Source organism: Alphaproteobacteria bacterium LSUCC0684 (assembly GCA_041228335.1).
Taxonomy (GTDB): domain Bacteria; phylum Pseudomonadota; class Alphaproteobacteria; order Puniceispirillales; family UBA1172.
Genome location: CP166130.1, coordinates 2,322,363 through 2,437,705, shown reverse-complemented (window position 1 = coordinate 2,437,705; position 115,343 = coordinate 2,322,363). Strand labels below are relative to the sequence as shown.

Annotated in this window: 101 protein-coding genes and 1 tRNA gene (2 of these 102 cut by a window edge); 72 read left to right on the top strand and 30 right to left on the bottom strand. The window is 55.5% G+C overall.

Going from position 1 to position 115,343, the window contains the following annotated elements; genetic code table 11:
• From AB8880_11670 to pnp, 9 genes are all read left to right on the top strand, one after another.
• Positions 1-417, top strand: the 3' portion of a protein-coding gene (locus tag AB8880_11670) for a tRNA (guanosine(46)-N(7))-methyltransferase TrmB (GenBank protein XDZ65564.1). It extends 294 nt beyond the left edge of the window; 417 of the gene's 711 nt are visible here — the last part of the coding sequence; the start codon falls outside the window, past its left edge; it ends in the stop codon at positions 415-417.
• A 95-nt stretch (positions 418-512) separates the two neighbouring features.
• A complete protein-coding gene (gene rimP, locus AB8880_11665; protein ID XDZ65563.1) occupies positions 513-1,001 on the top strand; it encodes a ribosome maturation factor RimP in 489 nt (162 codons plus the stop codon).
• A 4-nt stretch (positions 1,002-1,005) separates the two neighbouring features.
• On the top strand, positions 1,006-2,565 hold the full coding sequence (gene nusA / locus AB8880_11660; protein ID XDZ65562.1) for a transcription termination factor NusA: 1,560 nt from the start codon (positions 1,006-1,008) through the stop codon (positions 2,563-2,565).
• A gap of 78 nt (positions 2,566-2,643) precedes the next feature.
• Entirely contained in the window at positions 2,644-3,147 is a 504-nt protein-coding gene (locus AB8880_11655; GenBank protein XDZ65561.1) for a DUF448 domain-containing protein, read from the top strand.
• A 119-nt stretch (positions 3,148-3,266) separates the two neighbouring features.
• Positions 3,267-5,768, top strand: coding sequence for a translation initiation factor IF-2 (infB, locus tag AB8880_11650; protein XDZ65560.1), 2,502 nt, complete (start codon positions 3,267-3,269; stop codon positions 5,766-5,768).
• Positions 5,769-5,800: 32 nt separating this feature from the next.
• Positions 5,801-6,205 (top strand): 30S ribosome-binding factor RbfA, encoded by a 405-nt coding sequence (gene rbfA, locus AB8880_11645; GenBank protein ID XDZ65559.1) that lies wholly within the window; start codon positions 5,801-5,803, stop codon positions 6,203-6,205.
• Positions 6,183-7,130 (top strand): tRNA pseudouridine(55) synthase TruB, encoded by a 948-nt coding sequence (gene truB, locus AB8880_11640; protein XDZ65558.1) that lies wholly within the window; start codon positions 6,183-6,185, stop codon positions 7,128-7,130. Before rbfA ends, truB begins: the two co-directional genes overlap by 23 nt.
• A gap of 19 nt (positions 7,131-7,149) precedes the next feature.
• Positions 7,150-7,419, top strand: a complete 270-nt coding sequence (rpsO, locus tag AB8880_11635; GenBank protein ID XDZ65557.1) for a 30S ribosomal protein S15 — start codon at positions 7,150-7,152, stop codon at positions 7,417-7,419.
• A gap of 324 nt (positions 7,420-7,743) precedes the next feature.
• Positions 7,744-9,843: a polyribonucleotide nucleotidyltransferase gene (gene pnp, locus AB8880_11630; GenBank protein ID XDZ65556.1), complete on the top strand. Its 2,100-nt coding sequence runs from the start codon at positions 7,744-7,746 to the stop codon at positions 9,841-9,843.
• Between the two features lie 70 nt (positions 9,844-9,913).
• Here pnp and AB8880_11625 read toward each other — a convergent pair whose 3' ends face one another.
• The 3 genes from AB8880_11625 to fabA are packed head-to-tail and all read right to left on the bottom strand — an operon-like array spanning position 9,914 to position 12,495.
• A complete protein-coding gene (locus tag AB8880_11625) occupies positions 9,914-10,696 on the bottom strand; it encodes an enoyl-ACP reductase (protein ID XDZ65555.1) in 783 nt (260 codons plus the stop codon).
• Positions 10,693-11,928 (bottom strand): beta-ketoacyl-ACP synthase I, encoded by a 1,236-nt coding sequence (gene fabB / locus AB8880_11620; GenBank protein XDZ65554.1) that lies wholly within the window; start codon positions 11,926-11,928, stop codon positions 10,693-10,695. Before fabB ends, AB8880_11625 begins: the two co-directional genes overlap by 4 nt.
• Positions 11,929-11,976: 48 nt before the next feature.
• The gene (gene fabA, locus AB8880_11615) at positions 11,977-12,495 is read right to left on the bottom strand and encodes a 3-hydroxyacyl-[acyl-carrier-protein] dehydratase FabA (GenBank protein ID XDZ65553.1); all 519 of its coding nucleotides are present in this window, start codon (positions 12,493-12,495) and stop codon (positions 11,977-11,979) included.
• 142 nt (positions 12,496-12,637) lie between these two features.
• Here fabA and irrA point away from each other — a divergent pair, with 142 nt between their 5' ends.
• Positions 12,638-13,036: an iron response transcriptional regulator IrrA gene (irrA, locus tag AB8880_11610; GenBank protein XDZ65552.1), complete on the top strand. Its 399-nt coding sequence runs from the start codon at positions 12,638-12,640 to the stop codon at positions 13,034-13,036.
• A 135-nt stretch (positions 13,037-13,171) separates the two neighbouring features.
• On the opposite strand, the gene AB8880_11605 is transcribed toward irrA, so the two are convergent.
• The 3 genes from AB8880_11605 to AB8880_11595 all read right to left on the bottom strand — a co-directional run bounded on the left by AB8880_11605 (position 13,172) and on the right by AB8880_11595 (position 15,574).
• A complete protein-coding gene (locus AB8880_11605) occupies positions 13,172-13,450 on the bottom strand; it encodes a hypothetical protein (protein XDZ65551.1) in 279 nt (92 codons plus the stop codon).
• Positions 13,451-13,482: 32 nt separating this feature from the next.
• Positions 13,483-14,787: an isocitrate lyase gene (gene aceA / locus AB8880_11600; protein ID XDZ65550.1), complete on the bottom strand. Its 1,305-nt coding sequence runs from the start codon at positions 14,785-14,787 to the stop codon at positions 13,483-13,485.
• A 280-nt stretch (positions 14,788-15,067) separates the two neighbouring features.
• The gene (locus AB8880_11595; GenBank protein XDZ65549.1) at positions 15,068-15,574 is read right to left on the bottom strand and encodes an SH3 domain-containing protein; all 507 of its coding nucleotides are present in this window, start codon (positions 15,572-15,574) and stop codon (positions 15,068-15,070) included.
• A gap of 195 nt (positions 15,575-15,769) precedes the next feature.
• Between AB8880_11595 and AB8880_11590 the strand changes: the two genes are divergently transcribed.
• Entirely contained in the window at positions 15,770-16,753 is a 984-nt protein-coding gene (locus tag AB8880_11590) for a 2-hydroxyacid dehydrogenase (GenBank protein XDZ65548.1), read from the top strand.
• A gap of 6 nt (positions 16,754-16,759) precedes the next feature.
• Here AB8880_11590 and AB8880_11585 read toward each other — a convergent pair whose 3' ends face one another.
• The 5 genes from AB8880_11585 to AB8880_11565 all read right to left on the bottom strand — a co-directional run bounded on the left by AB8880_11585 (position 16,760) and on the right by AB8880_11565 (position 21,812).
• Positions 16,760-17,530 carry a ThiF family adenylyltransferase gene (locus AB8880_11585; protein ID XDZ65547.1) on the bottom strand — a complete coding sequence of 257 codons (771 nt, stop codon included), beginning with the start codon at positions 17,528-17,530 and terminating at the stop codon, positions 16,760-16,762.
• Positions 17,531-17,556: 26 nt separating this feature from the next.
• On the bottom strand, positions 17,557-18,006 hold the full coding sequence (gene dut / locus AB8880_11580) for a dUTP diphosphatase (GenBank protein ID XDZ65546.1): 450 nt from the start codon (positions 18,004-18,006) through the stop codon (positions 17,557-17,559).
• Positions 17,999-19,195: a bifunctional phosphopantothenoylcysteine decarboxylase/phosphopantothenate--cysteine ligase CoaBC gene (gene coaBC, locus AB8880_11575; GenBank protein ID XDZ67066.1), complete on the bottom strand. Its 1,197-nt coding sequence runs from the start codon at positions 19,193-19,195 to the stop codon at positions 17,999-18,001. The genes dut and coaBC overlap by 8 nt, the downstream gene beginning before the upstream one ends.
• Positions 19,196-19,533: 338 nt before the next feature.
• Positions 19,534-21,048, bottom strand: a complete 1,515-nt coding sequence (ubiB, locus tag AB8880_11570) for a 2-polyprenylphenol 6-hydroxylase (protein ID XDZ65545.1) — start codon at positions 21,046-21,048, stop codon at positions 19,534-19,536.
• Positions 21,045-21,812: a class I SAM-dependent methyltransferase gene (locus tag AB8880_11565; GenBank protein ID XDZ65544.1), complete on the bottom strand. Its 768-nt coding sequence runs from the start codon at positions 21,810-21,812 to the stop codon at positions 21,045-21,047. The genes ubiB and AB8880_11565 overlap by 4 nt, the downstream gene beginning before the upstream one ends.
• A 40-nt stretch (positions 21,813-21,852) precedes the next feature.
• On the opposite strand from AB8880_11565, the gene mutM reads away from it, so the two are divergent.
• From mutM to AB8880_11490, 15 genes are all read left to right on the top strand, one after another.
• Complete coding sequence (mutM, locus tag AB8880_11560) at positions 21,853-22,725, top strand: bifunctional DNA-formamidopyrimidine glycosylase/DNA-(apurinic or apyrimidinic site) lyase (protein XDZ65543.1); 873 nt, start codon at positions 21,853-21,855, stop codon at positions 22,723-22,725.
• A gap of 14 nt (positions 22,726-22,739) precedes the next feature.
• Complete coding sequence (locus tag AB8880_11555) at positions 22,740-23,102, top strand: hypothetical protein (GenBank protein ID XDZ65542.1); 363 nt, start codon at positions 22,740-22,742, stop codon at positions 23,100-23,102.
• Between the two features lie 130 nt (positions 23,103-23,232).
• On the top strand, positions 23,233-23,499 hold the full coding sequence (gene rpsT / locus AB8880_11550; protein ID XDZ65541.1) for a 30S ribosomal protein S20: 267 nt from the start codon (positions 23,233-23,235) through the stop codon (positions 23,497-23,499).
• Positions 23,500-24,044: 545 nt separating this feature from the next.
• On the top strand, positions 24,045-25,481 hold the full coding sequence (gene dnaA, locus AB8880_11545; protein XDZ65540.1) for a chromosomal replication initiator protein DnaA: 1,437 nt from the start codon (positions 24,045-24,047) through the stop codon (positions 25,479-25,481).
• Positions 25,482-25,612: 131 nt separating this feature from the next.
• Entirely contained in the window at positions 25,613-26,719 is a 1,107-nt protein-coding gene (gene dnaN / locus AB8880_11540) for a DNA polymerase III subunit beta (GenBank protein ID XDZ65539.1), read from the top strand.
• 9 nt (positions 26,720-26,728) lie between these two features.
• Positions 26,729-27,940 (top strand): DNA replication/repair protein RecF, encoded by a 1,212-nt coding sequence (gene recF, locus AB8880_11535; protein ID XDZ65538.1) that lies wholly within the window; start codon positions 26,729-26,731, stop codon positions 27,938-27,940.
• Positions 27,937-30,387, top strand: coding sequence for a DNA topoisomerase (ATP-hydrolyzing) subunit B (gene gyrB / locus AB8880_11530; GenBank protein ID XDZ65537.1), 2,451 nt, complete (start codon positions 27,937-27,939; stop codon positions 30,385-30,387). Before recF ends, gyrB begins: the two co-directional genes overlap by 4 nt.
• 25 nt (positions 30,388-30,412) lie before the next feature.
• Positions 30,413-31,720, top strand: a complete 1,308-nt coding sequence (locus AB8880_11525; protein XDZ65536.1) for an ActS/PrrB/RegB family redox-sensitive histidine kinase — start codon at positions 30,413-30,415, stop codon at positions 31,718-31,720.
• A gap of 81 nt (positions 31,721-31,801) precedes the next feature.
• Positions 31,802-32,338: an ActR/PrrA/RegA family redox response regulator transcription factor gene (locus AB8880_11520; protein ID XDZ65535.1), complete on the top strand. Its 537-nt coding sequence runs from the start codon at positions 31,802-31,804 to the stop codon at positions 32,336-32,338.
• A gap of 32 nt (positions 32,339-32,370) precedes the next feature.
• Positions 32,371-33,555, top strand: coding sequence for an O-succinylhomoserine sulfhydrylase (metZ, locus tag AB8880_11515; GenBank protein XDZ65534.1), 1,185 nt, complete (start codon positions 32,371-32,373; stop codon positions 33,553-33,555).
• Positions 33,556-33,564: 9 nt separating this feature from the next.
• Positions 33,565-34,458 (top strand): DMT family transporter, encoded by an 894-nt coding sequence (locus AB8880_11510; GenBank protein ID XDZ65533.1) that lies wholly within the window; start codon positions 33,565-33,567, stop codon positions 34,456-34,458.
• A gap of 10 nt (positions 34,459-34,468) precedes the next feature.
• Positions 34,469-35,050 (top strand): LysE family translocator, encoded by a 582-nt coding sequence (locus AB8880_11505; GenBank protein XDZ65532.1) that lies wholly within the window; start codon positions 34,469-34,471, stop codon positions 35,048-35,050.
• A gap of 117 nt (positions 35,051-35,167) precedes the next feature.
• Entirely contained in the window at positions 35,168-37,294 is a 2,127-nt protein-coding gene (locus AB8880_11500; protein XDZ65531.1) for a S8 family peptidase, read from the top strand.
• 152 nt (positions 37,295-37,446) lie between these two features.
• Positions 37,447-38,766 (top strand): hypothetical protein, encoded by a 1,320-nt coding sequence (locus AB8880_11495; protein ID XDZ65530.1) that lies wholly within the window; start codon positions 37,447-37,449, stop codon positions 38,764-38,766.
• A 172-nt stretch (positions 38,767-38,938) separates the two neighbouring features.
• Entirely contained in the window at positions 38,939-39,568 is a 630-nt protein-coding gene (locus AB8880_11490) for a LuxR C-terminal-related transcriptional regulator (GenBank protein ID XDZ65529.1), read from the top strand.
• Between the two features lie 36 nt (positions 39,569-39,604).
• Here the strand turns inward: AB8880_11490 and acs are convergent, their stop codons facing one another.
• Positions 39,605-41,548 carry an acetate--CoA ligase gene (gene acs, locus AB8880_11485; GenBank protein XDZ65528.1) on the bottom strand — a complete coding sequence of 648 codons (1,944 nt, stop codon included), beginning with the start codon at positions 41,546-41,548 and terminating at the stop codon, positions 39,605-39,607.
• Positions 41,549-41,660: 112 nt separating this feature from the next.
• Positions 41,661-42,239, bottom strand: a complete 579-nt coding sequence (locus AB8880_11480) for a regulatory protein RecX (GenBank protein XDZ65527.1) — start codon at positions 42,237-42,239, stop codon at positions 41,661-41,663.
• 97 nt (positions 42,240-42,336) lie between these two features.
• On the opposite strand from AB8880_11480, the gene AB8880_11475 reads away from it, so the two are divergent.
• From AB8880_11475 to AB8880_11450, 6 genes are all read left to right on the top strand, one after another.
• On the top strand, positions 42,337-43,137 hold the full coding sequence (locus tag AB8880_11475; protein ID XDZ65526.1) for an ABC transporter permease: 801 nt from the start codon (positions 42,337-42,339) through the stop codon (positions 43,135-43,137).
• Positions 43,138-43,139: 2 nt separating this feature from the next.
• Entirely contained in the window at positions 43,140-44,303 is a 1,164-nt protein-coding gene (locus AB8880_11470) for a 2'-deoxycytidine 5'-triphosphate deaminase (GenBank protein XDZ65525.1), read from the top strand.
• On the top strand, positions 44,296-45,501 hold the full coding sequence (locus AB8880_11465) for an aspartate aminotransferase family protein (GenBank protein XDZ65524.1): 1,206 nt from the start codon (positions 44,296-44,298) through the stop codon (positions 45,499-45,501). Before AB8880_11470 ends, AB8880_11465 begins: the two co-directional genes overlap by 8 nt.
• The gene (gene argF / locus AB8880_11460) at positions 45,501-46,433 is read left to right on the top strand and encodes an ornithine carbamoyltransferase (GenBank protein XDZ65523.1); all 933 of its coding nucleotides are present in this window, start codon (positions 45,501-45,503) and stop codon (positions 46,431-46,433) included. Before AB8880_11465 ends, argF begins: the two co-directional genes overlap by 1 nt.
• The gene (locus tag AB8880_11455; GenBank protein XDZ65522.1) at positions 46,430-47,353 is read left to right on the top strand and encodes an Hsp33 family molecular chaperone HslO; all 924 of its coding nucleotides are present in this window, start codon (positions 46,430-46,432) and stop codon (positions 47,351-47,353) included. The genes argF and AB8880_11455 overlap by 4 nt, the downstream gene beginning before the upstream one ends.
• Before the next feature lie 87 nt (positions 47,354-47,440).
• Positions 47,441-48,073, top strand: coding sequence for a hypothetical protein (locus AB8880_11450; protein XDZ65521.1), 633 nt, complete (start codon positions 47,441-47,443; stop codon positions 48,071-48,073).
• A gap of 3 nt (positions 48,074-48,076) precedes the next feature.
• On the opposite strand, the gene AB8880_11445 is transcribed toward AB8880_11450, so the two are convergent.
• The 3 genes from AB8880_11445 to AB8880_11435 all read right to left on the bottom strand — a co-directional run bounded on the left by AB8880_11445 (position 48,077) and on the right by AB8880_11435 (position 50,954).
• Entirely contained in the window at positions 48,077-49,525 is a 1,449-nt protein-coding gene (locus tag AB8880_11445; GenBank protein XDZ65520.1) for a TrkH family potassium uptake protein, read from the bottom strand.
• Positions 49,526-49,599: 74 nt separating this feature from the next.
• Positions 49,600-50,214 (bottom strand): GTP cyclohydrolase I FolE, encoded by a 615-nt coding sequence (gene folE, locus AB8880_11440; protein XDZ65519.1) that lies wholly within the window; start codon positions 50,212-50,214, stop codon positions 49,600-49,602.
• Positions 50,215-50,309: 95 nt separating this feature from the next.
• The gene (locus AB8880_11435; GenBank protein XDZ65518.1) at positions 50,310-50,954 is read right to left on the bottom strand and encodes an ATP-binding cassette domain-containing protein; all 645 of its coding nucleotides are present in this window, start codon (positions 50,952-50,954) and stop codon (positions 50,310-50,312) included.
• A gap of 226 nt (positions 50,955-51,180) precedes the next feature.
• On the opposite strand from AB8880_11435, the gene AB8880_11430 reads away from it, so the two are divergent.
• From AB8880_11430 to AB8880_11390, 9 genes are all read left to right on the top strand, one after another.
• Positions 51,181-51,486, top strand: a complete 306-nt coding sequence (locus AB8880_11430) for a DUF2282 domain-containing protein (protein XDZ65517.1) — start codon at positions 51,181-51,183, stop codon at positions 51,484-51,486.
• Positions 51,487-51,582: 96 nt separating this feature from the next.
• Complete coding sequence (locus tag AB8880_11425) at positions 51,583-52,464, top strand: DUF692 domain-containing protein (GenBank protein XDZ65516.1); 882 nt, start codon at positions 51,583-51,585, stop codon at positions 52,462-52,464.
• On the top strand, positions 52,448-53,185 hold the full coding sequence (locus tag AB8880_11420; protein XDZ65515.1) for a DUF2063 domain-containing protein: 738 nt from the start codon (positions 52,448-52,450) through the stop codon (positions 53,183-53,185). The genes AB8880_11425 and AB8880_11420 overlap by 17 nt, the downstream gene beginning before the upstream one ends.
• 12 nt (positions 53,186-53,197) lie before the next feature.
• Positions 53,198-53,773 (top strand): DoxX family protein, encoded by a 576-nt coding sequence (locus AB8880_11415; protein ID XDZ65514.1) that lies wholly within the window; start codon positions 53,198-53,200, stop codon positions 53,771-53,773.
• 89 nt (positions 53,774-53,862) lie between these two features.
• Positions 53,863-54,429 carry a sigma-70 family RNA polymerase sigma factor gene (locus AB8880_11410; protein ID XDZ65513.1) on the top strand — a complete coding sequence of 189 codons (567 nt, stop codon included), beginning with the start codon at positions 53,863-53,865 and terminating at the stop codon, positions 54,427-54,429.
• Positions 54,429-55,070: a DUF1109 domain-containing protein gene (locus tag AB8880_11405; protein ID XDZ65512.1), complete on the top strand. Its 642-nt coding sequence runs from the start codon at positions 54,429-54,431 to the stop codon at positions 55,068-55,070. The genes AB8880_11410 and AB8880_11405 overlap by 1 nt, the downstream gene beginning before the upstream one ends.
• Positions 55,071-55,280: 210 nt before the next feature.
• A complete protein-coding gene (locus tag AB8880_11400; protein ID XDZ65511.1) occupies positions 55,281-55,544 on the top strand; it encodes a hypothetical protein in 264 nt (87 codons plus the stop codon).
• 3 nt (positions 55,545-55,547) lie between these two features.
• Positions 55,548-57,521: a VCBS domain-containing protein gene (locus AB8880_11395; protein XDZ65510.1), complete on the top strand. Its 1,974-nt coding sequence runs from the start codon at positions 55,548-55,550 to the stop codon at positions 57,519-57,521.
• Positions 57,522-57,584: 63 nt separating this feature from the next.
• On the top strand, positions 57,585-58,799 hold the full coding sequence (locus AB8880_11390; protein XDZ65509.1) for a nitrate/nitrite transporter: 1,215 nt from the start codon (positions 57,585-57,587) through the stop codon (positions 58,797-58,799).
• Between the two features lie 99 nt (positions 58,800-58,898).
• Here the strand turns inward: AB8880_11390 and AB8880_11385 are convergent, their stop codons facing one another.
• The gene (locus tag AB8880_11385) at positions 58,899-60,323 is read right to left on the bottom strand and encodes a PLP-dependent aminotransferase family protein (protein XDZ65508.1); all 1,425 of its coding nucleotides are present in this window, start codon (positions 60,321-60,323) and stop codon (positions 58,899-58,901) included.
• A 101-nt stretch (positions 60,324-60,424) separates the two neighbouring features.
• Between AB8880_11385 and AB8880_11380 the strand changes: the two genes are divergently transcribed.
• The gene (locus tag AB8880_11380) at positions 60,425-61,246 is read left to right on the top strand and encodes a DMT family transporter (protein ID XDZ65507.1); all 822 of its coding nucleotides are present in this window, start codon (positions 60,425-60,427) and stop codon (positions 61,244-61,246) included.
• Here the strand turns inward: AB8880_11380 and AB8880_11375 are convergent, their stop codons facing one another.
• The gene (locus tag AB8880_11375) at positions 61,247-61,897 is read right to left on the bottom strand and encodes an IS1595 family transposase (protein XDZ65506.1); all 651 of its coding nucleotides are present in this window, start codon (positions 61,895-61,897) and stop codon (positions 61,247-61,249) included.
• A gap of 20 nt (positions 61,898-61,917) precedes the next feature.
• Positions 61,918-62,046 (bottom strand): hypothetical protein, encoded by a 129-nt coding sequence (locus AB8880_11370; GenBank protein XDZ65505.1) that lies wholly within the window; start codon positions 62,044-62,046, stop codon positions 61,918-61,920.
• Positions 62,047-62,099: 53 nt separating this feature from the next.
• On the opposite strand from AB8880_11370, the gene AB8880_11365 reads away from it, so the two are divergent.
• From AB8880_11365 to AB8880_11350, 4 genes are all read left to right on the top strand, one after another.
• Complete coding sequence (locus AB8880_11365) at positions 62,100-62,456, top strand: hypothetical protein (GenBank protein ID XDZ65504.1); 357 nt, start codon at positions 62,100-62,102, stop codon at positions 62,454-62,456.
• Between the two features lie 74 nt (positions 62,457-62,530).
• Entirely contained in the window at positions 62,531-62,665 is a 135-nt protein-coding gene (locus tag AB8880_11360) for a hypothetical protein (GenBank protein XDZ65503.1), read from the top strand.
• 251 nt (positions 62,666-62,916) lie between these two features.
• Entirely contained in the window at positions 62,917-63,225 is a 309-nt protein-coding gene (locus tag AB8880_11355; protein ID XDZ65502.1) for a helix-turn-helix domain-containing protein, read from the top strand.
• Positions 63,222-64,460 (top strand): type II toxin-antitoxin system HipA family toxin, encoded by a 1,239-nt coding sequence (locus AB8880_11350; protein XDZ65501.1) that lies wholly within the window; start codon positions 63,222-63,224, stop codon positions 64,458-64,460. The genes AB8880_11355 and AB8880_11350 overlap by 4 nt, the downstream gene beginning before the upstream one ends.
• Here the strand turns inward: AB8880_11350 and AB8880_11345 are convergent.
• On the bottom strand, positions 64,441-64,629 hold the full coding sequence (locus tag AB8880_11345; GenBank protein XDZ65500.1) for a hypothetical protein: 189 nt from the start codon (positions 64,627-64,629) through the stop codon (positions 64,441-64,443). The two genes, AB8880_11350 and AB8880_11345, sit on opposite strands and share 20 nt — an antisense overlap.
• Positions 64,630-64,937: 308 nt before the next feature.
• Here AB8880_11345 and AB8880_11340 point away from each other — a divergent pair, with 308 nt between their 5' ends.
• The 3 genes from AB8880_11340 to AB8880_11330 all read left to right on the top strand — a co-directional run bounded on the left by AB8880_11340 (position 64,938) and on the right by AB8880_11330 (position 75,395).
• Complete coding sequence (locus AB8880_11340; protein ID XDZ65499.1) at positions 64,938-65,159, top strand: hypothetical protein; 222 nt, start codon at positions 64,938-64,940, stop codon at positions 65,157-65,159.
• A gap of 622 nt (positions 65,160-65,781) precedes the next feature.
• Complete coding sequence (locus AB8880_11335; GenBank protein ID XDZ65498.1) at positions 65,782-72,060, top strand: cadherin domain-containing protein; 6,279 nt, start codon at positions 65,782-65,784, stop codon at positions 72,058-72,060.
• Positions 72,061-72,305: 245 nt separating this feature from the next.
• Positions 72,306-75,395 (top strand): cadherin-like domain-containing protein, encoded by a 3,090-nt coding sequence (locus tag AB8880_11330; protein ID XDZ65497.1) that lies wholly within the window; start codon positions 72,306-72,308, stop codon positions 75,393-75,395.
• 182 nt (positions 75,396-75,577) lie between these two features.
• Here the strand turns inward: AB8880_11330 and AB8880_11325 are convergent, their stop codons facing one another.
• Together AB8880_11325 and AB8880_11320 are read right to left on the bottom strand one after the other, a co-directional pair.
• Positions 75,578-76,756 (bottom strand): tyrosine-type recombinase/integrase, encoded by a 1,179-nt coding sequence (locus AB8880_11325; GenBank protein ID XDZ65496.1) that lies wholly within the window; start codon positions 76,754-76,756, stop codon positions 75,578-75,580.
• On the bottom strand, positions 76,753-77,898 hold the full coding sequence (locus AB8880_11320; GenBank protein ID XDZ65495.1) for a tyrosine-type recombinase/integrase: 1,146 nt from the start codon (positions 77,896-77,898) through the stop codon (positions 76,753-76,755). Before AB8880_11320 ends, AB8880_11325 begins: the two co-directional genes overlap by 4 nt.
• Before the next feature lie 104 nt (positions 77,899-78,002).
• Here AB8880_11320 and AB8880_11315 point away from each other — a divergent pair.
• A tRNA-Gly gene (locus AB8880_11315) sits at positions 78,003-78,076 on the top strand.
• Between the two features lie 183 nt (positions 78,077-78,259).
• Here the strand turns inward: AB8880_11315 and AB8880_11310 are convergent.
• On the bottom strand, positions 78,260-80,308 hold the full coding sequence (locus AB8880_11310) for an FAD-dependent oxidoreductase (GenBank protein XDZ65494.1): 2,049 nt from the start codon (positions 80,306-80,308) through the stop codon (positions 78,260-78,262).
• A gap of 256 nt (positions 80,309-80,564) precedes the next feature.
• On the opposite strand from AB8880_11310, the gene AB8880_11305 reads away from it, so the two are divergent.
• The 4 genes from AB8880_11305 to AB8880_11290 all read left to right on the top strand — a co-directional run bounded on the left by AB8880_11305 (position 80,565) and on the right by AB8880_11290 (position 83,724).
• Complete coding sequence (locus AB8880_11305) at positions 80,565-80,807, top strand: hypothetical protein (protein XDZ65493.1); 243 nt, start codon at positions 80,565-80,567, stop codon at positions 80,805-80,807.
• An 84-nt stretch (positions 80,808-80,891) separates the two neighbouring features.
• The gene (locus AB8880_11300; GenBank protein ID XDZ65492.1) at positions 80,892-81,881 is read left to right on the top strand and encodes a TRAP transporter substrate-binding protein; all 990 of its coding nucleotides are present in this window, start codon (positions 80,892-80,894) and stop codon (positions 81,879-81,881) included.
• 14 nt (positions 81,882-81,895) lie between these two features.
• On the top strand, positions 81,896-82,438 hold the full coding sequence (locus tag AB8880_11295) for a TRAP transporter small permease (protein XDZ65491.1): 543 nt from the start codon (positions 81,896-81,898) through the stop codon (positions 82,436-82,438).
• A complete protein-coding gene (locus AB8880_11290; protein XDZ65490.1) occupies positions 82,438-83,724 on the top strand; it encodes a TRAP transporter large permease in 1,287 nt (428 codons plus the stop codon). Before AB8880_11295 ends, AB8880_11290 begins: the two co-directional genes overlap by 1 nt.
• A gap of 9 nt (positions 83,725-83,733) precedes the next feature.
• Here the strand turns inward: AB8880_11290 and AB8880_11285 are convergent, their stop codons facing one another.
• Together AB8880_11285 and AB8880_11280 are read right to left on the bottom strand one after the other, a co-directional pair.
• Complete coding sequence (locus tag AB8880_11285) at positions 83,734-84,405, bottom strand: RraA family protein (GenBank protein XDZ65489.1); 672 nt, start codon at positions 84,403-84,405, stop codon at positions 83,734-83,736.
• 9 nt (positions 84,406-84,414) lie between these two features.
• On the bottom strand, positions 84,415-85,233 hold the full coding sequence (locus AB8880_11280; GenBank protein XDZ65488.1) for a carbon-nitrogen hydrolase family protein: 819 nt from the start codon (positions 85,231-85,233) through the stop codon (positions 84,415-84,417).
• Positions 85,234-85,558: 325 nt separating this feature from the next.
• Between AB8880_11280 and AB8880_11275 the strand changes: the two genes are divergently transcribed.
• A complete protein-coding gene (locus AB8880_11275) occupies positions 85,559-87,202 on the top strand; it encodes a GMC family oxidoreductase (protein XDZ65487.1) in 1,644 nt (547 codons plus the stop codon).
• Here the strand turns inward: AB8880_11275 and AB8880_11270 are convergent.
• Both AB8880_11270 and AB8880_11265 read right to left on the bottom strand, forming a co-directional pair.
• Positions 87,199-88,656, bottom strand: coding sequence for a sensor histidine kinase (locus tag AB8880_11270; GenBank protein ID XDZ65486.1), 1,458 nt, complete (start codon positions 88,654-88,656; stop codon positions 87,199-87,201). The two genes, AB8880_11275 and AB8880_11270, sit on opposite strands and share 4 nt — an antisense overlap.
• Positions 88,653-89,390: a response regulator transcription factor gene (locus AB8880_11265; GenBank protein XDZ65485.1), complete on the bottom strand. Its 738-nt coding sequence runs from the start codon at positions 89,388-89,390 to the stop codon at positions 88,653-88,655. The genes AB8880_11270 and AB8880_11265 overlap by 4 nt, the downstream gene beginning before the upstream one ends.
• Positions 89,391-89,588: 198 nt before the next feature.
• On the opposite strand from AB8880_11265, the gene AB8880_11260 reads away from it, so the two are divergent.
• The 6 genes from AB8880_11260 to pckA all read left to right on the top strand — a co-directional run bounded on the left by AB8880_11260 (position 89,589) and on the right by pckA (position 96,553).
• Positions 89,589-90,836 carry an ABC transporter substrate-binding protein gene (locus AB8880_11260; protein XDZ65484.1) on the top strand — a complete coding sequence of 416 codons (1,248 nt, stop codon included), beginning with the start codon at positions 89,589-89,591 and terminating at the stop codon, positions 90,834-90,836.
• Positions 90,837-90,896: 60 nt separating this feature from the next.
• Entirely contained in the window at positions 90,897-91,769 is an 873-nt protein-coding gene (locus AB8880_11255) for a carbohydrate ABC transporter permease (protein XDZ65483.1), read from the top strand.
• Positions 91,762-92,652 carry a carbohydrate ABC transporter permease gene (locus tag AB8880_11250; protein XDZ65482.1) on the top strand — a complete coding sequence of 297 codons (891 nt, stop codon included), beginning with the start codon at positions 91,762-91,764 and terminating at the stop codon, positions 92,650-92,652. Before AB8880_11255 ends, AB8880_11250 begins: the two co-directional genes overlap by 8 nt.
• Positions 92,653-92,654: 2 nt before the next feature.
• Positions 92,655-93,752 carry an ABC transporter ATP-binding protein gene (locus AB8880_11245; protein ID XDZ65481.1) on the top strand — a complete coding sequence of 366 codons (1,098 nt, stop codon included), beginning with the start codon at positions 92,655-92,657 and terminating at the stop codon, positions 93,750-93,752.
• Between the two features lie 26 nt (positions 93,753-93,778).
• Positions 93,779-94,762, top strand: coding sequence for an ROK family protein (locus AB8880_11240; protein ID XDZ65480.1), 984 nt, complete (start codon positions 93,779-93,781; stop codon positions 94,760-94,762).
• Between the two features lie 183 nt (positions 94,763-94,945).
• Positions 94,946-96,553, top strand: coding sequence for a phosphoenolpyruvate carboxykinase (ATP) (pckA, locus tag AB8880_11235; protein ID XDZ67065.1), 1,608 nt, complete (start codon positions 94,946-94,948; stop codon positions 96,551-96,553).
• Between the two features lie 32 nt (positions 96,554-96,585).
• Here the strand turns inward: pckA and AB8880_11230 are convergent, their stop codons facing one another.
• Positions 96,586-97,578 (bottom strand): NAD(P)H-quinone oxidoreductase, encoded by a 993-nt coding sequence (locus AB8880_11230; GenBank protein XDZ65479.1) that lies wholly within the window; start codon positions 97,576-97,578, stop codon positions 96,586-96,588.
• Between the two features lie 296 nt (positions 97,579-97,874).
• Between AB8880_11230 and AB8880_11225 the strand changes: the two genes are divergently transcribed.
• From AB8880_11225 to AB8880_11215, 3 genes are all read left to right on the top strand, one after another.
• Positions 97,875-99,566, top strand: a complete 1,692-nt coding sequence (locus AB8880_11225; protein XDZ65478.1) for an NAD(P)H-dependent oxidoreductase subunit E — start codon at positions 97,875-97,877, stop codon at positions 99,564-99,566.
• 10 nt (positions 99,567-99,576) lie between these two features.
• Positions 99,577-102,345 carry a formate dehydrogenase subunit alpha gene (gene fdhF / locus AB8880_11220; GenBank protein XDZ65477.1) on the top strand — a complete coding sequence of 923 codons (2,769 nt, stop codon included), beginning with the start codon at positions 99,577-99,579 and terminating at the stop codon, positions 102,343-102,345.
• Positions 102,346-102,496: 151 nt separating this feature from the next.
• A complete protein-coding gene (locus AB8880_11215) occupies positions 102,497-103,561 on the top strand; it encodes a ketopantoate reductase family protein (GenBank protein XDZ65476.1) in 1,065 nt (354 codons plus the stop codon).
• 69 nt (positions 103,562-103,630) lie between these two features.
• Here AB8880_11215 and sucD read toward each other — a convergent pair whose 3' ends face one another.
• Together sucD and sucC are read right to left on the bottom strand one after the other, a co-directional pair.
• Entirely contained in the window at positions 103,631-104,533 is a 903-nt protein-coding gene (sucD, locus tag AB8880_11210) for a succinate--CoA ligase subunit alpha (GenBank protein ID XDZ65475.1), read from the bottom strand.
• A gap of 4 nt (positions 104,534-104,537) precedes the next feature.
• Positions 104,538-105,731, bottom strand: coding sequence for an ADP-forming succinate--CoA ligase subunit beta (sucC, locus tag AB8880_11205; GenBank protein XDZ65474.1), 1,194 nt, complete (start codon positions 105,729-105,731; stop codon positions 104,538-104,540).
• Positions 105,732-106,149: 418 nt separating this feature from the next.
• On the opposite strand from sucC, the gene AB8880_11200 reads away from it, so the two are divergent.
• From AB8880_11200 to AB8880_11165, 8 genes are all read left to right on the top strand, one after another.
• Positions 106,150-106,863 (top strand): GntR family transcriptional regulator, encoded by a 714-nt coding sequence (locus AB8880_11200; GenBank protein ID XDZ65473.1) that lies wholly within the window; start codon positions 106,150-106,152, stop codon positions 106,861-106,863.
• A gap of 32 nt (positions 106,864-106,895) precedes the next feature.
• The gene (gene oxc / locus AB8880_11195; protein ID XDZ65472.1) at positions 106,896-108,629 is read left to right on the top strand and encodes an oxalyl-CoA decarboxylase; all 1,734 of its coding nucleotides are present in this window, start codon (positions 106,896-106,898) and stop codon (positions 108,627-108,629) included.
• Positions 108,630-108,666: 37 nt separating this feature from the next.
• Entirely contained in the window at positions 108,667-109,941 is a 1,275-nt protein-coding gene (gene frc / locus AB8880_11190) for a formyl-CoA transferase (GenBank protein ID XDZ65471.1), read from the top strand.
• Positions 109,942-109,967: 26 nt separating this feature from the next.
• On the top strand, positions 109,968-110,879 hold the full coding sequence (locus AB8880_11185; GenBank protein XDZ65470.1) for a methionyl-tRNA formyltransferase: 912 nt from the start codon (positions 109,968-109,970) through the stop codon (positions 110,877-110,879).
• 4 nt (positions 110,880-110,883) lie between these two features.
• Positions 110,884-112,560: a formate--tetrahydrofolate ligase gene (locus AB8880_11180; protein XDZ65469.1), complete on the top strand. Its 1,677-nt coding sequence runs from the start codon at positions 110,884-110,886 to the stop codon at positions 112,558-112,560.
• 417 nt (positions 112,561-112,977) lie between these two features.
• Complete coding sequence (locus AB8880_11175) at positions 112,978-113,952, top strand: Bug family tripartite tricarboxylate transporter substrate binding protein (protein XDZ65468.1); 975 nt, start codon at positions 112,978-112,980, stop codon at positions 113,950-113,952.
• Positions 113,953-113,991: 39 nt separating this feature from the next.
• The gene (locus AB8880_11170) at positions 113,992-114,522 is read left to right on the top strand and encodes a tripartite tricarboxylate transporter TctB family protein (GenBank protein ID XDZ65467.1); all 531 of its coding nucleotides are present in this window, start codon (positions 113,992-113,994) and stop codon (positions 114,520-114,522) included.
• Positions 114,523-114,549: 27 nt separating this feature from the next.
• Positions 114,550-115,343, top strand: the 5' portion of a protein-coding gene (locus AB8880_11165; protein XDZ65466.1) for a tripartite tricarboxylate transporter permease. Its footprint extends 730 nt past the window's final position; 794 of the gene's 1,524 nt are visible here — the first part of the coding sequence; it begins with the start codon at positions 114,550-114,552; its stop codon lies beyond the right edge, outside the window.

Here is a 115,343-nt window from a genome sequence, read left to right as displayed (position 1 = left end):
TCGCTGGCCGGACATATCGCGTCCAGAGGGATTGCGAATATTCGCATCTGGCCGGAGGATGTCCGCCTGTTGCTGCCGGCATTTACCCCGCGATCACTTGCAGGTGTGTTTATCCTTTTTCCGGATCCGTGGCCGAAGAGGCGTCACCAGGACCGGCGTATTGTCCAGCCTGATCTGCTTGCGGTGCTGGCCGGGCTGATCCGGCCGGGCGGATCTCTTCTCCTTGCCAGCGATGAGCCGAAAGCCAAGAGCTGGATGCTTGAGCAGATGACCCGAAGTCCGGATTTCGATTGGCTGGCCGAAGCACCGGAAGACTGGCGGACACCGCCCCAGGGCTGGCCCGGTACCCGATATATGGCGAAAGCGGACAAGGCCGGGCGGAAGTCTTCCTGGTTCAGGTATCGGCGGAACGCTTAGCACTTGCCAGAACAGATAAAACGCCGTATAACGCGAATTACATACTGTCAAACGGCGGTGGGCTCAAAAGGCCCACTTTTTTATTGGGTTGATGAATGCTGCTGGAAGAAAAAATCGCGGTTATGATTGAACCGGTGCTGGAGGCGATGGCCTTCCGCCTGGTACGCGTGATGTTTTCCAGCGGGACGTTGCAGATCATGGCGGAACCGATGGATGAAAACCTTGAGATGACGGTCGAAGACTGCGCCAAGATTTCCCGCGGGGTTTCGGCGGTGCTTGACGTCGAAGACCCGATCAAGGCGGGCTACCAGCTTGAGGTCTCGTCGCCCGGCCTGTCGCGTCCGCTTGTCCGCCCGGAAGACTACACCCGTTTCTCCGGTGAACTGGCCAAGATCTCGATGAAATCGCTGATCGATGGCCGGCGGCGATTCAATGGCCGCATCAACGGCATGACCGATGATGGGCAGGTGGAACTGGAAACAGGATATGGGCCGGTCTGTCTCCCCTTTGAGATGATCGACACCGCCAAACTCGATCCAACGGAATGGTTTCTGAAACCCGTGAAAGCAAAAAAGAAAGGCTAGTATTATGGACACGTCAACGGTACCTGGCGCTGAACTCATTCAGGTTGCGGACATTGTTGCGCGCGAAAAATCGATTGATCGCGAAGAAGTTATCATTGCCATGGAACAGGCGATCCAGAAGGCTGGCCGCTCCCGTTATGGGCAGGATCGGGATATCCGGGCGCATATCGACCGCAAATCCGGGGCCATCAGCCTTGAGCGCGTCACCGAAGTGGTGGAAGAGGTTGAAGACGAAGCCTGCCAGATTCTGCTGGCTGAAGCGCAGAAGCATGATGCGAGCCTGAATATCGGTGATTTGATTCGTGAGCCCCTGCCGCCGCTGGAATTCGGCCGTATCGCTGCCCAGACAGCAAAGCAGGTCATCTCCCAGCGTGTTCGTGATGCTGAACGTGCCCGCCAGTATGAAGAATATAAAGACAGGGTCGGTGAGATTGTTGTCGGCACGATCAAGCGCGCGGAAAGCTATTCGATCTCGGTTGATCTCGGGCGTGCCGAAGGCGTCATCCGGCGCGAGGAAATGATCCCGCGGGAACTTCTTCGTCAGGGTGACCGCGTTCGTGCCTATATCAAGGATGTGCGTGAAGAAGTGCGCGGCCCGCAGATTTTCCTGTCCCGGGCCGACAACCAGTTCATGGCCCAGCTCTTCACCCAGGAAGTGCCGGAAATCTATGATGGCATCATCGAGATCAAGAATGTTGTCCGTGAAGCTGGCAGCCGGGCCAAGATCGCGGTCTTTTCCAATGACCCGAGCATTGATCCGGTCGGCGCCTGTGTTGGTATGAGGGGCAGTCGCGTCCAGGCTGTTGTCAACGAACTTCAGGGTGAAAAGATTGAGATTATCCCCTGGTCCGAAGATACCGTGACCTTTGCTGTCAATTCCCTGGCCCCGGCGGTGGTGTCCAAGGTGGTGATGGATGAAGATGCCGGCCGCATGGAAGTGGTTGTGCCCGATGATCAGCTCAGCCTTGCCATTGGCCGGCGGGGGCAGAATGTCCGTCTCGCCTCTCAACTCACCGGCTGGTATATCGACATCCTGACCGAAGCCCAGGAATCAGAGCGTCGCCAGGAAGAGACCCGGAATCGCTCCGAGCGGTTCATGGAAAGCCTTGATATCGATGATGTGATCGCACATCTGCTGATTGCCGAAGGGTTTGTGATGGTCGAGGATATCGCCGAAACCCCGGTGGAAGAGCTCATGACCATTCAGGGCTTTGATGAAGCGATTGCAACCGAGCTTTCCCAGCGGGCGATCGATTTTGTCGAACGCGAAACCATCCGGATTGACAAGGAGCTTCAGGGATTGAACGTCACGGACGATCTGCGGAATTTTGAGCATTTGTCGCCGGTGATGATCCTTGCGCTGGCCAATGCCGGTATTCTGACCCTGGATGATCTGGCTGATCTTGACTCCGATGAACTGGTTGAACATCTCAGCAGTTTCGGGCTGACCAGCGGCGAGCTTGCCGGGGATATCATCATGGCCGCGCGGGCGCACTGGTTTGAGGATGAAGACGAGGCTTCTGAAGATGGTGCGGCGGATGCCGGAGACGAAACAGGAGAATAAACCCTGAAGAGACATGCCCAAGAAAGGAAATGCGTCGTTACCGGCGCACGACTAGAACCGGATCAGATGATCCGCTTCGTGTCCGGGCCTGATGGCAGGGCCATTCCTGACGTGGCGGCAAAACTGCCCGGGCGCGGGGCCTGGGTGACTGCCTCGGCATCGTGTATCAAGCAGGCCCAGACAAAGGGGCTGCTGGCGCGGGCGCTGGATACGAAAGCAGAGGTTGCGGATCTTTCGGATCTGGTTGAAAAGCTTCTCTTGCAGCGTTGCCTTGAGCTTTTGTCCATAGGACGGCGCAGCGGCCTTGTTGTTGGCGGCGGCGGCAAGATCAGGGCGGCAGGTGCGGTGAGGGGCCTTCTTGTTGCAACCGATGCTTCCGGCCGTGAAGCGAGGGCGCTTGCGGGAGATGTGCCGCATGACTGGCAGGTTGATTTTTTTTCCGGCGAAGAGCTGGGGTCAATATTCGGGCGGGATTCGATCGCTTTTGTTGCGGTGGGGAATCAGCCCCATGGGCAGGCGGAACGTATTGCGGCGGCATGCCGTCAACTTGCCGGATTCCGGCAGAATATGAACGAAGATTGAGGGCATAATGGTGCAATGGGTTGCATTTACATGCCTGGGCATTGTAAACCATGGCTTGAATATGATGATCGCAATTGATCGTCGTGCTGAGCCAAAGGGTGTGGCCGAAAGGGTACAGGATGAGCAAAGAGGCTGACAAAAAGAAAACGCTGAGCCTGGGAAGCGGCAAGCTCACCCTTGGCGGGGTCACCGATGGCGGCGCTCCGGTGGCGCCACGAGGCCAGCCGGGCCGGGCATCATCAAGGCCCGTTCAGGTGGAAGTCGTGCGCAAGCGGCAGCCCGGGGTTCGCCCGGCGCCATCCCGCAAGTCACCTGTGGGAGGTGCAGATGCTGCCGACAATCTCACCGAAGCCGAGCGCGCGGCGCGCAATCGCGCCTTGCAGGAAGGGATGAAGCGGCAGGCCGAGGTTCCGCCCGCCCCATCGGTAAAGCAGGAAGACACAGCCCCTGAAGACAAGGCACCGGTATCAGCCGAGTCCCGCCGTGAGCGCGAACTTGCGGAAATGCGCCGCGTTGCAGCAGAGGAAGAATCCCGCCGTGAGGAAACCTCCCGCCGTCATGCCGAAGAGCAGGCCCGGCGTGAGAAGGCCGCATTGCAATCAGATCAACCCTCTTCCTTCCCGGAGGTGGTTTCATCGCCCGGACGTCCAGGCAGCCGCAAACGTGAGGTGCCGGATCAGCCGAAGAAGACCAATGTGCGGCGCGGCGAGCAGGATCAGCGACGTCGCGGCAAGATCACCATCACCGAAGCACTGGATGGCGGGGAGAGCACGCGTCAGCGTTCACTTGCCTCGGTGCGGCGGGCGCGTGAGCGCGAAAAGGCCCGGATGCGCTCAATGGAAGCACAGCCAAAGGTCAAACAGGTCCGTGATGTTACCATTCCGGAAGCCATCACGGTGCAGGAGTTGTCCAACCGGATGGCGGAACGCGCCGCCGATGTGATCAAGGAGTTGATGAAACTCGGGATCATGGCAACCGTGACCCAGACAATCGATGCCGAGACGGCTGAACTCATCGTCGTTGAACTTGGCCACAAACCAAACCGTGTTTCGGAAGCCGATGTCGACATTACCAGCGATGGCGAGGAAGATGATCCGGCAACCCTGAAGCCACGGCCGCCGGTTGTCACGGTCATGGGGCATGTTGATCATGGCAAGACGTCCATTCTCGACGCGATCCGGCAGACCGATGTGGCAGCTGGCGAATCCGGCGGGATCACCCAGCATATTGGCGCCTATCAGGTCAGCACCGCAAGCGGCAACACGATCACGTTCATCGATACACCCGGCCATGAAGCGTTCACCGAAATGCGGATGCGGGGGGCCAATATCACCGATATCGTGGTGCTGGTCGTGGCGGCGGATGACGGCGTCATGCAGCAGACCATCGAGGCCATCAATCACGCGCGGGCAGCCGAATGTCCGGTGATCATCGCAATCAACAAATGCGACAAACCCGAAGCGGACCCGCAGCGTGTGCGCAACGAACTCCTCAGCCATGAGATCATTACCGAGGAATTCGGCGGTGATGTGCTGAGTGTTGAGGTTTCTGCCCATACCAGAATGGGCCTCGACAAACTGGAAGAAGCGATTATGCTTCAGGCGGAACTGCTTGAGCTTAAGGCCAATCCTGATCGCGCCGCCGAAGGGGCCGTGATCGAAGCCAAGGTGGAGCGCGGCCGGGGTTCGGTGGCATCGCTTCTGGTGACACGCGGCATGCTCAAGGTCGGCGACATTTTCGTGGTTGGTGCGGAAACAGGCCGTGTGCGTGCCCTTAATGATGACCGCGGCCGTCAGGTCAGGGAAGCCCGCCCCGGAGATGCGGTTGAAGTGCTCGGCCTTAATGGCACGCCCATGGCCGGTGATATCCTCACCGTTGTTGAAAGTGAGGCCCGGGCCCGTGAAGTTGCGGAATATCGCCAGCGTGTAATTCGCACCAAGGATGCCGCCATCGGCGCCCGCGGATCGGTGGAACAGATGCTTTCCGCCATTGCTGCAGGCGAAGCGCAGGAACTGCCGGTTGTCATCAAGACCGATGTGCATGGCTCTCTTGAAGCGATCCGTGTTGCCATTGAAAAACTGGCGACGGAACAGGTCAAGGTCCGTATGCTGTCCACCGGTGTCGGTGCCATCAGCGAATCGGATGTCAGCCTGGCAGCGGCTTCGTCGGCGCTGATTATCGCCTTTAATGTCCGGGCTAATCCGCAGGCACGGGATCAGGCCCGTCGAGACGGGGTCGAAATTCGCTATCATTCGATCATTTATGAATTGATCGATGAGATCAAGGTCGCGATGACAGGCCTTCTGGAGCCTGATACCAAGGAAGAATTCATCGGCTATGCTGAAATCCGCGAGGTGTTCAATATCACCAAAGTTGGCAAGATCGGGGGCTGTTTTGTCACCGAAGGCGTCATCAAGCGTGGGTGCAGTGTTCGCCTTCTGCGAGATAATGTCGTGATCCATGAAGGTTCGCTCAAGACACTCAAGCGGTTCAAGGATGAGGTCAAGGAAGTGCGCGAAGGTCAGGAATGTGGCATGGCCTTTGAAAATTACGGTGATTTGCAGCAAGGCGACATGGTCGAATGCTTTGAAGTTCACGAAGTTGCGCGGAGCCTGGATTAAAGCCAGGGGGTAATCCGCTTTCGGATAGTGTCATGGGTGACCGAAACAGCAGAAACGACCGCCAGGGCGGTGATAAATCACAGCGCCAGCTCAAGGTGGGGGAAGAAATCCGGCATCTCATTTCGGATATTCTTCTTCGCCATCCCTTTTATGAGCCGGAGCTCGAAGGTGTTTCGGTGACCGTATCGGAGGTCTCGATCAGCCCGGATTTTGCCAATGCAAGGGTGTATGTGATGCCGCTCGGCGGGGTTGATCCCGATGGCGTTATCGACGCCCTTGGCCGGATTTCGAAAACGATCCAGCATGAACTGTCCCGTCGCCTGACCATCCGCCGCACGCCGAAGCTTCGCTTCATCCTCGATAGCAGTTTTGATACGGCAAGCCGGATCAGTGCGCTGATTGGCGAGAACAGCAATGCCCTCGACCGCGAATCCTAACCCCCGCCGCGCTTCCACAAGAGAGGCTGTAAATGGCTGGGTCATTCTCGACAAGGGGTTGACGGTTCCCTCGACAAAAGCGGTCAATATCATTCGCCGGGCCTTCAACGCCGCCAAGGCCGGCCATGCTGGCACGCTTGATCCGCTGGCAACAGGCATTCTGCCCATTGCTCTTGGTGAGGCCACCAAGACGATCCCCTATGTCATGGACGCCACCAAGGATTATCTCTTCACGGTAAAATGGGGCGAAGCGACGGATACCGATGATCGCGAAGGTGAGGTGATTGCACGTTCGGAGACACGCCCGGATGAAGTGGCTATCCGGGAAGCCCTGCCGCGCTTCTCCGGCCGGATCGATCAGGTGCCGCCGCGGTATTCGGCGATCAAGAAAGATGGCCGGAGGGCGTATGATCTGGCCCGCGCCGATATTGAGGTCAATCTCAGCCCGCGCAAGGTAGATATCCATGAGCTGGTAATGATTGAGGCCACCAAGGATGAAGCCAGTTTTCGTGTCACTACGGGAAAAGGGGCATATATCCGTGCGCTGGCCCGGGATCTTGCCCGGGACCTTGGCACCGAAGGCCATGTGATAGCGCTCAGACGTACCCGGGTTGGACCTTTTTCCGAAGCCAGGTCGATTTCACTGGATTTTTTTGATCAAATCGACAATAGTGCCGATGCTTTTGAAGCTTTGCATCCGGTTTTGACAGCGCTGGCCGACATCCCGGCGTTTGCCATTTCCGAAAATGATGCCCACCGGCTGCGTTGCGGCCAGAAGATTGCGGTCTCCGGCACCTCAATGACGGAAACCGGTCCTCTTGAGGACGATGTCACGGCTCTTGCCCTTTGCGATGGTACACTTGTCGCCATCATCAGCATATCGGGCGGCACGGCATCACCTTCTCGGGTCTTCAATCTTCCCTGATATGTGAAAGGAGACCAAGATGTCGATTACCAACGAGCGTAAGGCCGAACTGATTGCCGAGTTTGGCGCCAACGACAAAGACAGCGGCAGTGCCGCCGTGCAGGTTGCGATCCTGACCGAACGGATTGTCAATCTGACCGAACATATGAAGACACACAAGAAGGATTTCGGATCACGCCGCGGCCTCTTGACCATGGTCGGCAAGCGTCGCCATCTGCTTGACTACATCAAGCGTGGCAACGAAGCGGCGTATAAGGACCTGATCAGCAAACTCGGCCTCCGCCGCTGAGTGTTGCGATATTTCCGGAAAGCCAGCCGGCAGGCTGGCTTTTCTTTCCCATCTTTCCGGCTTCCATCTCAAGGTGCTATTGCTGTCAATGGCGGAACGTTCTTGACAATTGGCCGTATCACTCCTATGAGTTGAACCAATCTTGATGGGAAAATGTGAAGGGATGCCGGATATGCCGGTATTGACCCGGGAATGACCCGGGGTTTGTGTTACTCCAGTACGGCCTGAGGCCAATCTCTCCCCACAAGATGATGCAAACGCCCGCAGATACGGGCCACCGCTTCGGCAATGGTGCTGCGGCGGTATGTAGGAGAAATGAGACATATGTTTCAAATATACAAAAAAGAAATCGACTGGTGCGGCAAGAAACTGACCCTTGAAACCGGGCGTATTGCCCGCCAGGCCGATGGCGCCATTCTGGCCACCATGGGTGAAACCACTGTTCTGTGTACGGCTGTGGCTGCCGCCACGGCAAAGCCTGGTCAGGATTTCTTTCCACTGACCGTCAATTATCAGGAAAAAACATTCGCCGCGGGCAAGATCCCCGGTGGATTTTTCAAGCGTGAAGGTCGTCCGAGCGAAAACGAAACGCTGGTTTCCCGGCTGATCGACCGGCCTATCCGTCCGCTTTTCCCGAAATCCTTCAAATGCGAAACCCAGGTGATCTGCACGGTGCTGTCGCATGACATGCAGAATGATCCCGGCATCGTTGCCTTGGTTGGTGCATCAGCCGCGCTGACCATTTCCGGTATTCCTTTCTTTGGTCCGATCGGGGCGGCGCGCGTCGGCATGATCGACGGTGCTTATGTGCTGAACCCGACTTTTGAGGAAATGAAGGAAAGCACCCTTGATCTGGTTGTTGCCGGCACACGCGAAGGCGTGCTGATGGTGGAATCCGAAGCCCAGGAACTGACTGAAGCCGACATGCTTGGTGCTGTCAATTACGGTCATGAGCAAATGCAGGCTGTCATCAACGGCATTATCGAACTGGCCGAGGTTGCCGCCAAGGACCCGCGGCCCCTGCCCGAAGAACCAGCTGAAGCCGAGACCATCAGCAAGACACTTGCCGGGTTCAGCGCTGATCTTGAAAAAGCCTACAGCATCGCTGACAAGACCAGCCGTCAGGCGGCGGTTGCTGAAGTCAAGACAGCGGCCATGGCAGAACTTGATGAAGAGACGGATCCGGTGCTTGCCGGCGGTCTTTTCAAGTCCCTTGAAGCTGATATCGTTCGCGGTGCGATTCTGAAGACAGGTACCCGCATCGATGGGCGCGATACCAAAACCGTGCGGCCGATTGTGGCCGAAGTCGGCGTGCTGCCCCGCACCCATGGCTCAGCCCTTTTCACCCGCGGCGAAACCCAGGCACTTGTTGTCGCTACTCTCGGTACGGGTCAGGATGAGCAGATTATCGATGCGCTTGAGGGCGAATATCGCAACCCGTTCATGCTGCATTACAACTTCCCGCCCTATTCGGTGGGGGAAGCCGGACGTGTCGGTTCACCCGGGCGCCGGGAAATCGGCCATGGCAAACTGGCCTGGAGGGCAATCAACCCGATCCGTCCGTCCAAGGAAGAATTCCCCTACACGGTTCGGGTGGTTTCTGAAATCACCGAGTCCAACGGCTCATCTTCAATGGCAACCGTCTGCGGAACGTCTCTTGCGATGATGGATGCCGGGGTACCGCTGGCACGGCCTGTTGCCGGTATTGCCATGGGTCTGATCAAGGAAGGCGATGATTTCGCCGTTCTTTCCGATATTCTTGGCGATGAAGATCATCTCGGGGATATGGATTTCAAGGTGGCCGGAACAGCGGAGGGGATCACGTCCCTGCAGATGGATATCAAGATCACGTCCATCACCCGTGAAATCATGGATCAGGCGCTGGAGCAGGCCAAACACGGCCGCATCCACATCCTTGGTGAGATGGAAAAGGCGCTTTCCACGGCACGCGAAGTGCTGGCGGATACCGCCCCGAAGATCACCACCATGACGGTTCCGGTGGACAAGATCCGCGACATCATCGGCCCGGGCGGCAAGATCATTCGTGAAATTTGCGAGACCACCGGGGCAAAGATTGATATCGAGGATGACGGCACCGTCAAGATCGCGGCATCCGACACAGCTTCCGGCGAAGCTGCCTATAAGCGGATCCATGATATTATCGCTGAGCCTGAACTTCACCACATCTATACCGGCAAGGTCGTCAAGACCGTCGATTTTGGTGCGTTCGTGAATTTCATGGGTGCACGCGACGGGCTGGTCCATATTTCCGAGTTGCAGGAAGGCCGGACCGAAAAGACCACCGATATCGTCAAGGAAGGCGATGAGGTCAAGGTCAAGGTGATCGGCTTTGACGATCGTGGCAAGATCAAGCTTTCCATGAAGCGTGTTGATCAGGAGACCGGCGCTGACCTTGAGGCCTGAGCCCGGCTATCAGCTCGATTATCGATAACATGACAAGAAAAACGGGGTCCTTGAGGCCCCGTTTTTTGTTCTATTCGTCCCTCGGCACGCCGATATGGTGATAGCCGCCATCAACGTAGTGGATTTCCCCGGTCACTCCGGATGAAAGAGGCGAGACAAGATAGACACCGGCGCGGCCAACCTCATCCATATCCGGGTTGCGGCCAAGCGGGGCGTGATGCTCGGCATGACGGAAGACGTGGCGGGCCCCGCCGATGGCAGCCCCGGCCAGTGTCTTGACCGGCCCTGCCGACAGCGCGTTGACACGGATATTTTCGCCGCCAAGATCCACGGCAAGATATCGTACCGATGCTTCAAGGGCGGCTTTGGCCACGCCCATGACATTGTAATTCGGGGTGATGCGCTGGGCGCCGAGATAGGTCAGCGTCACCAGTGCCCCGCCATTTTTCATCATCGGACGCACGGCCTTGGCAATCTCCGTGAAGGAAAAGGCGGATATCAGCATCGAGGAAATAAAGGCCTCACGCTCAACCTCCATATACGCGCCCTGAAGCGCGGCCTTGTCAGCAAAAGCCAGCGCATGGACGACAAAATCAATCTCGCTCCAGTGTTCCTTCAGCGTGTCAATGGCCGCCGCCGCGGCCCCGTCTTCGGCTACATCGCAGATGATTGTCCGGTTGCTGCCGACACTTTCCGCCAGCGGAAGCACGCGTTTTGCCAGCGTCTCGTTCTGATAGGTGAAGGCAAGTTCCGCGCCTTGAGCGGCGGCGGCTTTGGCAATTCCCCAGGCGATGGACCGGTCGTTGGCCACGCCCATGATAAGGCCTTTCTTTCCGGCAAGAATCCCGCTCATTCCGCCACCTTCATCAGGGCAAGAGTTGCGTTGGTGCCCCCGAAGCCGAACGAGTTGCTCAGCGCGAGGGTGATATCCTTATCCATGCTTTTGGAAGGGATGGGGATATCGCCAATACCCGGATCAGGATTGTCGATATTGGCGCTGCCTGCAATGAAGCCCTCCTGCATCATCAGCAGGGTATAGATCGCCTCCTGCACCCCGGTCGCGCCGAGGGAGTGGCCGGTCAGGGATTTGGTTGAGGCAACATGCGGCAGATATCCGCGCTTGCCGAACACTTCCCGGACAGCTTCAAGCTCCTTTATATCGCCAACCGGAGTCGAGGTTCCGTGGGCGTTGATGTAATCCACCGGTGCATCAAGGCCATTGCCATTGAAACCGGCCAGCGCCAGTTCCATGCAACGCACCGCGCCCTCCCCGGAAGGGGCGACCATGTCATGACCATCCGAATTGGCGCCATAGCCGACGATTTCAGCGTAGATCTTGGCACCTCGGGCCTTGGCACGCTCCATATCTTCAAGCACCACCATGCCGCCGCCGCCGGCAATCACGAACCCGTCGCGATTGGCATCATAGGGCCGGGAGGCTTTTTCCGGTGTGTCATTATATTGCGAGGACATGGCCCCCATGGCATCAAAGAGGACGGAAAGAGTCCAGTGCAATTCTTCGCCGCCCCCGGCAAAGACAATATCCTGCTGGCCAAAGCGGATGGCATCCGCGCCGCTCGAAATACAATGCGCGCTGGTTGAACAGGCCGATGAAATGGAAAAATTCATCCCCTTGATTTCAAAGAAAGTGGCGATGCAGGCGGATACGGTTGATGACATGCAGCGTGGCACCATGTATGGGCCAACCCGTTTCGGGCCCTTTTCCCGCGTTGTATCAAAGGCGGTGAGCATATTGGCGGTGGACGGGCCGCCGGAGCCGGCGATCAGCCCTGTCCTCGGGTTTGAGACTTCCGCCGGGGTGAGGCCGGAATCGGCAATCGCCTGTTCCATGGCGATCACGGCATAGGCCGCGCCCTCCCCCATGAAGCGAAGCCTCTTGCGATCAACATGGTCCGCCACATCCATCTTGACGGTGCCATGGACCTGGGAGCGGAAACCCAGTTCGGCGTAATCCGGGGCAAAGACAATCCCTGATTTGCCCGTACGCAGTGATGCTGTGACTTCAGCTGCGGAATTGCCGATAGATGACGTGATCCCTATTCCGGTAATGGCGACGCGTCGCATGTTTGCCTCCCTCTGAAATGGGTAGATATGATTGACCCCAAAGATTGTTCAGGCGTCGTCCTTGAAAAGGCCTACCCTGATGTCTGTTGCCTCGAAGACGGTTTCACCATCGCAAAGCACCGAGCCATCGGCAATGCCCATGATCAGTTTGCGCATGATCAGCCGCTTGATATCAATCTTGAACGTAACCAGCGAGGCTGAAGGCTGGACCTGGCCGGTGAATTTAACCCCGCCGACCGAAAGGGCACGGCCACGCCCTGTGCCGCCAGCCCAGCCAAGATAAAACCCGACCAGTTGCCAAAGACCATCCATGCCAAGGCATCCCGGCATGACCGGATCGCCGATGAAGTGACAGTCAAAAAACCATTTATCGGGGGTGATATCGAATTCGGCAATAATCTCGCCCTTGCCGTCGCTGCCGCCGGTATCGTTGATGGTGGTGATACGATCCATCATCAGCATCGGCGGCATCGGCAATTGCGGATTTCCCGGGCCGAACATCTCCCCTTTGGCGCAGGAAATCAGATCATCGTAACTGTAGCTGTTCTTTTTTGTGAAACCTGTCATGTATCTGTCCGATTACTGTTTCATCTGACCATAGCAGACTGACAAGGAATTGCTATTACTTTGCACGGCCAGCAATGGCTTGCGGCTTTACAACGTGGTTACTTCAACGTATATTTATAAATATATGGAATAGAGATATTGCATGAACATACAGTTTTACACCGATCTGCTTCGTGCGCATAATTTGAGGCCAACACGACAGCGTGTGGTTCTTTCCGAACTTCTTTTTGACAACGGGCATCGCCATGTGACGGCGGAACAGCTCAGGTGTGAAGTGGCGGCAAAGGGAGAAAACATGTCTCTTGCCACTATCTACAACACCCTCAATCAGTTTGCTGAAGTCGGCCTCTTGCGGGATATCAAACTGGATGACGGCGTCACCTATTTTGACAGCAACCGTGATCATCACCATCATTTCTTTGATCCGGAAGCCAATACCCTCATCGATATTCCCGGCGATGCAATCTCGTTCAAGAAAATCCCCGGTGCTCCTGTCGGCCAGCAGATTGAGCGGGTCGACGTGATCATCCGCCTCAAATAGACTTTTCCATTTGCCGAAAGGCAGTAATCACTCCTGACCGTAAATAAAACGAGGCAGCGATGAAGTCGCTGCCCCGCATCAGATACTGCTGATCGGATCGATCCACCTGGTCATGGACCCGGCATGGCTAATCTGTCAGGCCTCCTCATGGCGGATAAAATTTGCCAGATACATTGTCCTGCCATCAAAAAGCGGGGTCAGCGCCGTACCATCGGTGACAAAGAGCTGCTGCTTTTCAATGCGGTAGGCCAGACGGTAGCCTTTTTCAGCCATCCGCCGCCGATGGAATTCCAGCGCCGCCTGATAATAGCTGGGGGCGATGATCGTCACCCGGTCTGCGGCCGCATCAGTTTCACCCTGCATCATCAGGCATGGTGATTTCGTTATCTGGTCCTGATCTGATATGTTCATCATGTTTCTCCGTTGAGATATTGCCCGGTCGGAAGCTATTCAGCCGCGGGCCTGTTTTTGGTTGCATTGACAAACTGTGCATCTTCGGTGCTGTCCTTCAGTGCCGTGGTGGACGAGGTCCCGCCCTTTACCGCAACGGAAATCGCATCAAACCATCCGGCCCCGACTTCACGCTGGTGACGATGGGCTGTGTAGCCGCGATCTTCGGCATCAAATTCGGCATTCTGCAGTTCGGCATAGGCCGCCATGCCGCGATCACGATATCCATCTGCGAGATCGTACATGCTGTAATTGAGCGAATGGAAACCGGCCAGTGTAATGAACTGGAACTTATACCCCATCCGGCCAATTTCCTTCTGGAAGCGGGCGATATCCTCAGGGTTCAGGTTGGCCGACCAGTTAAAGGACGGGCTGCAGTTATAGGCCAGCATCTGATCTGGAAATTCCGCGCGGATGGCCGCGGCAAAAGCTTCTGCCTGATCAAGATCAGGCGTCGAGGTCTCCATCCAGAGGAGGTCAGCATAAGGTACAAAGGCCAGCCCCCGCGCAACGCATCGATCAAACGCACCTTCATCATTGAGAACGTAAAACCCTTCACTTGTCCGTTCTGAGCTGATGAAGGGCTTGTCCCGCGGGTCGATATCAGAGGTGATGAGGCGGGCGCTTTCCGCATCGGTCCGGGCCATGATGATCGTGGACACGGCTGAAATATCCGCTGCCAGCCGGGCGGCATTAAGATTGGTTACAGCCTGCTGGACGGGGATAAGCACCTTGCCGCCCATATGCCCGCATTTCTTTTCGCTGGCCAGCTGATCTTCAAAATGCACGCCCGCGGCCCCGGCTTCGATATAGGCGCGGGTGAGTTCAAAGGCGTTCAGCGCACCGCCGAACCCGGCTTCGCAATCCGCAACGATAGGGGCAAACCAGTTCCGTGAAGGCTGGCCGTCTTCCAGTGTTTCAATCTGGTCAGCCCGGGCCAGCGCCTTGTTGATCCGGCGCGCCAGATCAGGGCCGGAATTGGCCGGATAAATCGACTGATCAGGATACATGGAGCCGGCCGTGTTGCTGTCGGCGGCAACCTGCCAGCCGGAAAGATAAATCGCTTTCAGCCCGGCACGAACCTGCTGCATGGCCTGATTGGCGGTCATGGCCCCGAGGGTATGAACATAATCCTCCTCGCAAAGAAGCTTCCAGAGCTTGTCCGCACCAAGTCGCGCCAGGCTATGTTCCGGGGTGACGGAGCCGGAAAGCTTCACCACGTCTTCGAGTGTATAATCGCGGGTGACGCCCGCGAATCGGCCCTTGATTGCGCGCGTGTGGATTTCAAATTCCTGTGTCATGATCGGGTCTCCTTACTCTATGCAGGCGGCAGGCCTGCCATTGGCGATACCCGATCTATAGGTCATAAAACGAGGGAACGCATGAAAATTTGTGTAACAAAATAAATTGTAAATATTTACATGTTTCTTGTCCCCGAAAATGTCACATCACGAGAGAGGGGGATGGAATTTTTAGGAAGATGGCTGGGCGGGACCTGCTCAAGAATGGATCCGTACTGCGGGAAGACAGGGCCTGTCTCGGCGCATGCGTAAATTTGGATGTTCTTTGGCCAGATGAGGTTTAATCAAGAATTTCGTTTTCAAGCACGCCCCAGATGGATGTGCGCGAGATCCATCCTTTGACATCCCTAGACGCTACCTTGCACCAGTTTGGCTGGCACTGTTCTATTTCCAGCAACACGCCCCGCTCGGCGACGGCCATTACCTGAGCGCTGTCTTCGGCACTGGCATGGATCTTTGCGGTTGTGTCCTCGACCAGCGCAATCCTTTTGATGGAGAGGGTGCCGACATGCATCCAGCCGGTAGCCCCTTCGTGATCGGTAACTTTGCGCCAGGTGTCAAATTCGGCGATCACCTTGAGCGGCAATCCGCGCCGCTTGTATTCCCAAAGAATGGGATATTCCCTGCCGGGCCCAGACCTCATGTTGACCTTGTTGGACTTGAGGGTGACGAAACGTGGAATCTCAAGATTGGAGCCACGAACGGAAATCCGGTTTTCCTGCGCAAAAGACAGGGAAAACGGCACCATCAAGATCAGGAGCAAAAGGAACGGCCGATACATCATCATGAGAGAAATCTAGCATAGAACGGATCCATAAGCCTAGTCTTGGTGAAACATCGGGCGCATGCGTCTCACATGGAAAAAGAGGGCAGGGAAAGGGCGCATGGTTTCAGTGGACATTTTCGCATGGTGGTGGTAGCCGTATCACTCAATGCAGAAAAATTCGGGTTCCTGATAAACAGTCAAGAGAGCGGTGCAATCATGGCAACCAAACCTCATGTAATTCTGACGCGGAAACTTCCCGACTCGGTAGAGACACGGATGCGGGAGTTGTTCAGCGCCGAGCTTAACAGCAGCGACACGCCATTCAGCCGCGAGCAGCTGAAAGAAGCGGTTGGACGGGCGGATGTGCTGGTGCCAACGGTTACCGATCGGATAGATCAGGAGATCATCAAGGCCGCCGGGCCGGGGCTCAAACTGATTGCTTCATTCGGCACGGGCGTTGACCATATTGATCTGAAGGCAGCGCGGGAAGCTGGCATTACGGTGACCAATACGCCGGGCGTCCTGACCGAAGATACCGCCGATGTGGCGCTTGCGCTGATACTTTCGGTGCCGAGGCGGATTGCCGAAGGCAACGCAATCCTCAGGGAAGGAAACTGGACAGGCTGGGCGCCCACCGGCATGCTCGGCCACCGGATCAACGGCAAAAGACTCGGGATTATCGGGATGGGCCGGATTGGCCAGGCCATTGCACGCCGGGCACGTGGCTTCGGCATGTCGATCCATTATCACAATCGCCGCCCGGTTCATGCTGAGATAGAGCAGGAACTTGAGGCAACGCATTGGGAGGATCTGGGCCAGATGCTCGCACGGATGGATATCATTTCCGTCAACTGCCCGCATACCGAATCCACCCATCATCTGCTCAATCGGGAAAAGCTCGAACTGATGCAGCCACATGCCTATCTGGTGAATACATCGCGTGGCGAGGTGATCGATGAGGCGGCGCTGGCGGAGTTGCTGAAGGTGCGCCGCATCGCCGGGGCCGGCCTTGATGTGTATGAAAATGAACCTCATATCCACCCGACGCTGCTTGAGTTGAAGAACGTCGTGCTGCTGCCGCATATCGGCTCAGCCACCATAGAGGGACGGCTCAGCATGGGGGAGAAGGTCATCATCAATGTCCAGACCTTTATCGATGGCCATACCCCGCCGGACCGGGTCATTGAAGTGATGATCTAGTCGCGGCTATCGGCCGCTGCAGACCGGGCAGTCCGATCTCGGGCGAACCCGTATCGGCATGAAGGATTGCTCACGGGCATCATAGAGCATCAACCGGCCCACCAGCCCCTCCCCAAGGGGAGTCGCAGGCAGGAGGCACTGTTTCAGCACTTCCATGGCCATAAGCGTGCCTATCACTCCGGTGACGGGGCCAAAAATGCCAGCTTCACTGCATCTCGGGGCAAGGTCATGGCCCGCGGTTTCCGGAAAGATACAGCGGAAACAGGGCGATTCAGGATCACGGCCGCTGGCGAAAGTGGTGATCTGCCCCTCCATGCGAACCGCACCGCCGAACACCACGGGCAGGCCCATCTCATGGGCGGCGGCATTGACAAGATAGCGCGTATCCGGCGTGTCGCTGCAATCTGCAATCACCTCAACACCTGAAAGAAGGTCGGCGGCCGTATCAGCTGAAAACCGCGCGACGACAGGCTCAACCACACATCCGGGGTTGAGCTGCGCAACGGCAGCGGCAGCGGATTGAGCTTTAGGCGTAGCAATGCGGGCGGTGCTGTGCACCACCTGACGGTTGAGATTGGTCAGTTCCACCTCGTCGTCATCCACGATCCTCAGCCGGCCGATGCCAGCGGCGGCAAGATACTGGATGAGAGGCGCGCCCAGCCCGCCTGCCCCGATGACAAGCACGGTCGCGGTAAGCAGCCTTTCCTGATTTTCCTCCCCGAATTCCGGCAGAATAACCTGGCGGGCGTAACGGGTGAGCTGGTCATCATCAAGCATGGGTCTCTCTGTCCGGGATCTGATTTTTACTGGCCGGTTGAACCGAAGCCGCCTTCGCCGCGTCCGGTTTCATCCAGCAGATCAACCAAGTCTAGCGAGGCCTGAAGACATGGCGCAAGCACCATCTGGGCGATACGCATGCCGCGTTCAATGACAACGGTTTCATTGCCGAGATTGATCAGCAGCACCTTGATCTCTCCCCGGTAATCGCTGTCGATGGTCCCGGGGGCGTTGACGATGGTAAGCCCGTAGCGGAAAGCCAGGCCGGATCTGGGCCGGATCTGGGCTTCATATCCACGGGGGATGGCAACGGCGAGGCCGGTTGGTATCGCCGCCCGCTCAAATGGGGCAAGAGAAAGAGGCTGAGAGATGGCTGCCATCAGGTCCATCCCTGCCGCCCCTTCGGTTTCGTAGCGCGGCAGATCAAGCCCCTCACCATGGGGAAGACGCTGAACGGGAAGGGAAAGGTCAGCCATGGGCGAACTCCTCGATGATGGCTTCGGTCAGTTGTGCTGCGACATCGGATTTGCTCATCCGCGGCCAGTGGGTTGAGCCTTCGGCGGTAATGAAATGAATTTCGTTTTCATCGGCACCGAAGACAGGGGCCGCGCCGACATCATTGGCCAGAATCCAGTCACAGCCCTTGCGAGCACGTTTGGCGGTGGCGTAATCCACCACCTGATCGGTTTCAGCCGCAAACCCGATAACAAGCCGTGGCCTCGATGCATGCTGGCTGATCGTGGCGAGAATATCCGGGTTCTCCCTGAAGGTAAGGGTTGGCGGCTTGCCATCGACCTTTTTGATCTTATTGGCGCTAGCGCCGTCAACAGCCCAGTCCGCCACCGCGGCGGCACAGACCGCTATATCACAGGGCAACGCCGCCAGCGCTGCGGTGAGCATGTCTTCGGCGGTGGTGATGGCGACAGTCTGGACGCCGTAGGGTGGCGGCTCTGTAACCGGGCCGGTGACAAGCGTGACCCGGGCCCCCTCACGGGCCAGCGCCGCAGCGATCGCATGGCCCTGCTTGCCCGAAGAATGATTGGCAATGTACCGCACGCCGTCAATCGGCTCATGGGTGGGGCCAGAGGTGACAATCGCACGGCGACCTGCGAGGCGACCGCGCCCCGGCAGCATGTTTTCGGCCGCCTTTAGGATCACATCCGGCTCCGCAAGTCGCCCCGCGCCTTCTTCTCCGCAAGCCATATCGCCACTGTCCGGGCCGCTGAAACGCATGCCGCGGGCACGGAGGATCGAGCAATTCGCCTGGGTTGCCGGGTTGGCCCACATGAACGGGTTCATCGCCGGTGCCAGCAAGATCGGTGCGCCGGTGGCCAATACGGCGGTGGTTGCCAGGTCATCGGCCATGCCATGGGCAATCCGGCTCAGAAAATGGGCGGTGGCGGGTGCAACAATGACGACATCGGCATCCCGGGCAAGCCGGATATGCCCCATCTCCGCCTCATCGGTGAGAGAGAAGAGATCGGTATAGGTTTTCTCGCCCGAAAGCGCGCTGACGGAAAGCGGCGTGATGAACTCAGCGCCTCCACGGGTAAGAATACATCGGACCTGCCAGTTGCGGTCTCGCATACGGCGGATGAGTTCAAGTGCCTTATAGGCGGCGATGCCGCCGCTGATGATCAGCAGGATCGAAGGTTGCGAAGGCATTTGCCCGGATGAAATATTGCCTAGAGGAGAATTGCCCGCCCCCCGGGTTTCCGGCAGCGTATCGGTCATATTCAGGGTTTCGGGGTCAACATGGATCCCCTTGGCCTTGAGCGCCTGCCAGATCTTGACCCGGGCGTATTCGGGAAAACTGCCCCGGACCCGGTAATTGCTGACCGCGCTGGGCCCGACCCCAAGCAGGATCTGCACCTGCGAGGCGCCGCCAAGGGCATCAATAATGCGGTCAATATCCATGGCCGTCCGGAATCCTCTGGCAATCCGCCATTTACAGTTCTCTTAAAATAATATTCACAATTTGTGAAATTAATTTACAACATTATTCATAAAATGTGAAATAATATCACAATTCCTGCAATGATCCCGATCCAGCCCCATGGAACCGATGAATTCGATGGCGGGCGTGCATCAGGCGCTTCAGGCAGGGTTGCGGCAAATTGATCAAGTGCCTTTTCCGCCTTATCAAGGAGGTCGGGCAGCCGCAGGCCAAGCAACAGCGCCTTGTCGGCAATTTCGCTCAACTGACTGGTGAGGCTTTGCTGGTTGCGGGCCCAGTCTTCGGCCAGATCGCGGGCCAGCGGCCACATATTCGCATCCGGATTGAGCTGCCGCCCCACCCCTTCGGCCATGACCATGGTTTTCTGAAGGAGGGTGAACTGCGGCTGGACGGAGATATCAAACCGGCGCGCCAGCCCGAAAATCTGGCCGAGTACCGTGCCGAGCGACACCTCACCCATGGGTTTGTCCATCACCGGCTCGGTGACGGCGCGCACCGCCTGGGCAAAGCCTTCGCGCGAGACAGCGGGGCTGATCATCCCGGCCTCGGCATGCAGGCTTGCCACGGTGGAATAGTTCCGATCCAGCATGGCGTTGAGAAGCCGGGCAAGGAAAAGCCGGTCTGTCAGGCTCAAATCTCCCATGATCCCGAAATCAATGGGAACAAGCACGCCATCATCACGAATGAAAATATTGCCCGGGTGCATATCAGCGTGAAAATATCCATCACGGAAAACCTGAACAAAAAAGCAACGTGCGGCGGCCCGGGTGATCGCATCGATATCATGTCCCGCCGCGATCAGTGCTTCGCGGTCATCAATGCGTGTGCCTTCGATCCGCTCCATTACAAGCATCCGCTCGGTCGTCAGTTTCCATTCGATCCAGGGGATATGGATACCCTCATCCGCATGATGGTTATCCGCAAGTTTGCCGGCGGCTGCCCCTTCGAGCCGCAAATCAAGTTCAACATCGGATAAATAGGCAAACTGATCGACGGCGTGAACCAGTTTAAGACGCCGGGTGGCAGGGGCAAGAGTCTCCACAAGCCGGGCCATGGCGCGGAAAAAGCGGATATCCTTTTCAACCCGGCGCCGGATACCCGGCCGCAGGATTTTGACGGCCACATCCCGCCCGTCGGCTAAAGTCGCAAAATGCACCTGGGCGATGGAAGCCGCCGCCACCGGCATATCATCGAAATCATTGAACACATCGCTCAGCGGCTGGCCAAGTTCCTGCTCAATGGTTTTTCGTGCCAGAAGAGAGGAAAAGGGCGGCAATCGATCCTGCAGGGTGGCAAGGTCGGCGGCGGTGTCCGCCCCGATCAGGTCAGCGCGGGTCGAGAGCGCCTGGCCAAATTTGATAAACCCCGGGCCAAGCCGTGAAAGGGCGCTGGCAAGGGCGATCCCCGGGCGATCCTTGCGTCCCCAGCTGAAGACGCCATCAAGACTGCGAAAAAGACCACCAAGCCAGCCCGGCAGCATCCCGGTACGGACCAGATGGCCGAGAATCCCCCCCCGCGCCAGCACCAGAAGAACAACAGGAAGGCGGAAGATGATCATCATAGGTCAAGTTTCCAGCCGCAGTGAATGGCGGCAATTCCCCCGGTGAGGTCGCGGCATTTGACCCGGGAGAAACCGGCGGCGGCGAACATGGCGGACACTTCTTCCTGCGGGGGAAAACGGCGGATGGATTCAACCAGATACCGGTAGCTTTCGGAATCATTGGCGATCAGCTGACCCATGCCGGGCAAAAACCTTGACCAGAGATCATAAAGAGAGGAAAGCGGGCGTGACCTCACCCGGGAAAATTCAAGACAGAAGAATCGCCCACCGGGCTTGAGGATACGGAATGCCTCACCAACCGCCGCGTCACGATCCGTCACATTTCGGAGGCCAAACGCAATCGTGACAACATCAGCTGTAGCATCAGCAAGCGGGATCGCCTGGGCATCGCCGGCAACCCAGGAAAGATGATCAAAACGCGCAAGATCGGGACGCTTGCGGCCGGCGGCCATCATTTCGGTATTGATATCGACAATGGTCGCGGCGCCACCACCAGCCTTGAGGAAGCGGGCGGAGATATCGCCAGTACCGCCAGCAAGGTCAACAAGGTGCTGGTCTGCGCGGGGCGCAATATGCCGGATGAGAATATCTTTCCATCGGCGATGGATGCCGAGACTCATGACATCATTCATCACATCATAAGAAGAGGCAACACTGTCAAAAACAGCCCGGACACGGCCCGCCTTTTCGCTTGCGGGAATAATCTCATCCCCGAAATCAATCGGATCATCAGCGGTAAGGACAGGTCTGGATTTTTTGCTCATAGAGGTCTTATATCAGGGGCGAAGGAAAGGGGAAAGCATCATGCCCGAATTACCGGAGGTCGAAACCGTATGCCAGGCTCTTGCCGATGCCGCAAGTGGGCAGGAAATCACGTCTGTCTGGACATCGGGCAAGGTGATGCGATGGCCAATCCCTGCTGATCTTGAGCAAAAGATCAACGGCGGGACGATCACGGGTATCCGGCGACGCGGCAAATACATCCTGATGGATATCGTGAACCACGGCAGGATGCCGGTGACGATGCTGATCCATCTCGGCATGTCGGGATCGGTCCGAATCACCCCGCTCTTGAGCTCCGATAAAGGAGATGCCGGGGGCGAGAAGGCGCATGATCATCTTGTCCTGATCACCCGGGGAAAAGCATCAGGCCCAACCCGGCATCATATCGTGCTCAATGACCCGCGCCGTTTTGGCGGTATCGCGATCTGCCGGGCGGGAGATGAGGGCAAACACCCTCTGTTGCGGAATATGGGGATCGAACCCCTTGGCAACGCCATGAACGGGCCCTTTCTGCTCAAGGCAATGGCGGGGAAGAAAACCTCGATCAAGACGGCGCTTCTTGATCAGCGGATCATCGCCGGAATTGGCAATATCTATGCAAGTGAAGCGCTGTTCAGGGCAGGGATATCCCCACGCCGGCAGGCGAGAAATATCAGCGCTGTACGGGCTGAAAAACTGGCGCATGCCATTATCGACGTGCTCAAAGATGCCATCGCCGATGGAGGGACGTCCTTACGGGATCATGTTCAGCCCGGCGGAGAGATCGGGTATTTTGTCCAGCGTCTTGATGTCTATGGCAGAGAGGGTGAAGACTGCCACCGCTGCACGGGTTCAATACGGATGATCCGCCAAGCTGGACGTGCGAGTTTTTATTGCTCATCCTGCCAGAGGTAGAGTAGGTTTCAGATATGAAAACATTGCTTGCATGCCTGATGATCCTCATGGCGCTGACCACTCTGCCAGGTGAAGTCAGGGCGACTGATCTGCCACAGACAAAATGGGTCGGGGATCTTCCCATCTCGCCTGAGCTTGATGTCGAGCCAGGGCTTGGCTTTGCTTTTGAAAGCCCCACCGGGCGCATCGTCATGATTTATCTGAGCGGAACAATGACCGGAGGCGAAATCAGCGCATATTACGATCAGGCCCTGCCGCCTCTTGGATGGACACCGACAGGGGCAATGTCCTGGGCGCGTCAGGGTGAGAGGCTGCGGCTGGAAGAGGTGGCAACCGCAGCAGGTCGGCTCTGGAAAATCATGCTGCAACCCGAATGACGTAAAATCGCCTGAAGGCATCTCTGCCCAAAGGCCTTGACACATGCCCTCCATATAAGGCATAAGACCAACTAATTGACAGCCTGAGGGGCTGTCTTATCCGTTTCTAAACAACAGATGAGTCCGCCAGATGGCAAATCATAAGTCTGCGAAAAAGCGCATCCGCCGCAACGACGCGTTCAACCTGATCAACAGCAACAGGCGTAGCCGCATCCGTACCTTCATCAAAAAGGTCGAAGCCGCCATCAGTGCAGGTAATGCAGAAGAAGCCCGCGCTGCCCTCAAGGAAGCCCAGCCTGAAATGCATCGCGGTGTTACCCGCGGGGTGATGCACAAGAACACCGTTGCCCGCAAGCTTTCACGCCTTTCGGCACGTATCAAGGCCCTTGCCGCATAAACTTGCGCCGCGCCTGACCGGATACGCCCGCATCATCTGCGGGCGTTTTTTTTGCGAATCGGATCACGCCCGCCTACCCGCAATGTTAGAGGCCAGAGTTTGTGTGTCAGGCGAAGGTGGGCGATTCACATACTGAAAACATTTCGTTTTTCAGAATAAGGGCAATCAACATAGTGTTTGGGAGCTGCTCCGGCAGAAGGGAGGGAATGCCTGTCCTCATCCTGACCGGAAAATAATGATGAAATTTTTTCAGGAAAACGTGGAAATATCGGTCACTGGATGTGGAATTCGTGCTTGACATGAAAAAAAAAGGAAATGGACTGCATTTCAACCTTGAAATATTAAAGCGGGTCGGTGAAGTATGAAGTAACGCTACGGACTTAATATCTCGGTTCATGCCATGGCTCTGGTGGCATTCCTTGAACAGATTTCCATTATGCGTGGCCTGATAAGGGCTGATCATTTTGTCTTTCGCTTTGTTGCGGCATGGTCTCCATGACCGTTGATGCGTGAGTTTAGTTTTTAATCCAGCCAGGGAGATGGCATTGACAGATACATCACCAATCCATCCTCCCCGAGAAATTCCGACCAGCGACAAGAGATCCGAGGAATTGACCACAGCCGCCCTTCAGGATGCCTGGGGACGTGTTCAGCAACGGATGAAAAACAATCTGGGTGATACGGTATGGAAATCCTGGATCCGCAACCTGAAATTCATTGAAAAAACAGGCAGCAAAATCATCCTTGGTGCTGAAACAAAACTTGTTCGCACCCGTGTCTCAAGCCAGTTTGCGGATCGGCTGCGGGCGAATTTCAAGCTCGAATGGCCAGAGGTAGATCATGTCGAGATCGTATTGAGCCGCGGGGTTGCCAGCCTGCCGGAATCACCCCGCCGGGCCTCGGAGCAACCGGTGCGTGCCGAAGTTTCGGCAACGATGGACGGGTATGATGAATTTGGCGGCCGGCTTGATCCGCGCATGACGTTTGAAAATTTCATTGTCGGCAAATCCAATCAGCTTGCCTATGCCGCTGCCATGCGGACGGCGGAAAGCGAAAGCCCGGTCTTCAATCCGTTCTTCATCCATGGCGGGGTTGGCCTTGGCAAGACTCACCTGATGCATGCCATCGCCTGGGATATCAAGAAGCGTTTTTCACGGCGCCGGGTGGTGTATCTTTCCGCCGAAGTCTTCATGCACCGGTTCATCAAGGCGTTGCGCCACAAGAACACCATGCAGTTCAAGGAGGAATTCCGCTCCGTGGATGTGCTGATGGTTGATGACGTGCAGTTCATCGGCGGCAAGGATTCAACCCAGGAAGAGTTTTTTCACACTTTCAACGCGCTTATCGACCAGAACAAGCAGATCATCATTTCCGCCGATAAATCGCCGACGGATCTTTCCGGCATGGAAGAACGCCTGCGCTCCCGGCTTAACTGGGGGATGGTGGCCGATATCCATCCGACCACCTTCGAGCTCAGAATGGGGATAATTCAGTCTAAAGCTGAAATGGAAGGGCTTCATCTGCCCGATAAGGTGATGGAGTTTCTCGCCCATAAGATCACGTCCAATGTCCGGGAGCTTGAAGGGGCGATCAATCGTCTTGCCGCCTATGGCATGCTCATCAACGCTCCCATCACCATCGACACGGTGCATGAAGTCCTCGCCGATGTGCTGCGGGCCAGCAACAGGCAGGTATCGGTTGGCGAAATTCAGCGTGAAGTAGCCCGCCATTACAATATCAGGCTTGATGAAATGCACTCCAAGCGGCGGTCCCGTAACATTGTACAGCCGCGCCAGGTTGCGATGTATCTATCGAAGACCCTGACCACCAGTTCCTATCCTGAAATCGGGCATCATTTTGGTGGCCGGGATCACACGACGGTGATGCACGCGGTTGGCAAGGTGGAAAAGATGCTGGCCGAAGACCCGGTCATGGCGGAAGATATGGCGATGTTGAAATCGCTTCTGAATGTGGGCGGTTAAGGGAGCATTTCGCCCCTTAAATTACACAATATTCTGGTTATTTAAGAACAAAATATGCTATATTTTGTGTATTGACCATGTGCTCGGGAAATCTGTTCTCCCATGATCCACCGCACAGCAATGAGGAAACCATGAAGCTGACCATTGACCGTACGGCCCTCCTGAAACCTCTCGGCCATGTCCAGAGTGTTGTCGAGCGGCGCAACACCATCCCTATTCTCTCCAATGTCGTATTGCGGGCGGAAAACAGCCAGCTGATGCTGACGGCGACCGATATGGATATGGATATCGTGGAAACGGTCGCAGCAGCGGTTGCCGAGCCCGGCGTGGTCACTACTCCGGCCCAGCTTCTCTATGATATCGTTCGCAAACTCCCCGATGGATCCGAGATCGATATCACCGCCACCGGAACAGGTCAGATCACGATCAGTGCGGGGCGTTCAAGTTTTGCCCTCCCCACGCTGCCGGTTGAGGATTTTCCGGCGCTTTCCGATCAGGCCATGTCCACCGAGTTTGTGCTGGCGGCCGCAGAGCTCAAGGCCTTGATCGAAAACACGCGCTTTGCCGTTTCGACCGAAGAAACCCGCTACTATCTCAACGGCATCTATCTGCATCACGCGGATGGTCATGTGCTACGGGCTGTTTCCACCGACGGGCATCGCCTGGCGCGGTCCCAGATGGACCTGCCGGCAGGGGCAGAGACCATGCCTTCGGTCATTATCCCGCGCAAGGCCGTGGGAGAGATGAGCAAACTCATCGATGAATTTGAAGGTGACGTGCGCATCGGGCTGACCGATACCAGGGCCCGGCTCAGTTTTGGCAGCATCCAGCTCAGCACCAAACTGATTGACGGCACCTTCCCGGATTATCAGCGCGTCATCCCGACGGAAAACGCCCATATCATGCAGGTGCCTGTTGCCGTTTTCAAAGAGGCGGTGGACCGGGTCTCGACGATCTCGGCGGAAAAATCACGCTCGGTGAAACTGGCGATCAGCTCATCCGTTCTGGTACTTTCGGCGTCAAGCCCGGATGCGGCCAGCGCGACGGAAACCCTCGAAGTCCAGTATCAGGGTGATGATATCGAGATCGGGTTTAACGCACGTTATCTGATGGATATCGCCAACCAGGTTGAAGGCGAGGTGATGGAATTCGCGCTATCCGATGCGTCGGCGCCGACCCTGATCCGGTCACCCGGAGATGATGCCAATCTCTTTGTGCTGATGCCTATGCGGGTTTGATGAGGGGAGATGGTCAATCCGTCCACGAGTTCTGTTTCATTTCTTCCGGCTGATCCTGGGCCAGCGGTCTGGTTGCGTGAAATTCACCTTGAATCGTTCCGTTCCTATGGCCGGCTGTCGCTGACCCTTGATCACGGGGCAGTGGTGCTGATTGGCCCTAACGGCGCGGGCAAGACCAATCTGCTTGAAGCCATATCGCTTCTGTCCCCGGGGCGGGGGCTTCGCCGCGCGCAGGCCATGCAACTGCCGCGATGGCAGGCAGGCGGGCAAGTGGAAGATCACTCCAGGTCCTGGTCTGTTTCTGCCCGGATTGAAACCCCGGATGGCCCGGTCAAGGCCGGGACCGGCGTGCTCCCTCGTGCCGAAGGTGAAAACCCGCGCCGGGTGGTTCGTATAGATGGCGAATACGCGTCCCAGATGGCGCTTGCGGAACGATTTGCCATTTCCTGGCTGACTCCGGATATGGATGCCGTCCTTGGTGCGGCGCCATCGGAGCGGCGGCGGTTTCTGGATCGGCTGGTCATTGCTTTTGATCCGGCCCATGCCGGCCGGTTGCAGCGATACGACAAAGCGGCCCGCCAGCGTAACCGCTTGCTTGAAGAAGGGGCGAAAGACAGTCACTGGTATGACGCGCTCGAAGCACAGATGGCGGAATCCGGGGTGGCGATCATCGCAGCCCGCCAGGCGCTGGTATCGGCGCTGGATGTGGAAGCAGCCCAGCCTTTGCCGTCGTTTCCATCGGCCCGGCTGAAACTGGAAGGCCTTGCGGAAAAATGGCTTGAGACAATGCCAGCCGTGGATGTGGAGGATATGATCCGGCGCAAAGCCAATGCGGCACGTCTCAGGGGGGAGCGCAGCCTTCCCGGTCCTTCGGGCAGCCTTTTGACGGTGACCCATTCCGGAACCGGCCAGACCGCGGAACTCTCTTCTACCGGGGAGCAGAAAGCACTGGTTATTTCGGTTGTTCTGGCCCATGCCCGGCTTCAGGCGAGGCGCCTCCAGCGACCGCCCCTGCTGCTGCTTGACGACATTGCCTCCCATCTTGATGCGGAGCGGCGGGCATCGCTTTATGATCTGACGTCAGAACTGGCAGGCCAGGTCTGGTTCAGCGGCACCGATCAGGACGCCTTTCAGCCAATGCCGGGGCGGGCGCAGTTTGTTTTCCTGGATAATCACGGGGCTACCCGCCCTGCCGCTCGGGATATGAGGAGTGTATCATGAATAACGACCAGCCAGATGATCCTGTTGATGTGACAGAAGCAGATCAATATGACGCGGATTCCATCAAGGTCCTTCGCGGTCTTGATGCGGTGCGCAAGCGTCCGGGGATGTATATCGGCGATACCGATGACGGCTCCGGGCTGCATCACATGATCTATGAGGTTGTTGATAATGCCATCGACGAAGCCCTGGCCGGACATTGCGATCTGGTTGAGGTCATTCTCAACGGCAACGGGTCGGTCACGGTCACGGATAATGGCCGCGGCATCCCTACCGATATCCATCCCGAAGAGGGTGTCTCGGCAGCGGAGGTGATCATGACCCAACTGCATGCGGGCGGCAAGTTCGACAATAATTCCTACAAGGTGTCGGGCGGTCTGCACGGGGTTGGAGTATCGGTGGTGAACGCACTTTCATCAAGCCTTGATCTGGTGATTTACCGGGGCGGCCAGAAACACGCCATCCGTTTTGAACATGGTGAGGCGGAAGGTCCGCTGACGGTTGTCGAACCATGTGGTGATAAGACAGGCACGGAAATCACCTTCATGCCGTCAACGGAAACATTTTCCAATATCGATTTCGATTACGCGACGCTGGAACATCGGCTGCGGGAGTTGGCTTTCCTCAACAGCGGGGTCAATATCCAGCTGACCGATGATCGCCAGGCCGAACAGAAAATCAGCAGATTCCATTATGAGGGCGGCCTCAAGGAATTTGTGAGCTGGCTTGACCGGTCTCGCACCGCCCTGCACGAGACGATTGCAAACTCCATCGAGAAGGATGATGTGGGCGTTGAACTGGCCATGGAATGGACCGACAGTTACCACGAAACAACGCTCTGCTTTACCAATAATATTCCCCAGCGTGACGGCGGCACGCATCTTGCCGGGTTCAGGGCGGCGATGACCCGGGTCATCAATGCCTATGCACAGGAAAGCGGTATTGCACGAAAGGAAAAGATCCAGCTTTCCGGTGACGATGCCCGCGAAGGCCTGACGGCGATCATTTCAGTCAAGGTTCCTGATCCGAAATTCTCCTCCCAGACAAAGGACAAGCTGGTTTCATCGGAAGTCCGGCCGATTGTCGACGCGGTGGTGGCGGATGCGCTGTCTCAGTGGCTTGAAGAGCACCCGGGCGAAGCGCGGAAAATCGTCTCCAAAGCCTATGAGGCGGCGGCGGCGCGCGAAGCGGCGCGCAAGGCGAGGGAATTGACCCGGCGCAAAGGGGTGATGGATATAGCAAGCCTGCCCGGCAAACTTGCCGATTGCCAGGAGAAGGATCCGGCGAAATCCGAATTGTTCCTCGTCGAGGGGGACTCGGCCGGTGGTTCTGCCAAACAAGGGCGAGACCGCGCCAATCAGGCAATTCTGCCCCTGCGTGGCAAGATCCTCAACGTCGAACGCGCCCGGGTGGACAAGATGCTGTCTTCGGCAGAGCTTGGTACCCTGATCACGGCAATTGGGGCCGGGGTGGGCAATGCCGATATGGACCCCGACAAGGCCAGGTATCACCGCATCATCATCATGACCGATGCCGATGTCGATGGCAGTCATATCCGGACATTGCTGCTGACCTTTTTCTTCCGCCACATGAAGCCCCTGATCGAACGCGGCTATCTTTATATCGCCCAGCCGCCGCTGTTCCGGGCCAAACGTGGCAGTTCGGAAGTCTATCTCAAGGACCAGCGCAATCTTGACCAGTATCTCCAGGAAGCCGGTCTCAAGGATTCGATCCTCATTCAGGCTGATGGCGGCCAGATCATTGGTGAGGATCTATTTCAGCTTGTTACCTCATCGGCCGCGGCTGGCCGCTGCATCGCATCGCTTGCGCGAACCGTGGGCAGCAGTATGGTGGTTGAACAGGCATCGATTGCCGGCCTGCTGACGCCTGAGGCGATCACCAATGCCGAGGCGGCGTCCTATCTCGCCCGCCGGCTTGAAGGATTGAGCGATCCGCTGGAACGTGGCTGGAGCGGCGCGCTGATCGACGATGCCTCCATGCCGGGCGGCAAGGTCATGGAAATCAGCCGCACCTTGCGTGGGGTAACCGAGCGCTACCTGCTTTCGCGGCGCTTGCTGGCAACCGAAGAAGCCCGCCGTCTCGATGAAATGGCGCCGATGCTGCAGGATTACTTTGCCCGGCCGCCGTCGTTGCGGGTCCAGGGTGGGGAAGCCACGGTCCATGGGCCGGTTGATCTGGTGGAAACGGTGTTTCAGGCTGGCCGCAAAGGGGCACAGGTCTCGCGCTATAAGGGCCTTGGGGAGATGAATCCCGAACAGCTCTGGGAGACCACGCTTGACCCCAATCAGCGGACGCTTCTTCAGGTCCAGATTGACCATGAGGAAGATGCCGAAGATGCCTTTTCCACGCTCATGGGGGAAGCGGTGGAAGAACGCAGGCAGTTCATTCAGGAAAACGCGCTCAAAGTTGCCAATCTTGACGTCTGAACACGCCAACCCGAAGGGATGAGCGATGCCCGAACAGGCTTTTCATACCACTGGCGTGACAACGGCAATTACCACCAGTGTGCTGGCGAATGTCAGGTGGATTGCCCTGACCGGGCAGATTAGCGCGATCCTGATTGTGCATTTCGGCCTTGGCTTTCCCTTGCCTCTGGTGGCGTGCCTTGTGGTCATTGCCATTTCGGCGCTGGTTGGTTTGTGGCAGACCCTGACAACGTATCAGGGCGGACAGATCAGCAGGAAATGGATCTTCACGCTGCTTGGTTTTGATACAGTGCAGCTTGCCGTGCTGATCTACCTGACGGGCGGGCTGGCCAACCCGTTTGCCATCATGTTTCTGGCGCCGATAACGATTTCGGCAACGATCCTGAGCCAGCGGGAGACCGCCGCGCTGGTGCTGCTCGTGGCCGGGCTGGTGAGCGCGCTTGCGATGTATCACCGCCCGCTTCCCTGGCTTTCGGGGGAGCTGGTCTTGCCGCCACTTTACATGGCAGGACTGTGGGCGGCGCTGGTGCTGACAACCGTCTTCATCGCAATCTACGCCGGCATGGTGGCAAGCCAGGCGCGGCGGCTGGCACGAGGTCTTGCCGAAGCGAGACTTACGCTTGAACGCGAGCAGCAGATGGTCTCCCTGGGTTCGCTGGCAACGGCGGCGGCACATAAGCTGGGCTCACCGCTCAACACCATCACGCTGGTGGCGCATGACCTTGGGCGGGACCTGGAAAAGCCCGTTGACCCGGAAAGTTACCGGGAGGATATCCTGCTGCTGAAACAGGAAACCGAACGCTGCCGCCAGATTCTCGCTGAACTCAATCAGGATGCCATCAACCTCGGGCAGGAAAGCTGGGATCCGATGACGATATCGGCACTCATCCAGGGGCTTGTTGACGAAAGGTTTGAAGATTCGCGGCAGATGATCCGGCTCAACGTCACCGGATCGGACGCATCCCCCGAGCCGCGGGTAACCCGGCGGCCTGAAATTCTGCATTCGCTTGAAACCCTTATCGATAACGCCGTCCAGTTTGCCCGGCAGGTGGTGCGGATTGACCTTTCCTGGGATGACCGGCAGTTCCGCCTGACCATTGACGATGACGGCCCGGGGTTTCAGTCTTCGGTGCTGGCCCGGCTGGGCGATCCCTATATCAGCACCAGAGGCGGGGCAAGCGGGCATATGGGTCTGGGCATCTTCATTGCCTATACGATGGTCGAACATATCAACGGCCAGATCCGGCTGATGAACAGGAAGGAAGGTGGCGCACGGGTCATGCTGACATTCCCTCGCCAGGGCATTGATGTGGATATGGCCCTGCCGGAATAACCAAGGAGATTTGCCCTTGAGCACAAAAGGAATATATAGTGGGTTGAGACATAAAAAGAAAATGAGAAAAGGGCTCAGAAAATGACAACCGAAACGCGGAGATTGCTGATTGTCGATGATGATGCGCCACTTCGCGGACGGCTGGCACGGGTGATGGAACGCCGTGGCTTCACGGTTTTCGATGCCGATGGTGTGGCGGACGCAACAAAAATCATCAATGAACATATGCTTACCCATGCAGTACTTGACATGAAACTCGGGGATGGCAACGGTCTTGAAATCGTACCCCTCATTCAGGAAAGGCATCCGGACTGCCGGGTGATCATGCTGACCGGGTTTGGTAATATCGCAACCGCGGTCGCCGCCGTCAAAGCCGGAGCGGTAGACTACCTGCCAAAGCCCGCCGATCCTGATATCATTGCAGCCACCCTGCTTCAGCAGGGGGATGAGCTACCGCCGCCGCCGGAAGACCCGATGTCCGCTGATCGGGTGCGCTGGGAGCATATCCAGCGGGTTTATGAACAATGTGGCCGCAATGTCTCGGAAACAGCCCGGCGGCTCAAGCTCCATCGCCGCACCTTGCAAAGAATTCTTGCCAAGCACGCGCCAAGGCCCTAAGACCGAGCTTTGAGCTAATTCACTGGAAAACGATGACCAAGAAGAACTGGCATAAAGACACGCTGAGCGTGCGTGGTGGCCTCCATCGCAGTGGAAATATGGAAACGGCAGAGGCCTTGTACCTGAATTCCGGCTTTGTGTATTCAAGCGCCGAGGAAGCAGCCTGCGCGTTTGACGGCGATATCGACCGGTTTCTCTATTCCCGTTTTGGTAATCCGACGGCGACCATGCTTCAGGAAAGGCTTGCTCTTCTCGAAGGGGCAGAGGCCTGTCTTGCCATGGGGACGGGCATGGCGGCGATGTTCAGCGGTGTTGCATCCATGCTCAGCCAGGGAGATCGCATTGTCGCGAGTCGGGCACTCTTTGGGGCCTGTTATTCGGTGATCGATGAAATCCTGCCACGTTGGGGAATTGAACGTCAGTTTGTTGATGGCACCCGGCTTGAGGAATGGGAAGAGGCGCTGCGTCATCCGGTGAAAATGGTCTTCCTTGAAAGCCCGTCCAATCCGATGCTTGATCTTGTGGATATTCGCACTGTCGCCGAGCTTGCGCATCGTGCCGGGGCGCTGGTGGTGGTGGATAATGTCTTCGGCACCCAGACAGGACAGAAGCCGCTGGAACTCGGCGCGGATATGGTGATGTATTCGATCACCAAGCATCACGATGGCCATGGAAGAGTGCTTGGCGGTGCTCTGCTTGGCTCGGAAGAGTTGATTTGCGGGGATTTGCTTAAATTCTATCGCCAGACCGGGCCGGCTATCAGTGCATTCAATGCCTGGGTGGTGCTCAAGTCTCTTGAAACTCTCTCGCTCAGGGTTGATCGCATGGCGGCGAATGCGCATCGGATTGCCGAAGCCCTGGCCGATCACCCGGCGGTGGCATGGCTGCGCTACCCGCATCATCCGTCCCATCCGCAATATGAACTTGCCTGCCGCCAGATGTCCCATGGCGGCACGCTGGTCTCGTTTGATCTGCGCGGCGGCAGAAAAGCGGCCTGGCAGATGCTCGATGCCCTTGAGCTCATCGATATTTCAAATAACCTGGGCGACGCCAAATCGCTCGCCTGCCATCCGGCCACGACCACACATTCCAGTGTTGCGGAAGAGGATCGGCTGGCCATGGGCATCGGCGACGGGTTGATCCGCCTTTCCGTCGGGCTTGAACACGCCGATGACCTGATTTCGGATTTGCGCCAGGCCCTCGATTCCCTGGGCTGAGGCTGACATATGGCCATTGCATCATTTCTTGCCCTCGGGGCAGCGCTGAGCTGGTGCCTCGCTGGTGTTTTCGGCCATCTTCCGGCAAAACGTCTCGGCTCAATGCATTTCAATCGTCTCCGGATGCTGACAAGTTTCCTGATGCTATTGGTGTATGTGCTTGCCACCGGCACCGGGTTTACGGTTGCCCGAAGCGATATGTTGCTGATTGTCCTCAGCGGCTTGATCGGCGCGGCCGGAGGGGATTATTTTCTTTTCCAGACCATGCGGCGCATGGGCCCCCGGCGCACAGGCATTCTTTTTGCCGCCAATGCCCCGATTGCGGCTTTTCTTGGCTGGCTGTTTCTTGGTGAGGTGCTGACCCTGCGGATGCTGCTCGCTATCTCGCTCGGCTTTGCCGGGATTGTGCTGGCGGTAATCTATGGCAAGCGGCGCGATCTTATCCATGTGTGGGAAGAACTGACGCCGCCGCTCTGGCTTGGAATTGTCTTCGGTCTTCTGGCCGCGCTCGGGCAGGCAATCGGTGTTCTGATGATGCGGCCGGTCATGGAAGGCGGGCTTGATCCGGCCACTGCCGGGCTTTGGCGGGTCACCGTTGCCATGCTGGTCTTCTGGCTGATTCTGCCGGTTGAGCGCGGGCGCGGGCGGGGACCGGCAAAGATCCTGCCGGATCGTGATCTCATCCCGCATATTCTCGGCAACGGGTTTTTCGGCATGGCATTCGGGATGGCGCTTCTTCTCAAGGCGCTGGAAACGGGCCCGGTTGGCATGGTGTCCATCCTGTCCTCGACCGCGCCACTGATGCTGCTGCCCTTTGTCTGGGCGAAGACACGTCTCATCCCGCCTCTCGGTGCCTGGATTGGGGCGGCGCTGGTGGTTTTATGTTCAGCCCTGCTGTTATAGGCCCGGGCTGATGTTCTGGGCGCTGTTTCTTTTTGTTGCTTTCATGGTGGGCTCGCCAGGACCTGCCAATATGGTGCTGATGGCCGCTGGCGCCCGATTCGGCCTCAGGGCATCGTTGCGTTTTCTCATCGGGATAATCACCGGGAAATTTCTTCTCAACGCTGTCATCGCGCTTGGATTTTATGAAATGCTCCGTGCAATGCCGGTGCTGCTTGATCTGCTCACCTATGGTTCGGCGGCCTTCATGATCTGGCTGAGTTTTTCCATGATTCGGCCCTTCCGGGAAACGGGTACACTCCACCAACCTCCCGGCTTCATCAAGGGGTTGATGGTGCATCCCATGAATCCCAAGGCCTGGGCGATGCTGACGATCTCCTGGTCCAGCTACGGGCCGGGTTTCGATGATCCCTGGCTGAGATTTCTGAGTATTGCCGGCACCTTCATGGGTGTTCAGGTGATTTTTCACAGTCTCTGGTGCTATGCCGGCGCGCGCCTGATGATGTTGCTGCCTTCGGAACGCAGCCGTGATCTGGCCGGGGTGATCCTCGCCGTGGTGACAGTCGCCCTCGTCCTCTTTATTGTTTTCATCTGAACTGGACTTAATGGTCATGAATGGAACGATTAGTCGGGATCATATCCCCATCGGGATAGTTCCCTAACGTTAACCTTTCGTTAACAAATACCCTGTTCGAAGTCAGGAGTGACGAAAATGAACAGGGATAATAGACGGAAGATCAAAGGATATCATCTTATTGTTATATCCGGTTTGTTAACGGGATGCGGCGGTGGCGGTGGCGGCGGGGGTGGCGGCGCCCAGCCCCGGCCGGAGATCCGCCAGCCCCCGGCAGATACCGGATCGATTAATGTGGTCGAAAAGCAGAACAGCCCGGGGCTTTTCCAGGTTGGGGCGAGTCAGGTGTTTTTGTCCGGCGGGACGGGGCAGTCCGTTACCATTGGCGTTGCGGATAGTGGAGTTGCTGCCGGGCATGAGGAATTCAGCGGCCGTGTCCTGGGTGGTGGCGACTGGCATGGCACGGCAGATGGCCTCCTTGATGAACATGGCCATGGCACGCATGTGGCCAGTCTTGTAGCGGCTGGAAGTGACGGTATCGGTATTCAGGGCGTGGCGCCGCTCAGCCGGATTGTTTCCTACCGGATTCTTGGCAGCACCGGCACGTTTCAGGGCAGAAGCGGCAACGTCATGGTTCCCGGTCTTCTGGGGGATGCGCTGGCTCGTGATCTGCCGGTGGTCAACCATTCCTGGTCATCATATTACGAGATTGACGATATGAGCAGGTCCCGAATCGAGGATCTCCTGCGTGATGAGATCACGGCCTATCGGCAGGTTGCCACCGAGAACGGGCCGATCATGGTCTGGGCGGCAGGCAATGGCAGCGACAATCAGGTCTCTATCCGCAGTGGTCTTCCCTATCATCTGCCTGAGCTTGAGCCGAACTGGCTGGCGGTGGTTGCGGTGGACACGGAAGGGGTGGAGCCTTCCTATACCAATCGATGCGGTATCGCGGCGGCCTGGTGTCTGGCGGCACCGGGAGGCGGTGACAACCAGGGTGACAATGGTATTCTCGGCGCCGACCATGAAGGTGGCTATACCCGAAAATCCGGCACATCCATGGCCGCCCCGGTTGTCTCGGCTGCCATCGGGTTGCTGATCGATCAGATCCCGGGGTTGACCCCGCGGATGGCGGTGGCACGACTGAAGGTAACGGCAACATATGACGGGTTGACCACCGCGGCCGGATGCACCCTCGACAGTTGCGGTGAGGCGGCGATGCGCAGCGTCTTCGGCCATGGACTCATCCAGATTGATGAGGCGATACAGCCGATCTCCCCTAACGCGGTTCTGCTTGGCAATGGCGAGCGTGCGGATCTTGCCGGAAGCGGCCTTACTCTCCCGTCGATGATGGCCATGCCGCTTCTTGACCGGCTGGATGGAATCGCCGCGGTGATTGAAGATGATTTCGATGGCACGCTGTATCAATTCCCCCTTGGGGCACTTGCGGCGGGGGCGGAGCCTGCGCCTTTCGATCAACCCTCACCGGTGGTTGCGGTGATGCAGGAGCTTCCGGAAGGTCAGCGGTTTCTTATTGCCGGCGCCGGGCAGGTTCCTGGCCAGACGGCGGAGGACCGGCGGATGCTCGATATTCCAGCCATGCCGCTTGACCGTTGGGCGGGATACGCTTTCACTTCATCGGGGGAGATAACACGCTATCTTGTCGGGCTGGGAAATGAACGGCAGGCCATCCATCTTCTCAAGGAATGGCAGGGAGAAGAGGCAAAATGGATCAGCCTTGGCTTTGATCGCAGCGCCCGCTGGCTTGATGGCGGGGGATATGGCGCGCTGAAACTGGGCGGGCATCGTTCAGGCTGGGTAGCGATGGGCCGGGAGAAGAATCTCGGGCCGGTTACCGCAACGGCTGAAGTCCTCGCCGGATATACCAGGCTTGAAGGGGCCTCTCCAAGCCTCATTCATGGTGGCGGGATCTGGTACGATTCCTGGCGAATCGGCGTAACGCATACCACCCCGGGGCAGCAGCGCTGGCGGCTTGATCTCAGCCAGCCCCCGGCGCTTCGTGATGGGAAACTGACGCTGATGGCACCGGTGACGGGTTCAGGCAAGGCTGCAGTTTTTCATCCAGTGGAACTTGATCTCTCTCTCCGGTCACGGGAAAGACGCCTGATGGCGGGGCTGGATATGCCTCTCGCTGGTCAAGACAGCATGAAATTGACGGCAGCGGTGACATATATCCAGAACAGAAGCCATCAGCCTGGCGCGGAAGACGGGGAATTTCGCCTCACCCTCGATATTGATTTCTAGGCGGTAAGTTGCCCGACGCAGATATTTTCCATCGGTTAAATCTTTTTTAACCATGACTGTGGCATCAAGGTGGGATGCATTGCCGGTCTTTCCTGTTCTTGTGCGCCCTTGCAGTTGCCGCCAATTTTAATTTTACGGCGGGGCGGGCGGAGTTGCCGTTACCTTCGGCCCCGGCAGGGATCGCATCGCTGATGATCCTTCTGGATAGTGAGGATGTATCAGCTATTCGCCATTATCTAAGCGCCAACCGGGCGGAAATTCTTGAGGATGGGGAAAAGGTTGTTCTCGCCCTGATCTTGTGGCGGCGTCTGGGTGATGTAGCCGCTGCCGCGACGCTCGCAGAAGAGGCGCAGTCAAGAGGTCTTGGCGGTAGCAGGAGGCTTGATTATGAAATCGCCGTCAGCTACTGGCAGAATGGCTCCTGCAGGCGTGCCGTGCCACTTTTTCGCAAACTCCGTCAAACACAGCAGGACCCGGCCGACTGGATGAGCGAAGACAGTGCCCGGTTTCTGTTAGATTGCACCACAAGATCAGGTTCTTTTTTCCATCTGGAAACAGGCATCGGTTATGATGCAAATCTTGGTCAGACTGTTCCGGCAAGACGGGTGATGCCTGAAACCGGTTCGGTTGTTGATGCCATGCTGGGCCATCTTCATCTGAACCAGCCTGATGGCAGCCCCCGCCACACTTTCGTGATCGGGACACCTGCCCGCAAAGGGTTCTGGACAGAAGTTCAGCCTCGTCTTGAATGGCGATATCCCCTCGTTCAGGGGGGGTTGACCTTGCGGCTTGGCAGCATGGCGCGGGCGACCAGTCACCGGGAATATCATGGTCAGGGGCATCATGTTGCGGCATTGTATCACCATCGAGCGGGGCGCCACACCCTCTCCGCCTCCGCTCAATTGCGGCATGATACGGAATCCCTTGGCCCGGAGGCAGGGCACAGGCGATATAAAAACCGCGTTTTCAGGTTGTCTTCAGCCAGCAGGCTGGATCAGCCCTTTTATGTTCTTTCAGGTATCACCGCCCGAAAACTGAAGGGGATGGGGGATTCGCCCTTTTCCTCCCGCTATGTTGGTGTTGATATCGGGATTGCACATCAAGGCAGGCCGCGGCCACGGCACCCGGCCGAACTTGGCTTCAGGCTGATTGCAACAAGAGGGCAGGAGCGGGCAATCCCGCGGTGGAATACCGGTCAGCACCATCGTATCGCCCTGGCGCTTGGCCCGTTCATGATTGGCCGGATGCCTTTCCTGATCGAGGCACGACGAGATCATAAGAGCTTTGCCCATATCCGGCCCTGGCTTCGTGATCATCATGATCGCAAGCGCGATACCCTTATGCTGACGTCGAGTTATGCTTTTGTTCAGGATTACCCCGTGACCTTCGAGTTCGAACGCTACAAAAGCAGGTCCCGGGACCCGCTGGATCAGGAGGAAGGGCTGAAATTTACGTTACGCTTCCGGCATTAGACTTCTTTTGTCCATGGTCTCCAAAGGATCAAGCCTGCCGCTATCCTTATGGCCAGTTTCGGATAAATGATTTTGAGTATAATAATACTCAATATTGCAAATTCGATGTGTATTTTATCTTTGGGCTTTCCTGTTCCCCCATACGCATTCGCTTAGATTGGGAGGACAAACCATGAAAGTCATTTTGACTTATGCAAATATTTTTTCTCGGGATCTGATTATCGAACAGGCTGGTCATATGAACAGCGAGATGACGATCATTCCCGCAACCCGGATCATGGAAACGGTGGACATGCTGCATCGTGGCATGCTGCCGGACCTGATTTTGCTGGATACAGGTCTTGTGGATATGAAGGGGCTTAGCGGCCTGACCCGTATTCTTGACGCCACCCAGCGGAATATTCCGGTAGCCATTATGGGTGCCCCGACCAGCCAGTCGGAGATGCGCCTTGTCCTTGAGGCAGGAGCTTCGGGGTATGTGCCCAAGAATATCGGCATCAAGGCGTTTTTCAGCGCCATATCGCTGATGGCCGAGGGGGAGATTTTTCTACCCGCTGAAGTTTCAACCCATCATGGGGAAAACAGTTTTCTGCCCAATAACTGGCTTACCGGCAGAGAGCAGGATATGCTCGCCGGATTGCTGGCGGGAAAGTCAAACAAGGAAATCGCCCGAATTCACGGTCTTTCGGAAGTGACGGTGAAACATCACCTCAAAAGTCTGCGCGGCAAACTTGGGGCACGCAACCGGACCCATGCAGTATGCCGGGCGATTGAACTTGGCATCGTGCCTGAGGCAACCTGACTGAACCTTGGGGCAGCGTTGAATTCCGGCTTGTCCTCAACCTCTGTTCTGGCGATTGGCGATAAGATCATCCACCACCGCCGGATCAGCCAGGGTTGACGTATCGCCAAGCTCGGCAAAATCATCCGCCGCAACTTTGCGCAGAATCCGCCGCATGATCTTGCCGGACCGTGTCTTGGGAAGGCCAGGCGCCCATTGCAGCAGATCCGGGGTTGCGATCGGACCGATTTCCTTCCTGACCCATTGCCTGAGCTCGGCATGCAGCGCGTCATCCGGCTCCTCGCCCGCAACCAGCGTGACATAGGCATAAATCCCCTGCCCCTTGATATCATGCGGGTAGCCGACCACGGCCGCTTCAGCCACTTTCGGATGTGACACCAGCGCTGATTCGACTTCGGCGGTGCCCATCCGATGACCGGATACATTAATCACGTCGTCAACGCGGCCCGTGATCCAGTAATAACCATCTTGATCGCGTCGGCATCCGTCGCCGGTGAAATAACGTCCCGGGAACATGGTGAAATATGTCTCAACAAAACGCTGGTGATCTCCGTAGACCGTGCGCATCTGGCCGGGCCAGGATCGATCGATGCAGAGATTTCCATCCGCCGCCCCATCGATCACGTTATTTTCACCATCAACCAGCACGGGCTTGATGCCAAAGAACGGACGGGTTGCGGAGCCAGGTTTCGTCGTCGTCGCCCCGGGCAGAGGCGTGATCATGATCCCGCCGGTTTCCGTCTGCCACCAGGTATCCACGATCGGGCATCGTTCATCGCCCACCACCTTGTGATACCACATCCAGGCTTCGGGGTTGATCGGCTCCCCGACCGATCCAAGCAGGCGCAGGGATGAGCGATCTGTTTTTTCCACCGGAGCGTTGCCTTCCCGCATCAGGGCCCGGATGGCGGTTGGTGCGGTGTAGAATATATTGACCTTGTGTTTTTCAACAACCTGCCAGAAGCGGCTTGAATCCGGATAGGTCGGCACACCCTCAAACATCAGCGTGATGGCGCCATTGGCCAGCGGCCCGTAGAGAATATAGGAATGTCCGGTGACCCAGCCGACATCGGCAGTGCACCAGTAGACATCGTCATCATGATAGTCAAAGACATATTGATGGGTCATTGAGGCATAGACCATATAGCCGCCGGTGGTGTGCAATACGCCCTTGGGCTTGCCGGTAGACCCGGAGGTATAGAGGATGAAGAGCGGGTCTTCGGCGTTCATCTCTTCGGGCGGGCAGTCCGCCGATGCCGATGCCATGTCTTCGTGATACCAGAAATCGCGGCCATCTACCCAGCCGATATCTCCGCCGGTACGACGGACGACAATACAGGTTTTGCACATCGGGCAGTTTTCAAGCGCCGCATCGGTATTGGCTTTGAGCGGAATGGTCTTGCCGCCACGGACGCCCTCATCGGCGGTGATGATCGTGGAACTGTCGCAGTCGGTAATCCGGCCAGCCAGCGCGTCGGGGGAAAACCCGCCAAAGACCACCGAATGAACGGCACCAATCCGGGCACAGGCCAGCATGGCCACGGCCGCTTCGGGAATCATCGGCATGTAGATGGTCACCCGGTCGCCTTTTCTGACGCCGCGGGTTTTGAGAACATTGGCGAATTTGGAAACTTCCTGATGCAACTCGCGATAAGTGATATGACGGCTGTCCGTAGGCTCGTCGCCTTCAAAAATGATGGCGGTCTGGTCGCCGCGGCTTTCCAGATGCCGGTCAAGACAGTTGGCGGCGGCATTGAGGGTACCGTCCTCAAACCACCGGATGCTCAGGTTGCTGGCATCGTAGGAGACGTTTTCAATTTTCGAGTAGGGTTTGATCCAGTCAATTCTCCGGCCATGTTCCGCCCAGAAAGCCTCATTATCGGCGATCGATGCGTCGTAAAGTTTCTGATATGCGCTGTTGTCAACATGGGCGCGCCGGGCGGCCTCATCGCTGGGTGGAAAAGTGATTTCGTCAGACATGGTTCTCCCCTCAATTCTTGATCAGCACTATTCACGTATCCGTGTTGAAATATTAAGCCACAATCCTACACCCTACCTGTTCGTTCCCGCAATGCCTTTGGGGGGAACATTTTCAACCGTTCAGGAAAGGTTGCATTTCAGCCAGCATCTCTTCGGCGTCTTCCGGTGACTTCAGCGCGAGGATTTTTCCGGCAAGGGCAAGGTTGAATCCGGCCCGAGCAAAGCTTGCCAGATGGCGCTGGCGGATCTTGTCGAGATCACCTTGCTTGTCTCGTTCCGAAGCAAAAGGCCCAAGCCGACGCCGCCGGGCATGGATGAGGGCGGCGGCCCATTCATGCGCCATATCATCTGCTTCCGCATCAACCATGAGGGCCGCTCCGATTACGGACCGGTCAAGACCTCTGGCGGCCAGGGTTTTTTCGATCATGCGCCGGGACCTCCCCTGACGGCGAAGCGAGGTGGTTTTCTGCTCAGCATAAAGCTGATCGTTGACATATCCCTTGCTGACGCAATCCTTGATAACGTGATCGATGGCCTTGCTCACTTGGCCGGGTTCGGCATCGGATAGTTTTCTTTCGGCAAAACGCTTCAGCACAACCTCCAGCCGCGCGGTGGTTGAGGCATATCGGCCCAGATAGTGAACGGCCTTACCGGTCAGCCGGTGATGAAGTTTTTCATCCGAATATCTCATCCTGCGATCCTAGCATAAGCTGAAGTGATCGGCGACCTTGCAAGCCTGGCCCTTAGGGCCTATGTTGCGGCTCATGAATCCACATACTGAAAACAACATGTCTTCATATCAGCGCCCGGTGCGGATCGGCCGAATAAACACCATCGGTCTTTTCATGCTCTACCGGCGTGAAGTCATGCGCTTCATGAAGATTTTCATCCAGACCGTGGGCGCACCCATGACCACGGCGATTCTCTTCATGGCGGTATTTGCCGTGGCGGTCGGGGATCGCATTAACAGCAACGGCGATGTTCCCTATGTTGTGTTTCTCGGCCCCGGGCTGGTCATGATGGCGGCGCTGCAAAACGCCTTTGCCAATACCTCCTCGTCGATAGTTGTCGCCAAGGTTCAGGGGAATATTGTGGACCTCTTGATGCCGCCGCTAGGGGCGCTTGAAATTCTAATCGCCATGACCGCCGCAGGGATCACCCGGGGTGTAATCGTCGGGGCCGCCACCGCGCTTGCGCTCTGGATGCTGGGGTCTTCGGGCTGGCCGGCCCATCCGCTGACGGCATTTCTTTTTCTCTTTCTCGGGTCAGCAGTGATGGCGCTCGCAGGTGTCATGGCCGGGATCTGGGCTGATAAATTCGACAGCCTCGCGGCGGTAACGAACTTTGTTGTCCAGCCGATGGTTTTTCTTTCCGGCACGTTCTATTCGGTTGATCAACTTCCCGCCCCTTTTGATGCGATGGCTGCCGCCAATCCGGTCTTTCACATGATTGACGGCTTTCGTTATGGCATCATCGGGCAGGCATCCTTTCCGCCGCTGACAGGAGCGTTGATTTTGCTCTTGGTTACGCTCATTCTGGGGTGTATCTGCTGGCGTATGCTGGCAACAGGCTACAAATTGAAAGCATGATCATGCCAGGAACCTCGCCATCTCATCCGTCCTTTCCTGCCGGTATTCTCGCTGCATCACAGCTCGAAGAAGCGGTTGCGGCAGGGATTATCCGGCCCGGACGCCCGATCACGACGGGTCAGATCCAGCCTGCCTCCATCGATTTAAGGCTGGGGGCCAGGGCCTGGCGGATCAAGGCGTCGTTTCTGCCCGGCGAAGGCGTTTCGGTTGCCGCGAAACTCGATGCCATGGCGATGCATGAAATTGATCTTTCCGACGGCGCGGTGCTGGAAAAAGGTTGTGTCTATATCGCCCGGCTTGAAGAAAGCCTTGATCTTCCCGCAGGTCTTTCCGCCTTTGCCAACCCGAAAAGCTCCACCGGCAGGCTCGATGTGTTCACCCGCATGATTGCCGATGGCGCAACCGAATTTGAAACCGCCCCCCAAGGGTATAGCGGCCCGCTTTACGCCGAAATCTCCCCCCGAACATTTTCCATACTCGCGCGGCAGGGATCGCGTCTGTCCCAGCTTCGCCTGCGGCAGGGGGAATCCCGTATCAGCGATGCTGAAATGCAGCGCCTGCAGGAAGAGATCGGCCTTGTTCATGGTGGTGGCCTCAATGGCCGCGATATCCGGGATGGTGTGCCGCTCAGCGTGGATCTTTCCGGCCGTGCCAACCCGTCTATTCCGGGGCTGGTGGGATGGCGGGCACGCAAACATGCCGGCCTGATCGATGTTGACCGGCCAGGTGCCTATCCGGTGGCGGCCTATTGGGAAAAGGTGACAACCCAGGATCTCAGCGGTGGCGGGCTGGTGCTCAATCCCGATGAATTCTATATTCTGGTCAGCCGTGAATGCGTGACCGTACCCCCGGCCTACGCCGCCGAGATGAGTGCCTATGACACAAGGGTGGGTGAGTTTCGTGCTCATTATGCCGGGTTTTTCGACCCTGGCTTCGGCATGGCCGAGCTTGGCGCTCCCCGGACCCGCGCCGTGCTGGAAGTGCGCTCCCATGACGTGCCGTTCCTGATCGAGGAAGGCCAGACCGTATGCCGACTTGTCTATGAGCCTCTTTCAGCGGTGCCGGAAACGCTTTATGGTGCGGCCGGGTCCGGATCACATTATCAGGCCCAGGGGTTGCAGCTCGCGAAACACTTTCAGCCACCGGAGGAAACACATCATGGCTGATGCAGTCATGGGAAATTATGGCCGGATTGATCTGGCCTTCGATCACGGTGAGGGCTCCTGGCTGGTGACGGCGACGGGAGAGCGGTATCTTGACTGCGCCTCGGGCATTGCGGTCAACAGCCTTGGTCACAATCATCCGGCGCTGGTCAACGCCTTGCGTGATCAGGCCGGCAAGCTCTGGCATGTCTCCAATCTTTACCGGATACCGGAGCAGGAAGAGGTGGCCTCCATGCTGACCTCACTTGCCGGACTTGACCGAGCGTTTTTCTGCAATTCAGGGGCCGAGGCCACCGAAGCCGCCGTCAAGATGGCGCGGCGTGCCATGCATCATCGGGGTGAGGCCGAGCGTTTCACCATCCTTTGCGCGGAGGGTGCGTTCCATGGCCGGACCATTGCGATGCTGGCGGCGACGGACCGGCCGGCGTTTCGTGAAGGTTTTGGCCCCATGCCGGACGGGTTCGATCACTTCCCCTTCGGGAATATGAACGCGCTGCGAGATCGCCTGATCACGGATGCCGAGGGAGGCAAGCCTTCGATTGCCGCGGTGATGGTCGAATCGGTTCAGGGTGAAGGCGGGGCCAAGCCTCTGCCGCCGGGGTTCCTCAAGGATCTGCGGGCGCTCTGCGATGAGGTTGGATGTTTCCTCATTGCCGATGAAGTCCAGATCGGGGTTGGCCGTTCCGGGCATATCTTCTCTTTTGAGCCGAGCGGGATCAGGCCCGATATTGTCGCCATGGCAAAGGGGCTTGCGGGCGGCTTTCCGGTTGGCGCGGTGCTGACCACCGAAGAAATTGCCAAGGCCATGACGCCTGGCAGCCACGGCTCAACCTTTGGCGGCAATCCGCTGGCCATGGCATCGGCGCGGGCGGTGCTGAAGGTACTCTCGGAAAAAGGGTTCATGGAAGGCGTTCGTCTCCGGGCAAAGCAGCTTCGGGATGGCCTCGATGATCTTGCCAATGGCCGGCAAGGTCTTTTTCAGGTCCGGGGCAATGGTTTCTTGCTTGGCCTTGTCTTTGCCAAGGAGGTCCCGGCGGGTGATGTGGTGGCCATGCTCCGCCGCCATCATGTGTTGAGCGTTCCGGCCTCGGAAAACACGGTTCGCCTCTTGCCGCCGCTTACGGTGACCGAAGATGAAATCACCCTGCTGCTGACCTGCCTGGGAAACTGCCTTGATACCCTTGAGAAAGCGTCTGCCTGATGCCTGATTTTCTTGATATTGCTGATCTTGATACGGCTAGTCTCAAAGCCATTCTTGCGGATGCCGATACCATGAAAGGCGACGCCCGGCCACATGATCAGGTCCTTGCCGGCAAGACCGTGGCCATGATCTTTGAAAAACCCTCTACCCGGACGCGTGTTTCCTTTGAAGTTGGCATCACCCAGCTTGGGGCAGCACCGCTGATCCTTCAGGCTGGCGAGATGCAGCTCGGGCGGGGGGAGACGGTGGCGGATACGGCGCGGGTACTTTCGGGCTATGTCGATGCCATCATGATCCGGACCTCGCGCCACGAAACCCTGATCGAACTTGCCGATTACGCCACTATTCCGGTGATCAACGGCCTGACCGACCGGAGCCATCCCTGCCAGGTCATGGCCGATGTGATGACCCTGGCAGAGCAGAAAGCCCCGGATCATGATTTTTCAGCATTGAAAGTCGCCTGGCTTGGTGATGGAAACAACGTGGCCAACAGCTGGATTGAGGCCGCCTCCAGGTTCGGGTTCTCGCTCGATCTTGCGGTGCCGCCAGCACTCAACCCGGATCCATCGGTTGTCCGCCGGGCGATGGATGAAGGGGCACAGATCCGCATAACTGATCGGCCCGAAGATGCCGCAAGAGATGCGGATGTCGTGGTTACCGATACCTGGTCATCCATGGGCATGCCGGGCGGGTACAGCAATTCCGGAGACCGTCAGGCGCTGCTGCGGCCGTTTCAGGTGGATGCAAGGATGATGAAATTGGCAAAGCCAGATGCGATCTTCATGCATTGCCTGCCCGTATACAGGGGTCAGGAAGCCACCGCCGACGTGGTGGACGGGCCGCAATCAGTGATCTGGCAGGAGGCGGAAAACCGGCTCCATGTCCAGAAGGCAATCCTGACCTATTGCTTTGGGGCAGGTTTCAGCTCATGACAATGATACCTTCCAACGAAGCCAGCGGTGTTCTGCCCTTTCTTCTTGATGCCGGGCCTGCCCGGGCCGCGATGCGTGGCCGCCTTGTCCGCATTGATGCGGTGGCAAGCTCCATTCTGGAACGGCATGGCTATCCTCCGGGCGTGGCCGAACTCACCGCGGAAGCGATGGCGCTGGGCGCCGCCCTTGCCAGTACCATGGACTATGATGGCGTTTTCACCCTGCAGGCCAGCGGCGATGGACTGATCCGGACTCTTTTTTCCGATGTGACCTCCGGCGGCGCGGTCCGTGGATATGCCAGCGTGGCCGATGACGCCTCCGGGCTGGATCAAAGAGGTTATCCTGCCCCTGTTCTTGATCTGATGGGCGCCGGATATCTGGCCTTTACCGTGGATCAGGGGGAAGGGGGACGATATCAGGGGATCGTTCCGATTGAAGCTCCGGATCTCGGGGCGGTATCGCTCCGATATTTCAGGGATTCCGAACAGATCGACACCGCCATCATCCTGGCGGCACGCCCGGCTCATGCCGCACAAGCAGGGTCCGGCGGCTGGCATGCGGCGGCATTGCTTCTCCAGCGCATACCAGAGACTGGCGGAAGAGAAGGCATCAGGATAGCCGATGATATCGGCGATGATCACTGGCATACGGCCTGTACGTTGATGGCAACCTGCAGCCGCGATGAGCTGACTGATCCGGCCCTGTTGCCGGATGTTCTCCTGCACCGGCTGTTTCATGAAATGGGTGTCACCGTGCTGCCGTTTCGGCCGCTCCGTGATGAATGCCGGTGCTCGCCCGAACGAGTCGACCGGATGCTCGCGACACTTTCGGTTGAAGAAAGGCGCGAGTTGGCCGATGATGATGATATGATTACCGTGGCCTGCGAGTTCTGTAAAATCGAGCATCGTCAGGCAATATAATTTGGGTCAACAGATCACCCGCCGACATACCGGAGGCCGGGTGATCAATCAGAAACGGAACACCACGCGCTGATGAAGAGATTTATCATGAAAACGTCCAATGCCGATCTGGCCACCGGCCAGAACCGCCGCCGTGCACTTCATCTCCTGGCCGCAGGGCTGACCGGCTCGTTCCTGCTGGCCGCCTGCCAGAACACCGCCCCACCCCAGGTGGTCTTTACCAGTCCTGAAGGTGGCCCTGTGCCACTTGCCGTTGCCGCTATCGATATCATCTCGGAGTATTCAGGCCCCGGAGAGAAACCCTATATCGATCATCTCTTCACCCCGTCGCCATCGGATCTCCTGGTGGAATGGGCAGGAAGCCGTCTCACCCCGAGTGATGGATCCGGCAATCTGCTCTTCACCATCACCTGCGCGGCCATGACCGAGATCAATCTCGAAAGTGAAGAAAGCCTGAAGGCGCTCATCACCAATGAGCAGAGTCGCCTTGTCCGGGTTGAACTTGAGGGGATTTTTTCGTTCAGCCATCCGTCGGCCAACCGGTCCGCCACGCTGGTGGTACGCGCGGAATACGAATCCTCGATTGCCGATGACACGACTCCCGCCGAAGCAGATCAGCTAAGGCTGAAGATTGCCCGTAATACCGTTAATCTCTTCGAGAGGGAATTCCGCAAGCAGCTTGACAATGTCGCAGGCCATAACGGCTGGCCGAAAGGCTAGGCTCTAGCGGCGCCAGAAACCCGGTGCCAGCATCACGAGCACGGTGAAGAGTTCGAGCCGCCCCACGATCATGGCGGCGCACATCACCCATTTTGCCGGTATCGGCAGGCCATCAAAATTTCCTGCCGGACCGATGATCTCCCCGAGACCCGGGCCGACATTGCTGATGGAGGTTGCCGCGCCTGAAATGGCGGTCTCCAGATCAAGCCCGGTAAGGCCGAGCAGGCTTGCGACAGTGACAAAACAGAGAATATAGAGATAGAAGAATCCCATCACCGAATCGATCACCGGCTCGGGTACAGGTTTCTTGTTGTAATAGGCGACCACCACGGCATGCGGGCGCATCAGCCGGGACAGTTGAATACGGGCATTTGCCGCCAGCACCTGAAGCCGGAACATCTTGATCCCGCAGGTGGTGGAACCGGCGCAGCCGCCAATGAACATGCAGATCAGCAGCAGCACCGTGGCGCTTCCTCCCCAGGATCCGAAATCCGCGCTGCCGTAGCCGGTGCCGGTCATGATGGAGACAGTGTTGAACACGGCCAGCCGCAGGGCATCATCAAGCGGATAGGAGATGGCACTCATCAACTGCCAGGTGATCAACAGCGATACCGATGCCGCAAGGGCCAGAAACCACCTGACTTGCGGGTCCTGACGAAGCCTCGACCAGCCGCCCCTAGTCAGGGCCATGTAATGGGCAAAAGGCAGACTGCCGACAATCATACCACCAACAACCACCCATTCCACCCAGGCATTATGAAAAGCAGCAATCGAATCGGTGCGGCTGGAAAAGCCGCCGGTGGCAAGCGTGGTCATGGCGTGGATGACCGCATCAAAGGCTGGCATGCCAGCGATCCCGAGCATGACCGCCCAGAGCAGGGTCAACGCGCCATAGACAAGAAAAATACCACCTGCAAGTTCCGCTGCCCTCGGCACCACCTTGTCCGGCGTTTCATAGGATTCCGTCTTGAAGAGCTGCATGCCGCCAACGCTCAGCATCGGCAGGACGGCAAGGGCCATCACAATGATGCCGATACCGCCAAGCCATTGGAGCAGTGCCCGCCAGACAAGTACGCCCGGCGACATCACTTCAAGAAAGGGTATCACCGTCGACCCGGTGGTGGTGATGCCGGAAACGGATTCGAAAACCGCATTGGTGAGCGTCATCCCGGTATTGGCCAGCATAAAGGGCAACGCGCCGAAAATGCCGATCAGCACCCAGGCGGCATTGGTGAGCACGAAGGCCTGGCGCAGCCCAAGGGTTTCATCAGCTCGGATATTGGTGGAAAGCAAAAGGCCCGAGCCAAAAAACAGCGTGATCATTCCTGCCGCGATAAAGGCCGTCCAGTCGGGATAGCCGTAGAAATAGTCCACGGCGGCGGGAATCACCATCGTGGCGGCAAGAAGGCTCAGAAGAATACCGAGAATATGAAAGACCGGGCTAAGCGGCATTGCCGTTTCCCATATGACCAAGACATGCCTCTTTTATAAAGGCAAATGAGGGGTCCTGTCTAGGAAAGCGATAATCAGCGGTGACCAGTCTGCAGAAGGAAACGATCCCGCAGGGTTTCATCGGCTTCAAAAACACCGGTAAATCTGGTGGTTACCATGCTGACGCCCTGTTTGTGGACACCTCTTGTCGTCATGCATTGATGCTGGGCATCGACGATCAGGGCAACGCCTCTCGGCTGCAGGACGGATTGAATGGTATCCGCAATCTGTGCCGTCATGGTCTCTTGAGTCTGCAGGCGTTTGGCAAAGATGTCGATCACCCGGGCAAGTTTGGAGATGCCGACAACGCGGCGATCCGGGAAATAGGCGATACTTGCACTGCCCAGGATCGGGACAATGTGATGCTCGCAATAGGATTCGATGCGGATATCACGCAAGAGCACCATATCGTCATAGCCATCCACTTCCTCAAAAGTGCGAGACAGCATTTCCGCGGCATCTTCCTGATATCCGGCGAAAAATTCCTCATATGACCGGACGACGCGCGCCGGGGTATCGGCAAGGCCTTCGCGGTCCGGCCGGTCACCCGCCCATCGGATCAGCGTGCGGACGGCCTCTTCGGCCTCTTCCCGGCTGGGGCGCGAATTATCCACCTGGAGTGAAAGTTTATTGGAATCGTAGGGGGTCATATGTTCTGTCTCCCGATCCGGTCGGTGGATCATTGAATTGCTAACCGAAGATATGGCGCATCAGTTGCTAAAATCAACATGTAAACATGGAAGTTTCACATTTTCCCCCCGGTTTCCGGCAACCGGTAGAGAGGACCGGTGGCCATTTCCTGATCTCGTGGATCGTGGCTGACAAGCACCGCGGGCAGGCGGCGTAGTTCGATTTCCTGGCGAATGAAGGCGCTGAATTCCTCCCGTATCTCAGGATCAAGGCTTGAAAACGGCTCATCAAGAAGGATCGCTTGCGGCTCGGCCATCAGGCTCCGCATGAGCGAGATGCGAGCTTTCTGGCCGCCGGAAAGAGTCATCGGGTCCCGGTCGGCCATATCCGGCATGCCGACGCGTGCAAGCGTGTCCGAAATCCGTCGCTGGCGTTCCCTCTCTGGCACCGAGCCCGGGATACCGAAGGCCAGATTGCCTCCCACCGTCAGATGCGGAAACAGGAGCGCTTCCTGAAACATGATCCCGACCTGCCGGTCTTCGGCAGGAAGAGACGTGATATCCTTGCCATCAAGGTGGATCTGGCCTGAGGCGTGAAGCCCGGGAGGCGGGGTGCCGCAGATCCAGTGGAGAAGTGTTGATTTTCCCGCCCCGCTTGGAGCCTGAAGAAGAGCAATCTGGCCGCCCTCGACTTTCAGGGACAGGGGGCCGAAAAGAGATTTTCCGGAAAACCCCATCTCGGCATCGGTGATGATGAGCATGGCGTGGCCCTTTGTTCCTGTCCCTCGGCAGGCAAGTCTAGCCTTATCCCGTCGCCTCCGGCAAGCCATGGGTTGCAAGCCTGTTGGTTGATGGATTGCCGGGAGTGATCCGGCTTGCCACCAAATTTTTTTCATCTGCCATGAAATATATCTGTCTTCCCGGACGAAGTGTATTTCAGGTCAGGCAGATTGCAGCGCTGGCCAAAACTTCGAATGGGAGAAAAACATGTCGAAAACACTGAAAGCCGCCGTCATTGCTGCGGCGACGGTTTCCACGCTCAACATCATGGCCGTGCCACTGGCCCATGCCGGGTCCAACGAGAAATGCTACGGCGTTTCGCTGGCCGGCAAGAACGATTGCAAAGCCGGGGCCGGGACGCATTGCGCCGGCACCTCCACCGTTGACTATCAGGGCAATGCCTGGACGCTGGTGCCGAAAGGAACCTGTACCAGCATTGATCTGCCGGCCATGACCGATGGGACACCGCGGATGGGCTCGCTTACCGAGCTCAATCGTGATCTGCCATCCTGAGCAAAGGCTGAGCGCAGCGGGGATGGTGATGCCAGCCATGGCAGGCCTCGCCATCCCTTGCCTCATAGATAACCGAAACATGACCGAGACGTGATCATGACCAGCTCAACTGCAATCACCAGCCTGCCCGATGCCGCCGGAACCAGTTTCAAACCGGTCCATGCCGACGCTGTCATGGCGGGCGGCCATCCGGTTGCGTGGTTTGAGATTCACGCGGAAAACTACATGATTGATGGCGGACCGATGCGCTGGCAACTCGAAGCTCTGGCCGCATCCTATCCCGTATCCTGTCATGGCGTCGGCCTGTCCATCGGCTCGATGCAGCCACTTGACCGTGACCATCTCGGGCGGCTCAGGACATTGCTGGACTGGCTTGAGCCGGCGGCGTTTTCCGAACACCTTGCCTGGTCATCCCATGGCGGGACCTGTTTCAACGATCTCCTGCCCCTGCCCTATACAAGGCAGACGCTGGCCCGGGTCGTTGAGCATATCAACCAGGTGCAGGACGTGCTGGGACGGCGGATGCTGCTCGAAAACCCGTCTCTTTATATCGATTTTGACTGCCATGAGATGAGCGAGACGGAATTTATCTCCGAAATCATCCGCCAGACCGGTTGCGGGATTCTGCTTGATATCAACAATGTCGTTGTCAGCAGCACCAATCAGGGGCTGGAGGCTGAGCCGTATCTGGATGCCCTGCCGATGGAGGCGGTTGGCGAAATCCACCTTGCCGGTCACGCGGTTGATCAGGATGGCACCGGCGCCAGACTGCTTATCGACAGCCATGATACATGTGTCTCTGGCAGGGTGTGGGATCTCTATTCCAGGGTGATTGAAATCCATGGCGCAAGGCCGACCCTGATCGAATGGGACGGCAATCTGCCACCTTTTGCCACTCTTGCGGCGGAAGCGGAAAAGGCCGCCGCTATCCTTGGCCTGGTGACCGATATGGAGACGGGTCATGCCGTGGCAGGATAGTTTCGCCAATGCCCTTTCTGCGCCTGGCGCCCCGGTGCCGCTGGAAATGCGGGGTAAATCTGCCGCTGATATCGAACGACGCTTCAATGTCTATCGCAACAATATTCGCGCGGCGCTGACCGGGGCTCTTTCTGATAATTTTCCCGTTGTTCAGGAACTGGTGGGGGAGGAATTTTTCAGGGCCCTCGCCGGGGTCTATATCCAGACAAGGATGCCGACAACGCCGGTTCTGGCGCTCTATGGCGACGGGTTTGCTGATTTCATCGATGGCTTTCCGCCTGTAGCCTCCCTGCCTTATCTCGGCGATATCGCCCGCCTTGAATACGCAAGGCAGGAGGCATTTACGGCTGCCGACCGCGATATTCTCAATCGCCAGTCGCTTGCATGCAGTGATACGGAAACCCTGCTCGGGCTCCGCTTGCAGCTTCATCCTTCGCTTCGGCTCATCTGCAGCCGCTTTCCGATTCACGCCATCTGGCGGAAAAGCACCGATACCCCTGAGACGGATATTCCCATCCATGGGCAGACGGTGCTCGTCAGCCGTCGGCAGACGCAGGTGGAGACGATGCTGCTGGCTGAGGGAGGGGGCAGATTCTTCATGGAGATTCTTGGCGGCGCAAGCCTGGGTGAGGCCGCCTCGGCGGCAGTGGATGATGGCGGCGGCGATCATCTTGACACATTGATGGTGCTGGCAATCAGCCATGCAACCGATCTTCTCTAGGGAGGCAAATTTATGAAATCTCTATTTTTCCATCATGCTGGATGCGCTGTTGTGGGCGAGTATTCCCGGCTGGACAGGCTGGCCCCCACAGCTCTTCCGGGCTTGGCCCGGCTTGTTTTCGCGCTGACTCTTTTCGCATTTTTCTGGAAATCGGCGCTGACGAAATTCGGCGATGGCCTTTCAGGACTCTTCATCCCGAGCGTCGGTGCCTATGCCCAGATCCTGCCCCGGACGTTTGAGCAAGTGGGGTATGATCCTTCGGCCATGGGCGTCATTGCCTGGGTCATTGTCATGGCCGGCACATGGGCTGAGGTGATTCTGCCGCTTCTCATCGTTGCCGGCCTGCTGACCCGGCCCGCCGCCCTCAGCATGATTGGTTTCATCATCGTGATGTCGGTGGTCGATGTCCTTGGCCATGGCGTGCCCATGGGATCATTGCTGGACGGGGATCCGAAAAGCCTTGTCCCGGATCAGCGGATATTCTGGATTTTCCCCTTGCTGGTGATGGTCTTCATGGGGGCAGGTCCGTTATCGCTTGATCGGTTGATCGGCCAGAAGCTGGCAATTCTGAAACAGGAGGAGATATAAACGCCTGATCGGATAGATTTGCCCTTGAGAGCGGTTTTTCCTATGCTTAAGCGAAGGAAAGAAAAAACCCTGCAACCAAGGCGAAACCTTTGGGGCGTCTCAGCGAACACGATATGGCGGAAACCTTGCGGGCCGGACTTGCCGGAGACAAGACAGCCTATTCCGAATTCTACCGGCAGCTTGCACCGGTGCTGGCCTCGATGGTCGGCGCCATGGTCCCGGCGACAAGCCAGGCAGATCAGGATGACATGGTTCAGGATATTCTGCTGGCAATTCACGCCAAGCGACATACCTGGACATCAACGCGGCCGATTCTGCCTTGGGTCTACGCCATCGCCCGGTATCGGATGATCGATCGGGTGCGGGCGCTGAAACGTCATTCCGACCGCCATGCCGAACTTGACCTCAACCGGGTTGATGAGGCCATCGCTACCATGATTGAAAATGCCGAAACACGCATGGATCTTGAAAAAGGGATATCCCGGCTGGGGGGCAAGACCGGCCGGGTCATGACCTCCATCGGGCTTGATGGCAAAAGCATCCGGGAGACGAGCGCCAAGGTCGGCATCAGCGAAAACGCCGTCCGGCTGCAGTTTCACCGCGGCGTCCGGAAGCTCCGTTCCATACTCAATCTCAGCAATAAAGGGCAAGAGTGATGTACCAACATGAAGAGCTGATCACCCGTCTTGGCCGTGAGAGCGCCATCCCTTCCCGCCACCGGATCAGGGATTTTGCTGCGCTGATGGTTGCAGCCGGAATTGCGGTCGGAAGTTTCGGGCTCTTGGCCTTCCATATCATGGGTTGGCCGATCCGGGCGGATTATATGGCGGTGATTTTCACCACTACCGTCATGGCCAAGCAGGCTGTGCCGCTTCTGATACTGCTCTCCACCCTGCCCATCGCCCTCAGTCTTGGGCGTCCCGACGCATCACCCCGGCTCTGGCCTGCCCTGATCTGCCTCATGATCTTCCCTCTGCTCTTCTTCTCCGCCATCTCCACCCAGAGCTGGTCCGAACTTGCCTTCCGTCCATCCTTGCTGCGCTGTCTTGTCAGCATTCCGGTGCTGGCCCTGCCGCTTACCCTCGCGCAGCTCTGGTCTCTCCGTCAGGATGCGGTCACCCGGCCCTGGGTTGCAGGGGCGATGGCCGGGTTTGCGGCTGGCGCCGGGGCGACGGTAATCTATGCACTGACCTGCACCGAGGACAGCCCCGGGTTCTTTGCCTTGTGGTATCTCTTGGGAATCCTGGCTTCAGGCGGTATCGGCGCCGGTGCGGGCCGGGTATTGCTAAGGTGGTAGCAATACTTTTGTATGATGGATTAATACATAAGTTCGGGCAGGCTAATCACATGAAATAAATTTTGAAAAAAATGATCTGCGTTAACGCTTTTTTATCAAAATATGTGCATCATTTGGACACTCAGCACTTCACCCGGATGGTACGAGGTCGTGATGCGCAGGCTCAAAAAATTTGGTGCCGCAATATTGGCGCCAGCAAGGATCTTGTTGTTGCCAGTGCAAAAGTTTCCCGTCATCTCCAGCACCGGCCGGAATCTGATCTGGATTTCGGCCGGATTATCCCTGATCGCCTGCACCCGGTCCCGCATCGAGTATATTGAACGGGATACCCCGGGCCTTGCAGGTGATCAGGCCGCCGCCGCCATCGATGAAATCGACAAGGCATCACCTGATGAAAACCAGGCCCAGATGCCGGTCGATCAGAAAGAGACCGTGCCGGATCAACAACAGGGCCAGATGGTTGTTGATCAGTAACAGATGATACCAACGGCCATGATCATGGAAGATATGGACGAAAGCTCAAAGCAGGATGAGGCAGCAGCGCCGGTTTTTGCCTATATATTCAGCCTTGCCGAAAATGCCGATGGCTCATCAACGCCTGTCCCTGTCGGGGTGGTGACGACAACCGATCACGTGGCTGACCCCGCAACCTACGGGTTCGGAAACGGGGCCGATACCAATGGCAATTTTCACATAAATGCCAACACGGGAGTGATTTCCTATACGGGAGGCGGAGAGGATTTTGAAAGCGGCGTGAAAAGCTACGAGCTGTCGGTGGAGGCTGTTCCCGGGGAAGCGTCGTCGTCATTCAGGTCAACGGTGACGGTGAATATCACCAATGAGGATGAGCCGCCGACGCGGATGGAACTGTCATTGAAAACGATCCGGCTCGACGAAGGCGTCACCAGCGCACGGCATCTTGCCGATATCAGTTTTACCGATGATGCGCTCGGGGAAAACAGCGCTGCCGTGGACGATATCACGCTCTTTGAGATCAAGGAAAATAAAGAGGGCGGCACAGAGCTTCGGTTGAGAGCCGGGGTTGAGTTGGATTACGAACGCCTGACCAGCCATGTGGTAACGGTGACGGCGACCACCAACCCGGCGCTGACCGAAACCTTCACGCTCAACATTGACAACATCAATGATGCCGCGCCGGTGATAACCCAGGGCGGGGTCCAGTCGATTGTCATTCCGGCAGTGGGCGCTGTCTCAACCGAGATGCAGACGGGATATTCTTTTTCCTATGCGGATGCGGATACACCTGATTCCGAACTGGTGGTGATGGTTTCCGATGACCGGTTCGGCGTTGTCGGCGACAGCACCTCCTCCCGGCTTGTGGTCAACAAAGCAGCCGAGTTCAGTGAAGGGGAAACCCTGCCGGTAATGGTCACTATCCGCGACGGGGTGAGCGGGTACAATACTGGCAGCGTGACGTTTAACCTCAAAATCGGCGCCGACCCATTGCTTGATTCGACCACGCTCTTCGGCGAAACCATTGAGGATGAAACAGAACCGAACAAGGGTGTCTTCAGCGCCATTGATATTGAGGATGGCTCTGCCGGAATCCCGCTTGTGTTCACGGCAGAGGTGAAAGCGGGGTTGCCGGAATATGGCACGCTCAACCTCGCCAGCGATGGCAGCTGGACCTACCTTGTCGACAACACGAATACCGACATAAATGCCCTCAACTCTCAGGATGAACTCAGCACCACCTATATCGTGACCGTGACCGACAGCGATGGTTACACCAATTCCATGGAAGCCGTCTTCACCATCACCGGGAGAACAGATATCACGGGCACCACCGCCGATGAGACCATCACCGGCACATCCGGTCACGAAACGCTTCGGGGCGGCAATGGCAACGATACTATCACCACCGGCGGCGGAAATGATATTCTGATCGGCGGTTTTGGGAAGGATACACTCACCCTTGATATCAAGAGCAAGGACGAAATCATCCACCGCGTTGAAAGCACGGGCGATGATGGCTGGACCTTGAGCGATGGCGGGGACATCATCAACAACTTCACCCCTTTCGTGGATCAGCTTTTTCTCGTGGATACGAAAGCCGTCGGGGCCTTCAGTGACTACGACGCCTGGCTCGCAAAGGCCTTCACTCAGGTGAAGGGCGGCACCTCCAATCTGCTCACCGTTGTCGTCTCGGTTGCAGATAGCGGTGCACTGGATGGCAAGATCACCGCCGTGGAACTTGGCTTCACCCACGCCGGCAAGACTCAAGGCAGCAGCGGCGATGACGCCGGTTCCACCCTGGTGGTGAATTTGGATACGTCCAAACCCGGCAATCTGCAGGCGTATGACGCCAGCAACTTCACCGCCATCAGCGACGGCAAGGCGACCCTGACGGAAGCTGATCTTCTGGATGATTTCTTTGGCGGAGGAGAGCATATCAACGTGACCGATGATCCCGGGCTCAGTATCATATGACCCTGCTTGACGCTTTCCGATCAGCGCCGCGCCCGAGGGCAGGCAGGTAGACGGGGGCGAGGGGTGCGTATCACCGCCGCCATCATCGTTGTTTTCACGGCCTTTATCGGCGTTACCTATGGCTTCGGGATGTATCTCTTTGCGTCCTTGGTTCCGGCGATGATGCGGGATATCGGGTTTTCCTATCTTGATCTGGGGATCATCACGTCTCTTGCGCAGATCGGTTTTCTTGTTTTCGCGCTTCTGAGCGGCATTATCACCACCCGCAACGGCCCGTACAACGTCATGATGATCTCCATTCTTATCTGCTCCGCCGGACTTGCCGGGCTGATATGGGTTGAAAGTTTCTGGCTCCTTGCCGTTCTTATGGTCATGCTGTCCGGAACGGCCGCCTCGGTATGGACGCCGATGGCTGAAGCCACCCAGGAACTGGTACCCGCACGACACCGCGGCAAGGCACTTTGCCTGATGTCATCCGGCACAGCCTACGGGGTTTTTCTCGGCAACGTGATCATCGGGCTTGTGTTCAATGCATATGGCTGGAGAGCAGTCTGGCTCACAACCTTCGGGCTTTCTGCCGCTCTTTCGATCACGGCAGGGCTGCTCTTTCGGCGTATCAGGTCTGCCAACGCACCAGGGGTTCGGGCAGGTTTTCAAAAAGCCCGGGGGTTAAGGAAAGCCGTAACGAGCATTCCCAAAGGCCCTGCCTTGCTGGTCGTTGCGGTGATGTTCTTTAATGGCATGTCCGCCATGCCATTTCAGACCTATCTTTCATCATACCTTGTCGAAGAGCACGGGTTTACCATCGTTCGGGCCGCCGGTGCCTGGAGATTTATCGGCATTGTCGGCATGTTCAGTGGTTTTGCCATGGGCTGGCTAGGTGACCGGATATCCATCCGATGGGCCCTTGTGCTGGCGCAGATGTTTCTTCTTTTTGCGTCCGCGGCGTTAATGCTGGGGGCGGTTGAAGGCGGATGGATCTGGATTGTTTCCCTTGCTTTCGGCGCGGCTTTCTATCCGATCTTTGGCCTTGTTCCGGCGTTCATTTCACGGAATTTTATCGGCTCATCGGCGTCGCTCGTTTTTGCTACGGGTAATGTTTGCCTCGGGATCGGCGGGGCGGCCGGCAACATGATGGGATCAGGGATCAAGGTGATGTCCGGCAGCTTTGCCTGGACTTATGGTTTTGTCATGGGGGCAACAGTCATCAGCGCCGTGCTCTGCCTCCTTCTTGTCGATCAGGCCGCCGCATCGGGAAAACGTGACCCTTCAGGGTGAATGATGATTGGCGCTGCTGATTTATTTAGTTACGTTAAAATATCAATAACTTGGCACAGTAACACCAAACATTATTCAACAAGTAGAGAAATGCATCGCTTAATTGATATTTGGTAATGATGTTGGATGGTTAAGTGTATCTGCCAACATTTGGAAACCGTTGATCAATGTATCATTGTCATTGTTGATAACGCTTACGCTTGCTCGAATGTATTGGCCGGTATGAATGGGGTCCACAGCGAAGGATTCAGCTGAAGCGACACGGCAACCATTCACCTCTAACTCAGAGCAAATCTCCGAAGCGCGCCACGAATCCGGCATCTGAATCCAGAAATGAGGGCTATATGGATGGGTTTTGACATGGTGACCCTCAAGGAATGGCTCGACCAGAGATTTACGGCGTTTTATCTCTTCACGCTGATTATTGATAAGATCGTCTGTAATGTTTTCATTAATGAGATGTGTTGCAATTTGAAATGCAGACGGTGTCACCATCCAACAAGTAATGCGAACCATCTCACTGATGCGTCTCACCAATCGCGCGGGTGCATATGCATAGCCAACTCTCAATCCTGTCATGACTGCCTTGCTCATGCTTGATAAAACAATCCCAAGCTCTGGGGCAAAATGACCAATTGAAGGCAGTCGGTTCACTTCAAGTGATGCATGGGTTTCATCTTCGATTATCAATACATTATATTTTTTGCAAATTTGCGCAATTGCAAGGCGTCGTTCATAGCTCATAACACTGGTTGTAGGATTTTGGATTGTTGGGGTGCAGTAAAGAGCAGAAATCCTCTTATGTTGGCAGGCAGCCTCGAGTGCCAATGGGCACAGGCCCTCGTCATCTATTTCAAGGCCGTCCATTTTTATACCCAAGGTGCGGCAAATAGAAATAAGCCCCGGATAGGTAAACCGTTCTGTTGCGATAACTGCACCGCGCTTGACCGTTGCCATCAATGTGCAAAAAAGAGCGTGCTGAGTTCCGTTTGTGCATATTATTTTTTCTGGCAAAGCCTGGAAATTTTCAAAACTTATCCATCTTGCTCCTGCTTGGCGATGGCGCTCAATGCCGAATTCAGGGGCATATTGCTGGAGCTCTTCAAGCGTTTCAGGATTTGTCCCCAAGGCTCTCAATGTAGATTTGTAGATATCACCAATATCCATCGGGATTGCAATATTTCTACTTAGATTAATCGCGTCACCTTCAGCATCTGAATATACTTTGAAGGCTTTGGCTTGGGGGGTGTCATGAATGCTGCTAACAAAAGTACCACCACCAACTTTAGCAATCACAAATCCTGTTTCTGTCAGTTCATTATATGCTTTGCTGACCGTGCCTGGTGTGACGCCTAGGTCAAACGATAATGCGCGATGGGTGGGAAGTTTTTCACCTTCAGCATAAACCCCGTCTTTGATCAATTGGGCAAGTTTTTGGGCAAGTTTCCGATATTTCAGACCGGGGCCAGTCTGGACGGCATGAAGTAAAATTGACACCCTGTCAAGTTCTTCATTGACTGTCATTTTAGGGATATTATCCTTAAATTCAAAGATTGATACCTTTTTTATTTTCAAATGAAAATAAAATATTAATTGACATGGTGTCAATATAATTTGGAGAAAAAATGCCCCAGCATTCCAGGGATTGGATTAGCCAAAATATTTGGGGTCAGGATTATCTTCAGCATACTATCACTGTAGCGCTTTATTTAATTGTTTGTTTATGCTGGGGAACGACCTGGTTGGCTATAGAAATTGCGGTTGAATCATCCCCGCCATTAACGGCGGCAGGGCTGAGATTTATTATTGCCGCTCCAATGCTTTTCATTTTCGCAGGCGCCAGACAGGCCAGTATTTTTTATCCTGCAGGTCAAAAACAATTTTTTTATTTCATTACCCTGTTTTATTTTGCCTTGCCGTATTGGCTTCTTAATTTTGGAGAACAATATGTGTCATCCGGGTTGACGGCATTGCTGTTTAGTACCATGCCGATATTCATATTGTTTTTTTCATGGTGGCTGCTGAAAGAGCGTATCTATTTATCTCAAATACTTGGCATCATAACAGGTTTTTCCGGGTTAACGCTGATTTTAATAAATCAGGATATGTACATGTCCTATAGTGGTCTGATTGGTGTTGCTGCTATATTAGTCGCGGCAATCATGCATGGATTTTGTTATGTTCTGACAAAAAAAACAGCAGAAAATATAAATACCATAACCTTTAATGCTCTTCCGATCGGGGTATCCGGGCTTCTTTTATTGTCTTTAGGTATTATTATTGAAAAACCTCAATTTGCTTCATTTTCATCTGAAAGCATTTTTGCTCTTTTTTATCTTGGCATTGTTGCATCTGTAGGCGGCTTTATCGTTTATTTCTATTTGTTAAAAAGAATGAGTCCGATAATTCTATCGTTTGTATTTATTATTTGGGGCTGTACCAGATAACTAGCCCATATGTTTGTTAACCCATTGTTTGACATGTTTTAATTGCGTCTGTGGTGATGGGTTGTTGAATCGCCACTCGCACTCCTTTAAAAATAGCGGAAAATGCTTGGCAGGAATACCGTTAAATTTACGCATATGCCGTTTCGCCTGGTTCCAGAAGTTCTCAATGCCGTTAATGTGGTTTTTCTTATCTGCAAACAATACTGAATGATTAATGCGGTAATGCTTAAATTCAGATACATCAAGGACATTGTATCCACGCCAGCAATCTGAATATACGATGCTATCAGGCATAATACGATCTTCTATGATAGGTATAAGCGTTTGACCTGACGCATCTGGAATGATCTGTGTGTAAACCTTACCGCCACGTTTGAGGATACCAAACACAGGAACTTTGCCCGCAGAACCTCGCCCGCGTTTGCCTTTACGTGTGCCTCCAAAGTAACTCTCATCCACCTCAAATTCACCTGAAAGCACATCGTTATTTTGCGTCTCAAGGGCGATGATTTCCCGCAGACGATGAAAGTAATATGCTGCTGTTTTGAAGTTTACACCCACCAAATCAGCGGCACATCTCGCCGTCGTTCCCGCAACATAATGCTCCATCAATTTAGTCTGCTTCAATCGGCTTAATCTGCTCTTTCTCATCACTATACCTATAACTTGTACTAGTTATCTGGTACAGCCCCTATTATTTTTCCAGTTTTCGCGATAATTTTTGATAGCTGGAACGACGCCACACCGCTGAGCAACGATTTTATATTTTTTGTTTTCATATTATTGGCAGGCTTTGCCATGACTAAATTCCCCTTGGAAAAACTATATGCTCGAAAAGAGAGGGGTTCATAGGATGTTCAGATTTGATCGGAATGTTCTTGAATCACTCGCTGAGCATGCTTTGGAAGCATATCCAAATGAATGTTGCGGATTTATTTATCGAAACAGGGCAATAATGTGGAGGTCGTTGCTAATGCAAGAATTCTCCCGGGAAGACGATATACTTCTATCCAAATCTCAACTTGAGAAAGCCTGGAAAGAGGGGGAGAAATATTCAATTTTTGTTGTTGAACATGTAGAAGATGAAACACAACAACAAATCTGGGAATTGCGCGATCCTGTCTCACACTTTACGAAAATGCAATTGGACCACGGTTGGAAAAAGTTCTCAGAGCAACGCTGGTCGCCAGCTCATGGCAACAATCTATAAAGCCTGATTTAGGTACCGGCAGATCAGAGGGTCAATTTCGTGGAGCCTGTTTTGAAAGAGCATCACCCCCGCCGATGGTGGGCAATGCGCAGAAATCATTCAACCATCTCTATGATCTGATCAAGTATATTGCCGACCGGCTGGAAAATCTGACGGAGGTGAATATTGAGGGCAAGGTGATCGAGATCAGGAAATTTTTGGCGGAATAATATTGAAAGGCGTGCTGACATTGCCCCCCCAATGATAAGGGAAAAAGGATATCATGACAGGAAAAGTCAAATCTACACTTTAAGGTTCAGAACAACCCGGCGTCCATGTTTGCCGGCTCATTGATACCGTAAAAGGCCAAACGTGCCTGGCCTGTGCTGGCCATGTATTGACCGAAGTTCCATTTCCTTGATTTTATAATAACTAATACTATAATATTATTATATCCAATTTTTTCGGAAAAAATAATATTATGACATCACTATTGACCATATCCAAAGCACAGGATCAGTTGCGTGAACAGGTAAAGGCTATGCGTCTAGGCCAAGGTTTTACGCAAGAAGGGTTGGCGAAAAGAGCGGGTGTTCCGCTACCAACCTTGCGTAAATTTGAACAAAAGGGACTGATCTCGCTGGAAGCCTTCCTGAAAATCTTGATGGTGCTGGGAAGTCTTCAAGAGCTTGTAAGTGCTCTTGAGAACGATGAAGATCAATTTGGTTCCATTGACGATGTGCTGGAAGGCCGCTTGCGAAAACCACGTAAGTATGGGTGGCGCACATGAATTTTAAGCAGATTTCACAAATCCGGGTCTTGCTCGATTTTGATGAAAAATCGCAACTGATTGGCCGACTGGCTAGACGTGATCATAAAATCTATTTTGAGTACGATAGCGATTTTATCCGGAAAGGCGTGGATATATCGCCGATCAAATGCCCCTTAAAGCCCGGTGTGCAAACATTCGATCCCTTTCTATTTGAAGGCTTGCCCGGTGTTTTTAATGACAGCTTACCCGATGGATGGGGACGTTTGCTGCTCGATCGTCACATGAGATCATTTAAAATTATGCCACAAGAGCTCTCAGCATTGGATCGCCTTGCGTATGTTGGCCGTACTGGTATGGGAGCTTTGGTGTATGAGCCTGATCATACAAGCAACGTATCTGCTTCCGCAATCAACATCGATGTGCTTGCCAGTCAAACCAGCCAGGTTTTATCCGGCGAAGCGACCGATGTGCTGGCTGAGCTTCTGGCACTTAACGGGTCTTCAGCGGGGGCACGACCAAAAGCGGTTATAGGATTACACAAGAACAGGCAAAATGTCGTTCATGGAGCGCAAGAGATGCGGGACGGTTATGAAGCCTGGCTGGTAAAGTTTCCAAATATTGGTGATGGCGCGGATGCAGGCGCGGTCGAATATGTTTATGCGCTGATGGCCACAGAAGCCGGATTGGTGATGCCTGATGTACATTTGTTTCCGGCTCAAGAAGGCAGTGGCTATTTTGCCGTCCAGCGTTTTGACAGGAAGGGCAAGGAGCGTCTCCATATGCACACGGCCTCTGGCTTGTTGCATGCTGACTTTCGCACACCCTCCCTGGACTATGAAGATCTGCTGGCATTGACAATGATCTTGACCAGAGACATTCGTGAAGTTGAGAAGATGTACCGATGGGCCGTGTTTAATGTGCTTGCGCATAACCGCGATGACCATGCCAAGAATTTCAGTTTTCTGATGGATAAGACCGGTGAATGGAACGTTTCACCGGTCTATGATCTGACATTCTCATCGGGGCCTCGCGGAGAACAAAGCACAATGGTGCTGGGTGAAGGCAACAAGCCGGGTGTTCGTGAACTTATTGCGCTGGGTGTTAAGGCAAAAATCGACAAAACCAGTATTAAAACCATCATGGAGCAGACACGGGATGCGCTCAACACGTGGCCAGAACTTGCCAAACATTACGGCGTATCTCGCTCAAACATTGATCTTGTAGCCTCAAAAATCAACAGGGGTGATACATAATCCACCAGCAGGCATGCTCAAGAGCATTCGAGCGAAGAACAATCTTTGCCAGTGCAATCTTCCATTTGTACCATGATGTGCTACGGTCACAGCCCAGCTTCCAGCATATTGTTTTCCGGCATCGGCGAGCCGCCAGGTGCCGGATCAGTCGGCGCTCCCCAATCTCCACCCATGTGATCCAGCGCAGGGTTTATTCCATGCGAGAGATAACATCAGGCGCGAGAGATAACATAAGGCATTGCCCGCAGGCGTAGCGGCATAGCTCACCAGCTGCAATCTCTTCAGGGGTGTGCACAATCTCAGGCCATGCGTTGAAATATCTCTGCGTCCGAAGGGTCGGGAGCTTTTTCAGGGTTGAGATTGCTTCTTCAAATTGACCTGTCACGTCTTTTTCTGTCCAGCTATGCAAATTCGGAGGAATGAAAAGGAGGCGGTGATGGCGAAAGGGGCTCCCCCTCACAACTCAAGTTCGATATCATGGCTGATCTGATTGTCCACGAGGTGTTCGAATTTGAGTTTTTTGCCTCACAGCACGTTTATCGAGCATCTGAAACATCACCCGAATATCAAGACTTAAATCCAGATCAGTTGTTTATCCGGCATGGCGAGATGGTGCTGACTGATATTGAGTTAAGGAGGCTCCTTTTCATTTTGGAGGCACGAACTTCGGGCAAGTTCAAGGAGGAACCCGTACCATAGAATTGGCCGACGGACTGTTTTGACCGTTACTAAGGGTTTCTACTTCAGCATTAAAGCCGCAAGATTATAGATCCCGTCACGAAAACTATTGGCATCTTCTCTTGCGTCATCCTGTTGTAGCAGGATACCTGTGCGGAAGAGGGGTTGTGCTAGATAACGCATGGGATAGATAGGGCAGGATGCCATCTTCCGGGCCTGAATATTTATCCTTTCTGTTAATTTTTTTTTAATCATTCTAGTTTAGTATCTATTAAAAGTGGGGAAATCTATGCGTAAATAATTTTCGTTTTCTGGTTTAATTTTCAGCCAAAACGAAAGCAAAGCATCCAGTAGTCCAGAGTGATTAAACACAAGTTGCAGTAAACACTACACATTTGGAAATCTCCCCCGCCAGAGAAACGGTGATGCTTTTGGAGAGGGGGGAGCGACAATAGATTCCATCAATGATCGTGAGGAAAAGGAACGTGCAGGCTGCGCTCCGTTTCTCACCAATTCTGCATTATCGGCTGGACGGGGTTGTATCAGGTCCTCCTCAATCTCTCTTTCATCGAGAGAAGACGTCCTGCCGCGCCTGAGAGGAACAACCCTGCGGGGGTCGACATCGCTTGCCTCGCTGACGCCGTTGATTGCCTTTGCGCTGGCCGCCTGTGGTGGCGGTGGCGGTGGGAGTGGTAGCAGTCCGGTTGTCTCCGGTTCTCCTGACCCTGATCTCCTGCCCGATGACACCAACGCAGGTTTGCCTGACACGGGCCCGCCTGCCCCCTCGGAAGTCCCCAGCGCACCTGACACAGGCCCACCTGACACAGGCCCACCTGACACAGGCACATCCGGAGCACCCGATCCATCGGGCCAGCCCGGCACAGGTCCACCCGACCCGGGTCCGGTGACCACGGTTTCGGGTCGAGTTTATGACGGGCCGGTGGCAGGGGCAAAGGTGTATATTGACGCCAACCGCAACGGTGTTCTGGATGACGGGGATGTATTTATTGCCCGCACCGACGGGATGGGGTTCTACAGCAGCGATAAGGTACCGGAGGAAGTGGCCGGTCTTCCTCTTCTGGCGGAGATGAACGGGGCGGTTGATATCGGTGATCCTGATGATCCTGACGATGATGTTCCGATCACCGGTGTCTGGCGGGCTCCGGCCCGGCCGTCGGAGGATACCCGGATCATCTCGCCGCTGACGGATATTCTTGTTCGTGAGGAACTTGCGCCGGTGCGGGAGGTGGTTGAGGTGAAGCTGCCCGAAACGGTTGATGTGACGACCTATGACCCATTTTCCGATGATGTTGATCCCGAAGAGGCTGAGGCGGTTATAGCCCTTGGCCAGGCGGTGAACCAGGTGCTGGGGATAGCACCGGAGGAACAGAAGGCGGCTATTAGCGCGGCGCTGGATGAGCAACCGGAGTTTATGCGGCTGACGGCGGCAGAGGCGCTGACCGGAGAGGGGGAGACGGTAGCGCGGAAGCTTGCGGATATCGGTTTTACGGATGACGCATTGGGGACGAACAGGGCGGTGGTCAATACGGTCGAGGTTGGGGGCAAGACCCTGTTCGAGATCCGAAACGGGACTGAGTTATGGCTGAAGGCTGGGGTGGAGTTGGACCATGAGACACAGGCCAGCCATACGGTCACCATCAAGGCGGTGACGACCGGGCATGGCAACCCCCCGCCGGATCAGATCTTCAGCCTGCATATCACGGACACAGATGAGCATGCGCCAGTGTTCACTGGCTCCCCCTACGAGTTCTATCTGGTGGAGAATCGTAATGGGTCGGACGAAGCTATTGAACTGGGCCGGGTTCAGGCCGAAGACGCGGACGGGACCGCACAGGCGCCGGTCTATGGGCTGAAAGGTGGCCCGCCGGGCTTTGCGATTGATGCGGACAGCGGGGTTGTCAGCTACACGGGCAGTGGTGTTGACCATGAGGGCACCGCGTCGGTGTCGCTGGTGGTGACGGCCACCACCGGCAACCGCCAGAACGAGATACAGGTGCTCATCACGGTGACGGATGAGAACGATGTGCTCAAGATCACGTCCGGGGCGACGGGTGAAGATCTGCCGGAGAACACGACGGTCGAGGCAGAGAAGGCGGTGTATACGGCGGAAGGGACCTATGACCTGACGGCGATCATCTGGTCGTTGCAGGCTGGTGATGATGACGGGCTGTTCGAGATCGACAAGAACAGCGGCAAGGTGACGTTCAAGGCGGCGGTGACGCCGGATTTTGAGACGAAGGCTACATACACGTTCACGGTTCGGGCAACCTCGGGGAGCCTGACCGCGGATAAGCAGGTGACCCTTGCGGTTGAGGACGTGGATGAGGTGCCGACGGCGATGACGCTCACGGCGAGCACGGGGAGCGTTGCCGAGGGGGTGACGGCAGCGCGGCAGCTGGCGGATATCGGTTTTACGGATGACGTTCCGGGGGTGAACACGGCGACGGTCAATACGGTCGAGGTTGGGGGGAAGATATTGTTCGAGATCCGGGAAGGGACCGAGCTGTGGCTGAAGGCAGGTGTGGTGCTGGACCATGAGACGCAGACGAGCCATGTGGTGACGGTGACGCCGAGCGTGAGCGGAACAGGGAGCGCGCCCGCGGCCCAGACCTTCACGCTGCAGGTGACGGATGCGGATGAGGCGCCGGTGTTTAGTAAGGCCTTCTATGAGTTCATGCTTGATGAGCATGCCAATGGTAGCGGCACGGCAGTGGCGGTAGGGACGGTGAGTGCGAGTGACCAGGATGCCGGAGACAGCACGCTCACCTATCGTTTTGTTAACGGGGAGCTGAGTTCCGGTGATTTCCGAATTGATGCGAGCACAGGTGATATCAGCTATGTGGGCACAGGTGAGGATTTCGAAGAGGGAAACAAGAGATTTAATCTGGCGGTGGAGGCGGTGGCGGCGATTGGTTCGGGTACCCGGACGGCGGTGGTTACGGTAAGAGTGAGTGATGTTGACGAAGCGCCGACGGCGATGACGCTCACGGCGAGCACGGCCAGCGTTGCCAAGGGGGTGACGGTGGCGCGGCAGCTTGCGGTAATAGGTTTTACGGATGACGTTCCGGGGGTGAACACGGCGACGGTCAATACGGTCGAGGTTGGGGGCAAGACCCTGTTCGAGATCCGAAGCGGGACCGAGCTGTGGCTGAAGGCGGGGGTTGAGCTGGACCATGAGACGCAGGCCAGCCATACGGTCACCATCACGCCGAGCGTGACGGGGACGGGGAGCGCGCCCGCGGCCCAGACCTTCACGCTGCAGGTGACGGATGCGGATGAGGCGCCGGAGAAACCCGAGGACAAGGCACCATCAGAGATGAATCTTTCCAAGACCTATGTTGCGTTGGCAGAAGGGGTGACGGTGGCGCGGAAGCTTGTGGATATTACGTTCACCGATGACGATCTTGGTACGAACACGGCGACGGTTACTAATACTACGGCCAGGGTTGGGAGCAAGACGCTGTTCGAGATCCGTAATGGGACCGAGCTGTGGCTGAAGGCGGGGGTTGATCTGGACCATGAGACGGCCACGAGCCATTCGTCTTACATCTTGCCGAGCGTAACGGGGACGGGGAGCGCGCCCGCGGCACAGACCTTTACCCTTGTGGTCACTGATGTTGATGAAGCTCCGAGCACGATGACGCTTTCGGCGAGCACATTGACCCTGGCAGGGAGAACCACCACGGCGTGGAAGCTTGCGGATATTACGTTCACCGATGACGATCTTGGTACGAATACGGCGACGGTTAATACGGTCGAGGTTGGGGGCAAGACGCTGTTCGAGATCCGGGAGGGGACCGAGTTATGGCTGAAGGCCGGGGTGGAGCTGGACCATGAGACGGCCACGAGCCATGGGGTGACGGTGACGCCGAGCGTGACGGGAACAGGGAGCGCACCGGAGGCGCAGACCTTCACGTTGAATGTGGCAGACGCGGATTATGCGAAGGGAGAGATAAGTCTTTCTGCGAATTCACTGCATTTCATCGAAAGGTCTTTTCAATGGGGGTTGAGGCTGGCCGAGGTCACGTTCAGTAATGATATTCTGGAAGCTGGTGGGATGACCTTGAGCGATACCGTTAATTTTTCCGTCACTCGAACCAACGGCAAGACGGTGTTGTGGCTCAAGAATTTGCCGGGAGCGTTTTTCGCTGAGGCCGTTCTTGATTACGAGACCGCAACCAGCCACAGCGTGACGCTGACCTCCAGCATCAACCCGTCTGTGACGGAGACATTCAACCTGACGGTTGAAGATTATGATGAATGGCCTCCCCGGTTTGAAGAGAAGAGTTATATGTTCAGTCTGGCGAAGGATGCAGATGGATCCTCGACACCTGTATCTGTTGGCACGGTGAGCGCGGCGGACAAGGATGCCTCGAACAACATCGTGAGCTATGCGATCATATCGGGGAACAGCGATGGTCTTTTCAGCATCAATTCGGCGACCGGGGAGATCAGCTTTATCGGAAGCCAGTTGAATTACGATACGGCCATGGTTCACCCTCTGGTTGTGGCGGCGACAAGCAATGGCAGGGCCAGTCAAGTTGCTGTCATGGTCAATGTTGATGATGCCACTTTACCGGCACCGGCGCTGTCGCTTTCGGTGAGTCATGTGGCGGTCTATGAGCACAATGTTTCGCGCAAACTTGCGGATATAAATCTGTCGGCTGAAGCGGGGGTGAGTTCCTTTGTGCTGAGTGATACGAGCCGGTTCGAAATTCGCAATGGCACCGAGTTATGGCTGAAGGACGGGGCCGGTCTTGATTATGAGACGTCGAGCAGCCACGAGGTGACGGTATCGGTATCAGGTGATCCGGATACGTCGGCGTCATTTATTCTGATCGTGAAGGATATTGGGGAAAAACCATCAGCGATAACCCTGTCAAGCACTAGCTTGACCTTGACGGAAGGGGTGGTGTCGGCGCAGAAACTGGCCGATATCATCTTCACCGATGAGGATGCATATACAGGCCAAGACTTTAATACCGTTCTGGTTATTGAGAAGATGGCTAACGATATCAGGGGTGCCAACCGTAGATATGACGAGCAATACCAGATCGCAGACAGCGACAGCGACAGCATCGCCCTTTTTGAGATCAGGGCCGGCGCTGATAGAAATACGCGGGAACTATGGCTCAATGATACTTTTCTGGATTATGAAACCGCCGCCAGTCACGAGGCAGTGATGACACCCTGGTTCTTTCAACATAATACAATAGGCCCGGAACTTCCGCGCCAGGTATTTACCCTGAACGTGAAGGATGTGGATGAGGCGGCATCGGACGCGGATGTGACGGTAGAGATCCATGAACGTCACCCGACCAACAAGCAGGTCTGGACGGCGAGCGCACCCGAGGGGGTGACGGGCGGGTCGTTCACGCTGGCGCCGGGGGTTGGTGATAATGATCTCTTCACCATCGACAGTGATGGTGACATCTGGATCAGGGAGATGGTTGATTACGAAAGGCCGGTGGATGTGGATGCGAACAATATCTATCGTGTTGAGGTCACGCATGCTGCTGCTGGCGGCACCCGAACCAACACCGAAGTCGACATCGTGGTAAGGAACCTTCTGCGTGAAGTAGATGCCACCGACTTAACGCATCTTTTATATCCATTCCACAATGAGGGGGCATCGGGTCATCTTGGAGCGCCCGCCCATCTTAAGCGAAATACCTTCAGTCATGACAGTATACCGAAAGACAAACTTCCCAGCCCTATTGTCCAGTCCGTCATTAAAGGGTCGGCGTTCACGATGCCATCTGCCGGCCCTCTTGTTATAACCTGGTCACTGAATATTGATATCCGCAATCGTATTGACAACAAAACGCTTTTCAAGGATCAGGCAGATATTGACTTGGCCCGGGCAATGGTGGAGCGTACACTCGCGGAATTTGAAGCAGCGGCCAATCTCAAATTCATTGAAGTGGGCTGGGATCCGGATAATAGCATCAAGGGCGATGTAACTGTGAACATGGTCCCAACATCGTCCTATGGTTCCTATTTTGGTATTGCGACCAGCCACTCAGTTAGTTTAGCTCTGCCGAAGACCCGCTCTACAACCGGCTTCACAATGGAAGATTCGCAGACATATCATCTGATGACGCATGAATGGGGTCATGTCCTCGGCCTGGCCCATCCATATGGCGAAGTTCCCTTTGACGACTGGTCTTGGGAAAGACATTTTGGTGTTGATGAAAATGGCAACAGCCTGATAAGAAATAGCAAGGACACCGTCATGAGCTATTATCCGGAGATTAAAGAGGAGACCGGAGGGCATTTGGGAACCGCGGATATCGAGGCGCTCCAGTTTATATATGGCGCCCCGGGCACCAACGGTGAAGGCGTGGAGCAATTTTTGCTTTATTCATCCTCATTACCTTATTCATCCTCATTAAGAGAGGAGAACTTAGGAAATTTCGCTGTTTACGACTCGAACAGGCACAGCATCACGGTCAAGGAGAATCATGATGTTGATAAGGTTGTGGTGGATCTCGGCGCCACCATCTACCTCTACAGTTCCGAAGAAGATGTTTATCATACAGGTTTTTTTATCAGCACCGACGAGAACCCCGATCCCCGCTATACGGATATCCGCGTTGCGTACTATCAGTTTCGCCATGTCCATGACTATGATCTTTTTACCATCGACCGGATGACCGGAGAGATCCGTTTCAAGGAATCCCCGGATTACGAAAACCCGCAGGACGGGTTATGGAATCACCCGCATTTTGCCCGTGACAATATCTATCTGCTGGTGGTGGAGGAAGTCCTGTTCTACACCTTTGATGGGGAAGAGAGGGTCACAGGATACAGCAATCATTCCGTTGAAATTGAGGTGATTGATGTGACAGAACCCGGAGATGACACCGCCGATTCCGGCCTCGCTCCGGATATCCTGTGATAACTCGGCAGGGTCAGAAAATCTGAATTTATTATGTAAAAACAAGTAAATAGTTGATTTTCTGAACACGGAAGACTGCGGCAATGATGTGGATATTTTGCCGCCCGTAAAAAATATGTTTGTTTTTACCACGATTATGTGTAACTATTAGTTGAAAACAGGTTTGATGCCCATTCTCCCGGGCAGTGCTTGTGCGGAGACTTGATTTGCGCCAGCGCGCATGCACCACGTTTGGGGAGGAAACCATGGCTATCACGGTCACCAATGGTGAATTTGTTACCGACGAAGTTACCGGTATCACATCGATCAAGTTCAAATTGCCGGAAAATCTCGGAGATGGAACGATTGTCTCCGAGTTTGGGACGGACAGTGCTTCCGAAACCGTCAAGAGGGTGATCGAATTTGGCCAGAGCACGTCGGTCTTCAGAATGAAAAATGACAATGGGGTATGGAAGCTGGTGTTTCACGGGGATGCGCAGGATTTCGAATCTAAGCCCGATGACTACAGCCTGACCTTTGTGATCGAAAAATCGGAGACTTTTGCTGACTCGACGGTTAAGTCCACCCATCATACTTTTTCCGGGACAATCTCGATCAGCGATGTGGATGAGAAGCCGACGGAAATTTTGCTGACCAATGACGCAGGTGATCCGGTGGAAAGTGCGTCGGTGAATGAAAGCACCAGGGATAACCCCGGTAAGGCTGTGAAACTGGCGAATATCACGATTAAGGATGACGGGCTTGGAACGGGCAAACCGAAGCTGAAGGACAACAATGATATTTTTGAGATAAAGGGCGATGAGGAAAACGGCTGGGAGTTATGGCTGAAGGCAGGTAAAGCCCCAAGTTTCGAAGACTTGAAGGACCCGAATAATCCGGTGAAGGTTACCATCTTCGTTGCTGAGGCAAGCGGGGAAGGACCAGATCCTGAGCCGGTGATCTTCAAGCTCAATGTTCTTGATGTGCAAGAGCCTGTTCATTTTGTAGACGATGATGATAGCCCGGTAACGGAATACAAGTTCAGTGTGGATGAAGATATCAGCGATACCGACGTGATCGGCACGATCAAGGCAGTGGATCCGGATGGCAAGGCATTACTTTATTACAGCATCAGTGGTGACCTTTCCGATAGTTTTGATATAGATGCTGTGACCGGAGCTATCACCCTCATACCCAATGGAAGTCTGGATTTTGAAAACATGGCCAGCCACACCATGACCATTGAAATGACGGTAATAGAGCCGAATAATCCCGAAATAAACGAGCATCCCGTCGTTCCTGTGACCATTCAGGTGAATAATGTGCTGGAAGAGGGCGAGAAGCATATTGAAATTGTCCAGATGGACGCGGCCAAGGCAGGCAAGTCCATCGGCAAGGTGAAATTCGGCGCCAAGGACGCGGTTTACACCGTTTATGATAACGTCGGGGGAGATGGCGGTGCTTCAGATCTTTTCATAGTCAATAACGATGGCCAGCTGGTGTTGAAATCCGGTGCGACTTTGCCGACGCATGTGTCAGAGGATGAAAAGCTCACCTATACGGTAGCGGTGAAAACCGGCACCGGCGGTGAGGCTCTGGCAGAAAAATACAGCATCAGGGTCAACCATATTATTTCTGAAAAAGAAGCTCCGGCAAAAACTTTCAAAGGTGAGGCTGAGGAGATACAGCACACCATTCTTGCGCCGGATGAATTTGACGGTGATGAGTTGACTTTTGTTGTAAAACAGGGGGGTGTGAAAACCGCCAATGGCAGCTATACCGTCAGAGCGAGCACTACCCTCAACTATAGCCCAAATGACGACTTTACCGGCATCGATGAATTCGAAGTCGATGTTTCCGATGGCTATGGCGGTTTCGCCAAGGCCAAGATCAAAGTCACCGTCGATTCCATCATTGGCATCACCGGCACCTTCACGGCGAGTGAAGACAACCCGTTTTTTGATCCGGCGGGGCAGATCATCATGGCTGATACGGACCGAACCGGCTATTCACTTTCGGTCAACGACACCTCCATCACCACGGACGCGACCAGCATCACGGCAAGCTACGGCACCCTGAAGGTGAATAAGGATGGCACCTGGACATACGATCTGGACAACAGCAACGCGGTGGTGGAAGCGCTGGACGGGGATGACGACGATACCGATGGGGCCAAGGGCACGCTCACCGAAACCATCACCGTTACCATGGCTCGTGCTGATGACGAGACCACCTCTGATATCAACGAAGCCGAGACCCTGACGGAAAGCTTCACCATCACGATCAATGGCCGGACGGATGTCTATCTGACAGCAGATCAGAGCAGTTATTCTGTATCCAACACTTATGAAGATTACACCATCCATGCTTCCAAAACATCATCTCTTACCTATCAGAACTTCTATTCTCTGCATGGTTCGGATGTGCTGGAAGGCAATGACCTTCCAAACCAGATCTATGCCCGCCGGGCTTTTGATATACTCAACGGCTATGGCGGGGATGACCGCCTTGGCAGTACCGGCGGCAGTGATATCATTAATGGAGGTGAAGGTAGCGATACATCCCTCTATCTAAATAGATTTATCAGTGATGTGAATGTTGATCTGGCTGATCCGGTGAAGTGGAAATATAACCGCGCTACCGGGGAATGGGAAAGCGGCAGTGGTGAAGGATACACCTATATCCGCGCCACTTACCGGCATGAATACGATGATGATGGTGATGGTGTATATGATGATTTTCGCATTGAACACGATTACATGACAAGCATTGAAAACCTGGAAGCATCTGCAAATGGCTCTGTTAGGGGTGTTGTGTCCAATAATGTTTTTTCAGGTGATGCCAAGAAGAATATCTTGTCCGTCTCAAGCAGTAACTCAGTTATGGATGGGCGCGACGGCAATGATGAAATATATGGTGGTTATAAGGTTGATAAGCTGATTGGCGGCAAGGGTGCGGATTTACTTTGCGGCGGTGGTGATAACGATATCTTTGTGCTGTATCAGGGGGCACATGCTACCGGTGAGACTAATCGGGATGCTGTCATTGATTTCAGTTCCGGGATAGTTTCTGGGCACGCTTATTACAATGGCACGACGAGAGGCGGCAATGACAAAATCCGTGTTGATACGGCCCTTGGGACCGAAACAACGCTGGCAAGCTTGAAAGCAGCGTTGAATATCCGCTGGACCAATACCAGCAACTTTGATACCGGGACAACGTATAACGACAAAACCCTCAACGACACGGTGATCTATGCAACGCACGGCACTGCCAGTACGGCAGATGATATCGTTATCATGGTGCTGGAAGATTACACTGCTGAGTTGACCATGACCAATTTCGAGGTGGTGTAGGCCACAAGGCCCGGGTGACATGGCTGCGTTGCATGCTTGTGATGGTAAAAAGAGACAACCTAGGAGCGAAAAACGCATCCGCCCACCAGGCAGAAACATAATAGCGGCGAGCGTATGCAACTGGTCGCCAATCAGTTGATATTCATGGAGGCTTAGGGAGTATCCCGGAATTGGTCACGGGATCACCCTTCCTGTCTTGCGAGGAGGATTGCCCCCTCCTGCGGCAGTTCATTCAACTGCCTGTCGATCTGTGCCCCTATCCGCTCGGCGGCGGCTTCGATATCGGCATTGCCCAGATGGGTGTAGCGCATGGTCATGGCGAGGCTCGAATGCTCCAGCAGTTTTGAGATCACGGGCAGGGCAATTCCCTGCCGCATCGCCTGTGATGCAAATGTGTGGCGCAGATCATGAAGCCGCACATCCACCAGGCCAATCCGTTGCCGCAAACTGCGCCAGAACATGTCGATACTCCCCATGCCCCGATTGACATCATGGGGGTGGGGGAAGACAAAGTCGCTTACCTCACCTTGCCCCATCTTCCGCCTTCGCTGACGTTCCAGTACCGCCATGGTTTCATCACCCAGCCAGATGGTGCGCGGTCCGGTCTTGCTGTCGCTGAGGGTGAGGATGCTGCCGTGAACCTCATCCCAGCGGAGGTTCAGGATCTCGCCTTTCCGGCATCCGGTGAAGAGCAACATCCGCACCAAATCCGCCTGTACCTGTTCCTTCGGGCGTACCCGATCAAGCGCGTTCAGGAGCCGCGACCGTTCATCATCACTCAGAAACCGTGTCATCTTCCGTTTCGGATTTGGAGTGATGCCCCGGGCGGGGTTGCGCGCCAATACTCCCGTCCGCACCGCGTGGTTGAGGATTGCCTTCAGCACATCCATCACCCGATTGGCACTTCCCGGATAGCGGCGGCTGTAGCGGTCAAACCAGTTCAGGATATGCGGCCTGGTGATGGCATCAAGCCGCATATCCCCGAAGGCAGGGATGAGGTGTCTCAGCAGGGCCTGACGATGCCTTGCCTTCGTCCCCGGCTTGTGGTGCGGCTCGCATGTCGCCCACCAGACCTGCCAGGCAAAATCCTTGAACAGCGGCACAGGTTCGATTATCCCGGGCGTGATCCGGGCATTGAGATCAGCGGCGGCAGCACGGGCATCGTCAAGAGACATCCTGCGTACATCGCCAAGGGTTGTTCTGACCAGTCGGCCACCCTGCATTGCCATATGGACATAACGCATCGCACCACTGGTCCTGATCCTGATGCCGAAATGCGGAACAGTCCTGTCCCAGATAACCTGATCACGGGTATTCGGGCGCAAGCGTTTGATCCGCGCTGGTGTCAGGTTGATTTTCATTCCGCCGCTTCTGTTGCCAGCATGGATGTGGTGATCCGCTCTACCGCCTGATGCATCATCGCATCATCGAGATGGGCGTAGCGCAGGGTCGAGGCAGGCTGATGATGGCCAAGCAGGCGGCCAATCGTACCAAGGCTTTCCCCCTTGCGGATGGCGATGCTGGCGTAGTTGTGGCGCAGGTCATGGAGCCTGAGATCATCGAGCCCGGCCTCCGCCCGCAGGTTTTTCCAGAAGGAATTGATGCAGGATAGAGGCCCGCCACCCCGCGCCGGAAAAACATATCCCGAGCGCTTCGTCTTCACCCCCTCAAGCACCAATCGTGCCGGGGCGGAAAGAAATACCATTTTCGGGCCGGTCTTGCTGTCCGCCAGATAGAAATGCCCGCCGCGATAGTCACGCCAGCGCAGCTTCATGATCTCATTCTTCCGGCATCCGGTGAGGATGATCAGCGTGATGATGGCCACCTTGCGGGGGAACCGCTCCTGCCTTCGCGCCAGTGCCTGGCCGAGGCGCGCCATTTCACCTGTGGTGAGAACGCGTTCCCGCGTCTGCCTTCTATAACGGCGAAGGCCGATGGTCGGATTACTGTCTTCGGCCCTGAGCCCCATTTCTTCGGCTTCCCTGAGGATCGCCGAGAGCACCGGCACGGACCTGTTCGCTCCTTCGGGAATATCGCTCAGCCCGGCAAACCATGTTTCAACATCATTGCGGCTGATGGCGGCAACAGGCATGTCGCCAAAGAACGGCAGGAGCTGGTTTTTGAGATAATCCCGGTTGACCCGCAAGGTGGATGGTTTCCACAATCGTGCCCTGCGGCTGAAGACCATTTCCGCCAGCGTGTCAAATCGCACGTCTTCATCGGCACTGGGTGAGGTCTGGGCCAGTGTCAGCGCCGCGATTCTGCGGCGGGCGATGGCACGGGCATCCTTGAGGCTCATCCGGTCGGCATCGCCGATAGTCTCCCGGAAGGTAACGCCGCCACGCATCACTTCAAGGGCAAAGCTCCGCCGCGCCGGCCTAGCCGGGCTCTTTGCCATGACCCTCAGATGAAAGCCTTTCAATTTCGCATCACGAATGATATAAGATGTTGAACGTGGATGAGCTCGCGCCACCAGCGATGGTGTGAGGGAACAGATTGTCATTTTCATCTCCTCTTTCGGGGCAGGATTCGTGATCCAATCCCTGTTAAATGAAAGGTTTTGATGAAAAATATCTGTTTCTTATCAGCGTCTTAGCAGCCACTGCTGCGGGTATGATGTAATGGTAGCCTGTCAGCTTCCCAAGCTGAACGCACGGGTTCGATTCCCGTTACCCGCTCCAGTTTCCAAGCATCAAGGTCCAAGGACCGAGTGCCAAGTGACTGTTTCCATAAGATAAACGTTCGGGAACAGGAGTCTGGGTTCAAGAACCAAAATCCTTGGACCAAGGACCTGGGATTGAGGACCTCGTGACGTGCTCCTCGGCCTTCAGTTCGGGGTGATGACTGGTCAGGTTGGTCATAAATCAGATCGATTGGCAAAGACGGCGCGCATCCAATATCGCGGCGTGAATATTTCGGCTGGCGACAGCATCGCCAACACGAAACAGGCTGAACCCGTCTTCATTTTGCGTGGGCAAATTTTGCCCTTCTCCTGCGATCAGGGCGGAAATATCAGTAATACCTTCATTATGCGAATACGCAACAAGATCATGATAAAGCGCGTCATTGGGCAGCGTGCCATGTTCAATCACAACATGATCAGCTTTGATGCGGTAAGGATGATCACCATAATCAGACCTGAAGTCAGCCTCAATGCCGTTGCCGTCAGGCATTAGCGATTTCAGCCTTAAATCAGGTGTGACCACGACCTGATGATCATGAAAGGCCTTGATATACATCGGGTAATTTGAAGATCCCATTTCATGAACGGCATGACGGTCAGGGGTCACTAGTTGCACTTTGTAGCCGCGTTTACTTAGTTCAACGACCGTGGACGCCGCTTGATGCTGTCCATGATCATCATAGACCAGAACAGTTTCTTCACCAGAAGGTGCGATAAGGGCGGCACCCGATAAAACATCCCATGTAGAAGAGGAAAGCTCACCCCCTTGAATATGATCATGATCAGGCAGGCCACCCGTCGCTACTATAACAAGATCAGGCTGAAGTGCTGTGATACTGCTGACATCCGCAAAATGTTCCCAGACCACATCAACGTTAAGTCTTTTGATCTCATCTTCCAGCCAGTTCACAATGCCAATCAAATCCTTTCGCAACGGACTTTTTGCAGCCAGCCGAACTTGTCCGCCTAATTGGGATGATGCTTCTATTAACGTCACGTCATGACCGCGCATTGCTGAAACGCGCGCCGCTTCCATGCCAGCTGGACCACCACCTATAACAACAACCTTTTTAAGATCACCCTTTGTTGGTGGTGTGATATGCGGAATATGCTGCTCTCGTGTGGTAGCAACATTGTGGATACACAACATCTCCCCTTCATTATAAATCCGGTCAATACAATATCCGGCACCAACGCAGGGTCTGATTTCATCTTCACGCCCGTCAAGTAATTTATTGACGATATGCGGATCAGCAATATGCGCTCGGGTCATGCCGACAAGGTCCATCATCCCTTCCTGAACAGCATATCGCGCGGTTGCGAGATCAGAGATACGCGCGGCGTGTATCGTTGGTGTGTTGAGTTGCGATTTGAAAAGACCTGCCAGCTGCACAAACGGAGCCAGCCCGACAAACATAGCCGGTACCGGATAACTGGCCAGCATATAATCCGTATCAGACCGCCCCACATTTAAGTTGAAATAATCAATAGTTCCGTCGGTTTCGATCACTTGCAATGCTTTTAACGCTTCATCCTGCTGAAGCCCCTCTGCAAGCTTGCTGTCCATCTCAACTCTTGCGCCAATGACAATATCATTGCCAATCGCCTTTTTTACCGCGTCATAAAGTTCTCTGATGAAACGCAGACGGTTTTCAAAACTTCCACCATATTCATCATCCCGAAGGTTGGTATCAGGAGAAAGAAACTGCCCGGGCAAATGGCCGTTTTGTAAAATCTCAACACCGTCAAAACCGCTATCACGAAGGCGCCGAGCGGCGGCAACATAATCTTGGATAACCCGTTTAATATCGGCATGATCCATAATCTTGGGAAAGCCGCGATGGGCCGGTTCACGAACACGAGATGGGGCAATCACCGGCAACCAGTCCCCATCATTCCATGTTGTTCGACGTCCAAGATGTGAAATCTGACAGACAATGCGGCAATTTTCTTTATGGATACGTTCCGCAAATTCCGTGAAATATGGAATGATGCGATCAGATGAAACGTCAAGTTGACCAAAGACAGAGGGTGAGTCCGGGCTGACGCAAGATGACCCGCCAATCATGGTCATCGCAATACCGCCTTTTGCCTTTTCCAAGTGATAGCGTTGATAGCGTTCCTTCGGCATACCGTTTTCGGCAAGGGCCGGTGCATGAGGCGTGCTTACTATTCGGTTTTTAAGCGATAGCGATCCTATTTGAAATGGTGTCAATAACGGATCGGACATGGCCCCCTTTTAACCGCCATCATAATATCTTCAAAAGTTTAGCGTAATATGTCATGCCATCATGTCAATATGACATTGATATGACGCTCCTCAACCAACACATCCTATGGCTTTCAGTTCGCGAACTATCCAATATACAAAGCAGCACAAGTAACCCATCTTTTCCTCATTAAATTTAATTGAAAAGCCATGATGCGAGGATTTAGGCGTTTGGTTTTGATCACTTTGTAAAATAAAGATGTAAAAGGTTCGTCCGGTGCCTGATGAAATTCAAACGGCCAATCACAAGCAGATCCCATTCCTACGGATTATCAAACCATTGTCACTTGAGATCAACAAGACAGACCCTGAGTTCATAAAGGGTGCCTCTGCTGGTGATCTCTTCAACACTGTCACGGGTCAGACATGGGACGGTGAAGAGGGTGTGACTGTCATCTGGATTTCCTGGCCTGAAAACTTTATCAGAAGTAATCCCAGGATGCTTTCCTGCCTGAATTAAGTTTAAAAAAATGTCATAGAGTTGACAAAAATCCGTATTCGAAACAGAATTTTCTAAAATGTGCTGAAAAGCAGGGAGGTTACAATGAAAGGATTTACTCGCACAATTCTAGGAATATTGGGAGCAATTTTTCTTCTTGGCGGTACCGCCTATGCCGAAACCTGGAGAATGGCTTCGAAAATGCCGGCGGACAGCCCGGAAGGAAAAGTGTTTCAGTATTTTGCCGACAAGGTGAAAGAACACAGCGGCGGCAACCTAGAAGTTATTGTCTATCCTAATGAACAGCTTGGCAAAACGGATGCCGTCCTAGAACAACTTAAATTGGGAACGGTTCATCTTTATGCCGAGGGCTCAACATACATGAAAAAATGGGTGCCGGAAATAAACTGGACATCGGCGGCCTTCATGTTTGACGATCGCGATCACTGGATCCGGTTCATGGAAACCGACCTTGTCAAGGGCTGGTATCAAAAAGCCAGCGACGAAGCTGGTATAATGCTTCTTGGTGACGCCACCTCCATTTTGCGGGGTCCGTATCGCGTGATGGTTGCCAACAAGGACGTAAAAACCTTTGATGATATCAATCTTCTGAAACTCAGGATGCATCCAAGCAAACTGGCTGTTAACACATGGACGCATCTAGGTGCCGATGTGAAAACTCTTGCCTGGACCGATGTTTATCAGTCAATCCAGAAAGGGATCGTGGAATCCGTGAACAGCCCGATTGCTCTTGTTGAAAGTATGCGCTTTCACGAAGTTGCACCTCATATTATTCGCCATGATGAATATTATCAGTCGATCGGGTTCATGATGAATCGCAAGAAGTTTGACGAGCTTTCCGCTGACTTGCAGAAGGCACTGGAAAAAGCCTATTTTGATGCCGGCAAATATTCCGAGCAGGTCATGGGGGCTTCTGCTGATGAATCGATTGCCCGGATGAAGGCCAAGGGGGTTACCTTTATTGACATCGACCGGGCTCCATTCGTTGCCAGGATGAATTCATTCTACAGCGACATGGCCAGCAAAGGTGAGTTGCCGGAAGGCTTTCTCGAGGCTGTTGCTTCGTCACGCTAAGGCAACGCATATACATGACCACACCTATGTGGCTAAATATCAAAACCCTGGTACAGAAAGTCGACGAAATACTCGGCTTTCTGTCTGATCTATTTCATTCAATTGCTATCTTTTGCCTTATGGCCATGCTGTTGGGCACGGCCTTCACCATAATTGCAAGGCCACTGGAAATTTCATTTTACTGGATATGGCCTTGGACGATTCAATTTTTTGTCTGGATGTGTTTTTTTGGCTTCTACCCAGTCTATCGCAGGCGAGCTGATATCTCCATCAGCTTTATAATAGAAAAGTTTTCAGAACCGATTGGCCATTTGAGCAAAATCTTCATCGAGATTGCTATCATCCTTGTAATGCTGCTGATCATTGTCCAGCTCCCGATTATCTTTGAAAGCCAGGTAGGGCCTATTGATGGTGTGATAACCCCCTGGGGGGAGCTTGAAAGATACACTCTTTCAATCCCGATGAGCTTGTCCTGCGGCCTGATACTGATCAATTCCTTGCTGGAAGTTATCAAACTGCTCATTCACGGCGGCAATTCCCCCATAGAGGTGCCGTGATGATTGCACTTGTTCTTTTTGCTGGGTTTATCGGGCTTATCCTTATCGGGATACCTGTTTCGATATCGATAGGTGCAGCTGTTTTTGCAACCTTCATTACATCAGAATTCAGCGACGCCACCTATATCATTCCGCAACAACTGCTTGAAGGCGTCCGCAAACCTTCGCTGACGGCCGTTCCGTTTTTCATCATGGCAGGGAATCTGATGAATGCTGTTGGAATGACGGACCGGATTTTCAATTTTGCCAACGCTCTGGTTGGTCATTTCAAAGCTGGCCTTGCACAGGTGAATGTACTGGCTTCAATGGTGTTTGCGGGGGTTTCAGGGGCAGCGGTGGCAGATTGCGCCGGGCTAGGCACCATTGAAATCAAAGCGATGCGCGAACGCGGATACAATCCCGAATTTGCCGCAGCGCTGACGGTATGCTCAGCCGTGATCGGGCCGATTATTCCACCTTCGATTGGTCTTGTGATCTATGCCTTTCTTGCCCAGCAATCTGTTGAGCGGATGTTTCTGGCAGGTCTCGTGCCTGGTTTGCTTGTTGGGATGTCATTAATGGTCTTCAATCGTATTCTGGCGGCAAGACAGCATTTTCCGACGCAGGAAAAGGCCAGCCGTCAGACGGTGATCAAAACGAGCATAGACGGTGTTCTTGCCCTTGGAGCTCCGGGGATCATCCTTGGCGCCATATTATTTGGCTTTGTGACGGCTACAGAAGCCGGTGTGCTGGCCTGTCTCTATACCCTCTTGCTGGGTTTCATCTACAGATCAATCACCTGGAAATCTATTTACGTGGCTCTCAGCGATACCATGATGATGACAACAATCATCATGATCATCATTGGTTTTTCAACGGCAATGGGTTGGCTGCTCGCGATTGATCAGGTGCCCCAGCATTTTGGAAATTTCCTGTTTGACTTTACCGACGACAAAAATGTCTTCCTTGCCCTTATGCTGGTATTTATCCTGATGATTGGCTGTGTTGTTGAGGGTGTCCCGGCTAAGCTCATGCTTGTGCCAATGCTGCTGCCCATTATCGATCAGTACGGGATCGACAGGGTTCATTTTGGCATCATTATCCAGCTTGGTCTGCTGATAGGGATTGCAACACCGCCGATGGGGATCGGGCTTTATATTGTCAGCGAGGTGGGAAAGGTGCCGTTCGAACGGCTTTCAATAGCGGTAATTCCGTTTCTTGTTCCGCTGATTGTTGTCCTGCTGATGCTGACATACATTCCAGAATTGACGTTATGGCTGCCTGATCTGGTGTTGGGACCTGAATAGTGACTGGTTTTAAATGCCCGCGATAACTTTTTCTGAAGCCCCTGTCAGATCACCCAGCCTGGCACCATCTTCAATGATTTTCCGGTGAGACTCTGGCTCTTGTTTCTGCTTGCCGAGTGCCCAGTCAATATATTCGGGTGCTTCGTCCGGCGGCATGAACAGCACACCGCTATCATCGGCAACCACAATCCAGCCTGGCAAGACCGCAGCCCCGCCGCAACTGACAGGAACATTGAGAGCACCACCTATATCATAGAGTCTGGTCGTGACAGGTGACAGACCGCGGCTCCAGACTGGAAGATCAAAATGCAGAATTTCCTGGCGATCAGTTGCTGGACCATCAATGATCACGGCAGAACAACCCGATGCTTTGATGGCGCAGGCAACGCCGCCGCCCAGACAGGCATGTTTATGATCTCCCAGTCTGTCAATGACAAGGATATCACCCTTTCTCAACATCCCTGCAACATGATGCAGCAAGGTTGAATCCTGCCCCGGCAGTGCCAGTGTCACCGCTGTTCCAATAACTGTCCTGGCTGGCATCATCGGCGCAATCGACGGGTCAGCAAAGCCTAACTGGCGGATATGACCGATGGTTGCTGTTTCAACATTGGCCGCTCTTTCCAAAAGCGCCGGGTCAGCAGCTTGCGGCATGGGATTGATCTGATATTTGTCCATCATGAAAATCCGTTATTTGCCCAGAACGCGGTGATTGGCAACGGGAACATCACTCCTGATTCTTGCCAGATAATCAGTATCCATGGTTGCGCTGGCCCAGCCTGTCCCATACGAAGTTCGGGAAACCACCAATCCCCAAGGATCAACGATCATCGAATGACCCCATGTTTCACGGCTTCCCCCTGTCCCGTCAGGATAGACACCCCATTGAGCTGGAGCCATGGCGTAGCACTGGGTTTCGATTGCCCTTGCCCGGATCAGTGTTTCCCAGTGGTCCTTGCCGGTCTGCAGGGTAAAGGCAGCCGGGATCATGATGAGATCTGCCCCTGCGGCTGCCAATTTCAGGTAAAGTTCGGCAAACCGCAAATCGTAACAGATACTGCATCCGATGGTGATATTTTCAGCCTGATAGGTTACAACCTCATTGCCTGGAACAACGGTATCAGATTCTTTGTAATCCTTTCCATCTGGGGTGGTGATGTCAAATAGATGTATTTTCCTGTAAGTAGCAATGATCTCGCCATCGCGATCAAAAGCAACGGTCGTGTTATAGACCTTGTCCCCTGCTTTTTCATAGAAACTGCCACCGTGAATGAATACCCGGTGTTTTTTTGCTAATGCTGAAAGACATTCGGTTGTCCGCCCGTTGGGAATATCTTCGGCTGAATCTTTCCTGTCCTGGACGGTGCCACCATAAAATGCCATCATTTCAGGAAAGGCAATCAGATCAGGATTATCAGCCTTGATAGCTGCTTCTGCCAATTTGGTGGCAGCTTTCAGATTATCCTCTTTATTATTGATGCTGTTTAACTGAATTGCGGTGATCTTCATGCCATCACTCCCCGAGCGTTTGGTTTATTCATCATGAACTTAGAATATACCATAAAAAAGTAGAATTACATGTTCAAGAATTGTGATCCATGGAAACAGTCTTGAAATGCTGCTTTGTGATCCACGCCTTCCGACATAGCCTACATGATCGCCCCAGATCTGTTGAATACCCATCGGATATCATGGACGCCATTGGCGGCTGGATGACCGCAAGGCATAGGCCAACGCTATGGCAAAGGATATGACTTAAGCTTCCGCCAGAGCAACATGGATGAGCACGTTAATTCTATGGCTGTTCAAGCGCTGCCTCTGCTAAGATCTTCCGATGGAAAAGCTGCATTATGATTTCATCATCATCGGCGCCGGATCAGCAGGATGTGTCCTGGCCAATGAGCTGAGCGCTGACACTTCCTGCAAGGTGCTTCTTCTTGAGGCCGGGCCCATGGATCGCAGCCTCTTTATTCACATGCCGGCAGGTGTCTACCGCGTGTTCCGGGACCCGGCATTTAACTGGAATTATTATACGGCTGATGAAAAAGGGCTTTGCGGCCGATCCATAAGTACGCCCCGGGGGCGAGTTGTCGGCGGGTCGTCATCGATCAACTCGATGGTCTATATGCGCGGCCATCGCCTGGATTACGATGGATGGGCCAACGAATTTGATCTTCCGGAATGGGGCTTCAGCAATTGCCTGCCGTATTTTATTGCCGGCGAGAAATACGAGAATAGAGGCAATGAATGGCGCGGCAGAAACGGCCGGCTGGGCGTGAAGCAGGCCAATTACCCGGATCCGCTATATGATGCGTTTCTGGAAGCGGGAACGCAATCCGGGCAAGGGCGTTCCGATGATCTCAACGGCCCTAATCCCGAAGGTCTGGCAAGGCTTGATACAACGGTCATGAACGGCAGGAGATGCAGTGCCGCCACCGCCCATCTTAAACCGGTGCTGGGGCGAAAAAATCTCACTCTCCTGACATCTGCCGAGACCCATAAGATCCTTATCGAAGGCAACAGGGCACAAGGGGTGGCCTTTACCCATCATGGGGAAGACGTCCTCGCTTTTGCTGACCGGGAAGTCCTGCTTTGCGGCGGCGCGATCAATTCACCCAAACTGCTGATGCAATCGGGGATCGGTCCGGCAAGACATCTGGCCGAATGTGATATCACGCCTCGAAAACATCTGTTGGGTGTGGGGCAGAACCTGCAGGATCACGCCAAGATCAGGCTTCAATTTGCCTCAAGAAAACGCCTTCCCTTTCATACGATCAATAACCCCGTCAATAAATTAAAGGCCGGTATCAGCTGGATGCTGACCGGTGGCGGCATGGCCAGTTCAAACATATGGGAAGCTGGCGGCCTGATCCGAAGCAATGATAGCGTCACCCACCCGAACCTGCAGTATCACTTCGGCCCGCTCGGCTTCACCATTACGAATGGCAGGATAAAAGTGGAGCAGGCGTTTTCGCTGAATGTCGATCAGATGCGCCCCAAAAGTACCGGCGAGATCAGGCTCAATCCCTCCGATATCAAGGCCAGTCCCATTATCACCTTCCGGTATATGCAGGATCCTGATGACCTGAAGGAAATGGTGGAAGCGGTAAACATGGCACGTGATCTTGTGTCGCAAAGCGCTTTTGATGAATTCCGGGGAGCTGAGATGAAACCCGGTGATCAATTCCAATCCCGAAAAGACATCGAGGATATGCTGCGGGCGAATATCGAAACCGCCTATCACCCGAGCTGCACCTGCCGCATGGGGTATGATGATGCCGCGGTCATCGATGGCCAGTTCAGGGTTCATGGCATTGAAGGGCTGCGGGTAATTGATGCCTCTTCCATGCCCAGGATTGTCAGCGCCAACCTGAATGCGCCGGTGCAGATGATGGCGGCAAGAGCGGCGGATTTTATCTTCAAGCGCGAGCAGCTCGCCCCTTTGGATTATCAATATTCTTCCCTGCAGGATTCCTAGCGCGGCAGGATCAGCGTCGCCCTGTTACCAAATTCCCATCTGGAAAACTCAAGCCGTCCTCCATGCTGCTCCGCTATGGTGGTGGTGATGGCAAGACCAATGCCACTCCCTTTGATCTGGCCTGTATTGCTTCCCCGCTGAAAAGGCATGGTCAGCTGCTGGAGGTCTTCAGGCTCAATACCGACGCCGAAATCATCGATATGGATTTGCGCTTGCACGGAACTGGCATTAACGGATACCACCGCCTTGCGCCCATATTTGAGGGCATTGTCAATCAGGTTCGACAACGCCCGCTGCAGCGCCAGAGGCTGTGCGGTGATAACGATTTGAGGCGGCATCTGGCGTCGCTGGCCGGGCTTGAGGCCATCACCGCTGAAGAGAAGAGTGCGTCCCGTCACTTCTGGCCTGCCTGCCTCCGCCAACGTAACCTGTTGCCTTGCGTCCTGAAAATCCGCAACCACGGCTTCCACCAAAGACAGAAGCGAGACCTTTCTTGGCGGCTCCTCATTGATCTCGGATTGCGTGTAACTCAGGACCGACGTGATCATCCCGGTCATCTGATCGATATCGCTGTTGATTTTCCGGCGCAGGGATTTGTCCTTTATTGCCTCTGCCCGAAGGCGCAGCCGCGTTGCCGGCGTGCCAAGGTCATGGCTGACCCCGGAAAGGAACATTGCCCGTTTCGACAAGGACCGCCGCTGATCTTCCAGATAGTTATTGATGGCATCAATCATGACGCCAAGTTCTTCCGGCCCTTCCCGTTTATAGCGTGCAGGTCCGCGCAGCAGCCCCTGATTGGCCAGCATCTGGGCGAAGGACTGGAAAGCCGCGCTGGTGCTGAAAACAAGTGTCGACAGGATCATCAGGGCAATCACTACCAGTAAAATTGCCGGCAGGCGCAAGTCAAGAGGCGCGGCGTCACATCCCCAGATCGTGTTGCCGTCGATCCTGTACCAGTCACCTTTTTCAAATCTGGCGAAGATGATCGGCTCGGCGCAGTAACTTGCCAGCAACCGCGTGAGTTCAGCCAGTCCCCCGCCTCTTGGCTGGTTTTCACCTCCCCTCAATTTGGCGACCGGATATTGCAGCTCCCGGGCCACCACCGCGATATCAATCCGGTTGACCCGTCCATCGCCATCGCCGGAATAGGCATTTAGTGACAACCTGGTGATGAAATCCGAAGGCGCAACATCAGGCAGTTTCGTGAACAGCCCCGCATCGGCGAGTTTCGCCTCCTGCCCTGAAAGCCGATGCAGGAGCAACCCGTCCCCTACCGGCGCGTTGTTGTCGATGGTAGTATTGAGACTCAACCCTGCAATATAGGCTTGATTGAGATGCCGCTCCCAGGCGGCGATGGATTGCATCCACATGGCCATAGCCAGCATGCCCGTGGCCATGGCGGAGAGAATCCACCACATGGATCGAGCTTTGAGGCTGGAGAAAATCGCCATCATGTGTCCAGCCGATCAACATCAGTCGCAAAAACATATCCGACACCCCGTTCGGTCTTCAGAAATTCAGGTGCTTTCGGGTTGCGCTCGATCTTGCTTCGCAATCGCCCCACCAGAACATCCAGGGCACGGCCACTCGTATCAACATAAGCACTGGTATCTTGAGTCACATCCATGGCGGCGATGATCTCTTCACGCGTCAGGGCAATATGGGGGTTGGCGAGAAAGACTTTAAGCAATCTCGTTTCCTGCTTGGATAGCGCCACCTGCACCCCATTGGGGGAATAGACTTCATCGCTTCTGCCGGAATACCGCCAGCCGCCGAATTGATATTCGGCCGTATCACGTCGGTAATTCAGCGATGCGGACCGACGACCGCGACGCAGGACAGCTTTTACCCGCGCCAGGAGCAACTCAAGATTGAATGGTTTGGCGATATAGTCATCGGCGCCGACTTCATATCCTGCCACACGCTGCCGGTCAGATGACAGCGTCGAGACAAAGATGATGGGCACGTCTTGTTCCTCGCGCAATTCCCTGCACAGGGTGATGCCGTCTTCTTCCCCCAACATGACATCCAGCAAAATGAGATCGATGCGCGACGTCTCGATATGGCGGCGTATCTCCGCCCCGTTCGTGGCGGTAAGCACCATGAAACCTTCATGCGCCAGATAGGCGGCAAGCATGTCGCAAAGTTCAACGTCATCATCAACGACAAGTATCTTAGGGATCGCCATCGTATTCCCCATGGATATGTTCACTTCAACCTATCTTCATTAGCACGTCGCAAGCCCAGGTAACAAATTGTAATAAAACCTCTCAAAAATTGACATGATCTTGCATTTTTCGGCCTGAATCTGTTTGAAAAATACAATCGGCATCATCAATCTGGAGGGATGAATTTTCAATTGGGATTGTCAATTTGGGAGGACAAAATGAAATCCAGATTTATCCTTGCAGCATCCGCTGCGCTTACGCTTGCTTGTGCCGGTGTTGCAAAAGCAGAGCCGCAGGCAGAAGTTCTGCATTGGTGGACCTCGGGCGGTGAAGCCAAATCTGTCGCCGTATTGCAGCAGGAATTCGCTTCCCGCGGCGGCACTTGGACAGATATGCCCGTTGCTGGTGGTGGGGGTGATGCGGCCATGACCGCACTGCGTGCACGTGTTCTTTCCGGCAACGCACCGACCGCCGTCCAGCTGAAAGGCCCTGCTATCCAGGAATGGTATGAAGAAGGCGCGCTTTCCGATATTTCATCTGTCGCCGAAAAGCATGGCTGGGCCGATGTGCTGCCAGCATCCATTGCCGGTCACATGAAATGCGAAGGCAAATGGTGTGCCGCGCCGGTGAACGTTCATCGCATTGACTGGATCTGGGCAAATGCCGCCGTTCTCGCTGATAACGGTATCGCCATGCCAACGTCCTGGGATGAGTTCAACGCCGCCGCTGATAAACTGCTGGCCAAGGGCATCACCCCGCTTGCACATGGCGGTCAGGCCTGGCAGGACGCCACCGTCTTTGAGGCCGTGGCGCTTGGCATCGGCGGGCCCGAGTTTTTCCACAAAGCTTTTGTTGAACTTGATCAGGCAACCCTGAAGTCCGCTACGATGGTCAAGGTTTTTGACCAGATGCGTAAACTGCGCGGCTATGTTGACAGCAATTTCTCCGGTCGTGACTGGAACCTTGCCACGGCAATGGTCATGAATGGCGAAGCCGCTTTTCAGATCATGGGTGACTGGGCAAAGGGTGAATTCCTTGCCGCCGGCAAGCGCCCCGGCATCGATTTCCTCTGCGCATCGACACCTGGTGAAGGCTTCCTCTATAACGTGGACAGTTTCGCGATGTTTGATGTCAGTGGTGACGACAAGCAAGCCGGACAGATGCTGCTGGCGGAACTGATCGTCGGCCAGAACTTCCAGAAGGTCTTCAACATGAACAAAGGCTCGATCCCTGCTCGTGTTGACGTGGCGCTGGATGATTTTGACACTTGCGCCCATATTTCCGCACAGGATATGGCCACCAGCAATGCCGGCGGGTCTCTCCTGCCGTCCTATGCCCATGGCATGGCGCTTCGCGGGGCCCAGTCCGGCGCCATCACCGATGTGGTGACCGCACATTTCAACTCTGACATGTCTTCATCCGAGGCTGTTGAAATGCTTGCAAAGTCTGTTGCAAACAGCCTGTAGAATACCATCCCCCACCTGCCGGGTTACCGGCAGGTGGGTTTTTCTTTTGTGAGGCTCCAGATGATCGACTGGTTGGAAAAACAGATGCCCAAGATCGTTTTGGCGCCGTCTTTCTTGGTCTCACTTGTTTTTGTATATGGTTTTATCGGCTGGACAGCCTGGGTTTCGCTGACCCGGTCAAGATTGCTGCCCCGTTATGATCTCTACGGTTTCATTCAGTATGAGCGTCTTTTTGATTCCCTTCGCTGGGATACCGCGATCAATAATCTGTTTATTTTTGGTATTCTTTTTATTTCGATCTCCACCGTCCTCGGGTTGATCCTGGCGATCTTGCTTGATCAGAAAATCCGTACCGAAGGGGTCATCCGTACCATCTATCTTTATCCCATGGCCCTGTCGCTGATCGTTACGGGCACGGCATGGAAATGGATACTCAATCCCGGTCTTGGCTTTGAAGCCGCTATCCGCGGGCTGGGCTGGTCGGATTTCAGTTTTGACTGGCTGGTTGATCCCGAGATGGCGATCTATACCGTGGTGATTGCCGGTGTCTGGCAAGCTTCTGGCTTTGTCATGGCACTGTTTCTGGCGGGTTTGCGATCCATTGATCAGGAGGTGATCAAAGCCGCGCAGGTCGATGGCATCCCCACCTGGCGGATCTACACATCGATCATCATTCCATCGATGGCGTCGATCTTTCTGTCGGCTTTTATCGTTCTCGCGCATCTGGCGATCAAGAGTTTTGATCTCGTCATCGCGCTGACTGGCGGCGGCCCCGGTTTCGCAACGGACTTGCCGGCAACCTATATGTATACGATGGCATTCTCACGAGGCGATCTTGGCCAGGCGGCAAGTTCGGCCATGGTGATGATGGCCATCATCTTCGCGATTGTCGTGCCGTATCTCTATTCCGAATTGAGGGCCAGGCATGACTGATCTTGCCAATATTTCATCACGCTCTTTTTCGATGAAAAACATCATCCTGCGCTGGGTGCTCTATGTCCTGCTTGCGATCTTTGCCGTCTATTATTTGCTGCCGCTTTTCGTGATGGTGACCACGTCGCTCAAGTCGCTTGAAGAAATCCGCACAGGCTCGCTGATTTCGCTGCCCCGTGACGTAACTTTCCAGGCCTGGCAGACGGCATGGTCAAGCGCCTGTTCCGGCATCAAATGTGAAGGCCTGCGCCCCTATTTCTGGAATTCCGTCATCATGGCGGTGCCTGCGGTGATCATCTCGACGCTAATCGGTGCCATCAATGGTTATGCGGTGGCGCAATGGCGGTTTCGAGGCGCAAACCTCATCTTTGCGCTGATCCTTTTTGGATGTTTTATCCCGTTCCAGGTGGTGCTGCTCCCGATGGCGCGCCTGCTTGGGCAGATGGGGCTTGCAGGTTCAATTCCCGGCCTGATCTTGGTTCATGTCATTTATGGTATCGGCTTCACGACACTGTTCTTCCGTAATTACTATGTCACCATTCCTATTGAACTGGTTAAAGCCGCCAAGGTGGATGGCGCCTCCTTCTTCCGCATTTTTTTCTCGATTTTTCTGCCCCTGTCCCTGCCCATCATTGTTGTCACGGTGATCTGGCAGTTTACCCAGATCTGGAATGACTTCCTTTTTGGCGTCTCTTTTTCAGAAGCCGGTACCCAGCCTGTCACCGTCGCGCTCAACAACATCGTCAATTCAACCACCGGCGTGAAGGAATATAATGTCGATATGGCTTCGGCCATCATTGCCGCCTTGCCGACATTGGTCGTTTATGTGATCGCCGGAAAATATTTCATCCGCGGTCTGACAGCAGGTTCAGTGAAAGGATAACCATGCCCCCTATTCTGGAATTAAAAGAATTGAACAAGAAATTCGGCACGGTTGATATTCTAAAGAATGTCAATGTCAGCATCGATACAGGCGAGTTTCTGGTTCTGGTCGGCCCTTCGGGTTGCGGCAAGTCGACCTTGCTGAATTGTATCGCCGGGCTTGAGCCGATCTCCAGCGGTTCGGTGATGATTGATGGACGTGATATGCAGAATATCAGCCCCAAGGATCGTGATATTGCCATGGTCTTTCAGTCCTATGCGCTCTACCCCACAATGACCGTTGCAAAGAACATCACCTTCGGGATGAAGGTGCGGGGTGTAGATAAAGCCCTTCAGCAGGAAAAACTCGCCGAAGTGGCGCGTCAGTTGCAGATAGAAGCCTTGCTGGATCGACGCCCATCCCAGCTTTCGGGTGGCCAGCGCCAGCGTGTCGCCATGGGGCGGGCGCTTGTTCGTGACCCGAAACTCTTTCTTTTTGATGAACCTCTTTCCAATCTCGATGCCAAACTCCGCGTGGAAATGCGGACAGAGATCAAGAAACTGCATCAAAACCTGAATGCCTCCATGGTCTACGTCACCCATGATCAAATCGAGGCCATGACGCTGGCCACCAAGATCGTTGTGATGAAAGGCGGTGTTATTCAGCAGATCGGCACTCCTGCTGAAATTTACAGCCACCCCGCCAATCTCTTTGTTGCTGATTTCATGGGTTCACCGGCGATGAATCTGATCCCCGCCAGGGTGGAAAAGAAGGGCAAGGGCTCTAAATTCATCATCCATCGCAACGACAGCAGTGATCTGATCCTCACGGATATGACCGCGAGGAATCTGCCGGAGCGTGTTGTTCTCGGCATCCGCCCTGAAGATATTGCTGATGCAAAATCACATAAACGTTCAAGTGATCAGGTCTCATCCTGCCGGATCGATGTGGTGGAACCTGCAGGTGCAGATACCTATGTCCTGATGTCGCTTGGCGGTATTGAGGTAACGGCACGACTTCAGGCTGAAACCACCGCAACTGCTGGCCTTGAGATGGATTTGTCGTTCAATATGGACAAAGCCTCATATTTCGATGCAGATACAGGTGAAAGGCTGAATTAACGCCTCCGGTGCCGTTGGGATAATGCATGTCTGTAGTCGCTGTTGATGTTGGTGGGACAAATGTACGCTTCGGCTTTGCAGAGGCCGAAAGGGCACCCCTGTCGCATATCAGAAATCTGGCTTGCGCGGATTTTCCCGGGATTGAAGATGCCATCGATGCCTATCTGGGCAGTTTGCCCGATACGCAAAGCCGCAGGATAAGGGCCGTCAGCATCGCCGTCGCCGCGCCGGTGCTGGAAGATGTCATCAATGTTACCAACAATCATTGGCAATTCAGCAAAACAGCATTGCTGAATCACCTGCCCGTCAAAAGCCTCCTGGTGATTAATGACTTCACGGCCCAGGCCCTCGCCCAGGCCGATCCTGAAACTTGCGGCAATGAGCTTGTCCTTGATGGCGCCTCCCATCCTGATGCGCCGTTGCTGGTGATCGGCCCGGGCACGGGGCTGGGTGTTGCGGCGCTGATCTCTGTTGATCAAGAGTGTTTTGTCGTCGAAGGTGAAGGCGGGCATGTGCATTTCACCCCACGCGATGATCTGGAAAGTGAGCTTGAGGCCTTCCTGCGCCAGACCTCTCCTTATGTCAGCGCAGAGAACGTGATAAGTGGCCCGGGGCTTGAGGTGATCTATCGTTTCCTTTGCCATCTTGATGGTATCGATGCGGCAGGCTGGACCGCCGCAGATATTGGCAAGGCCGCACTTCATGAAAACGGGCTTGCCCGCAAGGCGGTGCTGATACTGCTGAACGCACTGGCGACGGTCATGGTCAATGCCATACTGACCATGGGGTGCTGGCGCGGGGCGGTTATCGCGGGAGGCATCGTTCCCCGCCTTGCCTCGCTTATTCCGGAAAGCCGTTTTGAAGAACGCTTTCGGCATGCCGGCATCATGCAGAACATCTTTGAACATATTCCGGTATGGCTTGCGACAGATACGATGGCAGGCCTTTATGGCGCAAAAAATGCGCTGACCAATCCCAATCTGGCGTCAAGGCGGCTGGCAAAAACCTAGCCGCTGTTCAAAATGGTGAAAGGCTAGGCACGGCCCTGCCCGATATTAAATCCCGTAACTTCATGCTAACCTGCATCATGGTGCGGCATCGCAGTTTATGCCGCTACTGGTTGACAAGATCTCGAACTTCAATACATTTAGATCCACCCGGCCTATGGCCGGATTTTTCACCGTTGAGAGAGAATACCGTTGCAAGATTTTCTGGAAAGAATTGGCATCACCGATGCCAAAGAGATCATTACCAATCCGACTTATGACCGCCTTTATGAAGATGAACTTGATCCGGGCCTGGAAGGATACGCACGCGGCTACCTGACCGAACTTGGCGCGGTCAATGTGCTTACCGGTGAATATACCGGCCGCTCGCCCAAGGATAAATTCATCGTCAAAGATGAAACCACCGCCGATACTTTATGGTGGAATGGCAATGGGGCCAAGAACGACAACAAACCGATATCCCCTGAAATCTGGTCTGAACTCAAAGACCTCTGCATGGCCCAGCTCAGCGGCAAGAAACTCTATGTTGTCGATGGCTATTGCGGCGCCAATATGGACACCTGCCTTAAGGTCCGCTTTGTCATGGAAGTCGCCTGGCAGGCGCATTTCGTCAAGAACATGTTCATCCGCCCGAGCGAGGAAGAACTCGCGGATTTCGAGCCGGACTTCACCGTTGTCAACGCCTCCATGGCCAGGAATGAAAACTGGCAGGCGCAGGGGCTGAACTCGTCGACCTTCATTGCCTTCAACCTGACCGAGCGCATGCAGTTGATCTGCGGCTCCTGGTACGGCGGCGAGATGAAGAAGGGCATGTTCGCCATGATGAACTATCTCCTGCCGCAGAAGGGGATTGCTTCCATGCATTGCTCGGCAAATATGGGCAAGGATGGCGATGTGGCGCTGTTCTTTGGTCTTTCAGGTACGGGCAAGACAACCCTTTCGGCCTCGGCGAACCGGAGTCTCATCGGTGATGATGAACATGGCTGGGATGATGATGGCGTGTTCAATTTCGAAGGGGGTTGCTATGCCAAGACAAGTGACCTCAATGAAGAAAGCGAGCCTGAGATCTATCGTGCTGTCCGCCGGGATGCCTTGCTTGAAAACGTCATGGTTGATTCCAATGGCAAGATTGATTTCAGCGATACAAGCCTGACCCAGAACACCCGGGTCTCCTATCCGATCTATCATATCGAAAACATCGTCCGCCCGGTCTCCAAAGGCGGGCATGCGAAAAACGTGCTCTTTCTTACTGCTGATGCCTATGGTGTTCTGCCGGCGGTATCGATCCTCGATGATGCCGCGACCCAGTATCATTTCCTGAGCGGATTTACCGCCAAAATGGCCGGGATGGAACGTGGCATGACCGAACATCAGCCCACTTTTTCGGCCTGTTTCGGGGCCGCCTTCCTGACCTTGCATCCCACGGTTTATGCCGATGTGCTCAGCAAGCGGATGCGGGCCTCAGGGGCGCGGGCCTTCCTCATCAACACCGGATGGAACGGCCAGGGCAAACGCATTTCCCTTGCCAATACACGGGCGCTGATTGACGCCATCATGGCCGGTGAAATCGATGAGGCCGACACCGCAACCCTGCCGGTCTTCAATCTCAGGATCCCGACACGTCTCGCCGGGCTTGGTGCGGATGTGCTTGACCCGCGGTCAAGCTATGATGATCCAGCCGAATGGCAAAAAAAAGCCGAACATCTTGCCGGGCTCTTCATTGAGAATTTCAAGAAGTTCACCGATACCGAAGCCGGCCGGCAGCTTGTCAAGGCAGGCCCCCGGCTCGGCTGATTTCAGGCTCCGGGCTGGTTGTGACCTGCGGATCAGGATGCGGTGGTGAGCAGGATCTTGCCGCGCAGGCCGCCGCCTTCCATCATCTCATGCGCTGCCGTCGCCTCGGCAAGGGGGAAGGTTCGGAAGGTGGTTGGCTGTAGCCTGCCTTTGGCAAAAAGGGGCCAGACCGTTTTCCGCAGATCCGCGGCCACCGCGGCCTTGAAACCGGTCGGCCGTGACCGCAGCGTTGATCCGGTCAGAGTCAACCGTTTCAGCATCAGCGGCATGAGATCAATCTCCACTTTCGAGCCGTGATTGAAGGCAAGCTGGATGATCCGTGCGTCGGTGCGGGCTGCCTTTATGTTGCGGGCAATATAATCACCGCCGATGATATCGATGATGATATCCGCGCCGCCTGCCTCGCGCAGGGCTGGCATGAAATCCTCTTCCCTGAAATTGATGGCCCGCCTGGCGCCAAGACCCTCGCACCAGGAACACGCATCGGCACTGCCGGCGGTGGTGTAGACATTGAGCCCCATGGCATGGCCGATCTGAATGGCCGTTGAACCAATCCCGCCCGCGCCGCCGTGAACCAGCAGATTTCCCCCTTGCGGAATGTCACGCCCCAAGAACACATTGCTCCAGATGGTAAAATAGGTTTCGGGCAGCCCGGCGGCATCGATCATGTCCACGCCTTCGGGGATGGGCAGGCAATGGGCCGCATCGACCGCAACATATTCAGCATATCCCCCGCCATTGGTGAGCGCGCAGACCTGGTCACCGACCGTCCAGCCGGTCACGGCATCGCCGAGGGCGGCAATTCGGCCGGAAACCTCAAGTCCCAGAAGATCGGATGCGCCTTCTGGTGGCGGATAAAGACCGCGGCGTTGCAGCAGATCAGGTCCGTTTACCCCTGCAGCGGCAACCTCGATCAGCACCTCATGATCTGCCGGAACAGGGCAGGGCCGGGTGCCAGCCTCCAGCACGTCCGGTCCACCTGCTTCCCGTATGATGATGACGTTCATGTTTTCTGGTGTGGTCATGGCCTGATCCTGTTTGAAAAATCCTATCCCCAAAAACGGTGTTCCGGTTGAGACTGTCGGGTATCCACCTGTTCCTGTCGTGAATTTGGTAGCGCAATCACCGGCGCTGGTCAATTAAGGGAAGTGTTTTATGGCGTTGGATCTGTTTGCTGGCCCGATGAATGGGCTGGTGAGGATGGACTGGCAGGGTTACTTGCGAAAGGGCGGCGCAAAAAATTATCTGGTATACCAGATAATTTATTTGACGCATCAAGCCACAAGTGGAAAACTCTGTCTCAGAGCCGAGGGAGGATGAATTGACCGCGATTACCGAAAACAAAGGTATCTGGAAGAGTGGTTCAGGTAAGGGTCGGAAGACGCCGAAGGGACGTCAGGTTGATTCTGGAGCGTTATCCGAGGTTCGAGTTCTGCTTGGTTCTGGCCCGTATCGCCGCGATCTTCTGATCGAATACCTTCATCTGATTCAGGACAGGTACGGGTATCTTGGTCATGCGCATCTCTGCGCGCTGGCAAGCGAGTTGAAACTGGCGCAGGCGGAAGTGTATGAGGTTGCGAGTTTCTATGCGCATTTCACGGTGGTGGGTGAGGGGGAGACGCCGCCACCGGCGCTGACGATCCGGGTCTGTGATTCGCTGTCCTGTGAGCTTGCCGGTGCCTCGGCGCTCAAGGCGGCGCTTGAAGAAGGTCTTGATCCGTCGGAAGTGCGTGTCTTGCGGGCGCCCTGCATGGGGAGATGCGATACCGCTCCGGCCCTAGAGCTTGGCCATCATCATATCGACCATGCGGATCTTGCCAAGGTTGAGGCGGCAATCGCGGCCGGAGAAACCCACGCACATATACCGGTTTATCAAGACCTGGCGGCGTATCGCGCCGAGGGCGGGTACGCGAAACTTGAGGAGTTACGTGCCGGCGGGTCCTGGGAAGAGGTGCAGGAAACGGTGCTGGCAAGCGGTCTTCGCGGTCTTGGCGGGGCGGGATTTCCATCGGGCCGGAAATGGGGTTTTGTTCGGGCAGCCGAAGGGCCACGCTATCTTGCGGTGAACGGGGATGAGGGCGAGCCCGGAACCTTCAAGGACAGATATTATCTTGAGCGGGTGCCGCATCTGTTTCTCGAAGGGATGCTGATCGCGGCCTGGGCCGTGGAAGCTGAACGCTGTTATATCTACATGCGGGATGAGTATCCGGCGGTTCTGGAGATTCTGCGTCGTGAGATCAGGGCGCTTGAAGGGTCAGGTCTTGTCGAGGCTGGATATGTTGAGTTGCGGCGCGGTGCGGGGGCGTATATCTGCGGTGAGGAAAGCGCGATGATCGAGTCGATCGAAGGCAAGCGTGGTCTGCCGCGTCATCGCCCGCCCTATGTCGCGCAGGTTGGTCTTTTTGGCCGGCCGACGCTGGTGCATAATATCGAAACGCTGCACTGGGTGGCGCGGGTCTGCCGGGAAGGCCCGGAGATACTGTCATCGGTTGAGAAGAACGGCCGCAAGGGGCTGAGGAGTTATTCGGTATCCGGCCGGGTGGCGAAGCCCGGGGTGTATCTGTTGCCGGCGGGCTCGACGATCACCGATATCATTGCCGCGGCGGGCGGGATGATGGCGGGTCACGCATTCCGTGCCTACCAGCCCGGGGGGCCATCTTCGGGGATACTGCCAGCTTCGATTGATGATGTGCCGCTTGATTTTGACACGCTGCAACCGCTGGGGAGTTTTATCGGTTCCGCCGCGGTGGTGGTGTTGTCGGATCAGGATCGGGTCCGTGATGCGGCGTTGAACATGCTGCGGTTTTTCGAGGATGAAAGCTGCGGGCAATGCACGCCGTGCCGGACAGGATGCGGCAAGGCGGTGCAGCTGATGCAGGCGGAGACATGGGATCAGGAACTGCTGTCGGATCTCTGCGAGGTGATGCAGGATGCGTCGATTTGCGGGCTAGGTCAGGCAGCGCCAAATCCGATCCGGCTGACGATGAAACATTTTGCCGACGAAATTAGCTGAGGCGGGGGCCATGCTTGATAGACCAACGACGAAAACCGTAACCTTCACGCTGGACGGGAAGGATGTGACGGTCCCTGAGGGGACGACCCTCTGGGATGCGGCGCGGGGCCAGGGTACGGAAATCCCGCATCTCTGCCACAAGCCGGCGACCGGCTACCGGGCCGATGGCAACTGCCGGGCCTGCATGGTGGAGATCGAGGGCGAACGGACGCTGGCGGCGTCCTGTATCCGGGTGGCCACCGACGGGATGGTGGTATCAAGCGGGAGCGAACGGGCGGCTAAATCCCGGGCGCTGGTGGTCGAGCTTCTGGCGGCGGACCAGCCCGCCGAGGCGCATGACCGATCATCTCATTTTGCGGCGATGAAGGCAGCGAACAAGATCGAGGAGAGCCGTTTTCCGGCCCGTGATGCGACCGAAATCCCGCTTCTGGATGACAGCCATGTGGCGATGCGGGTCAATCTCGATGCGTGCATCCACTGCAATCTCTGCGTCCGGGCATGTCGGGAAGTTCAGGTGAATGACGTGATCGGAATGTCGGGGCGTGGCCATAAGGCGGAGATTGTCTTTGACATGGCGGATCCGATGGGCAGTTCCACCTGCGTGGCCTGCGGGGAATGTGTTCAGGCCTGCCCGACCGGCGCGCTGATGCCGGCAACGGTGGTGGATGCAGCCCAACGCGGCGACAGCCGAGATTTTGATCGTGAGGTATCGTCGGTATGCCCGTATTGCGGGGTTGGATGCCAGCTCAGCTTCAAGATCAAGGATGATCAGATCAAATATGTCGAGGGGATTGAAGGCCCGGCGAATGAAAGCCGTCTTTGCGTCAAGGGCCGGTTCGGCTTTGACTATATCCACCATCCCCACCGGCTGACAAGGCCGCTGATCCGGCGTGATGATGCGCCGGCAAAAGGGCTTGATGTCGATCCGTCCAATCCCCTGACCCATTTCCGGGAAGCGAGTTGGGAAGAAGCGCTTGACGTGGCGGCGGCGGGTCTTGCGGCCCAGCGTGAAGTGGCGGGAACGCGGGTGGCGGGGTTTGGCTCGGCAAAATGCTCGAACGAAGAGGCCTATCTCTTCCAGAAACTGATCCGCCAGGGTTTTGGTCATAACAACGTCGATCACTGCACGCGGCTCTGCCATGCGTCATCGGTGGCGGCGTTGCTGGAGAATGTCGGCTCCGGCGCGGTGACGGCAACCTTCAATGAGATTGAACATGCGGATGTGGCGATCGTGATCGGGGCCAACCCGACCGAAAACCATCCGGTGGCGGCAACCTATTTCAAGCAGTTTGCCAAGCGTGGCGGCAAGCTGATCGTGATGGATCCGCGGGGCCAGGGGCTGAAGCGGCATGCCACGCATATGCTTCAGTTCAGCCCCGGGGCGGATGTGGCGATGCTCAACGGGATCATGAACGTGATCGTTGAAGAAGAGCTCTATGATCAGCAGTATATTGATGGCTTCACCGAGAACTGGGCTGACATGAAGGCGCATCTTGCGGCGTTCCCGCCTGAGAAGATGGCCGATATCTGCGGCATTCCGGCAGAGACACTACGCCAGGTGGCGCGTGATTTTGCCGGGGCAAAAGCCGGGATGATCTTCTGGGGGATGGGCGTCTCGCAGCATATCCATGGCACCGACAACTCGCGCTGCCTGATCTCGCTTGCGCTGATGTGCGGCCATGTCGGCCGCCCCGGCACGGGCCTGCACCCCTTGCGTGGCCAGAACAACGTGCAGGGGGCGTCGGATGCGGGCCTGATCCCGATGTTCCTGCCCGATTACCAGAGCGTGACCGATGATGGGGTGCGTTCGGCTTTTGAGGAGATCTGGCAGGATGGAAGGATAAATCCGGAAAAGGGGCTGACGGTGACCGAGATCATGGATGCGGTCCATGCCGGGGATATCGGCGGGATGTATATCCTCGGGGAGAACCCGGCCATGTCCGACCCGGATGTCGAACATGCACGCGATGCGCTGGCGAAACTGGATCATCTGGTGGTGCAGGATATCTTCCTGACCGAAACCGCCAATTACGCCGATGTCATCCTGCCGTCGTCGGCCTGGCCGGAGAAAACCGGCACGGTGACCAACACCAACCGGCAGGTGCAGATGGGCCGTCCGGCGGTGCCGCCTCCGGGAGAGGCGCGGGAAGACTGGTGGATCACGACAGCGCTCGCCCGCGCACTCGGGCTTGACTGGAACTACACCCACCCGCGGGAAGTCTTTGCTGAAATGAAGGTATCGATGAAGTCGCTTGCCAATATCACCTGGGAGCGGCTCGAAGCCCAGAGCGCGGTGACCTACCCGTCCTTGAGCCCCGAAGACCCGGGGCAGCCGATTGTCTTTGGCGACGGTTTCCCTCGCGCGGGCGGGCGCGCCAGGTTCACCCCGGCCGGGATCATCCGTCCGGCAGAAGACCCGGATGAAAACTACCCGATGATCATGACAACGGGGCGGCAGCTCGAACACTGGCATACCGGTTCTATGACACGCCGGGCAAGCGTGCTCGATGCGGTGGAACCCGAAGCCAATGCCTCGCTCAACCCGGCAACCCTTGCGCGTCTCGGGGTCGAGGCCGGCGAGACCATCGCGATCGAAACCCGCCGTGGCCGGATCACGATCATGGCCCGGGCCGACACCGCCGTGGCCGAGGACATGGTCTTCGTGCCCTTCGCCTATGTCGAAGCCGCCGCCAATATCCTCACCAACCCGCAGCTTGACCCTTATGGGAAAATCCCCGAGTTCAAGTTCGCCGCCTGCAGGATTTCGAAAGCCTCATGAAAGCGATGTGAATCCCGGGTCACCCGCGCCGGATTGTGTAAATGTAAATAATTTACAATTTTCTGGTTTTCACCATTTTCCTTAGGGATTACGGGCCTGTCTTGTAGATTGCACGGGTCAAGACAGATGATCTGGCAGGAAGGTGACCATCATGCGTATTTTGATTCTCGGAGCATCCTACGGCTCGCTTCTATCAACCAAACTTCTGATGGCGGGACATGACGTCTCCCTGATCTGCCGCGCCCGGACGGCGGCGCTGATCAACAAGGAAGGCACGGAAGTCCGGATCAAGCTCAAGGATGAGGATACGCATCGCTCGATAAGGTCGGCGGATCTGCCGGGATCGGTTGACGCCGTCACGCCTGAGGACGCAAGGCCCGAAAATTATGACATGATCGCCCTTGCCATGCAGGAGCCGCAGTATTCCTCACCCTCGGTGCGGGAATTGATGCAGCGCATCGCCCTGAGCGGCAAGCCCTGTCTTTCGATTATGAACATGCCGCCGCTTCCATATCTTCGCCGGATTGAAAGCCTCGCTGATGCCGATCTTTCGGACTGTTTTGATGATGCCTCGGTATGGGATAATTTTGATCCGGATCTGGTGACGCTCTGCAGCCCTGATCCGCAGGCGTTCCGGCCGCCCGAAGAAGGCGCAAACATTCTTCATGTCGGCCTGCCGACCAATTTCAAGGCAGCGGATTTCGCCTGTCCTGAACACAGCGCCATGTTGCGCCAGCTGGAAGACGATATCGCCGCCGTACAACTGGATGGCAAGGATGTTCCGGTCAAACTCCGGGTGCATGACAGCCTTTTCGTGCCAATGGCGAAATGGAGCATGCTGCTGACGGGGAATTACCGCTGTGTTGAGGTTGACCATGTTCAGCCGATCCGTGATGCGGTGCATGGGGATGTCGCCTCATCCGAGGCGATGTATCACTGGGTGGATCAACTGGCCCGGCGCCTCGGTGCATCTGCCGAAGATCAGGTTCCTTTTGAAAAATACGCCAATGCGGCACAGAATCTGCTCAAGCCGTCCTCGGCGGCACGCGCCATCGATAGCGGCGCCGAGAAGATCGAACGGGTGGATCGTCTCGTTCAGCGGATCGGTCAGCGATTCGGCCTTCAGAACTCGACCGTGGACCGGATTGTGGCCATCGTGGATGCGCGGCTTGAAGACAACGCGGCCAGTTCCGTGCCGATGTCCCAGGCCGTCTAGATCTTTCTTCTTCAGATATAAAAAAAGAGCGTCACTGGGGTGACGCTCTTTTCGCTGGGAGGACGTTTTTTATCCTTTGAGGAGATTGACCAGGGTCTGCCCCAGTTGCGCTGGCGATGGGGATACTTTGACCCCGGCGGATTGGAGGGCCTCGATCTTGTCTTCGGCGCCGCCTTTGCCGCCGGAAATCACGGCACCGGCATGACCCATGGTCCGGCCCGGAGGTGAGGTCCGGCCAGCGATGAAGCCCACCGTTGGCTTGGCGCGTCCCTTTTTGGCTTCATCTTTTAGAAACTGGGCTGCGTCTTCTTCGGCCGAGCCGCCGATTTCACCGATCATGATAATCGAGGTTGTTTCCGGATCGCCGAGGAACATCTCGAGAATATCGATAAACTCGGTTCCCTTGACCGGATCGCCCCCTATGCCGACCGCCGTCGACTGGCCGAGCCCTTCCTGGGATGTCTGGAACACCGCTTCATAGGTCAGGGTGCCAGAGCGCGACAACACACCAACAGATCCGCGGCGGAAGATACTGCTCGGCATGATGCCGATCTTGCATTCTTCAGGCGTCAGCAGACCCGGGCAGTTGGGGCCGATGAGGCGTGAGCCGGAGGCATCCAGTTTCTCCTTGACCCGGACCATGTCCTGAACAGGCACGCCTTCGGTAATGCAGGTGATAAGCTCAATCCCGGCATCGATGGATTCTTCGATGGCCGCCGCCGCCCCTGCCGGGGGAACATAGATCACCGAGGCATTGGCGCCGGTTGCCTCCCTGGCTTCGGCCACGGTGGCGAAAAGAGGAAGCCTCACCCCGTCAGCGCTCACCCATTCCTGACCGCCTTTCGATGGATGCGTGCCTGCTACCATCTGGGTTCCGTGATAGGCCAGCGCCTGCTCGGTATGGAAGGTTCCGGTCTTGCCGGTAAGCCCCTGAACGATGACTTTCGTGTCTTTGTTGATAAGTATCGACATGGTCTTACCCCCTTACCGCATTGACGATTTTCTGCGCCGCATCATCAAGATCATCGGCGGCAATCACGTTCAGCCCGCTTTTCTCGATGATGGCTTTGCCTTCGGCGACTTTGGTGCCTTCGAGCCGCACCACAAGCGGCACTTGAAGGCCGACTTCACGTGCCGCGGTCACCACCCCTTCGGCGATGACATCGCAGCGCATGATGCCGCCGAAAATATTGACAAGAATGCCTTTGACATTCGGATCAGCGGTGATGATCTTGAAGGCGGCGGTCACTTTTTCAGTTGTCGCCCCGCCCCCGACATCGAGAAAGTTTGCCGGCTCAGCCCCGTACATCTTGATGATATCCATGGTGGCCATGGCCAGACCTGCGCCATTGACCATGCAGCCGATATCGCCGTCAAGAGCGATATAGGCCAGGTCATATTTGGAGGCCTCGATTTCCTTGTCGTCCTCCTCGGTGATATCGCGCAGCTCCATGATATCGGGGTGGCGGAACAGCGCGTTGCCATCAAAGGAGACCTTTGCGTCAAGCACCTGCAGCCTGTTCTCCTTGGTGACGATCAGCGGGTTGATCTCAAGAAGGCTCATGTCTTTCGAGGTGAATGCCTTGTAGAGATTGGCGAAGAGCTCCATGCCATCGGCCCTTGCCTCTCCTTCGAGCTTGAGGGCATCGGCAAGCTGGCTGGCATCAGCCTCGGTGCAGCCGGCGCTGGCGCGGATACCGACGGAGTGTATCTTTTCCGGCGTGTCATGGGCCACGGTTTCAATGTCCATGCCGCCTTCGGTGGAGACAACAAAAGATGTCTGGCCGGTTTCGCGATCGACAAGAATGGAAAGATAGAGTTCGCGATCAATCGCCGCGCCGTCTTCGATATAAAGCCGGTTGACTGCCTTGCCGGCGGGACCTGTCTGGTTGGTGACCAGCGTTTTGCCGAACATTTCCTCGATATTCTGCAAGGCTTCATCGCGGGAGAAACTGACGCGAACACCTCCCTTGGCGTCGTCGCCAAGCTCCTTGAACTTGCCCTTGCCGCGGCCACCTGCATGAATCTGGCTCTTGACCACCCAGACCGGCCCCGGCAGCTGATCCACCGCCGCCTGGGCTTCGTCGAGGCTGGTGATGGCCACGCCGCGGGCCACCGGTGCGCCAAAATCCTTGAGAACCTGTTTGGCCTGATATTCATGAATGTTCATTGTTTCATCTCCTTAACTCCCCACATGTCCCTGGCGATATCGATATTGGCAGGATAGCTGCAAGGCTCAGCATCTTATGCCTGTACCTGGTGATGAAATCAACGCCGCTCGGTTGCTGATGTATCATCTTTCTGCCTTCCTCCATGCATCACTTACGCGAAAACTGCCCTGCCGTTGCGGCGAAAATCGAGCATCAGAACGATAGCGTGCAAGCCGGTCTTTCACGCCGGAAACACCTCTATTCTTGGTATACCATATGCCAAATATTGCAACTCATTTCTCCCCTGATTTTGAAAAAATTGGGCTTGACCGGCTTTGGATAGGGTGTAAGGTATACCAGATAAAGAAAAAACAGATCATGTTTTTGGCCCGCCTGAACGGGCCGTATCTGACCGGGGGGTGACTTGTGCCGATAGATGTGAAACTTAAACCTGTATCCATCAATTTCACCTTGAAGGATCACATCTATGAGGTGTTGCGGGACAGTATCCGCAAGGTCGATATCTATAATTTCAGCCAGGATATGCGTCTTGATGAGCGCAAACTTGCTGAGCAGCTCGGCATTTCCCGAACGCCTATCCGTGAAGCGCTGGCGCGCCTGTCGCAGGATGGCCTTGTGGAGATCATCCCGCGCAAGGGGGTGTTCATCCACCGCAAGTCCCTTACGGAAATTCTTGATATGATCAAGACCTGGGCGGCGCTTGAAAGCATGGCCGCCTATCTTGCCGTCGGCGTGGCAACGGACGCCGATCTGAAGGCGTTGCGCAAATTCGCCATGAGCCACAGCACCAAATCGGCGATGGCCGAGCTTGGCGAGTATTCCGACGCCAATATCAAATTTCATCAGAGCATTCTTGAGTTATCGGGCTGCCCCCTCTTATGCAGTTCAGCCGAAGATCTCTTTATCCATATGTACGCGGTTCGCCGCCGGGCCATGGGCGAAGACAACCGGGCTTCGCGGTCCGTTGCCGATCACATGGAGATCATTGAGGCGCTTGAAGCCCGTGATGCGGAACTTGCCTCCCGGCTTGTCCGCAATCACACGATGCGGCTGCATGACCACATCCATGATCGATGGACGCGGCTTGACAGCCTTGAAGAGAAAAACACCACATCTGACATCGAAGATTGACGTCAGGGAAAAGTCGTTTTGAGGAGAGAGACATGACAGCGCCAGAAGCAACTGCGGTTGAAACGGAAACACAGAACCTTACCGATGGTTTTCATCTTGTTATCGATGCGCTCAAGCTGAATGGTATCAACACCATTTATGGCGTGCCCGGGATTCCGATCACGGATCTGGGCAGGCTGGCCCAGGCCGAAGGCATGCGGGTGCTATCCTTCCGGCACGAACAGCATTCCGGCAACGCGGCGGCGGTGGCCGGATTTCTGACCAGGAAGCCAGGGGTTTGCCTGACGGTTTCAGCACCGGGATTTCTCAACGGGCTGACGGCGCTGGCCAATGCCACCACCAACTGCTTTCCCATGATTCTCATCAGCGGATCGTCGGAACGTGAGATTGTCGATCTCCAGCAGGGGGATTACGAGGAGATGGACCAGCTCGCCATCGCCAAGCCGCTTTGCAAGGCGGCGTATCGGATACTTCATGCCGAAGATATCGGTATCGGGGTTGCCCGCGCTATCCGGGCGGCGGTCTCCGGGCGTCCGGGCGGGGTGTATCTCGATCTTCCGGCCAAACTCTTTGCCCAGGTCATGGATGCTGAAAAGGGCCGGAAGTCCCTTGTCAAGGTCATCGACCCGGCGCCGAAACAATTGCCGGATCCGGATGCGGTGAAGCGCGCGCTCGACGTGCTCAAATCCGCAAAAAAACCGCTCATCATTCTGGGTAAGGGCGCGGCCTATGCTCAAGAGGATGACGTGGTGCGCAAGTTTGTCGAAACAAGCGGCATTCCCTATCTGCCGATGAGCATGGCCAAGGGGCTCTTGCCCGATGATCACCCGCAATCCGCGGGCGCCGCGCGGTCGCTTGTGCTCAAGGAATCGGATGTCGTCATGCTGGTCGGAGCACGGCTGAACTGGCTGCTTTCTCATGGCAAGGGCAAGACATGGGGAGAGCCGTTTTCCAAGAAATTCATCCAGGTGGATATCGAGGCGATGGAAATGGACAGCAATGTCGAGATTGCCGCGCCCCTGGTCGGCGATATCGGCTCCGTGCTGCGGGCAATGCTGGATGGCATGGGCAAAGGCTGGAGCAAGCCTCCCGCGGACTGGACCGATACCATCACCGCCAAGAAAGAGACCAATCTTGAGCGGATGGCCGCCAAACTGATGAGCAATGCAACACCTATGGATTTCCACAGCGCTCTTGGCGTGCTCAAGAACGTGATCAAGGAACGTCCCGATACCATTCTGGTGAACGAAGGCGCAAACACCCTCGATTTTGCCCGCAGCATCATCGACATCTATCGGCCACGTCACCGGATTGACGTTGGCACCTGGGGGATCATGGGGATCGGCATGGGGGCCGCCGTCGCCGCCGCCGTTGAGACAGGTCAGCCGGTGCTGGCGGTGGAAGGCGACAGCGCCTTCGGGTTTTCGGGCATGGAGATTGAAACAATCTGCCGCTATAACCTGCCGGTCTGCGTTGTTGTCTTCAACAATAACGGGATCTACCGGGGAACGGACACGAACCCGACCGGCGGCAATGATGTGGCACCCACCGTCTTCGTGAAAGATGCCCGCTATGATCTGATGATGCAGGCCTTTGGCGGCAATGGCGTCTATGCGACCAGCCCCGATGAGCTGCGCCAGGCGGTTGAGGAGGCGATCTCCTCAGGCAAGCCGACGCTGGTGAATGCCGTTATCGATGAAAACGCCGGCACCGAAAGCGGCCGCATCGGGAACCTCAACCCGCAAAGCGTGGTCAGCAAGAAATAGGAAGTCAACGACACGTATCCAAGAGAAACAGGACAGGATGATGAAAGCTCTCGAAGGTATCAAAGTACTCGATTTTACCCATGTTCAGTCCGGGCCGACCTGCACCCAGTTGCTGGCCTGGTTTGGCGCGGATGTGATCAAGGTGGAACGCCCGGGGGTTGGCGATGCCACCCGCAAACAGCTTGTTGACGTACCGGGGGCGGACAGTCTCTATTTCACCATGCTCAATCACAACAAGAGATCGATCGAGCTGAATTCCAAGAACGAAACCGGCAAGCAGGTCCTGACCCGGCTTATTGAAACCTGCGATGTGCTGGTGGAAAATTTTGCTCCCGGCGCACTCGACCGGATGGGATTTTCATGGGAGCGCATCCAGGAGATCAACCCGCGCATCATCCTTGCGTCCATCAAGGGGTTTGGTCCGGGCAAATATGAAGACTGCAAGGTTTATGAAAACGTGGCTCAATGCGCGGGCGGCTCGGCGTCGACTACCGGGTTTCTTGACGGCCCGCCACTGGTGACCGGGGCGCAGATCGGGGATTCCGGCACCGGGCTTCACCTCTGCCTCGGGATTGTGACCGCGCTCTTTCAGCGCGAGAAATCCGGCCGCGGCCAGCGCGTGACCGCCGCCATGCAGGACGCGGTGCTCAACCTTGCCCGCGTCAAGTTGCGGGACCAGCAGCGCCTCGCCGCCGGCCCGCTCAAGGAATACTCCCAGTTTGGTGAGGGTATTCCCTTTGGTGAGGCAACCCCGCGTGCGGGTAACGATTCCGGTGGCGGCCAGCCTGGCCGGATCCTGAAATGCAAGGGCTGGGAGACCGATCCCAACGCCTATACCTATTTCATCGTGCAGGCCGCGGTCTGGGAAAAGGTCTGCGATGTCATTGGTGAGCCGGACTGGAAAACCCGGGAAGGTTACGCAACGCCGCCTGAGCGTCTGGACAAGTTGAACGAAATCTTTGAACGGATCGAGCAATGGACCATGACCAAGACCAAGTTCGAGATCATGGATGTGTGTAATCCTCTCGATATTCCGGTGGGCCCGATCCTGTCGATGAAGGAAATCTCGGAAGACGAAGGGCTCTATGCCACTGGCACTCTTGTCCGGGTCGATCATCCGGAGCGTGGAGAATACATTTCGGTGGGCTGCCCGATCAAATTGTCGGAAAGCCCGGTTGAGGTTGTGCGATCACCCTTGCTTGGTGAGCATACAATGGAAATTCTGACCGATGTCCTCGGCTATGCAGGCGATGAGCTGGAAGGTGTTGTTGCCTCGGGTGCCGTGGGTGAAGTCAAGGCGGTCGCCGAATAGATCGCAACAGGAGAGGGAGATCAGGGATGCGAATTGTCCTCCATGGCCAGCAGGCCTTTGGTAAAGCGGTGCTGGAAAGGCTGCTGGAACGCGGTGAAGATGTGGTGGCGGTCTGCTGTGCGCCCACCAAGGAAGGCAAGCCCGAAGATCCGCTGGCTGAACTTGCCCGTGAAAAGGGGCTTCCCCTCCATCAGCCGAGTTCCTGGAAAACGCCCGAAGCTCTTGAACTCATGCAGTCCTTCAAGGCGGATATCTGTCTGATGGCCTATGTGCTGCTCTTCGTGCCTGAAGCGGTGCGCGATGCGCCAACCTATGGCACCTTTCAGTATCACCCGTCGCTGTGCCCGCAGCATCGCGGTCCGTCCTCGATCAACTGGCCGATCGCCATGGGCAAGAAACATACCGGGCTGACGATCTTCTGGCCGGATGACGGCCTCGATGAAGGCCCGATCATGCTCCAGAAAACCTGCCCGATCGGCCCCGATGAGACTCTGGGCGATGTCTATTTCAACAAACTTTTCCCCATGGGTGTCGATGCCATGATGGAGGGTCTTAACATGGTCAAGGCTGGCGTCATCATCAAGCACGACCAGCGTCTCGGTGATGGCAGCTATGAAGGCTGGTTTAACAAGGATGCCGCAAAAATTGACTGGTCAAGGCCGGTGCAAGAGACCTATAACATCATTCGTGCAGCCAACCCGGCCCCGGGTGCCTGGACAATGATGGGGGAGGATGAAATCAAGATCTACGACAGCGCTCGCCTCGACGGCGATGGCACCCCTGGTGAGGTGGTGGACATTACCGATGAGGGCGTGGTCGTGCAGGGAAATGGTGGCCGTATCCTCATCAAACGAGTTCGCCCGGCGGGCGGCGGCAAACAGGCAGCAGGCGAATGGGCTAGGGCTGCAGGTCTAACCACAGGAAAGAAATTAGGATAAGCAAATGACGTATAAAACGGACATTGAGATAGCACGCGAAGCCAAAAAGCTTCCGATTGGTGAAATTGGAGCAAAGCTTGATATCCCGTATGAGGATCTGCTGCCCTTTGGTCATGACAAGGCAAAGGTGTCGGAGAGCTTCATTGCGGGTCTTTCGGGCAAGGAAGATGGACGTCTTATACTGGTGACGGCGATCAACCCGACCCCGGCAGGTGAGGGCAAGACGACCACGACCGTCGGTCTTGGCGACGGGCTCAACCGGATCGGCAAGAAGGCGGCGGTCTGCATCCGTGAAGCCTCGCTTGGTCCATGCTTCGGGATGAAGGGTGGGGCGGCCGGTGGCGGCTATGCCCAGGTGGTCCCGATGGAGGAGATGAACCTTCATTTCACGGGAGATTTTCACGCTATTACCTCGGCGCATAACCTGCTGGCGGCGATGCTGGACAATCACATCTACTGGGGCAATGAGCAGGAGATTGATATCCGGCGTGTTGCGTTCCGCCGGGTGCTTGATATGAACGATCGCGCGCTGCGTCAGATCGTGTGCAATCTCGGCGGGGTAGCCAACGGATTTCCGCGTGAAGCCGGTTTTGACATCACCGTTGCCTCGGAAGTGATGGCGATCCTGTGTCTGGCAACCGATCTTGCGGATCTCGAAAAGCGTCTTGGTGACATCATCGTTGCGTATCGCCGTGACCGCAGCCCGGTCTATTGCCGGGATATCAAGGCCGATGGGGCGATGACGGTGCTGCTGCAGCAGGCCATGCAGCCTAATCTGGTGCAGACGCTGGAAAACAATCCGGCCTTTGTGCATGGCGGGCCATTTGCCAATATCGCCCATGGGTGCAACTCGGTCGTGGCGACGACAACAGCGCTGAAACTCGCTGATTACGTGGTGACGGAAGCCGGGTTTGGTGCCGATCTCGGGGCGGAGAAGTTCCTTGATATCAAATGCCGTAAAGCCGGGCTGAAGCCGGATGCGGTGGTGATCGTTGCAACGGTTCGCGCCATGAAGATGAATGGCGGGGTGGCCAAGGCAGATCTGGGCACGGAGAATGTCGATGCGGTGGTGGCTGGCTGCGCCAATCTTGGCCGCCATATGGAGAATATCGGCAAGTTCGGCCTGCCCTTCATCGTGGCGATCAACCATTTTGTGACCGATACCGATGCCGAGATCCAGGCGATGAAGGATTATGTCGCCGCCAAGGGCGGGGAAGCGGTACTGGCCAAACACTGGGCGCTGGGCAGTGAAGGGACCGAAGAGCTGGCCACCAAGGTGGTTGAGCTGATCGACAGCACGCCCTCGAAATACGCGCCGCTCTATCCCGATGAAATGCCGCTCTTTGAGAAGATCGAAACCATCGCCAAGGAGATCTACCGGGCCGATGAGATTGTTGCCGATCAGAAGATCCGCGAGCAGCTGAAACAATGGGAGGACCAGGGCTATGGTCACCTGCCGGTATGCATGGCGAAAACCCAGTACAGTTTCACCACCGACCCGAACTGGCGCGGGGCCCCGACTGGGCACAGCCTGCCGGTGCGTGAAGTGCGGCTTTCCGCCGGTGCCGGCTTTGTCGTGGTCATCTGCGGTGAGATCATGACCATGCCCGGCCTGCCACGCGTGCCTTCGGCCGAAACCATCCGTATCAACGACGATGGCCTCATCGAAGGCCTGTTCTAGGAGAAAACCTGAATGTTCCCCCTGTCCCATCATCAAACAGGCAAGACAAGAAGCCTTCCAGGGGCTCAATGCGCGCGCCTCAAGGTGATGGGCTCGGGGGAGATCGGCTCGGAAATCGCGAAGTGTAAAAGATTTACATTTTTCTCATTTTCACGATTTTCTTATGCATGCAACACCTGCCTCGCTACGGTGGCAGGCGTTGCGTCTTTCAGGGCGAAATTATCTGGTGTTGGAAAGAATCTGAGGTGGAATAATCCACATATTTCAGCGACACTATGGAAAGGTTCTAAGAAGCCGGCATCGTCGGCATCTGGAAATTATCTGGTCAACTCATGTGGGGAGGCCGGATAGAAAGCCATCACCTAAGAATGGCGCAACAAGCGGGAATTCCGCAGACAATCTTTCGAGGAGGAAAAAATGTCTTATATGAAGAAACTAACCATGGGTCTGGCTGGCGTTGCTTTTGCCACCGCATCCTTTATCGGTGCCGCCCAGGCATGGGAGCCAACCAAGCCTGTGGATTTCATCATCATGGCTGGTAAAGGTGGGGGTGCCGATAAAATGGCCCGTCTGATGCAGTCGATTGTGGAAAAGGAAAATCTGGCCGGGCGTCCACTTGTCCCGACCAACAAGTCCGGCGGTTCCGGTGCCGAAGCGCTGATCGCCGCGAAAAGTGCCTCTGACCCTGATCACACGATCATGGTGACGCTGAACTCCTTCTTCACGACACCACTTCGTCAGCCAGGGCTTGAAATTGACATCATGGAATTTGCCCCGGTTGGCCGGATGGCGGAAGATACCTTCCTGCTCTGGGTCCACAAGGACAGCGGCCTGAAGACGTTTGAGGATTACCTCAAGCAGGCGAAGGCTGATGGCTCTAACTGGGTCATGGGCGGTACCGGCAAGAATTCGGAAGACAATATCATCACCGATTATCTTAACAACGAGTATGGCCTCACCATGAAATACATCCCCTACAAGGGCGGCGGCGAGGTAGCCAAGCAGGTTGCTGGCAAGCAGCTGAATTCATCGGTGAACAACCCATCCGAAGCCCTCGGCTTCTATGAGTCCGGTGACATGGTGCCGCTGGTTGCCTTTACCGATGAGCGTCTGCCGATGTTCCCGGAAGTCCCGACCCTCAAGGAAAAGGGTGGTGACTTCAGCTATTTCATGCAGCGGGCGGTTGTTGGTGCACCTGGCATGTCCGATGAAGCGCTGGCCTATTACACCGATCTTTTCACCAAGGTCTATAACAGCGCTGACTGGCAGAAATACAAGACCAGCAAGTCGCTGATGGGTGATTTCATGCATGGTGGTGAACTGAAGTCCTACTGGAATACCCAGCGTGAGCGCCATCGCTCAATTCTGAAAGCGTCCGGAGCAATCAAGTAACCGGAACGGATATAAAACATATAGGGAGAGGATTTAATCATGCGTTTAGCTGAAATAGTCACAGCTTTCATCCTGGGAATCTTCTCCCTGTATCTGATGTGGAAAAGCGGGGAGCCGCCATCGTGGAATCCGGATATCCCCCGTTTTTCCAATATCGGATTTGTTGAAGGCGAAGGAACGGGAAGCGGATTCTGGCCGTTCTGGCTTTCGGGTATCATGCTGATCTGCTGTATCTGGATAGGGGTGAACTGGTTCCGCCGTACGTCGCCACCATCGCAGTCCGATGAACCTTTTCTCGACAATTATGGCAAGAAGATGCTGCTGACGGTCGGCCTTGGCCTGCTTGCTTTCCTGATCTTCATTCATCTTGCCGGATTCTATGGCGCGATACTGATCTTCATGGTGTATTACATGCGGTTTCTTGGTGATCACCGGTGGTCGACATCACTGATTATCGCCGCCGGGTTTGTCGTATTCAGTTTCTTCTTTTTCGATATCGCGATGCGCATCGTGCTTCCCAAAGGGTATCTCGAGCCGTTGTTCATCCCGCTTTACGATATTTTTCTCTAGAAAACAGGCTCTGCTAGGGGGGCAATCATGGATATTATTCTGGCACTGTTCAACGGTATTCTGATCGCGCTTGAGCCGATTAATCTGGGGCTCGCGGTCATCGGGGTTGTGGTTGGTCTTTTTGTCGGGGCGATGCCCGGGCTTGGATCGGTGAACGGCGTGGCTATTCTGCTGCCCTTTACCTTTGTGATCCAGAGCTTCACGGGCGGCGCGACATCACCGATGATCTTCCTTGCGGCCATCTATTATGGCGCCATGTATGGTGGTGCCATCTCATCGATCACCCTCGGCATTCCCGGGGCATCGACCGCGGTGGCAACTACCTTTGACGGCCGGCCGCTCGCCATTGCCGGCAAGGCACATATCGCGCTTGTGGCCGCGGCGCTGGCGTCGTTTGTCGGCGGGACAGTCTCCAATATCATGTTCACGGCCTTTGCGCCGATCCTCGCCGGAGTTGCCCTTTCCTTTGGTGATCCGGAAGTCTTCGCGCTCATGCTTCTTGCCTTTGCCACTTTTGTCGGACTGGGCGGAGACGATATCCCCAAGACGATTTTCTCGATCTGTTTCGGGCTTGTTCTGGCCACGGTCGGGTTTGATATCGTCTCAGGTGAGCCGCGCCTCATTTTCTTTGATATTCAGGGTTTCTCCCATGGTATCCGCTTCCTTGTTCTTGCCATCGGCGTATACGGGATCGGGGAGATGCTATGGACGATCAACACCTCCCGCGGCGGCACCTCCATGTCGAAAGTGGACGTGACGCTGGAAAGTTTGAAAGACGCGGTCCTGCGCTTCCGGGAAGCCTGGCGCGGCACGGTGATCGG

Bases quoted from the DNA above. Each gene is read 5' to 3' on its own strand.
- rimP (XDZ65563.1), top strand. From the start codon at position 513: ATGCTGCTGGAAGAAAAAATCGCGGTTATGATTGAACCGGTGCTGGAG.
- nusA (XDZ65562.1), top strand. From the start codon at position 1,006: ATGGACACGTCAACGGTACCTGGCGCTGAACTCATTCAGGTTGCGGAC.
- infB (XDZ65560.1), top strand. From the start codon at position 3,267: ATGAGCAAAGAGGCTGACAAAAAGAAAACGCTGAGCCTGGGAAGCGGC.
- rbfA (XDZ65559.1), top strand. From the start codon at position 5,801: ATGGGTGACCGAAACAGCAGAAACGACCGCCAGGGCGGTGATAAATCA.
- truB (XDZ65558.1), top strand. From the start codon at position 6,183: ATGCCCTCGACCGCGAATCCTAACCCCCGCCGCGCTTCCACAAGAGAG.
- rpsO (XDZ65557.1), top strand. From the start codon at position 7,150: ATGTCGATTACCAACGAGCGTAAGGCCGAACTGATTGCCGAGTTTGGC.
- pnp (XDZ65556.1), top strand. From the start codon at position 7,744: ATGTTTCAAATATACAAAAAAGAAATCGACTGGTGCGGCAAGAAACTG.
- AB8880_11625 (XDZ65555.1), bottom strand. From the start codon at position 10,696: ATGAGCGGGATTCTTGCCGGAAAGAAAGGCCTTATCATGGGCGTGGCC.
- fabB (XDZ65554.1), bottom strand. From the start codon at position 11,928: ATGCGACGCGTCGCCATTACCGGAATAGGGATCACGTCATCTATCGGC.
- fabA (XDZ65553.1), bottom strand. From the start codon at position 12,495: ATGACAGGTTTCACAAAAAAGAACAGCTACAGTTACGATGATCTGATT.
- irrA (XDZ65552.1), top strand. From the start codon at position 12,638: ATGAACATACAGTTTTACACCGATCTGCTTCGTGCGCATAATTTGAGG.
- AB8880_11605 (XDZ65551.1), bottom strand. From the start codon at position 13,450: ATGATGAACATATCAGATCAGGACCAGATAACGAAATCACCATGCCTG.
- aceA (XDZ65550.1), bottom strand. From the start codon at position 14,787: ATGACACAGGAATTTGAAATCCACACGCGCGCAATCAAGGGCCGATTC.
- AB8880_11595 (XDZ65549.1), bottom strand. From the start codon at position 15,574: ATGATGATGTATCGGCCGTTCCTTTTGCTCCTGATCTTGATGGTGCCG.
- AB8880_11590 (XDZ65548.1), top strand. From the start codon at position 15,770: ATGGCAACCAAACCTCATGTAATTCTGACGCGGAAACTTCCCGACTCG.
- AB8880_11585 (XDZ65547.1), bottom strand. From the start codon at position 17,530: ATGCTTGATGATGACCAGCTCACCCGTTACGCCCGCCAGGTTATTCTG.
- dut (XDZ65546.1), bottom strand. From the start codon at position 18,006: ATGGCTGACCTTTCCCTTCCCGTTCAGCGTCTTCCCCATGGTGAGGGG.
- coaBC (XDZ67066.1), bottom strand. From the start codon at position 19,195: ATGCCTTCGCAACCTTCGATCCTGCTGATCATCAGCGGCGGCATCGCC.
- ubiB (XDZ65545.1), bottom strand. From the start codon at position 21,048: ATGATGATCATCTTCCGCCTTCCTGTTGTTCTTCTGGTGCTGGCGCGG.
- AB8880_11565 (XDZ65544.1), bottom strand. From the start codon at position 21,812: ATGAGCAAAAAATCCAGACCTGTCCTTACCGCTGATGATCCGATTGAT.
- mutM (XDZ65543.1), top strand. From the start codon at position 21,853: ATGCCCGAATTACCGGAGGTCGAAACCGTATGCCAGGCTCTTGCCGAT.
- AB8880_11555 (XDZ65542.1), top strand. From the start codon at position 22,740: ATGAAAACATTGCTTGCATGCCTGATGATCCTCATGGCGCTGACCACT.
- rpsT (XDZ65541.1), top strand. From the start codon at position 23,233: ATGGCAAATCATAAGTCTGCGAAAAAGCGCATCCGCCGCAACGACGCG.
- dnaN (XDZ65539.1), top strand. From the start codon at position 25,613: ATGAAGCTGACCATTGACCGTACGGCCCTCCTGAAACCTCTCGGCCAT.
- recF (XDZ65538.1), top strand. From the start codon at position 26,729: ATGGTCAATCCGTCCACGAGTTCTGTTTCATTTCTTCCGGCTGATCCT.
- gyrB (XDZ65537.1), top strand. From the start codon at position 27,937: ATGAATAACGACCAGCCAGATGATCCTGTTGATGTGACAGAAGCAGAT.
- AB8880_11525 (XDZ65536.1), top strand. From the start codon at position 30,413: ATGCCCGAACAGGCTTTTCATACCACTGGCGTGACAACGGCAATTACC.
- AB8880_11520 (XDZ65535.1), top strand. From the start codon at position 31,802: ATGACAACCGAAACGCGGAGATTGCTGATTGTCGATGATGATGCGCCA.
- metZ (XDZ65534.1), top strand. From the start codon at position 32,371: ATGACCAAGAAGAACTGGCATAAAGACACGCTGAGCGTGCGTGGTGGC.
- AB8880_11510 (XDZ65533.1), top strand. From the start codon at position 33,565: ATGGCCATTGCATCATTTCTTGCCCTCGGGGCAGCGCTGAGCTGGTGC.
- AB8880_11505 (XDZ65532.1), top strand. From the start codon at position 34,469: ATGTTCTGGGCGCTGTTTCTTTTTGTTGCTTTCATGGTGGGCTCGCCA.
- AB8880_11500 (XDZ65531.1), top strand. From the start codon at position 35,168: ATGAACAGGGATAATAGACGGAAGATCAAAGGATATCATCTTATTGTT.
- AB8880_11490 (XDZ65529.1), top strand. From the start codon at position 38,939: ATGAAAGTCATTTTGACTTATGCAAATATTTTTTCTCGGGATCTGATT.
- acs (XDZ65528.1), bottom strand. From the start codon at position 41,548: ATGTCTGACGAAATCACTTTTCCACCCAGCGATGAGGCCGCCCGGCGC.
- AB8880_11480 (XDZ65527.1), bottom strand. From the start codon at position 42,239: ATGAGATATTCGGATGAAAAACTTCATCACCGGCTGACCGGTAAGGCC.
- AB8880_11475 (XDZ65526.1), top strand. From the start codon at position 42,337: ATGTCTTCATATCAGCGCCCGGTGCGGATCGGCCGAATAAACACCATC.
- AB8880_11470 (XDZ65525.1), top strand. From the start codon at position 43,140: ATGCCAGGAACCTCGCCATCTCATCCGTCCTTTCCTGCCGGTATTCTC.
- AB8880_11465 (XDZ65524.1), top strand. From the start codon at position 44,296: ATGGCTGATGCAGTCATGGGAAATTATGGCCGGATTGATCTGGCCTTC.
- argF (XDZ65523.1), top strand. From the start codon at position 45,501: ATGCCTGATTTTCTTGATATTGCTGATCTTGATACGGCTAGTCTCAAA.
- AB8880_11455 (XDZ65522.1), top strand. From the start codon at position 46,430: ATGACAATGATACCTTCCAACGAAGCCAGCGGTGTTCTGCCCTTTCTT.
- AB8880_11450 (XDZ65521.1), top strand. From the start codon at position 47,441: ATGAAAACGTCCAATGCCGATCTGGCCACCGGCCAGAACCGCCGCCGT.
- AB8880_11445 (XDZ65520.1), bottom strand. From the start codon at position 49,525: ATGCCGCTTAGCCCGGTCTTTCATATTCTCGGTATTCTTCTGAGCCTT.
- folE (XDZ65519.1), bottom strand. From the start codon at position 50,214: ATGACCCCCTACGATTCCAATAAACTTTCACTCCAGGTGGATAATTCG.
- AB8880_11435 (XDZ65518.1), bottom strand. From the start codon at position 50,954: ATGCTCATCATCACCGATGCCGAGATGGGGTTTTCCGGAAAATCTCTT.
- AB8880_11430 (XDZ65517.1), top strand. From the start codon at position 51,181: ATGTCGAAAACACTGAAAGCCGCCGTCATTGCTGCGGCGACGGTTTCC.
- AB8880_11425 (XDZ65516.1), top strand. From the start codon at position 51,583: ATGACCAGCTCAACTGCAATCACCAGCCTGCCCGATGCCGCCGGAACC.
- AB8880_11420 (XDZ65515.1), top strand. From the start codon at position 52,448: ATGCCGTGGCAGGATAGTTTCGCCAATGCCCTTTCTGCGCCTGGCGCC.
- AB8880_11415 (XDZ65514.1), top strand. From the start codon at position 53,198: ATGAAATCTCTATTTTTCCATCATGCTGGATGCGCTGTTGTGGGCGAG.
- AB8880_11405 (XDZ65512.1), top strand. From the start codon at position 54,429: ATGTACCAACATGAAGAGCTGATCACCCGTCTTGGCCGTGAGAGCGCC.
- AB8880_11395 (XDZ65510.1), top strand. From the start codon at position 55,548: ATGATACCAACGGCCATGATCATGGAAGATATGGACGAAAGCTCAAAG.
- AB8880_11385 (XDZ65508.1), bottom strand. From the start codon at position 60,323: ATGACAGTCAATGAAGAACTTGACAGGGTGTCAATTTTACTTCATGCC.
- AB8880_11380 (XDZ65507.1), top strand. From the start codon at position 60,425: ATGCCCCAGCATTCCAGGGATTGGATTAGCCAAAATATTTGGGGTCAG.
- AB8880_11375 (XDZ65506.1), bottom strand. From the start codon at position 61,897: ATGAGAAAGAGCAGATTAAGCCGATTGAAGCAGACTAAATTGATGGAG.
- AB8880_11370 (XDZ65505.1), bottom strand. From the start codon at position 62,046: ATGGCAAAGCCTGCCAATAATATGAAAACAAAAAATATAAAATCGTTG.
- AB8880_11365 (XDZ65504.1), top strand. From the start codon at position 62,100: ATGTTCAGATTTGATCGGAATGTTCTTGAATCACTCGCTGAGCATGCT.
- AB8880_11360 (XDZ65503.1), top strand. From the start codon at position 62,531: ATGGTGGGCAATGCGCAGAAATCATTCAACCATCTCTATGATCTGATC.
- AB8880_11355 (XDZ65502.1), top strand. From the start codon at position 62,917: ATGACATCACTATTGACCATATCCAAAGCACAGGATCAGTTGCGTGAA.
- AB8880_11350 (XDZ65501.1), top strand. From the start codon at position 63,222: ATGAATTTTAAGCAGATTTCACAAATCCGGGTCTTGCTCGATTTTGAT.
- AB8880_11340 (XDZ65499.1), top strand. From the start codon at position 64,938: ATGGCTGATCTGATTGTCCACGAGGTGTTCGAATTTGAGTTTTTTGCC.
- AB8880_11330 (XDZ65497.1), top strand. From the start codon at position 72,306: ATGGCTATCACGGTCACCAATGGTGAATTTGTTACCGACGAAGTTACC.
- AB8880_11325 (XDZ65496.1), bottom strand. From the start codon at position 76,756: ATGAAAATCAACCTGACACCAGCGCGGATCAAACGCTTGCGCCCGAAT.
- AB8880_11320 (XDZ65495.1), bottom strand. From the start codon at position 77,898: ATGACAATCTGTTCCCTCACACCATCGCTGGTGGCGCGAGCTCATCCA.
- AB8880_11310 (XDZ65494.1), bottom strand. From the start codon at position 80,308: ATGTCCGATCCGTTATTGACACCATTTCAAATAGGATCGCTATCGCTT.
- AB8880_11300 (XDZ65492.1), top strand. From the start codon at position 80,892: ATGAAAGGATTTACTCGCACAATTCTAGGAATATTGGGAGCAATTTTT.
- AB8880_11295 (XDZ65491.1), top strand. From the start codon at position 81,896: ATGACCACACCTATGTGGCTAAATATCAAAACCCTGGTACAGAAAGTC.
- AB8880_11290 (XDZ65490.1), top strand. From the start codon at position 82,438: ATGATTGCACTTGTTCTTTTTGCTGGGTTTATCGGGCTTATCCTTATC.
- AB8880_11285 (XDZ65489.1), bottom strand. From the start codon at position 84,405: ATGATGGACAAATATCAGATCAATCCCATGCCGCAAGCTGCTGACCCG.
- AB8880_11280 (XDZ65488.1), bottom strand. From the start codon at position 85,233: ATGAAGATCACCGCAATTCAGTTAAACAGCATCAATAATAAAGAGGAT.
- AB8880_11275 (XDZ65487.1), top strand. From the start codon at position 85,559: ATGGAAAAGCTGCATTATGATTTCATCATCATCGGCGCCGGATCAGCA.
- AB8880_11270 (XDZ65486.1), bottom strand. From the start codon at position 88,656: ATGATGGCGATTTTCTCCAGCCTCAAAGCTCGATCCATGTGGTGGATT.
- AB8880_11265 (XDZ65485.1), bottom strand. From the start codon at position 89,390: ATGGCGATCCCTAAGATACTTGTCGTTGATGATGACGTTGAACTTTGC.
- AB8880_11260 (XDZ65484.1), top strand. From the start codon at position 89,589: ATGAAATCCAGATTTATCCTTGCAGCATCCGCTGCGCTTACGCTTGCT.
- AB8880_11255 (XDZ65483.1), top strand. From the start codon at position 90,897: ATGATCGACTGGTTGGAAAAACAGATGCCCAAGATCGTTTTGGCGCCG.
- AB8880_11250 (XDZ65482.1), top strand. From the start codon at position 91,762: ATGACTGATCTTGCCAATATTTCATCACGCTCTTTTTCGATGAAAAAC.
- AB8880_11245 (XDZ65481.1), top strand. From the start codon at position 92,655: ATGCCCCCTATTCTGGAATTAAAAGAATTGAACAAGAAATTCGGCACG.
- AB8880_11240 (XDZ65480.1), top strand. From the start codon at position 93,779: ATGTCTGTAGTCGCTGTTGATGTTGGTGGGACAAATGTACGCTTCGGC.
- AB8880_11230 (XDZ65479.1), bottom strand. From the start codon at position 97,578: ATGACCACACCAGAAAACATGAACGTCATCATCATACGGGAAGCAGGT.
- fdhF (XDZ65477.1), top strand. From the start codon at position 99,577: ATGCTTGATAGACCAACGACGAAAACCGTAACCTTCACGCTGGACGGG.
- AB8880_11215 (XDZ65476.1), top strand. From the start codon at position 102,497: ATGCGTATTTTGATTCTCGGAGCATCCTACGGCTCGCTTCTATCAACC.
- sucD (XDZ65475.1), bottom strand. From the start codon at position 104,533: ATGTCGATACTTATCAACAAAGACACGAAAGTCATCGTTCAGGGGCTT.
- sucC (XDZ65474.1), bottom strand. From the start codon at position 105,731: ATGAACATTCATGAATATCAGGCCAAACAGGTTCTCAAGGATTTTGGC.
- oxc (XDZ65472.1), top strand. From the start codon at position 106,896: ATGACAGCGCCAGAAGCAACTGCGGTTGAAACGGAAACACAGAACCTT.
- frc (XDZ65471.1), top strand. From the start codon at position 108,667: ATGATGAAAGCTCTCGAAGGTATCAAAGTACTCGATTTTACCCATGTT.
- AB8880_11185 (XDZ65470.1), top strand. From the start codon at position 109,968: ATGCGAATTGTCCTCCATGGCCAGCAGGCCTTTGGTAAAGCGGTGCTG.
- AB8880_11180 (XDZ65469.1), top strand. From the start codon at position 110,884: ATGACGTATAAAACGGACATTGAGATAGCACGCGAAGCCAAAAAGCTT.
- AB8880_11175 (XDZ65468.1), top strand. From the start codon at position 112,978: ATGTCTTATATGAAGAAACTAACCATGGGTCTGGCTGGCGTTGCTTTT.
- AB8880_11170 (XDZ65467.1), top strand. From the start codon at position 113,992: ATGCGTTTAGCTGAAATAGTCACAGCTTTCATCCTGGGAATCTTCTCC.